Below are 96,468 nucleotides of genomic sequence, written 5' to 3'. Positions count from 1 at the left end.
CATGCTCGCCCACAATGGTCCACGGGTCCGGCGTCCAGGCCGTGGAGGCTGTCGTCCTCGGAAGCGCGGACACGTTGAAGCTGACGGCCGTAAAAGGGCTGGCGTCGTCAACATTATCGCCTTGAATGAGCAGCGACGCCGCGCCGGTCTTCACCTCATTGGCCTGGAACTGGATATAGGCGTTGGTGATGATCGCGCCCTTCGGGAGGTCGATGCTGGTGAAGCGGAGGCCGACCGTCTGGCGGGTGCTGCCGTCATAGCCCAGTTCCAGATCGCTGATGTTGCTCGAGATCGTACCGGAGCCCTTCTCCTCGACATCGTCGCCGGCGGTCGCCACCCTTGTCTCGAAGATCGGGTCGATCGCACTAGAGCTGGCGGTGAGGAAGCTGCTGCTGGTGGTGATGACATTAGCGCCGGTCGAGACCGTGCCGGCGTCAGCGGTGGGGGTAGGGGCGGTGAAGGTGACGCCGCTGCCGGCATAGCCCGTTCCCGCAAACTGCCTGAGGCCGGTGTCTTTCGTCGCCACGCTGTCGAGAAAGGTGCTATCCGGATGGATGCCAAGCCCGGCTGCCGCGTCCGCCAGCCCGATCAACTCGCCACCGGTTGCCGTGGTCGGGACGGCGCTTTGACTGTCACTGTGTTTGCCGGTTTCGACGGCGAGGCTGACGCCATCGGATGCCCCGGAAGCCTGCGACACGCCGTCATCGCCATGCACGTGCTCCGCAACCGAGCCGTCATCGAGCGGTTGAAGGCCTTTGAGGAGGGGCGTCGAACCGAGCTCCGTCGCGAGCAGTCCGATTGCATTGCCGCTATCTGGAAGCCGATGTGGTTTGGACATCGCAGAACTCCTTTGCCGCCGTTTTCCGCACTTGGGCCTCGCTAGGCCCTGATATCGACGCCACGGCCAGGTCCGATCCGCGGTGATCGAGGACTCCGGCTGTCAGAGGCGTGTGTGGAGGCGATGTGCTTGCTGGGCATCCGGGCAGGCTGCAGTGAAATGGATCACGACAGGACCTTGAAGCAACGCGTCCTGCCGGATCAGGCGAGCAGCCAACCATTCAATTGGAATTCATAGATCTTGCCGTCATTTTCGGTTGGATATGGGTCATTATCCAGGCCCCGATCCACGATGTACAGGCTCATATGGTGGCTCGGATCGTCGCTGCTCGGCGCCAGCGCTATTCCCGATGGTTTGTGCGCGTGGGCTGCGGAGATATCGAGCGTGCCCAATAACTGCCCGGTACGCGTCACCATTGCTACCGACTTTGTCGACGTAATGATATAAAGGAGGTCGTTGACTTGGTCATACGCAATACTTTCGTCGCCAGGGTTCCCCAGCGCTTGCGCAGAAAAACTCGTCACGATGTCGTCGCCGCCCGTACTCGCGACGCCGTCGAATTTGCCGTTCGGACCCGGTGAGACGGCGTAAATCGTCTGGGTTGAGCCATCCGCGACATACAAGACTTTATGGTTCGGGTCATAGGCGACGCTCTCCGGATCCGAACTGCCGAACGCGGATGTCTTGAAAGAGGTCACCTTATCGTCGGACGTGTTGTAAAGCCCGTCTATCCCGGGGTTGAGCTCGTACACGCTCTTCGGGGCAGTGTCGTCCGCGAAGAAGAGATGGTGGTTAGCAGGATTATAAGCCACCCCGGCCGGCTCATCGGAGAACTTGACGGTCGTGAGCGTGCCCGCAAGGGTGCCGTTCAAATTCATCTGGTAGAGATTCTTGCCAGTAAAAAGCGCAGGTATCTCCTCGACTTCGCTGTCGGCAACCAGCAACGTGCCGAGGTGAGAGATATAGACGATATCAGTCGGGTCGGGACTCGGCGGCGACCACTGCGAAGTCAGGATTGTGTGTGACAAGGTCACCGACGTCGGCAGCTGGTGGGCCGTGACGTTGACGTTGAAGGCATGGGTATCGATGCTGCCATCGGACGAGGTCGCCGTGACGGTGAGGGCGACCGACGGCTCGGACTGGGCGTTGAGCGTGCCGGTGCCCGAGCGTGTGATGACGCCGGTGCTGGCGTTGATGGCAAAGCGCGGGTCGTCGATGCTGTAGGTGATCGTCGAGCCGGCATCGGGATCCCTGGCCGAGGCGGTGATCCCGACCGCCGTGCCGGCGGCGGCGGTCTGGGCGATCTGGTTGGCGGCGGCGTTAGCGTCGGCCAGGGTGTTGAAAGTGACCGGCTCCGGGCTATTGAGGACGGCGAGGGTGAAGGCCTGGTTGGCGGTGCTGCCGTCGGACGAGGTTGCCGTCACTGTCAAATTGATCGATGTCTGGGTCTCGAAGTCGAGCGTGCCGGTGGCCGAGCGCGTGATGACGCCGCTGCTGGAATTGATGGCGAAGCGCGAGTCATTGATGCTGTAGCTGACCGTCGAGCCGGCATCGGGATCCGTCGCCGAGGCGGTGATTCCGGTGGATGCGCCTGCCGCGGCAAGCTCGGCGATCTTGTTGGCGGCAGTGTTGGCATCCGGCGGGGTGTTGAAGGCTACTGGATTGCCGGATCCTGGCAGCAGATATTCGATGTGCAGCAGCGGCGCGGTGGCCGGATTGTATTCGTAGGAATCGGCCGTGCGCGTGCCAGTGCCGCTGACCAAAAATGCCATGTCGTTGAGTGCGGCCCAGCCCGAGCGGTTGACGATCTCCTGCACGATCGCCGAAAGGTCAGGCGTGCGCTCGGCCAGGCCATGCTCGCCCACAATGGTCCACGGGTCCGGCGTCCAGGCCGTGGAGGCTGTCGTCCTCGGAAGCGCGGACACGTTGAAGCTGACGGCCGTAAAAGGGCTGGCGTCGTCAACATTATCGCCTTGAATGAGCAGCGACGCCGCGCCGGTCTTCACCTCATTGGCCTGGAACTGGATATAGGCGCTGGTGATGATCGCGCCCTTCGGGAGGTCGATGCTGGTGAAGCGGAGGCCGACCGTCTGGCGGGTGCTGCCGTCATAGCCCAGTTCCAGATCGTCGACATTGCCCGATATCGTACCGGAGCCCTTCTCCTCGACATCGTCGCCGGCGGTCGCCACCCTTGTCTCGAAGATCGGGTCGATCGCGCTAGAGCCGGCGGCGAGAAGGCTGCTGGTTGTGACCGCTGCGCGCGTCGAGACCGTGCCGATGTCGGCAACTGCTTCAGGGGTGGTGGCGATGTAGGTGACATGGCTGTCGGCATGGCCCATTTCCGCATCGTGCCACAAGTCGAGAAAGCTGCTGTCGGGATGAATGCCAAGTCCGGCTGCCGTCTCGGTGAGGCCGGTCAGTTTCAATCCGCCATCGCCCCCCAAAGTCGGCGTGACCCCATCTGCGGTGCTGAGATCCAGCTTGTTCGCGGCTGGATCCAAGCTGGTAGTGTGACTACCATTGCCGGTTTCGGCAGCCAGCCCGTCGCCGATATCGGAGAGCACCCGAGCCGTTTCGTTGCCGATCGCTCTTCCGCTCGGCTGGGTCCAATTGTCGTCGGTCAGCCAGTCGTCATTGATGCCGGAGTCAGTGCCGGATTCCGTTATCAAGAGCTTCGCGTCATTCCAGGGAAGCCCAGCGAGTTTTACCACGTCGACTCTCCTCTGCACATTTCTCGATTAAATCGGAATCTCGACGTGCCGACCCGGGGGCTGTTGCGACCCCAGATCGAGCATGGCGATGGGTAACGTTGGACATGAAAGCCGTCGCCCGAAATCCATGGCCGTGCGGTCAAGCGTTGAATTCTACGGGATCAGTCAGTTACCTTCCTCATCCTTGGCCAGGCGGGCGCAACGGCCGCGATCAAGCGCAGCAGTGATAGCCCGTCCCGCCCAAGGAACAGCGACGGCAGGATCCAGCACAGCAGCAAGCCCCCGGCAGATGCCAGCAATGCCGTATCGATAAGCAGGGGAAGGGGAGATAGACGGAACTCGCGTAGCCATTCCACGAGCCCCCATACGCCGGTTCCGACCACGCCCGCGAGTGCCAGACCAGGTACGTGGGCCATAAGGAAGTCTCCCCAGGTCATGCCGGTCACGCGAAGGCTCAACTGTGCCATCAGGAAGAAGTTGATCCCGAAAGCCGCGCCGACGCCGAACGCCACGCCTTCTATGCCCCAGAGTTGCCCTATGAGGGAGCCGGCGAAGACGCCGATGGTGAAAACCGCCTGGCGCCAGGCGCGCGCGTAGACCGTCCCTGTTGCGCGCGAGACGGAATCGCTCAGCTTGTAGCTCGTGCGGAACAGCATGCTGAACGCCAGGATCTGGAGCGGGGCGACGACCGCTACCCATCCCCGCCCGAGAATGACGGCAACCAACTCCGGCGCGACGATGGCCACGACCACACTGGCCGGCAGGACAAGCAGGGCGCACCCCGCGACTGCGCTGCGATAGGCACGAGCAAGCCGCGCGGGCTGCTCCTGGACCAGCGCCATGGTTGGGAACAGCACCCGATCAAGAACCTGACCGACGATGACCGCGGGCGTCGTCATCAACTGTGACGACAGGCCGTACAGGCCAAGCGCATCAGCGCCGAGCCAGCGGCCCACGACAAGCCTGTCCACCTGGGTGGCGAGGTAATTGAAGACCCGGGCGATGGTAAAACCGCTTCCGAAATAGAGCAGTTCGACGATGGCGCGCCGCTCCAGCAAAGGCCGCATCGGATGCGGCTGGCCGGCGAGCAGCACGACCATGCGGATGAATTGCTGGATCAGGAGCGCGCCGACAAGCGCCCAGATGCCCAAGCCGAGCCATGCCAGAATCGGACCGGCAACGACGTAACCCAAGGCAAAGGCGCTGGCGTCGACCAGCGCCAGCCAGCGGAACCGCAGCGCGCGCTGGGCCGCGGCCAATGCCACCATGGAAGCGCCTTGGAAAAGGAACACGAAGCAGATGGCACGAACGACCGGAGCCAGATCGGCGAGGCGAAGCAGCCCGGCAATTGCCGGTGCCATCGCCCAGACCAACGCGGACACAGCGAGGCCGAGGAGGCATGACAAGGTGAAGCCGACCCGAAGATGTCGCTCGTCCAGCACCGGTCGCTGGACGATCGCGGGGGTAATGCCAAGTCCCTGGAAGATCGCCGAAAACTTGATGACGATCAGCGCTGCGGAGTAGAGGCCGAACTCATTGGGCGAGAGCAGCCGAGCCAGGATGAGAAGGGCGACAAGCTCCGCAACCGCAAGGGCACCCATGGACAGGGACGTCCAGAACATGCCCACGACACTTTGTTTTGCTAGCCCGCGCTGGTTGTTGCTCACGCCTCTCTCCAATCGCCTCGGCCGACCCAAACAGGCGGCCACTGCGTCCTTGCCGGATCCGCCGAGTGACACGATTACGTTGGATGATGCGCAGCCACGCGCCCGCGCCTGCACGAAGTTATGATCGCATGGGTCATGAAGGGTCCTCCGCTGCGGTGCCGTCCGCCCGCGCCCAGCGCGCCTTACCTATCGAAGAAGCGAGGGGATTTCGTAGCGATAGAACTCCATCTCGTCCCGGACCTCCGGTATGATCGCCGTTAGATCCTTCCTTTCGAGACGGAGCCACTTCTGCTGGCGGCCTGGATCGATCATCTCCTTGGCCGTTCGGACGATGTCGTCGGTGCAGTTCAGCCCGCAATGTTCAAAGATGCGGCGCAAAACCAACTCGGGATCCTGTATCAAATCCTCGTAGCGAAAAGACAGCACGCGGCCATCGCCCAGCTTGGCGAGATCTTCTCGGGCCTTTCGATTGCCGCGCGCCCACTGGCGCGCGATAACCGTCAATTTCTCATTCTCCTTCAAATCTCGCTCTATCCCGTTGTAACGCGGTCCATAGATCGATGTGTATTTCCTTCCCAATACCCTTTTCGTGACCACCTGTTTTATAATATCTTTTGCATAATAGTGAATTTGCGTTACCGGAGTGATCTTCAAAAGGCGTATTAAACCTTTGAGAGATTTTGCTCTCTGCCACTTAAGCTCCATCGAGCTTATGTACGAAAATGGATTTCTCGTAATATAGAGAAATATGGCCTCCGGAAAAATCTCGTGGACAAACGGCACGCGCAAGACATTGGCAGGGGTATTTTCCATGATCTGTCGGCCGCCGTGCCGCGACTGATATTCGAGGAACCTGCCGCGAATGTAACGTGCGACCCTTTCGGTTGCATCGGTTTCGCCAAATTCGTCATGACGCCGCGCCGGATCGGCATATAGCCACAATGTTTTTGGCTCGTACCAGGTAACGATGTCGGGATGCAGCCCGATCAATTTTTGTGCAATTGTGGTCCCCGACCGATAGTTGCCGATCAGAAAAATCGGAGGTTTCAGCTCTGTTGCTGCCATGACAAGTCTCCGTCGCTAAAAGGTTAGCCGGGGTCGCGCCGATCCGCGCGACAAGCGTCGCCGCGCGGCTATTGGTCTCTGAACGCACGCATCATCTGGTCCGTCAAAGGCTTCATCAGGTAGGAGAGCATCTTGCGGTCACCAGTCCGTATGAACGCTTCCACCGGCATGCCGGGAATGAGCGAGGCAGGGCCAAGTTTCGTCAAATCCTTCGGGTCCGGGGTGATGCGGACTACGTAGTAGACTTCATTGGTGTGCTGATCGCGCGTTACGTCGGCCGCAATCATGGACACCACGCCTTCCGTTTCGGGCGTAGTGCGGACGTTGAAGGCGGTGAAGCGAAGAAGTGCGCGTTGGCCGACCAAGATCTGATCGATGTCCTGCGGAGCGGCCTTCACCTCGACCGTGAGAGTGTCGGTGTCGGGAACGATCAGCATTATCGGCTCGCCCGCACTGATCACGCCGCCCACGGTATGGATTGAAGATTGATGGACCGTGCCGCTGGAGGGAGCGCGAATATCGATGCGTGACAGCTGGTCCTCGGCGGTGACTTTTCGTTCCTCGAATTCGGCGATCTTGGCGTCGACATCGCGCAGTTCGCTGCCAGTCTCGCTGGAGAACTCCTTGTCCAGCTGAAGGATCTGGAGCTCAACTTCGGCGATGGCGCCTTGTGCCTGCGCCATGCTTGACACAAGCTGAGACCTTTCACCCTCGATGCGTGTTGCCTCGCGTTCATATTCCGTCAGCTTCGACTTGAGTGTGAGCTTCTTGTCGACAAGGCTGCGGATATCGACGAGTTCATCGTTGATCAACTCGATCTCCTTGCTCTTTGCCGATTCCTGAGCCGAGTAACCTTCGATCTGCTTTCCGAACTGCTCGATGCGTTCGCGCAAGCGCGCCTTGTTGCCAAAAACCTCGGTTCGACGAAGTTCGAAAAGTCGTTGTTCGCTAGCCACGGTGCTGGCAATCTCCGGATTGTTCATTCGCGTGGCAAGCATCGGAGCAAGTGTCATCCGCCCGCTGCCGTCACGCTCCGCCTCGAGCCGGGACTTTCGCGCGTAGAGCTCATCCAGATTCTTTGTCACGTAAGCCAGGCTGGCACGCGGGATAGTGTCGCTAAGCTGGACCAAGATATCCCCGGCCCGGACACGGTCGCCATCGCGCACGAGAATCTTGCCGACCACGCCACCCGTCGGGTGTTGCACCTTCTTTTCGCTGTTCTCGACGACCACCCAGCCATGCGAAATGATGGCTCCCGAAATGTCCGCTGTCCCGGCCCAGACTCCCATTCCGCCGAGGAGCAGTGCGACGACAGTCATCCCACCGAGCAGATTGCGGCGAATGGATCGCCGGTTTGAAAGCGATCGGTTCAAGACAGGAGCCATGATTGCCTGTTTCCCATATGCCGCAAGTCGTCAATTCGGCAGTCGAGGCGAGGTTGAAACCGGCTGCAGGTCCGCTGTATTGGCCTGTGACATCGGAAAGAGCTTGGACAGAACGGACTGCTTCGTTCCAAACATGTGCATCCGCCCTTCCTTCATCATCAGCACGAAATCCACAGTGGTGAGAATGTTCGGACGGTGCGCGACGATCGCCACGATGCCGCGGCGCGCCTTGATTGCGAGGATCGCCTCGGCGAGCGCCCTTTCGCCTTCCATGTCGAGATTGGAGTTGGGCTCGTCGAGGACGACCATGAACGGATTTCCATAGAGTGCCCGTGCCAAGGCAACGCGCTGGCGCTGTCCGGCTGACAGCGCGGTCCCGCCCTCTCCGATCTGCGTCTCGTAGCCATTCGGAAAACCGATGATTAGCTGATGGACGCCCGCCGCGCGGGCGGCGGCGACGATGGCCTGAGGGTCCGATCCAGGATCGAAGCGGGCGATGTTGGCGGCAACCGTTCCCGCGAACAGTTCGACGTCCTGCGGAAGGTAACCTATGTGGCGGCCAAGACGCTCCGACGACCACTGATCGAGCGCGGCACCATCAAGCTTGATACGCCCCGCTAGCGGTCGCCATGCGCCGACCAGCCCACGAGCCAGGCTGGATTTGCCGGAGCCACTTGGTCCGATGATGCCAAGCACCGAGCCGGCGTCCAGGCTGAAGTCCACGCCTCGCACGATGATCCGTTGCACGCCTGGTGCACCGATCGTGATGTTCTCTATCGTCAAGTTCGAACCGGGCACCGGAAGTGCCATCGGCTGAGCGTCTTGCGGCAATCGGGCGAGCAACTGGCTCAGCCTGCTCCAGCTCTGGCGCGCGGCCACGAAGCTGCGCCAATGGGCGATGGCAAGATCGACAGGCGCAAGCGCACGGCCCGCGAGGATGGAGCCGGCGATGATGATCCCGGACGTCGCCTCGCCCTGGATCACCAGCCAGGCCCCTATACCAAGCATTGCCGACTGGAGCATCAGCCGCAAGGCGCGGGCGAAGCTGCCGAAGCCGCCTACGATATCGCTGACATGCTGCTGTTGCGTGAGATATTCGCGGCTCGCCTCCCGCCAATGGTCGTGTAGGCGGCTGCCCATTCCCATTGCCGCGAGAACCTCCGCGTTGCGGCGACTGGCTTCGGCTAAGCCGTTGCGCTTCACGCCCGTCGAAACCGCGGCGCCCATTGGTTTGCGCGTGAAGACCTCGGTAGCCGCCGTCAGCGCCACCAACACGAGTGCACCGCAAATCGCCGCAATTCCGAGGGTCGGATGAAGGCTCCATATGATTGCCAGATAAAAGGGCATCCACGGAAAGTCGAAGAGTGTGCTTGGCCCCGGGCTCGACAGAAACACGCGGATGTTGTCGAGATCGCGTTGCGGCTGCAGCCCATCGCCCTGGTGGCCGATGTACAAGGGCAGCCTCGACACGGCTGTGAATACGCGCCCCCCGACCGTTTCGTCCAGTTCTCCACCGATCCTGGTCATGATGCGGCTGCGCACGAGATCGATGACCGCCTGCCCGACAAACAGAACGCCGGCCAATATCGCCATGGCTACCAGAGTCGGAACGCTGCGGCTTGGCAGTACGCGATCGTAGACCTGCAACATGAACATCGCTCCGGTCAGCATGAGGATGTTGCTCACGCCGCTAAAAACCGCGACTCCCGCGAATGCTGCCTTGCAGGAACGCAACGCACAGGCCAGTTCCGAACCAGGCGCCGGCTGGATGTCTCTTGCCGAGGGGCTGGCGCCGGCGTTCGTGGACGCGCTTGGCAAGCCGCCCCTTCGCCTTGCCTTGCGGGCGGCTGCGAGCAGCAGCAAGCCCACCGCCGCGAACGCCAGCCAAACCGGAAGAGCGTCTGGACCAGCCAGCAAGACCAGTGGATCGGAGAAGTATCCCCGGTCCACCACGAAATCGGTCCACGGTCGCGGCAGCCAGTTGCGGCCGAGGTCAACGTGGCGCTGCAGAAATGCAGCTCCCGCAAGCGCAAGAGCGAGGAGGAGCAGGATTGCACCTGGAATGCGCGATCGGATGATGGCGCGGTGGCGCGGGGCGTAACGCACCGTCGTCTTGCGGCGCGCCGTTGCACGGAGGAGATTGAGCCGCCTCTGCTCCGCTTTGGCGTGGGAATTCGCCCGGCGGAAGCGATTTCCCACTACTGTCAGTGCTGGCCCAAGGCTCATGTCAAACCCCTGAGGTGCCAAGGTCGGACTATCTCAGGCCGTTCAAGGCACAACGAACCCAAGAGCGTTGCGAAGCAACGATCGCGGCCCTGAAGCAAAGCTTTGCTCGAGGAAGTGGGCATATTCGTGCTATTGGCCGACAATGCTTGGCTGGAGGCCCTCCGCATTTGGGCTCCCCATTGTTCCGGAAGTGTCCGGCGCGTAGAACCCTTTGTTGGCCGCGATCGAAACCTCGATGACATCGCCAGCCAGAACTTCCGTATTTTCATTGGCGATGATGTCGTGGGCGACTTTCCGGTCGCGCCTGAAGATCGAGATCTTCACGGAGCCTTGCAAGTCGTCGAAGGTCCGCTGTTCGCCATATGTAAATATAAAGAGAAGCTTGTCGGCGACATACCTTATTTGGCTTTGAATTTTCCCCAACTCGACCTGCGTGTCTTGGGTCTGCGAGATCAAGTCCATTTCATAACTCTGCTTCTTTTTTCGAAGCTCGCTTTCAGCGGTCAGCATCGCCTGCTGCGCCTGCTCCTGCTGCAGCTCGGTCTGCGAAAGTTCGGCGCGATAGCTGGTATGTGCTCGTTCGGCCGTCATGACATTCGAATTGGTGACCAGGCCTTTTTCCCGCAATGACCGGGCAGACTGCAGTTCCTCGAGTTGAATGTCCGCGGTCTTTTCTCGTTCCTTTCGAGTGGCAGCGACCATATCCGCTTCCTTCCTGGCCCGCTCCAACGAGACATCAAGGTAGGAAATGTCGTCTCGATATGCGGCGAGGCGGGCGTCCAACTGCGCCTGTTCGGACGCTACGATGTCGTCAATCAAGTGTCCGCCAAACTCGACAGGCGGATCGGGCGGGGCAACGAAAGATTTGTCCTGGCGGCTTTCCGCCTGGAGCCGGGCGAGCCGAACCTTTAGGCGATATTCCTCGATCGCCAGACCTGCCCGCGCGCTGCGCAGATCAGCTATTTGCAAGGCCGGCTCCGTGTTTCCCACGGCGGTAGCCCGAAAGCCACCTGCTATAGCCAGTGCATGACGAACCGTTATTCCGGGTTGAAACGGGTACGATCCGGGATGAGCCACCGTTCCGGAAATAAAGAATGGCCGGTACTGACCGATCTCCACTTTCACGAAAGGATCGAGGATGAGCTTCTGCTCCTGAAATGCACGCTGAATGGCCTTCGAAAGGACAACGGTGGTGAGGCCGCGCGCCTGAACATCGCCCAACATGGGAAGCGATATCGAACCGCGATCATCGACCACGACTTCCAGCGGATAGGATGGCTCGCCAATCACGGATACACGCAGGACGTCACCGGTGTCGAACGTATAGCCGTCCGCACGGGATGCATCTGCGGTCAGCAGAACAAAGGCAATGGCCAGACCGCCAATCATTGCGAGCGTGCGGCTGGCCGGAAAAAGCCATCGGACCCAATCCTCCATTAGCGAAGGCCCGGAAGGAAAGTGCTGGTCTGCGCGCAAACGCATCGTCGTACTCCGTTGTCTTGCCTGCGGTCAGGACCAATCGACATTCGTCGGCCGGAGCGTGACAGCAAGGTAGGGTTCGAGCAGTAAGCCTTGAAAATCCGGACTCCGTCGAAGGAGAAAGGGGATCAAAATCCGGGCAGTCCTGAAGGTTGCTTGGCGAGGCCGTCGCGAATTCGCGGGTCGTTTGGCCTTCCTGCTGAAAGGGTTGACTCGAGAGCGGATTGATAGATCAGCTCGACCCTATCGCACATTGTATCCAACCCCCAGGATGCCAGGTCGGTGAGTTTCGCGCTCTCAGCCAATCGAGCGCGGTAGTGTTCATTTTGGAGAAGGTCGGCGATCGCCGCCGCCGCGGCGCCAACGTCTTCTGCCGGCGTCACAATTCCATTCACGCCATGCTTTACAACCTCTTCCACTCCCGGCAGATGCGAGACCACACTGGCTCGACCGCCCGCCAGATACTGCATCATGACGCGAGGCAGTCCTTCTCGCATCGAGGTCAGCACACACACGTCCGCCAGACTGATCAGTCGCTCGGGCTCGCTATGGTAGCCGATCATGCGAACGTTGTTTGCGTACGGGGATCGTGCAATCGCCGACTCAATAGCGGATCGCGCCGGCCCCTCGCCGGCCAAGAGCAGCCGCACATTCGGAACTCGGTCGACGACCTGCCCAAATGCTTCAATGAACTCTATATGGCGTTTTCGCGGTTCCAGCGCGGCCAGCATCAGGATCACCGGTGGCTTAGGCTCTCCGACAGCCGTCCCCAGGAGCAGATGCGATTGCTGTGGCCATTGCGCGTTCGCGAAGCGCTTCAGATCGAAGCCGGAGTGGACGACGTGGTGCTGATCGGCGCTACCCAAATGATTGGCGATGCAAATGTCACGCATAGCCTGGCTGACATCGATGAAAGCCTGTGTACACTTCGCGGCCAGGCGTTCGGCAGCCAGGTACATCAGCCTCTGCGCATTGCCCACATGCACGAAGGGCAAAATGTGCACGCCATGTATGATGCAGGGGATATTGGCTTCCCTTGCAGCGAGGCGGCCGACGATGCCGGCCTTGCTTTGATGGGTGTGCACGATGTCAGGCCGCCAGTCGCGCATAAGGCGCGTGAGTTGGCCAAATGCAGAAATGTCACGGGATGGCGAAATCGAGTTGATGAGCCGCTCAAGAGTCTCAACCCGAACGGCTTCGGCAACTGACATCCGCAAATTCGGATCGTACTCCTCCCCGTGAACCAAACGCACTTCGTGGCCGTGCCGCGCCTGAGCGAGACAGCAGGCCAATGTGTTCTCTTCGGAACCTCCCCGAAGAAGTCGGGTGAGCACATGGAGGATTTTCATTTGCCAATACCTTAGGGGACATGAAATCCAGGGCGGCGCATTCGAGCGCAAAATCGAATTTCACGCGGCCGCATCGACGTCCGACAGCGACCGCGGCGCCGGCACTTCTGCGCTGTTCGCCGCTGGCCGGTCATGCTTGAACTGTTCGGCGCCGGGCAAGGCATGGAGCCAGGTCTCGCGTCTTGAGGTCCACAATTCATATTCGGGCACGAGATCGGTCGGCACGACGTCGAGGCTGCCGATCATCACCTCAGCCTCATTGTCGTCGACCCGGGCGACGCGGCCGCCGCAGGTCTGGCAGAAGCTGCGCGTGCCGTAGGAGCTGACGAGGCCCGTCTTTTCGAAGGCCTCGCGCGGCCAGATGGCAAAGGCCGAATAGGTCGAGCCGCCGGCCTTGCGGCAATCCTTGCAATGGCAAAGACCAATGCGGAGCGGCGGACCGCGGACCGAGAACTGCACGCCGCCGCACAGGCAACTGCCGGTCCTGCGTATGGTTTCGGACATGGCAACCTCCGTCATTGCGTGCTGTTGTGGGCCGGATGGGACAGGTGCTCGCCCCGAAACGGAGCCATATTCACTCGTTCAAGTCAGAGCCCCGTGCCGATCGTGGGATGAAACAGGCTCTATCGGCGCGCCGCTATCGAGCGCGAGCGTTCGGCGGCTTTCCCACGCCTCGCAGGGAACACCTGTCGTTTCGCGATGGCGGAAGGCGGCGCATCGGGTCTGTTTGGATACTGGCCGATGAGCTGCCCGCCCTGCCTCTCACAAAGATAGCCAGATATGCCTGAACAGTTCCCGTCCGACCGCCTCGATGCCAGCGCTTGCGTCAACGGTTCGGATGTTCTTATCCTTGGCTCGCAACTCCGCCATCAGCGATAGCCGCGCGTCGAAGGCTTCTTTCCTGATTTCTCCCGGCTTTCGCTGCTCGGAGACGGCAAAATCTGAAACCAGGTGCAAAGTGAGGTGTGGCCGGCATTGCGCCATCTTTTGATAGAGCCTTTGCTCGAGGCGAGCGAGAACTGACAGGCCTGGGACGGAGAAGAGGTGCGGTGGGATGGTCGGCCCGTCCAGATATCCGCTACACAGCGCCTGCGGCCACCTGTCACAAATGACGATCAGGCCGCGCGTAGCCCATCGATGCGCACGTTTCACGACAGCGTATCGCTCAAACGCGATCAAAACTGCCCAGAATGCCAGCGCGGTAGCGGCGAGTCCTCCCTTCGACCAATTTCGGCTGACGGAGCTGTTGCCACCATCGTGCTGGGCCAACGACTTTAGGCGGCGTCTGTAGGGAAAAACCAGAGTCTGCAACGCCTTGCGGAGCCACCACCCATTGCCGTCTCCGATTCCGACATAGGCTTGCGCACACCCGAATTTCCATCGAAATATCCGTGTCAGCCGATCAGCTTGAGTGCTCTTTCCCATGCCATCAGGACCGACGAGCGCCACTACAAAGCCACCAGCCGCAGGCCGTCTCTTTGGTGGGAATGTGCCGGGCATCAGGCGCTGAAGGGCCCTCAACGCCAGATATGAGGTCTTGCGGGCCAGGTGAACAAACGCATCGGCGATCCCGTAACCTCCTGCAAAACCGCAGGCTTCACGGATTGAACGCCGGAGCCTGGCAAGATCCCTGCGGTTTGCCATCAAACCGTCGACGCTTTGCAGAAACCTGCAGCTCGCCAGTCTGCTGCCGCCAAGCGTGTATTCCGCGACATCCAGGCCTTGCTGGCCTGACGGCAGTGGCGGGCGCGCAAACTGGTCCCTCCAATCACCACCAACGGTGATCCACTGTCGCCAAGGCAATGCCCAGGTCCGGAAGGCGAAGCGGGCAATGGCTATTCGAATCTCGTCCTCGGGGGAGACGACCGGAATAGACACCCCATCCACACAAATTGACTCCCATCGTGTAATCGCCGCATAGTCGAATACCGGATATCGTTTGCGGAATTCCCAGCCGATACGGATCCCGATATGCATGTCGAGATGGAGATAGCGGCCATTTGGAAAGTCAGGCAGGAACCAGTCCTCCCGGCCGGCACAGACATTGTCGTAGCAAGACAGGCTGACGCCGCGACGACCGTGCAGCTTGCTCACGATCGAACAGAAGACCGGGTAGTCGTGCTTGTCCAAAAGGAGATCCAGATCGTCGCGGCCCGCAAGTCCGCTTTGCAGGGACGCGAGATCCTGAATTATTCCGTACTTCAGGCCGCTCTCATTGAATGCTCGAAACAGTTCGGTGGCGGTCGGAAGGGCCGGGACTGTTTCGAGGGGCAGCAAGGCGGCGCTTGCGTCGGTTTGAGAAACACCGACATCTGCTTTGTTGATCGACGGGCTCGCCCCAACCGCCCTGGCTGGCGCTGGAACGTTCACCCCCGGCGTCAACGCTTCGACCACCATGCTTGCCTTGGCTTTTGGAACCCAGCGCCGATATTGTTGCGGCTGCAGGCCGTCCCTAGGCTCTCCAGGATCCGCCGGACAGTAGCTTCCGGGTTTGGATTTACGTGAAGGTTGCAAGGGGTTCCCCTGGTTGATCGCGTCGAGCGTCATTCGCTCATCGTCGCCGGTCATCGTATCGGCAGCCTATTGGCGCTGATTTCGTTGAGACGCAGCCCCCGATGTTTTCGATGCCGGGCTGCAGCCTCGGACGTCGCCTTGCAAGCTGCCGCATCGAGGGTGAATTGGGTGGCCAACTCATCCTTCCTTCGCCGGATAGTTTCGGCATCGTCCGAGCAAAAAATATTATACGAGAAATAACAGATAGAATTCAGGATATAATCGAAAGTTTATCTCGGTCGATCGTGATTTGAATAGAACGGTTCATTATATCAAGAAGAATTTTTACCGCTCCAGCACTTCCGACGTGATCAAGAACGCCAAGCTGCTCCGAAAACGGCCCGTCTATGACTCTAACTCTTTGACCTGGCCTCAATAAGATATCGGGGTGTAAAATTCCGTCCTCGTCGGTTGCGGCTATCAAGGACTCGATCACACCGTATGGTGCCGGGACCGGCATTCCTTTGCTCATGACAAGTTTTCGCACGCCGACGGTTGAGTTGATCGGGTACCAACTCTGCTGAGCAGCCAGCGAGACGAACAGATAGCAGTCGAAATACGCACTTGCGACGTTTCTGACAATGCGAGCGTGGCGAACGGTTCGCCTTCGCTTGGGCAGGTATGTTCGGAAGTTCTGCGATAGCAGGTGCCGCTCCGCCAAGCTCTCGGAATGTTGGTGCGTCTGGATCACGTACCAACGCGTAGGGTCCCCGCCGTAAGTTTTTCCTACCGGGAAGCGATCCTGGTATAATTCAGCGTGCTGCATGGCGAAATATTTCTCTAGTTGAGATAGTAACTGTCCGAAACACTACTTTCGATGGACGTGTAGCGGCCATATTTTGGCAACTTTGGTTCGTCCACCATTGTCAAGGCGATGCCGGCAATCTTCGACCGACCGCCAAGGTGTCGAATCCCTTCTGCAACGGCCTCGCGCGAAGTTTCGCGCCACTTCACGACAAAGAGGACCTTGTCGACATACCGCGCCAGGATCGTGGCGTCGGCCGCGGCTCCAACAGGTGGTGCGTCAATGATCACCGTGTCGAACTTTCCGCGAAGCTCTTCGAAAACCGAGCGCATCCGCGCCGAAGCAAGAAGGGCAGGCGGGTTCCGGGTCCTTGCGCCGGCAGGGAGTAGGGATATCCCCGAGCGTTCGTCCCGATGAATTGCGTTTGCTGCCTTCACCGGCAATGTCAGAAGGTCGACCAGCCCGACCTTGTCCACCATGCCGAAGAAGGCCGTGGTGGCCGAAAGCCGCAAGTCCGCATCGACGACCAGAACCCGTTCGCCGTCGGCCGCTGCGGAGCAGGCCAAGCTCAATACCAAGGTTGTCTTTCCTTCGCCGGGCATCGCCGATGTCACCAGCATAAGGCGCGGCAAGCGGGCCTGTTCGGGCGTCGCATCGATGCCCAGGCGGAGCCGCCGCACGGCTTCGCTAAACCTGGATAGTGGTCTGCGCTCGAGATAAGCCACAGGTTGGGCTTGGGAATGGGCGTCTCTCGACCAGCCCGCCATCCGTGGGATGGATGCAAGAACCGGAACGGACAGCTCTTCCTCTATCTGCTTCTTTGCCATGAAGCCGGAAGCGAAAAGTTCACGAAGAACGGCCCCTGCCCCCCCGACGAAGAAGCCGAGCACAAGCCCCAACGCCGCGAATAGAGGCCTGTTCGGAAAGCTTGGCGAACCCGGAACAACCGCATCGGTTATCACGCGTACGCCGCTGTTCAGCAGGGTAGACTTCTCCTCGGTGAGCTTGGCGCGTGAAAGGAATGTCTCAAACAGCTCCTTGTTCGCGGCGGCAATCCTTTCCAGGTCGCGCAACTGCACGCCAACCTGACCTTCGACTTCGGATCGGTTGGATACCGAATTCAAGGCTCGGCTGAGAGAAGCTTCCCGGGCCTCGGCAGCGTCCACTTCATTCTTCAGATTGCCGATGAGACGCTGGACTTCGGCGGTAATCTGCCCCTCGATGTCGCGGCGCTCGGCTTGCGCCGCCAGGACATCCGGATGCCGATCGCCGTATTTCAATTTGAGGTCGGCTTCCCGCCGTGTCACTCCAGCGATCTGGGCCCGAAGCGCGCTGATAACTACGGACTGCAAGACGTCCGGCATCGACTGGATGTCGCCTCCGCTGGTCAGCAATTTGTCAACTTGTTGATATTGCGCCCGTTTCTCCGACAATTCGGCGCGTGCAGTAATTAATGCGACATTCAATTCAGACAGCTGCTGGTCAGTCAAACTGCCTGCTGGCGTCGCCAATAGATTGTGATCGATCCGAAACTTCTGGACGGCTTGTTCCGAAAGGCTCAATTCCGCTCGCAGAGATGTGGCCCGCTCACTGAGCCATGTGGACGCTTTCTTGGCCCCTTCGTAGCGGGACCTTACTCGATCAGCGAGGTAGGCCTGGGAGATTGCGTTCGCCAGCGATGCTGCTTTCCCCGGGTCATAGGCGGTCACCGAGATCTCGATAACATCCGCCAATCCAACGCGCGAAACTCCAAGGGCGCCCTGTAGCCATATTAATGCCCCCGGTCCGATCTTTGGGTCTTCCGTCAGCTTTTCACTGTCGACCACCTTCTGAAGGAGCGAGGTGGATCTCAGGACCGCAATCTGACTTTCGATAAATGTTGAATTGTCGGCAAAATCAGAATTCGAATAATCCTGCGGAGTCATATAGTCTATCGGGGCGTCAAGTAATACTTGTGCGACGCCCGTGTAGGATGGTGGAAGGAGATAGGCGGCGGCGACAAATGCGGCGAAGGTGAGCGCAGCAATGCTGCACACCAGCTTCCAGCGGCGGAGAAAGAAATCAAGAATCTCCCGCACGTCGAGCGGCAGTAATTCTCTGGTCATGGTCGGACTGTCAATTGAACTTGCCATTTCCGAATCCTTGCAATCAACAGCACAACTCCCGCCCCTCCAGCGTCGGCTGAATTTGCTTCACTTCAAAGTAGTTCGGGCAGTTGCGTGTAAGCGCTCAGAGCGCGTGAAATGTAAGGGTTCGCGTCCCGCCATCCGGCATGTGCAGTCGCTCTTTTCCCGCCCACCGAGCGATCGCGTCGCCGGTCAGTTGGAAACATAACAGCTTCGCGGATATCCCCGCCATTACCATTATTGAGTAGTAAATCGGCTAAAGGTTGATCTGGTCTACCCGACAAGCCTTCCAGACCTTCAGGATGTCGCCGGGACCATAGATCGCGCTTCCGCAAGGTCTAAGGCGCTGCAGCGTCCAGGGCGCGCAGGAGAGCCTGCACTTCCTGACGACAACAAAGCAGCCGGCCGTGTCTTGCTTGAGGTTGATATGGATATTCTCAGCGAAATCGTTCCGGGGTTTTTAGATTGGGTGATCAACAGACCGGCAGCCATTCTTATGCTGTCCGCAACCTGGCCGTTGATGCTTCCTATGAAGAAAGACAGGTTGCTGGGCTATGGAGCTCCTGCCGTTTTTATTGGGGCTGGTGCTTTAATTGTGTTCGGCATCGAAACTCCCGTAGGAGCAGTCATTGTCGTACTTGCCTACAGTTTGCTGGTTTCAGTCGCCCTGTTTTCCACCCGCAGGCGTCTTAGCCAAATCGAGGATCGTCTTGCATCGGTCATATCCGCAATCGATGACCTGGAAGTTGCCGAGGAAAGACGGCAGACTTACAATGCCAGGCGTCCCTCGCGGCTTTACCCGCGCCGAAAACCGGCAGCCAGCACAATGGAGCAAGTCGTTACAGCAGGTGCAACGGAGAGTCCCGGAAGCACGGCGCAGGCGATCCCCAGTCCGCCTTGGCAAGAGTTGCAACCGCCCGATCCGCCAGTGGGATCCGCGCTTCCGGCATCAACGCGACCAGCAGGACCCGACGTGCTTTCTGAAGGGCATCGAACGCGGCTGCTTTCAAGTTGAGCAGCTCTGCTTGGCGAGGGTTTTCAACCAAAGAAGGGACGTGAAAGCAGCCGTGATGGTCCGCCGGGGCGCAGCAACCAAAGGACAAGTTCGACTGCCGGCGTTGAATGCCGGCAGGCCACGGGAACTTGCTGAAGCCCATCCAGTAAAGTGGGCTGAGAACCTTCTGCATGGTGCAAGTACCCCCAAGGTGGTAGGGTAGCATCCCATGGCGGTAGGCCGCGACGCCATTTGGATGAAAAGATAGGCGGAACGTTTGTGTAATTAATGGGTTGAAGCTGCAGATTGATCGGAGGGACGATCGCGGAGTGGGGTAATCAAGACAAATGGGCTTATCAAAGCAGGCTCTTGAATTGGAGAGGCGACCCGCGCTTGCCGACGCGAGTTGGGAAAGGACAATCTCAGTATTGCCGGGGGCTTTGCGCCGCCTCTATCCGGCGAACACCACGATTGCACGCGAGCATCAGGCCAAATCCTCCATCCTGGTTATGACTGCGGGTTGGGCGGCATTCGGCAAAACGTTGCGGAATGGCTCGCGTCTCATCGTTGATTTCGCGCTTCCTCACGAAATTGCCTTGATCGAGTTCTCCGGCGAAGGGGGCGAGACGGCAACTGCGCTCTCCGATGTAACCGCGATCGAGCTGACCGGTCCTGTCCATACTTGTTTTTCGCGCTACCCGCAGTCCATTTGCGAGGCTATCCTGCTGGCTGAGGTAAGGCGGTACGCAAGGGTTGCGGAACATCTGGCAGGAGTCAGCAGACGGGGACCTGTCGAACGCACGGCGCATCTTCTTCTCGAACTGGGCTGCCGGGCACATCGATCGCCAACGAGTTATCCGGACCGCTTTGAATGCCCGCTGACCCAAGCCGAGATGGCCGACGCGTTGGGGCTTTCGGCTGTGCATGTAAGTCGCGTGTTGAAGGATTTGCGGGAAAGTGGACTGGCTTCATTCCGCAATGGTGTGGTCGAGTTGCATGACCACGCGGAACTTATAAAAACGGCCGGATTTGATCGGTCTTACATTTCGAGCTGACATCAAGCTTAGTTCTGGTCTCAACCGCAACTGGCGCTTCCTCGCGGGTATGTGCTTCGGTGCCCCGGACTCTCTTGCTAGAGCGGGATGGAGTCGTGAGATTCGCAAATCACCTTTGCTCTGATTCAACATTCATACTGGAGGAGGCCAGTCGGGATGGCAGGATATTCGATGGATTTTCGCGGGCGGGTTGTTGCCGCGGTCAAGATGGAAGGGCCTGTCGCGGCGCCGCGACGGCGCGCTTTAGCGTCAGCTACAGCGGGGCCATAGCGTGGCTAATAGCGTGTCGAAGAGACTGGCAGTGCGGCGCCTCGCCAGGTCCGCGGCTACAAACCGAAGAAACTCTCGGGAGTGTGGCCCAACAGCTTGATCGAGCGCTTTCACGACTGGGCTTCACCTTGCACGGCCTTGTGGCCGAGCTGGTCTGAAGGTCGACTACCGATTGGTATGGGAGTTCGTGCATGCCGAGAAGCTCACTCACAAAAAAGACGCTGATCGCCAACGGACAGAATCGCCCCGATGTCGCACGACGGCGGCTGCAGTGGATGAAATATCGGGGCCGGATCGATCCACGCGACGGGTCTTCATTGATGAGACCTGGACCAAGACCAACAGTCGCCGCTCAGGGGCTGGGCGCTGGCGGCCCAGCGCATCGAGGCCAAAGCGAACGTCGCCGCTAGCCAAAGCGTAGGCAAAATGGCCGGTGCGGCGGGCAGCCCTCCGGGGACGTGAGGACCGCACCGGCCACTGCGGCGGGCTTAAGTACGCACCCGCACCGGTCAATTTACAGGGGACATTAGGTAATGCGCAATTAATCCTATCGGTGGTGCCAGTGTAGCGCCGATGTCAGGATTGTTCGGTCGTTGGCCGGTAAGGGAAAAATGCGCTCTTAAGCAACGGCTGTTACTTGAAGTTGGTTTTCGTCTTCCGCTTCGCCGATACCTTCTTGATTTAACCGGCCTTGCTGGCGAGACCACTTTGTCTTTGCTATCGCCGATTCGTGGCGGCTTTTGGCGAGCCGGAGCTTTTCGAGAACCAGATCGTCCTGATGTTACTCGCTATCTAGTTCTTTTGCCTTCTAAGTTCATCCAAGTAGTGGAATGGACTGAACGTCATAGGAGGTTGTAGCGTTCTTTTTTTGGACACGATGGCTCGGGGATGTCGTATGACGATATTATTAGAAATCAAAGATTTATTGGAGGTCATGGCGTACCGGCTAACCATCAGGACGCTCGACCACGCCTATAACATCGACCTGACAAATGCTTGCACGCCTGCGGAGCGGGAAAAGGCCGAGTACCGACATTATTGGGAAACGTTATTATATTATGAACAGATTGCGGAGATAAAAACCCGGCGACTGATCCGGAAGGCGGAGCGTCTTAATCTCCCGGTTGGCTACGCGGACGACAACAGTCCAATGTGGAGAAAATCGTCTCAGCTTGACAGCTGGATACTGACGCCACTTGGTTGCTCTGAAGTCCAAAATATGATCCGTCAAGAATGCAAAGACCGCCGAGAGCGCGCCACGACCTGGACAAGCGTGATCATCGGCCCACTCGGCCGGCTAGTATCTGGTTGGCTGGTTGCGCGCGAGCACTAGTCGCGCACGCTTCTTAGCCGACGTCCACCCTCGGTCCGGATAATCGCCTTCGGTTGCGAATTGGAACTCGCCAGGTCTCCCCTTTGCCAAAGGAGAGCAAGGGTGGTTGTGGCTCGGGGTGCCTCGATCGTCGCATCGACAGCTAGGATCTCCTCGTCGCAGACAGGGCTGCATGGGAGCGCCTGGTCGAAGTCTATCCCAAGCCGATTTCCAAAGAGTCGTAACCTCTGTGCAGAGCTACTAGATCGGCGCTATCCGTCGCTATTTTTGATCGCTGTTAGTGGCAACTGGAACACCAGCGGTGACGCGCTCGCGCTTCGTAGTGCCATGTGCGATCGCATGGGCGATCAAATGATGTACACGTCATGATAGGTCAGGGCCGCCCCGGCCTGTAGGTGGGCGATTTCCACCTGAGGGGCCGATCTCGAGCCATCGGGGTCATAGTACAGGATGCCCGTGGTCCGGTCGTAGAGCAGGTAGTCGTTATGGCTGGTGGCGTGTTCGCGCAACTCGAAATACGACGAGTTCACCTGCGTCGGGCTGGACAAGGAACCGGGGCCGAGGCTGGTGAAGACGGCATTGTCGAGATAGAGCGCGTCGTCCGCTGCGTGGAAGTCCGGGAGCCTATCGACATTGCCAGGGCCATAGGCCGTGTCAAACACGAAGGTGTCCTTGCCGGCGCCTCCGTGGAGCACGTCGTTGCCACCTCGGCCCCACAGTATGTCGTTACCAGCCAGGGCATCATAGTTATCGGCCGCGCCAGTGCCGACAAAAGTGTCGTTCCCGGTAGTTCCCTTGGTCGGGTCGGTCGGCGGTGTCGGTGGCTGGTCGCTCCCGTCATGGGCCGCATGCCAGACCGCCTTGGCATTGGCCCAGTAATCGCGGGCCGCCTGGCCTTGAAGGACCGTCCAGCCGGCGGGCGGCATTGGATAATCGGACGGCAGCGGCGTGTCAGAGAGGTTGAGGTAGTAATTGCCGTGCGACTCGACCGTCTTGTCCCAGGCGTGCTGCAGCCGCCCCATGCCGTTGTGGTGCACGTCGGTGATCGCCACCACGCAGTCGATGAAGTGCAGGCTTGGCGAGATATCGTTAGCGCCTGTGCCGTTGTCGAGTTTGAACGGCGAGCCGTGGGTCATCTCGCCTTTGCGAAGGTATTCTTTCATGCCCAGAAGCATGCCATCCATGATGACCGTGTTGTTATGCCCATTCACTTCACCGTCACCAAGGCTCACTCCGGAAAACACGTTGTCAAACAGGGAATCCTTGATCGTGCCACTGATGACGTCATCGTCCTCGACCGCGTCGTCTCGGGAGTAGCCGACATAGCTGTCCTCGATGACGAAGTGGCCAGTGCCGCCGACACGAATGCCATCCCAGGGCTGGGTAACCGTCCAATCGTCGATGACAAAGTTGTGGGCTGAATTTATACGGACTGCGGCGGAGTTGACGTAAATGTTCTCCCAGTCGCCGGTTTGGGAGACGGTGCCGTTGATCGTGCCGCCAAAAACCAGGAGGTTGTCGCCGGGGTCGACGATCGAGAAGGGATAGCGGTTGATGGGGCTTCCCTGATTGGCGACGATCCACGAGGCGTCGGTGGCATCGATAGTGGTGTCGGCGGGCAGGCCGGATGCCTTATACTGGGTGTAGCCATAATCGCCGCTTAAGACAATGGTACTTGCCTGGGCCATGGTTGGCCACCTTTCACACCCCCGCCCTTTCCGCCAAGTGCCTGAAGCCGGAAAGGCCTCCATTCATCAGAACGCCCGTCAGCGGTATCGTGCAAATCACAAAATGTAACAGGTCCCGCACGGTGGCTCGTGCCGGAGAGGCGTCTGAAACCCGCCCCGGTCACGTTGCTCGAATGGTTGCGCTACAACGTCGAGTAGGCGACGGCTTGCGCCAGCGAAAGGCTAACACTGGTGACATCCCAGTTGTCACGCGATCGCGGAAGCCAACCGGCCATGCCAGCAGACTGTTAGGCCCGCGGCACCTGCATCAGGATGACGGTCCCGACGAAAGCAGAGTAGAGGGCTAGGTTCAATCAACCAGCGGGTGGTTCTGCTCGTCGTCGCCCGGCTCGGGCTGGCGTGATTGAGGATCGATCGCCCGAGCGCATCTCGATCACGCGATACCGCCTGCAGTCCGGCATGTCAGCGATCAATGACCTAATAGGGACAAAGACAATCGAGTGGGAGTGAACAGTTGAGGACATCAGCTAGCCATTAAAGCTGCGCCCATCCGCTTGGAATTCGACACGATCCACGCGCGCAGTTCCGGGCCGAAGGGCTTTTCCAGAGCTGCACGGTCCCAGGCAAGGAAATAGGCCTGAGACAATTTGAGCCGTTGATTGAAAGGTACGATGAGGCGGCCGGATGCGATATCCTCGGCGGCCATTGATAGCTGCGCCAGCACAACGCCTCTTCCATTCGTCGCGGCATCGATAGCGGCGCTCGACAAGGAGAAGGCGACTTCACCTGAAGCCTTTTGGTACATCGCTCCGATGCTTGCTGCCCATTCCGTCCAACTGGGCGGTGAGCGGTGGTCGCGAGCCCATTCGATGCTGAGGAGTGGCAGGTCGAGAATGTCGGCGGGTTTGCGCACCGGGTGCCTTGCCAGCAGCGCCGGTGAGCATGCCGGCACCACCCAATCCGTGAACAGTTCGATATAGTGGTTGAAATCGCGATACTTCTCGCCGTACGAAATGCGGAAGTCGACCCCTTCAATATCCAATCGGGGTTCCGTCTCCGCGCCGACCAGACGTACCGTCGCGCCCGGGTGTGCAATCTGCCAATCCAGCAATTGCGGGCCGATCCATTTGCTGGCCAGCGATGGCAGGCAGGAGATTGTCAGCGTGTTCGCGGACTGGGCGCGATCGATGATGTCTTGAGCCGCACGAATCTGGTCGAATCCGAGGGAAACCGCCGCGTGATACACACGTCCCAGCGCTGTGAGGGCGACGCTTCTGCCGCGCCGTTCCAGCAGCCTGACCTCGAGGGCCTCTTCCGCTTTGCGTATCTGCTGGCTGACCGCGCCAACGGAGACGCCAAGCTCGGTCGCGGCCGCCGTCATACTGCCGCGTCTGCCGAAGGCCTCGAAGGCCTGTATCGCACGCAGCGGCGGCGTCTTGTTCACCTGGGCAAGGATCCTGGGGTCAGCTTGATTTAGTTTTTCTAAAATAGAACGCAGATGCAAGCCCTATGTCGTCCAGGATCCGCAAGATATTCGTTTGGGGGTTCACAAGCTGGGAGGACGCCATGTTTCTTCGAAACTGCTGGTACGTTGCCGCGTGGGACCATGAGGTCGCCGACCGGCTGGTGCCGACCCGGATTCTTGGCGAGGATATCGTCCTCTACCGCCGGACCGATGGCGTGGTAGCGGCGCTCGAAGACGCCTGTCCGCATCGCAAGCTGCCGCTGTCCATGGGTCGCATAAAGGGCGACACGGTCGAGTGCGGCTATCACGGCCTGACCTTCGACAGCACGGGGACCTGCACGCGGGTGCCGGGCGCGGAAAAGATACCCCATGTCGCCTGCGTCCGTTCCTATCCGATTGCCGAGCGCTACGGCTTGCTCTGGATCTGGATGGGCGAGGCGGCAAAGGCCGATCCCGACCTGATTTTCGCTGTCGATCACTGGGGCGACCCGGCATGGGGCGTCAACCGCGGCGAATCGATGGCGCTCGATTGCAACTATCTCTACATGACCGACAACCTGCTCGACCCCTCGCATGTGTCCTGGGTCCATCAGTCCTCCTTCGGTGGTGTCCAGGCCATGGAGGATGCGCCGCTCGAAACCACCGTGGGCGAAGACGGCGTAACGGTATGGCGCTGGGTGGTCGATGCCGCACCGGCGCCCTTCTATGCACCCTTCCTCAAATTCTCCGGCAATTGCGACCGCAAGCAGCACTACGAGGTGCGCTACCCGTCCAACGCGATCATCAAGGCGATCTTCGTACCGGCACGCACCGGCGGCGAAGGCAAGCCGCTGCACGAGGACGTGTTCCTCATGGACAGTTACAATTTCATGACGCCTGTCGATGAGAACCAGACGAAATATTACTGGTTCCAGATGCGCAATTTCGCTCCCGACGATCTGGAGGTGTCGCGCCGGTTCGCCACCTCCGTGCGCGGCGCTTTCGACGAGGACCGCACCGTGCTAAACGCGGTGCACAAGGGCATGGCCAACAAGCGCACGCCCAATCTCGATCTCAAGATCGATGTCGGGCCGCTGCGTTTTCGCCGCAACCTGGCCAAGCTGATCGCCAGCGAGAGCCAGCAATTGGCGGCCGCCGAATGAACGCATTCACCGCTCGCGACACCATCGCAAGAAGCGGGTTTCGCGACCTGAGGGTGGTTGCGAAGGTGCGCGAAAGCGCCATCATCACGTCGTTCCACATGGAGCCGGTCAATCCACTGGACTGGCGCGATTTCGAGCCGGGCCAGTTCCTGGTGTTCAAGATACCCGTACCGCACGCGGCAGGCGAAAAGGGATATGTGCTGCGCAACTATAGCGTCTCCTGTTCTCCGGCCAGCAAGGGTCGCTACCGGATCAGCGTGAAGCGGGAAGCAGCATCCGCGCCTGGCCTGCCTGATGGGATAAGCTCATGCTTCCTGCATGACCGGATCGACGTCGGTGACGTCCTTCAGGCCGAAGGGCCGCGCGGCGAGTTCGTGCTCGACAAGGCGAGCAGCCGTCCAGTGGTGCTGCTCAGCGGCGGCGTTGGGCTGACGCCGATGGTGTCGATGCTGCATGCGCTGGCTTCGATGCCGGACCGCCGCATCGTCTTCGTTCACGCTTGCGAGAATGGCGACGTGCATGCCTTGCGCGACGAGGTGAGCGGCCTTGTCGCGACACGGCCCGGCCTGTCCGCCCACTACTGCTATCGGTCTCCTTCCGAACGCGACAAAGCCAAGCAGCACTTCCACAGCGAAGGCATGATTTCGCGGGACGTGCTGCAACGCCTGCTGCCGATCGACGACTATGATTTCTATCTCTGTGGTCCGCCGCCGTTCATGCAGGCGATTTACGCCATGTTGCGAGCGCTTGGCGTGCCGAAGCACCGCATTGCCTACGAATTTTTCGGCCCGTCGACGGTGCTTGAGCCTGATGCATTTCGGACCTCGGCGGTTGTTGCGCAGCCGGCAAGGATCGTGCCGACAGACGAGGCGACGACCGTGGAGTTCCGAAAATCGGGACTCAAGGCCATCTGGGACGGCTCCGCCGCATCGCTGCTCGACTTTGCCGAGGATCACGGTCTGAAACCGGAATTCAGCTGCCGGTCGGGCATCTGTGGCACATGCAAGTCGCGGCTGGTCTCGGGTGACGTCGCCTATTTCGAAGAACCGCTGGACGAGCTTGGGGCAGGCGAAGTGCTGCTGTGCTGCTCCAGGCCGAGCGGATCAATCGTCCTGGATATTTGACAAGATCGCGATGCCGCGTATGGGCGCGGGGAAACGGAAGTCGGAATTTGGAACAGTCGGTCAAACCAGTGTCGAGCCTGCCGCTCAATCCGCATATCGCCGCCTTGCCGCCCTACAATGCCGGCATGAACATCGGGATGGCGCGGGCGCTGAGTGGCCGCCAAGACATCGCCCGGCTGGCCAGCAATGAGAACCCGGACGGCTGTTCTCCCGCCGTCATGGCCGCATTGGCTTCGTCATCGTTCGAACCATGGCGCTATGCCGATCCGGCTTGCACGGCGCTGCGGGCAGTGCTTGGCGAAAGACTGGCGGTCGATCCCGGCCTGATCGTTGCCGGCAATGGCTCCGAGGAGATGATCGCCGCCATCTCGCGCGCCGTCCTGGTGCCGGGCGCCTCCGTCGTCACCACGGTGCCGAGCTTCGGCCTGCATGAGATAGAGCCGCTGGCAGTGGGGGCTGATGTCGTCAAGGTTGCGATGACGCCTGGAATGGGCTTCGACCTTGCCGCGCTGGAAACGGCGATCGCCGCCAGGCCACGGATCGTTTTCATATCCTCGCCATGGAACCCGGTCGGACCCGGTCTCGACCATTCCGGCTTGCAACGGCTGATCGGCGCCGTGCGGCCAGGCACGCTTCTTGTCCTCGACGAAGCCTATTTCGAATTTGCCGATCCAGGTGCGCCCGACGGCATCGAGGTTCTGCGCGGTCACGGCATCGACCATGTGGTGCTGCGGACGTTTTCGAAGGCGTATGGGCTGGCGGGGCTGCGCGTCGGCTATGCCGTCTGTTCGAGCCTCGAACTGGCGCGGGTGATCGCCGCTGCCAAGACGCCATTCAACGTCAACGCAGCGGCACAGACCGCCGCGATCGCGGCACTCGCCGACGAAAGCTGGATGAAGGCGTCGGCGAGCCGGGTCAGGGCCGAGCGCGTGCGCACAGCCACCGCTCTTGTTGGCCTTGGTTTCCGGGTTGCGCCGTCGCAGACAAACTTCCTGTTCTTCGACTGCAAGGGTGATAGTTCGAGCCTCGCCGCCGATCTTCTGAAACAGGGGATTATCGTCAAGGCGTGGCGAGAAGCCGGCTACGAACGCTATCTGCGTGCCACCATCGGCTTGCCGGCGGACAATGACCGGCTGATTGCGGCACTTCAGGAATTGGTGGGACGATGAGCGGCCTCGCGCCCCAAGGGCAAACGAACTGGATCGACCAGGCGGTGCCGTTGTCGTTTGTCGACGCGCTCCGCGATGTCGTCGGCGCTTCGAATGTGCGCACCGGAGAGGATACCGAGGCGATCGACCTTGGCTCGAATGGCGCGAATTGTGGCGCCGGCATCGTCGTTGCGCCTTTATCGACCGGTGAAGTCGCGGCGGTGGCGCGCATCTGTCACCAGAACGGGATCGCGATCGTGCCGCAAGGTGGAAAGACAGGCCTGGTCGGCGGCAGTGTTTCGCGGCCAGGCGAGATCGTCCTTTCGATGACGCGCATGAACCGCATCGAGCGGCTTGATCCTGTCGAGCGGGTGGCCGTCGTCGACGCCGGCGTTACTCTTGAAGCGCTGCAAGAGGCCGCGCGCGAACACCGGCTGGAACCGGGCATCGATCTTGCCGCGCGCGGCTCCGCGACGATTGGCGGCATGGTGTCCACCAATGCGGGCGGCGTGATGGCCTTTCGCAACGGCGTCATGCGCCACCGCGTGCTTGGCCTCGAGGCCGTTCTGGCCGATGGATCGGTCTATTCCGATCTCACTCGGGTGGTGAAGAATTCGGCCGGCTATGATCTGAAACATCTCTTCATCGGTGCCGAGGGCACGCTCGGCATCGTCACCCGCGTGGTCGTCAAGCTCGACCCTTCGCCGCTAGCCAGCGCCACCGCGCTTTTCGGGCTGCCATCGGTCGAGGCTGCTCTGCGGACCATTCGCCTGGCACTTGAATCGGAGGCCGGGCATCTGCGCGCGGCCGAGGCGATGTGGACCTCGTATTTCAGCCTGGCCGCCGCCGCGCATGGATGGTCCGAACCAGGCGTGCCGCTCGACCAGCCGCTGTTCTTGCTGCTGTCGCTTGGCGGCGCGCGCGAAGAGGCGCTGCGCGAGGATTTCGAGCGGATTTATTCGGAAGTAATGGAGCGCTATCCCGAAGCGACCGGCATCATCGCCGGCTCGCGGCGGCAAGAGGACGACCTGTGGCGGCTGCGCGAGGACACCAGCGTGCTCTATCGCGCCCACCCCGATGCGCCTTCTTTCGATGTATCAGTACCATTGTCGGAAATTCCAGCATATCTCGACAGAATCCTGCCTAAGCTCGCTGTGATCGAACCCGGTCTGGCGCCCTATATCTTCGGACATCTGGCCGATGGGAACCTGCACATCATCCTCAACCGCCGGGGTCCGCTGGCGCCCGAAATTGCCGAGCGTGTCGAGCGTGTCCTGTATCAACAGCTCCGGGAGATTGGCGGTTCCTTTTCCGCCGAGCACGGTGTTGGGTCGAAGCGCATCCATTCCCTGCTGGCGACAGCCGACCCGACGAAGCTCGCCGTGATGGAGCAGGTGAAACGAGTGCTGGACGATCAGTCGATCATGAACCCCGACAAGGTGCTTCCCCGCGATGCCTGGTTCGTTCGGTCTTCCAGGCCATGTCATTCCGGCAGCTTTAAGAACGTGAGCGACCTCACCGATGAGTAACCCCATGCTGGAACCACAAGGAATGAACGGATTGACCGCCAGCCGTCCATTGGGATCGACGAAGCGCCATGACGAGCCGGCCCCGGCCTATGCCTCTGATTTCGGCGCCTTGCGCCAGGAATTTCGGCAAGCGGCCGAGCGGGCGGGCGCGGAGCTGTCTGAATATGTTCATCCGCTGAACGGGCCCGATGGCGGGCCGCTGGCGACGGATGTGGCACTGCTTGGCCGTCGCGACGCGCGCAAGCTGATCGTGGTCATTTCCGGCACGCATGGTGTCGAGGGGCCGTTCGGCTCGACCTGCCAGACCGCCTGGCTCGGCCAGAAGAACCTGCGGCGCTTGCCTGACGGCATGGCGATCCTTGCCATCCACCTCATCAATCCCTGGGGCACGGCGTGGTCGCGGCGCGTCAACGAAGACAATGTCGACCTCAACCGCAATTTCATCGACTGGTCGGCGGGCGCTCCGGTCAACAATGGCTATGCCGGCCTCCACGACGCCGTGGCATACCGCGAATGGGCAGGGCCGGACCGCACAGCGGCCGACGAGAAACTTGCCGCAGCGCGCAAGAGGCTTGGGCATGCCGGGCTGGCGGCGATCGTCGAGGCCGGCCAGTATGAATTCGCCGACGGGATGTTCTACGGCGGTGGCGGCCCGGTCTGGTCGAACAGGACGCTGAACGAGATCCTGAAGGCTTTTGCCGGCGCGGCGCGCCAGGTCATCGTTTTCGACCTGCATACGGGGGCGGGGCCTTACGGCTACCCGGCTCTGCTTTCGGTGGCGAGTTCCGAGCATGCTGGCCTTGCCTGGGGCAAATCCATCTTCGGGCCGGCGCTCTCGACCGTGCTGACCGGCCCGGGCGCCAAGACCGGCACCGGCATCGCTGGGACTGCGACCGGCTATGTCTCCGACGCCGTTCGCAAGGCAATGCCGGACGCGCGCGTGCTGCCGCTTGTCGTCGAATGCGGCACGCTGGACGGCCCCTCGGTCATGGAAGCGGTGCAAGCCGACAACTGGCTGCATCTGTTCGGGAAGCTCGATTCGCCGCTGGGCAAGCGAATCCGGGAGACGCTGCGCTCGGCCTTCATTCCCGATGATCCGGATTGGCAGCGCACTTGCCTGTCCAGCAGCCTGCGCTATTTCGACCGTGCACTGGCCGAGCTACAGACTGTCGAGGTAGCCCAGGACGAGGCCATAAGGCGCGAACAGACGCCGCCAACCGCTCCGGCCGCTGTGGCCGATCCGACGCCTGCTGACGAAGCGAAGATCACGACGCCGGCAGTGCAGATCGACGAGCTTCACAAGAGCTTCGGCTCGCTTCTGGTGTTGAAGGGCGTCAATCTCGCCGCCCATGCCGGCGAAGTCATTTCCATGATTGGCTCGTCGGGTTCGGGCAAGAGCACGTTCCTGCGTTGCATCAATCTTCTGGAACAGCCGGACGGCGGCAAGGTCGCCATCGACGGCGAACTCATCAAGATGAAGCCGCTGTCGAACGGCCGTCTCGGGCCGGCCGACATGGCGCAGGTCGAACGCATCCGCGCCCGGGTCGGGATGGTGTTCCAGAACTTCAATCTGTGGCCGCACATGACGGTGGTGGAGAACATCATCGAAGCGCCCCGGCATGTGCTGAAGGAGCCTCGCGAGAAGGCCCTCGAACACGCGCATGCCCTGCTGAAGAAGGTCGGGCTCGCCGACAAGCATGCCCACTATCCCGGCCAGTTGTCCGGCGGCCAGCAGCAGCGGGCGGCGATTGCCCGCACGCTGGCGATGCGGCCCAAGGTCATCCTCTTCGACGAGCCGACATCGGCGCTCGACCCCGAGCTGGTCGGCGAGGTGCTGCGGGTGATCCGCCAACTGGCGGAGGAAGGCAACACCATGATCCTCGTGACGCATGAGATGCAGTTCGCGCGCGAGGTCTCCCACAAGGTTCTGTTTCTCCACCAGGGAAAGGTGGAGGAAGAGGGTGCGCCGGCGGAGCTGTTCGGCAGCCCGCGCTCGGAGCGTCTGCGCCAATTCCTGGCACGGACACTGTGAAGCAAGCCCTCGAAGCGTTCGGCTCGCACCGGACAACGGCAATGAAGATCAACAACAAGGGGAACTGATATGAAACTGAAAGTCTTGACGCTGCTCGCCTGTCTGGCGGGAAGCATGGGCAGCGCATGGGCGGCCGAAGGCGAGCTGTCCATTGGTACGGAAGGCGCCTACCCGCCATGGAGCATGTCCGACGCCAACGGCAACGTCACCGGCTTCGACGCCGATGTCGGCGCATTGCTATGCACCAAACTTGGCGTGACCTGCCATTTCGTGGTGCAGGCCTTCGACGGGTTGATCCCGGCGCTGAAGGCCAAGCGCTTCGACGTCATCATCTCGGGCATGTCGATCACCGCCGATCGCAAGAAGGAGATCAACTTCAGCGTCGGCTATGCCGAACTGGCCAACATGTTCGTCGCGGCCAAGGGTTCTGATCTCGCCGCCATCACCGACGTCGACACGCTGCTGAAATCGCTCGATGGCAAGAAGGTCGGCGTGCAGGCTGGCACCACGCACGCGCATTTCCTCGAGAAGCGTGCGCCGAATGCCGACCTGAAAACCTACGACACGCTCGATCAGATGCAGATCGACCTGGCGAGCGGCCGTATTGACACGGCTTTCGCCGATCAATCCGCCTTGCAGGATTTTCTGGACAAGCCGGATGGCAAGAACTTCCAGCTGATAGGTGTTGAGATAAAGAGCACGTTCGACCCGACGCTTGGCGAAGGCATCGGCGTCGGCATCGCGCAGGACAACACCGAGCTCAAGGCCAAGATCGACAAAGCGCTTTGCGAGTTGATCGCCGACGGCTCGGTCGGCAAGGCCAGCCAGAAATGGTTCAAGACGGACATTTCCCGGCCCTGCAAATAACGCCTTGGAATTCTGGCATGCGCCCGGACAGCCGGGCGCATGCGTCTCATTGGCAAGACAGACTAGGGCAACTCAGATGGAATTCGGTCTCTGGCAAGTTTGGGAAGCGGGTTGGGTGACCGTCATCCTGCGTGGCGCGGCGATCACAATCCTTGTGGGTTTCGTCAGCATGGCGGCCGGCCTGGTGATCGGCATTGTCTGTGGGCTGATCAAATGGGCCCGGATATTTCCACTTTCGCTGGTGGTCGATGCTTATACGTCGCTTGTGCGTGGCGTGCCCGAACTGCTTATCATCTACCTGCTGTTTTTCAGTTCGGTTGAATTCGTGACCAAGGTCGTGACTGCCTTCGGCTATGCCGGAGTCGCGGAAAGCGGTTATGCGTTCGTCATCGCGGTCATCGCCATCGGCGCGATCTCCGGGGCCTATTCGACCGAGGTCGTGCGCGGGGCGCTCGGCGCCATCCCCAATGGGCATATCGAGGCAGCTCGAGCGCTCGGGCTGCCGGGCGCACGCATCTTCGGCCGCATCATCGCCCCGCAGATGCTGCGCATCGCCGTTCCCGGCATCAACAATGTCTGGCAGACGACGATCAAGGACACCGCTTTGGTTTCCGTGGTCGGCCTTCAGGAGTTGATGCGCATTTCCTTCATCGGCGCCAACTCCACCCGCCACCCGTTCATCTTCTACCTGATTGCGGCGGTGGTTTATCTCGCCATCACGCTTGTAAGCCAGGCCGGCTTCGACGGGATCGAACGCCTGCTCAGGCTACGGACGAGAAAAGCAGTATGATAGACCTCATCCAGCTTGCGGTTCCCGTTCTGCTCAAGGGCCTGTGGGTCACAGCCGCGCTGACCTTCGTTTCGGTGCTGATCGGCTTCAATCTGGGCCTCGGACTGGCGCTTATGCGGCTGTCGTCGAACTGGCTCCTGTCGGGCTTCGCCAAATATTACAGCAACGTCTTTCGCGGGACCCCGCTGCTGGTGCAGATCTTCCTGTTTTACTACGGGCTCGGCCAGCTTTCGCTGATCAAGGACAACGCGGTTTTGTGGTGGGTGATCAGCGACGGATCGCGTTGCGCCGTCCTGGCACTCGCGCTGAATACGGCCGCTTACACATCCGAGATACTGCGCGGCGGATTGATGTCGGTTCCGGTCGGTCTCGTCGAGGCGGCCCAGGCATGCGGCATGTCGCGCATGCTGCGGTTTCGCCGCATCGAGTTCCCGCTCGCCATCCGCCAGGCGCTGCCAGCGTATGGCAATGAGCTGATCCTTGTGGTGAAGGGCACCAGCCTTGCCTCGACGATCACGGTGCTCGAAATCACCGGCTACGCCAAGAGGCTGATGAGCCAGACCTTCGCGATCTTCGAGATTTTCGCCATTGCTGGCGTGCTCTACCTCGTGATCAATCTGCTGCTGATCGCGATCATCCGATCCATCGAGCGTTCTCTGACCAGGCATGAGTCGTCCTCCAGCCAGAAATCGACCGCACTCAAATCGATCTGACGTGGTTTCATGACGGAGTCTACTGCTCACTCCTTGCGATCGGGTCGCCTTCGTTAGCCTTGGCGGGCAAGCATCCCGGATCGCCCACCATAGCTGTGGCGCTGAGGCGCTTTTCTTTCGCAGTGCCCACGATTGGGCCGAGCGTAGGTTATCTCCGCCGGAGGCGTCAGGCAGGCTCCGCGAGCCGTCACCTGTGCACCAGGCCGTGAACTCATGCCGCATCTGACTTCGAATATTAACTGTCCTCCAAAGTTGGGCGTTGACGCCTCCTCTCCAGTAGAGTTAATAATCTCCTAATATAAGCATCTTCTAAATATCATGATCGGAAACCCGACGATTTAGAGGATGTAATTGGGGTAGGGAGACGTAGCGCAGCGACCAACGTCGTCGCCGCCGCCATCATGTGATCATCATCCGCTAGCTCCAGCCGGCATTTCTTGCCCGGCAGGCGCGCTGATGGCGCACTGCACTTCCAACCCAGTTGTGTGCCGATTTTTGGGATCGACGCCCGGACAGGGCGTGGTCGTGCAGGGCTGTCAACAAACAGGCGTAGGGGCGTCTGTCATAGGGAAAAGGGGTTGAAAAATGGCTACTCAGGTCACCGGTGCCGGCGGCACCACGACGTCGTTCTCCAATACACCGCAAGCACAGGACGATCTGTTCACCAGCAGCACCACCGGGCTCAACGAGGATAGTTCTCAACCCATCTTCCTGAATGTGATGGCCAACGATCTCGGCGGGAACGCCAAGACGCTCTGGTCGGTCGACAACGGGATCAACAATACAGGCGCGATGAGTGGATACTCCGCTGCTGATTTGTTGACACAAGACCTGGGGCGAGCGGAAACCGCCAGTTCCGACACAAGTTATAACGGTGCGAAGATCTGGATAACATCCGACGGACGCGTGGGATACGACCCGTCTACCTTGTCAGTGGCTTTCAGGGCGCAATTACAAAGCTTGAATGCAGGACAGTACCTGACTGACACGTTTATCTATTCCATTCGGCTCGGCAATGGAACGCTCAGTTGGGCAACCGCAACCGTACAGTTCGCCGGAACCAACGACGCAGCCGTGATTTCCGGTGTCGTTACGGGCTCGGTGATCGAGGCAGGTGGTGTCGGCAATGGAGTTCCTGGTACGCCGACGGCGACCGGTACGTTGACAGACACCGACGTCGACAATACGCCCAATACATTCCAGGCGGTCGTGGCCGGAAGCGCAAGTGACCACGGCTACGGCACTTACCAGATGACGACGGGCGGTGTCTGGACTTTCACACTCAACAACAGCAATGCCGCCGTCCAGGCGCTCAACGTCGGCCAGAACCTCATTGAAACCTTTACCGTCCACACTCAGGACGGCACCGCCCAGGTGATCACCGTCACCATCCACGGCACCAACGACGCGGCCGTCATCACCGGCACCGCGAGCGGCGACGTGACCGAAGCCGGCGGCGTGGCCAACGCCATCGCCGGGACACCGACGGCGAGCGGCGACCTCAACGACACCGACGTCGACAACACGCCCGACAGCTGGCAGGCGGTTGCCGCCGGAACGGCGACCAGCGGCGGGCTCGGCACCTATCAGCTCGGCGCCGACGGCCAGTGGACCTATACGCTGGACAACGGCAACGCCACGGTCCAGGCGCTCAATGTCGGCCAGTCGACCACCGACACCTTCACCGCGCTCACCGCCGACGGCACCGCCCAGGTGGTGACGGTCACCATCCACGGCACCAACGACGCGGCCGTCATCACCGGCACCGCGAGCGGCGACGTGACCGAAGCCGGCGGCGTGGCCAACGCCATCGCCGGGACACCGACGGCGAGCGGCGACCTCAACGACACCGACGTCGACAACACGCCCGACAGCTGGCAGGCGGTTGCCGCCGGAACGGCGACCAGCGGCGGGCTCGGCACCTATCAGCTCGGCGCCGACGGCCAGTGGACCTATACGCTGGACAACGGCAACGCCACGGTCCAGGCGCTCAATGTCGGCGACACGACCACCGACACCTTCACCGCGCTCACCGCCGACGGCACCGCCCAGGTGGTGACGGTCACCATCCACGGCACCAACGACGCGGCCGTCATCACCGGCACCAGCACGGCCGCGCTCACCGAGACCAATGCGGCGCAGTCGACCGGCGGCACCCTGGTTGCCACTGATCCCGACAGCTCGAACGCCTTTGTGGTGCAGACCAACGTGGCCGGCAGCAACGGCTACGGCACGTTCTCGATCGACGCTACGGGTCACTGGACCTACGCCATGGGCAGCGCCCATAACGAGTTCGTGGGCGGCACCGACTACACCGACAGCATCACGGTGGCCACGGCTGACGGCACCTCGCAGCTCATCACCGTCACCATCCACGGCGCCAACGACGCGCCCGTAGTAGATCTGAACGGTGCCTCAGCTGGTTTCTCGGCGACCCTGAACTATACCGCTGGATCTGCCGCCACTGCCATCGCTCCTGCGGGAACAGTAACGGATATCGACTCCGCCAACTTCGGCGGAGGGTCGCTGACCGTCGCGTTCACAGCAAATGGCACGTCCGCCGATCAACTGGCGATCCAGAACCAGGGCACGGGCGCCGGCCAGATCGGCGTCAGCGGCAGCAATGTCACCTATGGCGGAACGATCATCGGTACTTTCACCGGCGGCACGAGCGGGTCGAGCCTAGTCATAACATTCAACACCAATGCTACCGCCGTGGCCGCGCAGGCCCTTGCCGATCACATCCTCTATGCGAACGCAACCAGTGGAACTATCGCCAAGACCGTCACCTTTACATTAGTGGATGGTGACGGCACGGCCAACGGCGGGACGGATACTGGCTCGGCCACGGCGACGATCAATGTAACAGGTAGCGACGCCACCCCTCCGAGTGTTTCGATAAGTCATGCGCTAAGCTCAAGCCAGCAACAGTCTACCTTCACTGTGCATGCAACGGATGCCAGCGGTATCCAGAGCGTCCAGTTGTATGACAGCATAAATGGAGGTGCACCCGTTCTCATCTATACCATGACCGCCGCAGAACTGGCCGCTGGATCGGTTAGCGGTAACTATGTTCATACCTTTGATGATGGATCGGCTCCATTCCCGGTAAGCAACTCTGTCCATCAGATAAGTGCAGTTGTCACCGACAACAGCACAGCGCACAATTCCGCCACGGCCGTGGATAGCGTCACGTTCAAAACCAACGGTGGGGGCGGCGGCAGCACAAAATTCACGGCTCCCGCTGGCACCTCCGGCGAGCCCATCAATCTCGCCCTCACCGACCCCTCACACGAAGGCGCGCTCGTCACCGTTACGGTGAAGGACGTTCCCTCAGGCTGGACCATCGACGGCGCAACCCATAATGCAGACGGCAGCTGGACGGTGCAGACCAACGACCTGCACGGGCTGACCGTCACCACGCCAGTCAGTTTCACCGGTGCCGCGGTGCTCGACGTCCAGATGAGCTGGATCAACGCCGACGGCACCTTGGGCAGCGCGTCGATCGCCGATAATGTCGAGGCCTACGCTCCGGGATCGCCGATCTTTGCCTGGTCCGGCGACGACGTGCTGACCGGCTCGCACGGCAACGACCTCTTCGTCTTCTCGCAGCCGATCGGCGCCGACACGGTGCACAATTTCGACGCCGCGGCCGACCAGATCGACCTCATCGGCTACAGTGGATTGGCAGACTTTGCCGACCTCCAGACGCACATCGCCGACGATGCCAACGGCAATGCGGTGATCGCGCTCGGCGACGGACAGTCGATCACGCTGGACGGCGTGCATTCGGGCGCACTCACGGCAAGCAATTTCGTCTTCGATCAGACGCCGGTGGTCAACAATTCAGGCACCATGACGATCGGCGACGGCGCGTTGCTGCCGCTGAGCGGCATTATCAACAACAGCGGCCTGATCTCGCTCGACTCGACCGGCAGCGATACGCTGCTGCAGGTTATCCAGCACGGCGTGACCTTGCAGGGAGGCGGGCAGATCCTGTTGTCCGACAGCGCCGCCAACATGATTTCCGGCACCGGGCCGGATGTCACTTTCGTCAACGTCGACAACACGATCGCGGGCGCCGGCCAGCTGGGCGGCGGCATGCTCAGCCTCGACAATAGGGGGACCATCATCGCCTCCGGCTCGAATGCGCTGGTCATCGATACCGGAGGCAGTGTCGTCACCAACTCCGGAACGCTGGAAGCAACAAGTTCGGGCGGGCTGACGATCACCGGCGGCCTGGCGAATTCGGGCATGCTCTGGGCCAATGGCGGTGACATCGTCATCCATGGCCAAGTCACCGGCGACGGCGATGCCACCATCGGCAACTTGTCGAAGTTGGAGTTCGGCGGCGCCTCGTCGACGGACGTCACCTTCGGACACGACGCTGCCGGCACGCTGCAACTCGACGATTCCTTCGACTACAGCGGACGCATCGGCGGCATCACCAATGATGACCGACTGGACCTCGGCGATATCCTGTTCGGTGCGGGAACGACGGCCGTCTATCAGGCAAACCAGGATGGCAGCGGCGGAACGCTGAGCGTTTCGGACGGCACCCATGGCGCCGCATTGCATCTGGTCGGCAGCTATGATGCGAACGCCTTCAAGCTTGCCGACGATGGCCAGGGCCATACCGTCGTTTCGTACAATCCGGCGGAATTCACGCTGACCGGCATCGGCAGTGGGGCGATTTCGAGCGACTTGGTGGTGTGAGCGAACAGGGCCGCCGGCTGCGGCGGCTCCCTTGACCTGACGAGTATCGAGTGGGGTTCTGGAAGTGGATAGCAAGTCTCGAATTGTGAAGGATGCGCTTCGGGCATGCCGCCGCTATTTCCTGGTTGCGGCGGCATTCAGCCTGGCGATCAACCTGCTTTACCTCGCCTCCCCACTCTACATGCTGCAGATCTACGACCGGGTTGTCACCAGCGGCAGCGAAACCACGCTGGTGATGCTGACCCTGGTGTTGCTGGCGGCGTTCCTTTCGCTGGCCGGTCTCGACCTTGTCCGCGCCTGGATCCTGACGCGTGCCAGCGCCCGGCTCGACCGGTTGCTCTCGGCAAGGATCCTCGCCGCGTCCGTGGAAACCCCATCGCCCGGCTCCTCGCCGAGCCAGCCGATCCGCGACTTCGATACGTTCAGGCAGGTCATCACCGGCAGCGGCATCCACGCCCTGTTCGATCTGCCATGGTCGCCCATCTACATCGGCATCATCTTCCTGCTGCATCCTTGGCTCGGCTTCTTCGCGCTCGGCTGCTCGCTGCTCTTGATCGGCATGGCCGTGCTCAACGAGTATCTCGTGCGCTCGCCGCTGAAGCAGGCCAACGAGCTGGCGACGAACAACTATAACTTCACCGAGATGAGTCTCAGGAACTCGGAAGTCGTTCGCGCCATGGGGATGATCGACGGTCTCATCCGCCGCTGGGGGCGCGACCGCAACTTGGCGCTGCGGCGCCAGGCGGAGGCAAGCGACCGCGCCGCCCTGATGTCGGGCCTTATCCGGTTCCTGCGGCTAACCATGCAATCGCTGATCCTCGGCCTCGGAGCCTATCTGGTCATCGAACGGCAAATTACCGGCGGCACCATGTTCGCGGCGAGTCTCCTGCTGGGCAGGGGGCTGCAGCCTGTCGAGCAGATCGTCGGCCTCTGGCGCAGCCTGATCCTGGCGCGGGCAGCGTTGGCCAGGGTCGAGAAGCTGGTCGACGGCGGCGCGCGCAACGAAAGGGCGTTCAACCTGCCCAAGCCCAGCGGCACGATCTCCGTCGAACAGGTCAGCTTTGCAATTCTCAGCCAGCAGAAGGTGCTTCTGCGGGAGGTGTCGTTTCGGCTGGAGGCTGGCGAGGCGCTCGGGATCGTTGGCCCCTCCGGCGCCGGCAAGTCGACCCTGGCGCGCCACCTTGCCGGCGTCATGCAACCCAGCCGAGGCACGGTCAGGCTGGATGGCGCCGACCTGTCGCAATGGGGGCACGACGCGCTCGGCGATCACATCGGCTACCTGCCGCAGGATATCGAACTCTTCTCCGATACGGTCGCCGCCAACATTGGGCGCTTCAAGACCAATGTCGACCAGGAGGTGATCGAGGCCGCGCGGCTCGCCGGCGTACACGAGATGATCATCCGCCTGCCGCAGGGCTACGAGACGCAGATCGGCGAGGGCGGCGCCGTGCTGTCGGGAGGATACCGGCAACGGATTGCTCTTGCCCGGGCGGTGTTTGGAACGCCGAAACTGATCATTCTCGACGAGCCGAGTTCCAACCTCGACGCCGATGGCGACCGCGCGCTGAGCGACTGCGCGATCGAGCTCAAGCGTCGCGGCAGCACGGTTATCATCGTCTCGCACCGTCCCTCGACCTTGGCGAATGTCGACAAGATCCTCCTGTTGCGCGATGGCGCCGTCGAGGCGTTCGGCATGAGAAACGAGATCGTGGCGCTGCTCAACCAGCGCGCGGCGCCAATGGCGGTGGCGACCCAATGAGCCGTGGTCGGAGAGATCGATGAGCGACAGCGCACTCACTTACCATAGCCTGCCCGGCGAGGCCGGCATCCTGGCTCCGGATTCCATCCGGGTGCCGGCCTATATCGGCCTGCTGATCATAATGGCCTTTTTCGGCATTTTCGGCGGCTGGGCAGCCTTTGCCCCTCTGAACGGTGCCGTGCTCGCCGATGCCATCGTCAAGGTGGAAGGCAATCGCAAGAGCGTCCAGCATTTCGACGGCGGTACGGTGAAGGAGATCCGCGTCAAGGATGGCGACGTCGTCAGGAAGGGCGACATAATGCTGAAGCTGGACGACACCAGGATTCGGTCCGAGTTCAATCTCTATGCCCAGCAATATGCGCTGTTGCGCGCAGCCGATGCCAGGATCCGTGCCGAACTGGACGGCAGCGAGGCTGTTGCCTTTCCCAAGGACATCCTCAAAGAGCACGAGGACTACCTCAAGGACGCAATGGCAAACCAGATCGCCGACCTGGAAAGCCAACGCGCCTCGATGGCCGGCGCCAAACAGATCCTTCAGCGGCGTATTGCCGAGCTCGAGGAGCAGATACGGGGCAAGCAGTCCCGAGTCGAATCCTACCAGGCCCAGCTCAAATCGACGATCGACGAGAAGGCCAGCCTGTCGAAGCTGCTCAAGGCCGGTTTGACGACCCGCCCACGCATCCTGGAACTGGAAAGGTCGGCCTCGGATTTGCAGGGCTTGATCGACGATAATCTCGGCGCCATCGGCGGCAGCCAACAGAGCAAAGCCGAACTCGAGAGCCAGATCGCACAATTGACCAATGAGCGCCGGACCAAGTTGTCGGCCATGTTGATCGATACGCAATCGAACCTGTCCGACCTCATACCCAAGATGTTCGCCGCCCAGGCTGCCATGGACCGGGCCGAAGTGCGCGCGCCCTATGACGGCCAAGTGATGGATCTAAGCGTTTTCTCGATCGGTGCGATCGTGGCGCCGGGCCAGACCATCCTCGACATCGTGCCGACCGAGATTTCGCTGATCGTCCAGGCACAGGTTCGCGTCGAGGATATATCGAACCTGCGTCCCGACATGGCCGCCGAAGTTCGTTTCACATCATACAAGCAGCGTTCGATACCCATCATTCATGGACGCGTCACCCGCATTTCGGCGGATCGCATCACCGACACCAAGACCGGCTTTCCCTATTATCTCGCGGACGTGGCGGTCGATCCGGTGGAATTAGCCGCGGCCCCACAGATCGCGCTTTATCCGGGCATGCCGGCGTCGGTCATGATCGTTACCGAGCAACGCACGGCACTCGACTACATTTTAGGCCCGCTGGTTGTGTCGTTCCACTCCGCGTTTCGCCAGAAATGACGGTTCAGTCCAACACCGCGCGCGGCGAGAACTCCCGACGCGGCGAGAACCCCCGCCGACCTGTCGTGGAAAATGCTTCTCTCCGCGTTGCGGCGCGTCTGGCCGTCTGGTGAAGAGTCCAGGAGACCGTCGGATATAAGCGTGGACGTGTATGGGTGCGCGGTTCAGCCGCTTACCAAGCTCCACATCGAGGGCTGCATGCTGTCCCGGGTGATGTCGACCGTCGCAAGGGTGACAGGCAGCTTAAACCGCCGTGGGCCAGCGCTGCCCGGATCAAATGGAGCACGCCATCCACTGTCTCCATGCTTGGCACATGCGAGTGACCGGACACGATCAAATCGATGCCCTGGGCAACCGGGTCGATCTGCAGCGTCTTGAGATCATGAAGCACATAGATTGCTCGCCCGGCGAGGCGGACGAGCTCGGTTTCCGCGTATTCCACTGCCCACCCACCGGTGTCCACGTTTCCTCTGATTGCGGTAACCGGTGCGATACCGCGAAGCGCTGCGATGATCTCAGGGCGACCGATGTCTCCTCCATGAATGATGTGGTCGACCCCGGCCAAGCAGCGCAGCGCCTGCGGCCTCAGCAGACCGTGCGTGTCCGAGATGATGCCAATTCTGAATGTCATGGCTCTGCCATCAGACGGTGAGGGTGCTCAAATCCGTTGCGACAAGGCTGTTCGTAAACGTCCGGACGGCTTCCGCGAGAATTTCGTCGTCGGGATAGCGGCCGGAGATGTGCGTAAGAACGAGTTGCTTTACATCACTGGTCGCTGCCAGCGATGCTGCCTCCGCGGCTGTCAGGTGTCCGTAGTCGCGCGCCATCGTTGCATCTCGTTCCAGGAATGTGGCTTCGATGACAAGCAGATCGGCGCCGCTCACCTTGTCGGCCAATCCATCGGTGGTTTCGGTGTCACCTACAATGACCAGCTTCTTGCCAGCCTCGGGTGGTCCGAGAACTGCTTCGGGAGCAATCGTCCTGCCGTCGGGGAGAGAAATTGAGCGGCCTTCGGCCAAGTCCTTCCGGATCGGGCCGTCTGGCACACCGAGAGCTGCCAAGCGGTCCGAAACGAGGTGACGACGCGCCGGCGTCTCGAAGACGAAGCCGTAGCTGTCGGTGTCGCGATGGCGAACTTGAAAGCAGTCGACCGTGAACTCATCCACGTCGAACACGCCTCCGGGCACAAGCGGCACCAGTTGCAGCGGGATCGGCGCGCATCCCTCACCCCAAAGGCCAGCGAGCATGCGGGCGACGACCTCGAGAGTGTCGGCGCTGCCATGAATGGTCACAAGGTCCTCGCTCTGCCGGAGCCGCAGCGTCGAGAACAAGCCCGGAATTCCGAGCACGTGGTCGAAATGCGCGTGCGTGAGGAGCAGGCGATCAAGTCGCCTGAATCCGGCGCCGCTGCGCAGAAGCTGACGCTGGGTGCCTTCCCCGCAATCGACCAGCACCCGTTGACTGCCGGCTTCAACGAGCAGCGCCGGGTGGTTGCGCTCGGCCGAGGGCACGCTGGCCGAGGTGCCGAGGAAGATGAGCCTGAAGGTCATGCGAGCAGTCTACCTCGCGGGCAACGAGACCTCAAAGCGGGCGAAAGAGCGGTCCTGGATAGACTTAGCGTAAGCGGCGCAACAGTTGTTGGCGAACTTGCCGGCCGAGAACGCCGGTGGGAGGGATGCCGGTCGCGCGCTGCTCGAAGAAATTGGCACGCGACCGGTTCTCGGCATCGATCATACGGATCGTAGATCGATTACTGCTCCTTCTTGAACAAATCCTGGAAGATGAGCTGGCCCCAAATGCGGCCGCGTGCGTGCACCAGCGCGCCGCCCTCGTCGAGTTTTCCCAGCTTGACGGGTGCGAACCCGAGTTGTTTGGCCAAGGCCACCACGGGCGCGACCGCGTCCTCGTCGTCGCTTGACAGAAAGACGACCCGGTGCCCGCCCTCGACGATCGGATCGGCAGCCAGCATGGCCGCAATCAGGTGATTGAAACCTTTCACGAACTTGGCGCCGCTGAACGCCTTGGCGACGAAGGCGGAGGACGGGAGACCGTCCAACTCTTCAGGGACTGGAAACGCGTTCATCGCGTCGATGACCGTCTTGCCTTTCCAGCTCGGCAGGGCCTTCGCAACCTCGCGGTGCTCCCCGAACGGGACCGCCAGGATGATTGTGTCGGCCTCGAGTGCATCCCGCAGCGACTTGGCGAGGACCGTGGGTCCAATTGCCCGAGCCTGCGGCGCCAACGCCTCGGGCGGCCGGCGGCTCGCGACGGTCACGTCGATGTTATTACGGGCGAAGGCGTGGGCGAGGGCCTGGCCTATCTTACCGAATCCTATAATCGCATAGCTCATGATGCTTCTCCGATCCGTGTTGGTATTGATTTCCCGGCCTCAACGGCGCTGGGTTATCCGTTCGCTGCATGGCGACGCGATTTCAGATGGCCGAGAAGCCTCCGTCGACGGACAACTCCAGCCCGTTCACGAAGCTCGAATCGTCTGAAGCAAGAAACAGCGCGGCCGTCGCAATTTCCTCAGGACGCCCCATCTTTCCCCGCGGGATCAGGGATTCGAACATCCGCTTCGCCTCCTCGGTGAGAACCTGGTCCTGCATCGGTGTGGCGATCGGCCCCGGGTGCAGCACGTTCACCCGGATATTCCTGCTCTTCAGCTCGTTGAGCCACCCGCGTGCGAATGCGTGCAACGCCGCCTTGCTCGCCGCATACACGCTGTAACCAGGAAAACCTTTCACCGAAGCCACTGATCCGGTCATGAAGATCGATCCGCCATCGTTGAACAGCGGCAACGCCTTTTGCACCGTGAACAGTGTGCCGCGCGTATTCAGGCCGAAGGTGGCATCGAAATGCTGCTCGGTAATCTCGCCCAGTGGGACGGCTTCGCCCGTGCCGGCGCTCGCATACAGGACGTCAATCTTGCCCTTTTCCCGCTTGACCGTATCGAACAGGCGGTCGAGGTCGTCGAGATTGGCCGCATCGCCGCGCACGCCGGTCACGTTCCGGCCAACCAGCCTGATGGCCTCGTCGAGCGCCTCCTGCCTCCGGCCAGTGATGAAAACATACGCGCCTTCTTCAACGAACCGTTTGGCGGTCGCCAGCGCCATGCCGCTCGATCCACCCGTGATGACGGCAACCCTACCTTCGAGCTTTCCCATGATTTTTCCTTTCAAACTCCAACTTTGGTCGTTCGGGGAGGCCCCCGAGAACCTCAAGATGGGTTCGCTGCAGCCAGGCGTTGAGTGCGGAAGGGCGCACATCGGTGGTGCAAAATCGATCCGGTTGAACGACTAATGCCAGCCACGGTGATCGGTGTCTGCCGTTCGAAAATTGGGCTGCGCCCATCGACATAGGCTATGATGACGGCCGTACTGCTGTACGATGGCGTTAGATACGGGCTTTGGAAGGCGCACCGCGCGGTGCTGGATTGCACCATGATCGACTGGGATGACATTCGCTATTTTCTCGCCGTCGCGCGCGGAGGCTCGGTGCGGGCAGCCGCCGAGGGCCTCGGGGTGTATCACTCGACCGTGCTGCGACGCATCGCACAGCTCGAGGAACGCCTCGGGGCGCAGATGTTCGAAAAGCTGCCTTCGGGCTACCGCCTGACGGCCGCGGGCGAAGCGGTCCTCGAGCTCGCGAACCAGATGGAAGCGTCCTCGCACCAGCTGGAGACCCGCGTCTTCGGTCGCGACCAGAGTGTGCGCGGGCTTCTTCGGGTGACGTTGGCACCGCCCCTCGCGACACACCTGCTCATGCCGGACTTCGCCGATTTCGCGCATCTGCATCCCGACATCGAGATGGAAATCTTGTCGGTCGGCGAGCTGGCAAATCTGACCAACCGAGAGGCCGACGTGGCGATCCGCGTCGTCTACGACCGCAAAACCCTGCCGCTCAATCTTCACGGACTGAAGGGACCGGAGCTGTTCGGCGGCGTCTACATGTCCCGCGATCGACTGGCCGCGTGGCGTGCGGGCGCGCCGGATCCCATCCGGTGGATCGTCATAAGCATTCATGGAATACCGGACTGGGCCAGCGAGGGCGAGGTTCGCACAACCGGGGTTCCATTCAGGACCACGGACGGCGAGGCGCAGATCGTTGCCGTTCGGCAAGGGCTCGGGATCACGACGCTGCCGTGCTTCGTCGGAGATGCCGACCCCCTACTGGTGAGGGTGCCAGGCACCGACCTGCACATGTACGGAACGCTCTGGCTTCTCACACAGGGGGACACACGCAAGACGAAGCGCGTGCGGCTCTTCACGGAGTTCGTATCCGGCAGGCTCGCCGCGTACGCTCCGCTTCTCACGGGGCTGTCCATGTCGCGCGACTGACGCCCGGCAGGTCACCGGCGACGCCTGCCGTGATCCGGTGGAAGCCGAACCGCGATCGCTTGAAGCGGCATCGTTTCCGGGCCACGGACAATTGGTATCCGGCAAAGCTCCTCGTTCAGGCGGCCGCGGCCTCGATCTGCACCGGGATCTGGTACATCAATCGCTATCGCGCGCAATTAGCTCCAGCGGCCAGACCTCGCGCATGATACGTGGACCCTCCGGGCCGGCGAAGGCAGGAAGCGACGCCAGCAGCATTTCGGCGAGCCGCCGTCCCATCGGCTGCAGCGCCGGGCGGAAAGCAGTCAGCGCCGGCGAGAAATAGCGGCAGAGCGGCGTATCGACGATGACGGTCACCGCCATGTCGTGACCCGGCTTGATCCCCATCTCGGCCAGCGCCTTGCATCCCCCTAGCGCCATTGCGTCATTGTTGAAGATGATGGCGGTCGGCGGGTCCTTGCGGCGCATCACCCGCGGGGTCACTTCGTAGCCACCGGCCTCGTTGATGAAGCCGTCGGCAATCAGGTGGGGATCGACCGCGATGCCATGCCGGCGCAAGGCCTTGCGGTAACCGTCGAGGAACAGATAGCCGAAATTCAGATCGAGCGATGGGCGGATGGCAGCGATGCGGCGGTGGCCGCGCTCCACCAGCCGGTCGACCGCGTCGGCGCCTGCTTTTTCGAAATCGAGATCGAGCGAGGGGTAGGCCTTGTCGCCGGAGCGGCTACGGCCGAGCGTGGCGAAGGGGAAGCCGGCCTGGGTGAGATAGTCGATGCGCTCGTCCTCGCGCCGCGTCCAGGCCAGCACCACCGCATCGGCACGGCGCGTCTCGACGACACGCCGCAGGCGCTCCTGCTGATAGTCGCCCGGCGCGCCCATCACCACGATCAGGTCCAGTCCGCTTTCGGCGAGCCGGCCCTGCAACCCAGTCAGGAACGGAATGAAGAACGGCTCGCCATATTCTTGGTCGCCCGGATGCGGCTGCAGCATGAAGGCGATCGAGTGGGTAGCGCCTTGCCTGAGACTGCGGCCGGACTGGTTCGGCGAATAGTTGAGAGCCCTGGCCGCCTCGAGAACGCGCTGGCGCGTGTCGGCATTGACGTCGGCGCGGCCGTTCAGTGCCCGCGACACCGTGCCGATCGAAATGTTCAGGTGACGGGCAAGGTCGTGAATGGTGGACGCCAAGTGACTGTTCTCCCCTTGCTTGGCTAGCACCGGTGGCCGCCCGGGCCAAGGCGCAACGACGATTTTCGCCGGCGGCCGATTGACATTCTACGCCTTCGGGTGTGTTCTCGTAAACGTTTACGGAAAAACGTTTACGGTCACGCCGTGAATGCCGGAACGATCGGCCTGGAGGGGCCGAGAGGAGGAGAGCTGGATGATCGACGCCGTTCTTGTCGGCTGCGGAGCGATGAGCAAGGCCTGGCTCGATGCCGCGCGGCAGATCGACGGGCTCGCCATTGTCGGCCTTGTCGACCTCGATGCCGACAGGGCGAAGGCGAGGGCGCGCGAATACGATCTCGGTGGTGCCGTCATCGGCACCAGTCTCGACGCCGTGCTCGACCAGACCCGACCGCAAGCGGTGTTCGATGTGGTGGTTCCCGCCGCCCGGCGCGACGTTGCGTTTTCCGCCTTTGCCCATCATTGCCATCTGCTGACGGAAAAGCCGCTCGCCGATAGCCCGGAGAATGCCCGCGCCATCGTCGAGGCCGCCCGCCAGGCCGGGCGCATCCATGCCGTCGTCCAAAACCGCCGCTACGTCGCCAATGTCCGGCGCATCCGGAGGTTTCTGGACTCCGGCGCCATCGGTGCCGCGACCAGCATCCACGCCGACTTTTTCGTCGCACCACATTTCGGCGGTTTTCGCGAAGAGATGGCGCACGTGCTGCTGCTCGACATGGCGATCCACACGTTCGACGCCGCCCGCTACATGGTCAATGGCGAGCCGGCCGCCGTCCATTGCCAGGAATGGGAACCGGCCAATTCCTGGTACCGACAGGGCTCATCGGCCAGCGCGGTCTTCGATCTCGGCGGCGGCAAGATCTTCACCTATGCGGGCAGCTGGTGCGCGGCCGGCTTCCGCACCAGTTGGGAGGGCAGCTGGCGCATCGTCGCCGAGCGCGGCAGCCTGATCTGGGACGGCCATGACGGGTTGAAGGCGGAAGTGGTGATGCCGGGCCGCGACGGCATGTTCGACAAGATCCAGCCAATCGAGGTGCCGGCGCTCGATCCCGCCGACCGCATCGACGGCCATCTCGGCATCATCAGGGATTTCATGCGCGCCATCGAGACCGGCACAGAACCGGAAACGCGCGGCGCCGACAACATCAAGAGCCTGGCCATGGTCTTTGGCGCCATCGAAAGCGCCGAAACCGGACGTCGCCTGATGATCGCAAAGGAAGCACAATGATGCCAAACCCGCTTCTCGACATCAGGATCGGCACCATGGTGCGGGCCAACCTCGACGACCCGGCCGCCTACATCAAGGCAATCCTGCCGCTCGGCTTCGAGAGCATCCAACCCTTCTTCTGGCAGACCCTGGGTGGCAAGGACCTACCCCGGTTGGCCGGGCAGATCCGCGAGGCGATCGGCGATGCCGATGTCACGGTGTCCTCGATCGGCGTGTTCGGCAATCCGCTGGAGGGCGGCGATGTCGACCGTGGCGTGCTCCAGGCCTGGGAGACGGTCATCGACAATGCGCATTTGTTCGGCGCCTCGATGGTCTGCGGCTTTACCGGCCGGCTCCGCGGCAAGCCGCTGACAGACAGCCTGCCGCGCTTTCGCGAGGTGTGGGGACCGCTGGCCAGGCGCGCCGCCGACAAAGGCGTCCGCATCGCCTTCGAGAACTGTGCGATGGACGGAAACTGGGCCGCCGGCGACTGGAACATCGCCCACAATCCCGATGCTTGGGAGCTGATGTTCAACGAGTTGCCTGACGACAATCTCGGCCTCGAATGGGAGCCTTGCCACCAGCTCGTCTATCTGATCGATCCGATGCCACAGATCCGCAAATGGGCGCCGCGCATCTTCCACGTCCATGGCAAGGACGCGACAGTGCGCTGGGACGTCATTCGCGAGCACGGCGTGTTCGGCCGGCTGCCATTCGTGCAGATGCGCACGCCGGGCTTCGGCGACAGCGACTGGACGCGGGTGATCAGCGAATTGCGGCTGGCCGGATACAAGGGCGCCATCGACATCGAAGGCTGGCACGACCCGGTCTATCGCGGTGACCTCGAGATCACGGGACAAGCACGCGCCCTGGAGTATCTCAAGTTATGCCGGGGAGGTGCGAGCTACCTGCCAAATCCAGCGTGAGGACCGGTCGGCGGGAGGAGCCGGCCGTAAGGTTACTGCCAAGGCAATCGTTCGAAAAACCCCTCGGCTGACGAGGGAAACAATGGGAGGAACGTGCATGAGCATCGCGACCAGAACGACATTTCTGCGCACGACCGTCGTGGCGGCGGCCACGGCGCTTGCCGCGGCAATCTCCACCTTGCCGGCGCAGGCGCTCGACGCCCAATGGTGCAAGGACGTCCACATCCGCTTCTTCGTCGGCGGCGCCGAGGGCGACGCCTTCGGCACAATCGTCTACAATGGCGCCAAGCAGGCCGCGGCCGATCTCGGGCCGAAGGTCGACTACATCTTCTCCCAGTGGGACGCGGAGAAAATGGTGCAGCAATTGCGCGAAGCGGTCGCGGTCAAGCCCCAGGGCATCGCCATGATGGGCCATCCGGGCGACGCCGCGATCATGCCGCTCGCCGAAGAGGCGCATAAGGACGGCATCAAGATGATGTACCAGAACGTCCCGGTGCCGAAGGTGACGGCGGCGTTTGGTGGCGGCTATGTCGGCGCGCAGCAGGAACAGCAGGGCCGCGCGCTCGGCGCCGAAGCGTTCAAGCTCGGCAAGCTCAAGGCCGGCGACAAGGCAATCATGATCGGTCCGTTCGAGAACGAGAACCGCGGCGCGCGCGAGCGCGGCACGGTGGCGGCGCTGAAGGAGGCGGGGGTCGAGGTCATCCAGCTGTCCTCGCCGCCGAGCGGCGAGTGGGCGTCCGACCCCAACCTCGCCATCCCGGTGATCACGGCGGCGCTCCTCAATCACCCCGACATCAAGGCGGTCGGCTATCCCGGCGGACAGATGCTCGGCAATGTCTCCACCTACATGCAGGCGGCGGGGCGCAAGCCCGGCGATATCTTCAATTTCGGCTTCGACACCAGCCCGCAGATCGTCGAGGGCTTCAAGGGCGGCTGGGTGCAGCTGACGGCCGACCAGCAGCCATTCCTGCAGGGCTATCTGCCGATCCTCAGCCTTTGCCAGCAAGTGGTGCTGGGTCTGGCGCCGATGAATGTCGACACCGGCGCCGGTTTCGTGACGCCCGAAAATTACGCAATCGTCGCAGAACTCGCCAAACAGGCGCTGCGCTGACCTCCCAAGCCGCCGGCCGGGATCAGGCCCCGGCCGGCGGCACCGCCGGCGAGAAGGCCGGTGCGAGATAATCAAGCGAGGATCCGATGGCCGAACGTCTCATAGAACTGCGCGATATCGCCAAGTCCTACGGCCACGTCTACGCACTTGGCGGGGTCAATCTCAGCGTCGACCGCGGCGAGGTGGTCGGCCTCATCGGCGACAACGGCGCCGGCAAGTCGACGCTGATCAAGATCCTCTCCGGCGTGGTAAAGCCGACCAGCGGCGAGATCCTCATCCGCGGCAAGCCGGTGACCGGATGGAATGCGGCACGTTCGCGCGAGGCCGGCATCGAAACGGTGTTCCAGGACCGGGCGCTGGCCGTACAGCAGACGATCGTGCGCAACATCTTCATGGGCCGCGAACTCACCGGTTTTCTCGGCTGGCTGAAGGTCGGCAAGGAAATCGAGGAGGCGAGTCGGCTGATGCGCGAGATCGGCTTCACCTCGAAAGTATTCACGCCGCACTCGATCGTCGGCCAGCTGTCGGGCGGCGAACGCCAGGGCGTGGCGATCGCGCGCGCCATCTACAAGCAGGCGGAGCTGATCGTCCTCGACGAGCCGACGACGGCACTGTCTCTGACCGAGACCGCCAAGGTCTTCCATTTCGTGCGCCAGGTGCGGGCGAGCGGCCGCTCGATCCTGTTTATCGGCCACAACATCCATCATGTCTTCGACATCGCCGATCGCTTCGTGGTGCTGGACCGCGGCAAGGTCGCGCTCACCGCCGACCGGAGCGAGGTCAAGTCGGCCGAGGATCTCATCAACTTCATGGAAGACGTCGCGCATCCGGGCGGGTTGGCCGGACTGCACGACACCGGCGACGCGGAGCGGAGAGCACGATGAGCAAGACCATGGAGCCCGATCTGCACGAGCCGTCGGCCGGCATCTCCCGCCAAGGCAGTTCCCGGAACGAGTGGAAGCACCCGTCCGACCACTGGCTGCGCGGCTTCGTCCTCGACAATCGGGCGTCGCTTGGCACGCTCGCCGTGTTCATCGTCATGATGGCGGTCTTCATGATCGCCAACCCGACGGTCTTCACAACCTGGTATCTCTACAGCGCCGTGCTTACCACGCTTCCGGTGGCGCTGTTCGTGGTCGTGCCGCTGGTCTTCGTCGTCACCTGCGGCGAGATCGACCTGTCGTTTCCCGCGACGATGGGTTTCGCCTCCTGGGTCTTCGCGCTGGTGGTGCAGGCCGGCTATGATCCGTTCCTCGGCATTGCGGCAGCGCTGGTCACCGGCACGCTGCTCGGCTTCCTCGTCGGGTCGTTGGTGGTCTATGGCGGGCTGTCGTCGCTGATCGCCACGCTCGGCATGAATTTCCTGCTGCGCGGCCTGATCCAGATCATCAATGAGGGCAGATCGACCTCGCTGACCAGCCTTGCCGACAGCTGGGCCTACCGGATCTTCTCCAGCCAGATCTGGGGCATTCCGGTGCAGATTTTTTGGGCGATCGCCTTCGTCGTCTTTTCGGCGATGCTCTACAACCGCCACCGCTTCGGCGCGCAGGTGAGGGTGGTCGGTGACAATCCCGACAGTGCCCAGCAGATGGGCATCGACGTCAAGCGCGTGCGGGTGAAAGTGTTCGTCTTCGTCGGCATCGGGGCCGCGATCGCCGGCACGTTCTCCGTAATGATCAACTTCACCTGGTGGCCAACGGCCGGCGACGGTTATCTCTTGCCGGTGCTGGCCTCGGTGTTCGTCGGCGGCACGCCGACCTGGGGCGGCATCGGCACGGTGGCCGGCGGCGCGATCGGCGCCGTCACGGTGTCGTTTATCCAAACCGGCGTCGTGGCGGCTGGCCTGAGCGGCTTCTATGTCCAGTTCTTCAACGGGTTGATCATCATCCTTTCGCTGCTTGGCCACAAATGGAACCAGGCACGGTATCGGTGACACGATCAGCTTGGTGCGAGAGCCGACGGCGCGGCAATAAGCCCGTGCCTGACAAGGCAATGGACGACTGGGAGATACCCGTGACCTCGTCCGTCCATCAAGATTTCGGGTTAGCCTTCCGCCAAGCCTCATACTCATCATTTGCACTTGGGTGGAGCGGATAGTAGCGTTGCAACGACCCGCCCTGCATGAGTTTCTCTCGCGAGAACTCCTCCCAGTCGTGATGCTTCTGGGATTCCTCGATCACCTTCGCGGCCATTGCGACGGGCAGCACGACCACCCCGTCATCATCGGCGACGATGATGTCGCCGGGGATCACCGTGACGCCGCCGCAGGCAATCGGAACGTTGACGGCATTGGGATAGATGCTGGTTTGCACATGGTAGTTGGGCGTCCAGCCGCGCAGCCATAGGGCCAGGTCGAGTTTTTCGACATTAGGCCGGTCGCGCATGCAGCCGTCGATGACGATACCCGCGCCGCCTCTGCCTTTGAAGTATGTCGACATCATATCGCCGAACACGCCCGAGCTCATGTCGCCGCGCGCGTCGACCACGACCACATCCCCCTCTTGTGCGTGGTACAGCACATGCCGGTGCAGCTGTGTCTCCGGATCGGCATATTCTCCCTCGTTGAAAAGATCGGGCCGCTGCGGCAGGAACTGCAGCGTCAGCGCCGGCCCGACGATCGACTTGCCATGGTTCTGCGCCATCGGGCCGACCATATGCGGATTTCTGAAGCCCATATGGCCAAGCGTGCCGGCAACCGTCGCGGCGCCGATCTCCCTTAGCGCGTCGATCAGATCCCTGGGCGGTCGCGTGATGTCGGAAGTATGCGTCATTGTGGACTCCGATTGAAAGGGAACTACCAGTTCGTGACAGAACCATCGCGGCGCTTGAGGTGGGGCGCTTCCCAGAAACGGAAGCTTTGCGCCTGGACCGCCTGTTCGTTGACCTCGACGCCGAGCCCCGGCAGATCGGTGACGGGATAATCGGGGCCGTCGAGCCGTGGTTGCACCGGAAAGAATTCGGAATTGTCGAAGCCCAGCTTTGCTTCTGGCGCCCGGGTCTCGAGCCACGAAAAGTTGGGTACCGCGGCGGCGAGATGCACGGTCGCGGCCGTGCACACTGGACCCAGCGGATTGTGTGGCATCAGGTCCACATAGTGCGCCTCGCTCCAGCCGGCGACTTTCATCGCCTCGGTGAAGCCGCCGACATTGCAGATATCGAGCCGGTTGAACTGGTGGATGCCGCGCTCGACATAGGGCAGGAACTGCCACTTGCTGGCAAATTCCTCGCCGATGGCGAAGGGGATCTCGGTCATCTTGCGCAGGGATTCGTAGGCTTCCGGCGTCTCGTCGCGTATCGGCTCCTCGAGGAAATCGAGCACGCCGCGGTCGAGCTTGTTGCAGAAGCTCGCCGCCTCCGCCACCGACAGGCGATGATGATAATCGATGCCGAGGACCACGTCGTCGCCCAGTGCCCGGCGCGCCTTGTTAAGCATCGTCGCCGTAGCGCCGATCGACTCGCGCGGCTCGAAGACATCCTTGCTGTTTTGCCCGACGGGAAAGAAGCGGATTGCCTGCCAGCCCTGCGCGTGCAGTTCGCGGGCCCGTTCGATGGCCACGTCCCCCTCGGCCTCGTCTCCGGTCGAGGCGAAAGTGGGGATCCGGTCGCGCTGCTTGCCGCCCAGCAGCTCGTAGACCGGTACCCCCAGCGCCTTGCCCTTGATGTCGTGAAGGGCGATGTCGATGGCGGATATCGCCGCCTGCAGAACGCGGCCGCCTTCGAAATACTGGCTGCGATAAAGCTCCTGCCAGATCCGCCCGATCCGCATGGGGTCGCGTCCGACCAGAAACTCGCGATAGTGCTCGACCGCGCCAGCCACGGCCTTCTCGCGGCCGCTCAGGCCGCTCTCGCCCCAGCCGAAGATGCCGTGGTCGGTCTCGACCTTGACCAGCATCTGGTTGCGCGTTCCCACCCACACCGGATACGGCTTGATCGCGGTAATCTTAAGCTTCCTGGTCATCCACACCCACGTCCCACACGCATCCGCCTGCTCAGCTGGCCTCGAGGGCCATTTCGGTTTCGCCGTCGAACAGATGCATCCGCTCCTGGTCGAACTCGAGCCAGATCCGCTCGTCGGGCGTCACGGCAATGTTCGGTGGCACGCTGACGTTGACGATGGCACCGGACAGGAACGCCTGCACGAAGGTCACGTCTCCGGTTGGCTCCACCGTGTAGACCTTGGCCGGAATGCTGCCTGGCACTGCAGTCTTGTGCAGCTTGATCGTCGAGTGGCGTGCGCCGAGCACGACCTTTTTGGTCGTTGCCTTCGTGACCTTCTGGACGTTGCGCGGCGAGAGCCCGAGGCTCCAGCCCTCCGCGCTGGTCAACACGGTGCCGCCGTTCGCTGTCGATATCTCCAGCGGAATGAGGCTCATCGCCGGGCTGCCGATGAAGCTGGCGACGAACATGTTCACCGGATGGGCAAAGACCTGCGCCGGCGAATCGTATTGCTGCAGGAAGCCACCGTTCATCACCGCCATCTTGTCGGCCATCGTCACGGCTTCGAGCTGGTCGTGCGTCACATAGATGATCGTCGCCTTGAGGTCCTGGTGGAAGCGCTTGATTTCGGACCGCATCTGTACGCGCAGTTTGGCGTCGAGGTTGGAGAGCGGCTCGTCCATGAGGAACACGGCGGGATCGCGCACAAGGGCGCGGCCGAGGGCCACACGCTGCTGTTGGCCTCCCGAAAGTTCGCGTGGCTTGCGCTCGAGCAGGTGCGTCATGTCGAGCACCCGCGCCGCCTCCTTGACCTTCTTGTCGATCTCGTCCCTTGGCAGTTTGCGCATCTGCAGCGGGAACGCCAGGTTCATGTAAACCGACTTTTGCGGGTAGAGCGCATAGTTTTGAAACACCATTGCGATGTCCCGGTCCTTGGGGTCGAGGTCGTTGACCACCCGGTCGCCGATGACGATGTCGCCCGAGGTGATCGGGGTCAGCCCCGCGACGAGATTGAGAGTGGTTGTCTTGCCGCAGCCTGAAGGGCCGACGAGCGCAACGAACTCGCCGTCGTTGACCGTCAGCGAAACGTCGTTGACGGCCTTGAAGTTGCCGTAGGTCTTGACGAGATCTTTGAGGACCACGTGGGCCATCGGCAACTCCCTAATGCTTGACCGCGCCTTCTGTCAGGGCGCGTACGAAGTATCGTTGCAGGACGAGGAACAGCACCACGACGGGCACGCTCATCATGAAGCTCGCCGCCATCAGGCCCGGAAAGTCCGTCGTGTTTTCCGAGAAGAAGCGCTGGATGCCGACCGGCAGCGTCAGCTGCTCGTTCTTGGAGAGGAAGGTGTAGGCGTAGATGTACTCGTTCCAGGCGCCGATGAAGGAGTAGATCGCGGTGGCGATGATCCCCGGCGTCGAAAGCGGCATCACGATCATGATGAAGGCCTGGAACCGTGTTGCGCCATCGATGCGCGCCGCCTGCTCGAGCTGCACCGGAATGTTGTCGTAGAAACCCTTGAGTAGCCAGATTGCCAGTGGCAGGCCGAAGGTGAGGTAGGTGAGAACCAGCGAGCCATGCGTGTTCACCAGCCCGATCGCGCGCATCAGGATGAAGAGCGGCACGAGAAAGATCACCGCCGGGAACATGTTGCGCAGCAGCACTGCGAAGAACAGGAAGTTGCGGCCCGGGAAGGTGAAGCGCGAAAACGCGTAGGCCGCGGGGACAGCCACGATCACCGAGAGGATTGTCGTGACGGTCGACACGAACAGGCTGTTCCAGAAGAAGCGCAGGAAGTCCTGGCCGACGCTGTTCTGCGGATCGAGCAGCTTCTGGTAGCTGGCAAGCGTAGGCTCGTCCGGCCACCATTGCGGCGGGAATTGCGTCGCCGCGAAGCCGGACTTGATCGAGGTGATCAGCATCCAGATCATCGGCAGCGCGGTGTAGAGCAGCATGAACAGAAGAAAGATGCGCCCGGCCCACCGCCATCCGTCCAAGCGCATACGGCGACGGGTCTGGCCTCGAGAGGCTGTCTCGGCGATCGTGCTCATGCGCCACCCTCTTTTCGCTCGTTGCCGCTCAGCGCACGGACGTAGAAATAGCCGAGGGTCATCAGGATGAGGAACAGGAGCACCGAATAGGCCGATGCCACACCCCAGCGCTGCCGGCCGAAGGCGAGCTCGTAAATATGGGTTATCCAGATATGCGATGCGTTCGACGGCCCGCCTGCGGTCATGATCCAGGGGATGATGAAGGAATTGAAGTTGGCCACCGCAAGCAGCAGGATCGTCACCACCGAGACGTTGCGCAAGTGCGGAAAGGTGACGTGCCAGAAGCGCTGCCATGCATTGGCCCCGTCGACCTTGGCGGCGCGCAACAACTGGTCGGGAACTGTCTGCAGGCCGGCCATCATCATGATCATGGCAAACGGGAACTCGCGCCAGATATTGACGACGATCAGGGAGGGCAGCACCGTGCTGACGTTGTCGATGAAATTGGGCGGCCGGTCGGTCAATCCGAGGCCGACCAGTACCGCGCCTATGATGCCGAAATCCGAATGGTAGATCCACTTCCAGATATAGGAGGCGGCGACGGCGCTGATCACCCAGGGAATGATCAGGATGGCACGCAGGACGCCGCGACCGATAAAATCTCGATGCAGCGCCAGCGCCGTCGCAAAACCCAGGACAAAGGAGATGAAAGTCGATCCGAATGTCCAGACCAGGGTGTTCCAGGTGACTTTCCAGAACACCTCACTGGTCAGGATGGTGGTGTAGTTGTCGAAGCCGATGAAGGTCTTGTCGCGGAGTTGCAGGCCGGGCGGCGTCTTATAGAACGACAGCTCGATCGTGTAGTAGATCGGATAGGCGATGACGACGAGCATCACGGCGATTGCCGGAAGCACGTATGCGTAGTCGGCGCGATGAGCCCAGATGTTCCGCAATACGCCGGACCTGCCGGGTTGCAATTTTCGGCGAGCCTCGGCCTTGCCGGTCACGATCGTCACTGTGGCGTGCCCTTGTTCTTCGGAACGAACCGGCTGCGCTCTCGGCGCAGCCGGCCAGATCGGAGGTCAGGTCCGGACTAGAGTCCGCCCATCAGGTCTTTGACCTTCTTGGCCGCGTCGTCCGCTGCCTGATCGACGGTCATAGCTCCGGTCAGGGCATTCTGCAGCATGTCCGGGACGATGATGTTCATGATCTCGGGGGACTCCGGCAGCGCCGGGAACGGGATGCCATACGGCAGCATCGAGGTCGTGACATCGAGGAACTTGATATGGTCCAGGCGTTCCTTCATCCATTTGGTCTTGAAGCCGTTGAGATTGCCCGGGTTGGAGCCGGCATAGGCCATTTTCAGCGACCATTCAGGGCTAGCCCACATACAGATCATCGCCTTCGCGGCCGGCTCGTCCACCTTGCCGCCCTCTACATATTCGGGCTTCAGGATGTGAATGTTCGAGCCGCCGAACACGACGGCGCGCTTGCCGTCGGGGCCGGTCGGGATCAGGCCGTAGCGCATGTTGTCGATGACGGTCTGCGCCTTATCCTTGTCGGTCCCGGTCGCCTTTGCCTGGAGGTCGAGCATGACGTTGTAGTCGGATGGGTGGGAGACCATCATGCCCAATTGGCCGGCGACGAACAGAGGCTGGTTGTCGGCCTGCTGGTTGGTAAGTGCAGAGACCGGAACCGACTTGTCGCGGACGTACATGTCATATGAGGCTTGCAGCGCCGCCTTGCTCTGCGGGCTGTCGAGCTCCACCTGCTTGTAGGTCGGGTTCGCGGTGGCCTCGTCGAAGACGCCGCCGCCATAGGCCCACAGCTGCGGCATGAAGCGATAGGGCGTATTGCCGGCATTCTTGCGAGCCACGAGGCCGTAGCCGGCAATGCCGAGCTTGTCGTGGATCTGCTTGGAATATTTGACGACGTCGTCCCAGGTTGCCGGAGCCTTGTCCGGATCGAGGCCCGCACGCTTGAAGATGTCGGCGTTCCAGATGAACGCCATCGTCTCGTTGTTCGTTGGAACGCCGTAGGTCACCCCATCCCAGGTCACCGCCTTCATGGCGCCCGGCCAGAAATCCTCGGTCGAATAGCCAACATCCTCTGGCTTGAGCGGCTGCAGATAGCCCTTCGAGGCGAATTCGGTACCACCCAGGATCTGCAGACGGACCGCCATCGGCGCGGCATTGCCCAGCAGTGCCGTGCGGAATTTGTCGAGAAGGTCGTTATAGGTGAGGGCCTGTTCCTCGAGCTGGATGTTCGGATAGGTCTTGCGGAAAGTCTCGAAGAAATCCTTGTAGTACTGGCGCAGGAGGTCGGGATCGCCCTCGAACACGCCCTGATACCAGAAAGTCAGTCGCCCCTTGTAATCGAGCGGGGTGACCTTGGCGCAATCGCCGGCCGTGTCGAAATCCTGTGTTCCGGCGATCGAGCGCACATATTCAGGCGACCATTTGCTCAGGTCGACCGGCGGCGCACCCAGCGCCGATGTGGACATAAGCGATGCCGCCAAAACACCGACGACAGTGCCGCGCAGGACCGCACTGCCGAGCATGATCCTCGTCATAGGTATCCTCCCTGGTTCTCCGCCCTGCGATCGCGAGGATGGCTTTTCAGTACGGTGTATCCTCTCGATCACTTAGTACGTTTTCAGATCACGGATTGCCTGTCAACGCGTCAGATCGTACATTGTTTATGGAAACCGTGCATGATATCGGACTGACTGTGTATTAATTTGGGGAGCCGGCCTTGGCCGAAACAAACGATTTTAAAGCAAAACCACCTCCGGGGATCGACGCTATCGGGGCCTCCAGCGAGGGCGCTTCCCTTTACGAGCTGATAAGGGAAGACATCATCGAGGGACGGCTCGCCGCCAACGAACGGCTTGTTGTCACCGATCTCGCCCGTCGCCACGGCACCTCGACCAATCCCGTGCGCGAGGCCCTGCAACTGTTGCGGGGCGAGGGATTCGTCATCTTCTCACCCAACCGCGGGGCGCGTGTAAGGCCCATCGATCAGGACTTCGTCCGCGATATCTACGAGATCGGTGTGCTGATCGAGCCGGCCCTGACGCGATGGTTCGTAAATATGGCTACAGGCGAGGACATCGCCGAGCTCGAACGTATCCAGGCGCTGATTGAAGAGAACAATTTCGCCGACACCTTCAGGCACAGTGAACTGGACACCGCCTTTCACACCGTAATGTACCAGCGGCACTATAACCGCCATGCCGCCGAGCTCTGGTGGAAGCATCGCGAAGTGCTGCGGGCGGTGAGCCGGCGCTTCAATTTCACGCTGGCGCGGCGTGCGGCGATCATTCGCGAGCACCGCGAACTCATCGCGCTCATCAAGGCGGGAGAGGCAGACAAGGCAGCCGAACTCATTTCCCGTCATGTCGAGGGTTCCGGCCGGCATGTTCTCGAACAGATGCGTGCGCGCAACGCCGCCCGGGCCGGATAGGACCAGGGGTCAAGTCTGGAACATCGTGGCTGACCATTGCTGACAAAGGTATTGAAATGAAAATCACGAGCGTTCGGCCGTGGCTGATCAAGTCTGGTGCTTCTTATTGGGGGGAATTCCTGTTCGTCGAGGTGACGACGGACGAGGGGGTGAGTGGCTGGGGAGAGATCACCACCACCACCAAGCTAGCCAACCGCGCGCTCTGCACGATCCTTCGACAGATCGGAGCCGCGGTGACAGGAGAGGACCCGGCGCGCATCGAATACCTCTGGCACAAGATATTCCGCAGCTTCACCTATATGGGCAGCCGTGGCGCCGCGGTCGAATGCGTGAGCGCGATCGATATAGCTCTCTGGGATCTCAGGGGCAAAGTCCTCGGCAAGCCGATCTACGAACTGTTGGGCGGGCCGGTCCGCGATGAAATCGCGCTCTATACCCATCCCAACCAGGCCAAATTCACCAGCAAGGATGCTGTGGTCCGCGAGATCCTGGACATTGTCGAGTCCGGGCACACAGCTCTCAAGTTCGATCCTTTCCCCCACCAGGGTCGCGGTGCCGACGGCGTGTCGCGTGAACAGCGGGACGGCTACCTCGATGGCGGCATGACCCGCAAGGACGAGCGCGAGGCGGCCGAACTCACGGCTCTGATCCGCGAAACGGCAGGCCCTGATGTCGACATCCTTATCGATGCGCATGGCCGCTTCGACGTCCCCACCGCCATTCGCCTCTGTCGCAGCCTCGAGGAAGCCGGCCAGATCGACTGGTTCGAGGAACCTTGCCCGCCCGAGAGCCTTAACGCCCTCAAGCAGGTGCGCGACAAGGTCAGCGCCGCTATCTCGTGGGGCGAGCGCGGCCACACGAAGTGGGATTTCATCCCGGTACTCGAGAACAAGCTCGCCGACTACATCATGCCCGACGTCACCTGGACCGGCGGCATAACCGAACTCAAAAAGATTTCCGCTCTGTGCGAAGCCTACTACATCCCGGTCTCACCCCATGACGCCGCGGGACCGATCAACGTGGTTGCGGGAGCGCAGGTGATGATGACCGTTCCCAATTTCTACAAGCTCGAAACGTCGGAGTGGAATTTGGGCAAGTACGATCATCTTATCGACAGGCCGCTCGACGTTTCGAACGGCAGCCTCAAGCTTTCGTTGAGGCCGGGTCTCGGCATCGAGATGAACCGCGATTACCTGCAAGCCCATGAGATCCAACTGGGCTAGCAACGTCATCGGCAGCATGCGGGGCGACAGGCCCCGCCGACCACAACGAGGATAAGTCATGCCAAAGACGGATGGAGCCGACGAGGCCCTCAACCGGGTCAACACCAACTCGAAGCCGTCCGAGCTTCGCATCACCGACATGCGGGTGGCCGAAATCGTCGGCGCGCCGTTCACCTCGGCGCTGCTCAAGATCTACACCAACCAGGGCATCGTCGGGCTTGGCGAGGTGCGCGATGGCGCAAGCGCCACCTACGCGCTGATGCTGAAGAGCCGGTTGCTTGGCGAGAACCCCTGCGACATCGACCGCTTGTTTCGCCGGATCCAGCAGTTCGGTGGGCATGGCCGGCAGGGTGGCGGCGTCTCGGCGGTCGAAATCGCCCTCTGGGATCTCGCCGGCAAGGCCTATGGCGTCCCCATCTACCAGATGCTTGGGGGACGATTCCGCGACAAGGTGCGTGTCTATTGCGATACCGACGCCGAGAAACCGAGCGGCACCGAAACCGGAAAGCGCCTCAAGCAGCGCATGGACCGGGGTTTCACCTTCCTCAAGATGGACCTGGGCTTGATGCAGATCGCCCATGTCCCGGGCGCCGTGGCCGCGCCTGCCGGCGCGCTCGAAGGGTTTCATGCCAATCCGCGCGGCCGTGGCGGCACGCTCGAGGAGCGCAAGGCCCGCAATCTCGCTTATGACGCGCAGAACGTGCAGCACCCGTTCACGGGCCTGCATTTCACCGAAAAGGGGATCGATCTGCTCGAGCAGTACATCCACGAGGTTCGCGCGGTGATCGGATACGAGATCCCGCTCGCCATCGACCATGTCGGCCACATTTCGCTGCAGGATGGCATACGCCTGTCGCGCCGTATCGAGAAATACGTTCCGGCCTGGCTGGAGGACGTGATCCCCTGGCAATACACCGAGCAGTACCGGCAATTGCAGCAGGCTACCACGGTGCCGATCTGCACCGGCGAGGACATCTACCTCAAGGAAGGCTTCGAGCCGCTGCTCAAGAGCGGCGGCCTATCGGTCATCCACCCGGATCTGCTCACCAGCGGGGGCATTCTCGAGACCAAGAAGATCGGCGATATGGCGCAGGATCACGGTGTCGCCATGGCGATCCATATGGCCGAAAGTCCGATTGCCGCGATGGCCGCCGCGCATGTCGCCACCGCGACCGAGAACTTCCTGGCGCTCGAATACCACTCCGCCGATGTCGACTGGTGGGACGATATCGTCACCGGCCTTCCCAAGCCGCTCGTCAAGGACGGCTTCATCACCGTGCCCGACAAGCCGGGGCTGGGCATAGACGATGTGGTCGACGACGTGATCAGCCAGCGTCTGCAGCCCGGTGTCACGGGGATATGGCAATCCACCGAGCATTGGGACAATGAATATAGCTGGGACCGGACCTGGAGTTAGCCCGGACCCTTTGCCGTCATTCCCCCCAGGCTCACAGGGCGAACGACCGACCATTCGTGTCGACCTCTCCCAAGGGAGAGGCGAAGAAAGAAACGGACGAAACCATGATCTACGAACTGCGTATCTATGACTGCCTGCCGGGCAGGCTGCCGGCTTTGCTCAAGCGCTTTTCCGACCAAACGCTGGCCATCTGGGAGAGGCATGGCATCCGCCAAGCCGGGTTTTTCACCACGGTGATCGGCGAAAACAGCAATCGCCTCACCTATTTCCTCGCCTGGGAATCGCTGGCCGAGCGTGAGGCGAAATGGACAGCCTTCGTCACCGATCCGGTATGGCACAGGGCCAGGGACGAGTCTGAGCGCGACGGGCAGATCGTTGCCAATATCAGCAGCCAGCTGCTCACGCCGACAGCTTTCTCGTCTGTAAAATAGGACTGCGCCATGAAGATCACCGACCTTCGCTGTGCCGTTATCGGCAGGCACCCGATCGTTCGCATTGTCACTGACGAGGGCCTCTACGGTCTGGGCGAGGTCGAATACACGAAGACCTATCTAAAACCCTTCGTGCTGCATTTCCGCGAGGCGCTGATCGGCGAGGATCCGACCGACGTCGAGCGGGTCATGTTGAAGATCCGCCAGCGCGGCTCGTTCAAGCCGTATGGCGCGGCGGTCAGTGCTATCGAGCATGCGCTTTGGGACATTGCCGGCAAGGCTGCCGGCGTGCCGGCATACAAACTGCTCGGCGGCAAGGTGCGCGACAAGGTGCGCGTCTATAACGGCTCGATCCGCCAGAAACGCACGGGCGACCGGCCGGAGGACTACGCCGCCGACGTCAAATGGATGATGGAGCAGCCGCAGAACTTCTTCATGGTCAAGCAGGGAATCTCGTTCCATTCCAACATGAAGGACACCGTCGAGGACTTCCATTACGGCGTGACGCAAAAGAAGGCCGGCTATCACGGCGCCATGGATCAGGGCATGATCAGCGAGCGCGGTTTCAACCACATGATCGACTGCGTGATCGCGATGAAGGAAGTGCTAGGGGACAAGGTCAGCCTGGCACTCGACTGCGGCCCGGGCTGGATGCTGCCCGACGCGATCAAGTTCGCCCGCGCGGTCGAGAAGTACAATTTGATGTGGCTCGAGGATATGCTGACCGGCGATTACGTGCCGTGGGTCAATCCGCAAGCCTATCGGGAACTGACCACCTCGACCTCGACGCCGATTCATACCGGCGAGCAGATTTACCTCAGGCACAATTTCAAGGAACTGATCGAGACCCAGGCCGTGCGCGTCATCGGCCCGGATCCTGCCGACATCGGCGGCATTGCCGAGCTCAAATGGGTCGCCGAGCACGCCTATATGCACTCGATCCTGATGGCGCCGCACGGCACCGCGAACGGCCTGCTGGGCCTCGGCGCGCTGATCAATGTCTGCGCCACCTTGCCCGCCAACTACGTGGCGTTCGAATATCCCAGCGCCTCGGACCCCTGGTGGAACGACATCGTCATCGGCCTGCCCAAGCAGATCGTGAAGGACAGCATGGTCGATCTGCTGGAGGCACCGGGGCTCGGCCTCGATATCGATGCCGAAGGGGCCAGGAAGTATTTGCTGGCGGAGGATGCCGGCTTCTTCGATTGATTGGTAGGGCGGCCCTCGATCTCATCGACCGAGGGCTTGCTTCAAAGAAGCGTGGATGCACATCTTGCCGCAACGCAAATCGGCGCATTGTTGAAATGCGCCGATCGAGTCTAGGGATGGCGGATCTCGGTCCCGAGAACCTTCAGACACTCGCGAATGAAGGCGGCCAAGGCTGTCCAACCCTTGGCCGACACCATGGTTCCGTCGACATAGGCCTCCGTCGGCGAGAGGTCGATGTAAGTGCCGCCGGCCAACGTCACTTCCGGTTCGCAGGCGGCGAGCGCGCCAACCTTCTTGCCGCGCACGACGCCGTCCACGGCAATCAGGATCTGAACCCCATGGCAGATCGTGAAGATCGGCTTCTGGGTATCGTGGAAGTGGCGCACCATGGCTTGCACCCGTTTGTCGGTGCGGATGTATTCCGGGCCGCGGCCGCCAGCGCAATATACGGCGTGGTATTGATCGAGCTGCTTTTCCGCCTCGGCGAACGTCTTGTTGATCACCTGAAAATGGCCGAGCTTTTCTGTGTAGGTCTGGTCGCCTTCGAAGTCGTGCAGGGAGGTCTTGATGAGGTCTCCGGCCTTCTTGTCCGGGCAGACCACGTGGACGGTGTGGCCGACGGCTTCCATCGCCTGCTGGTATACGAAGATCTCGTACTCCTCGGTGAACTCGCCGGTGAGCATCAATATTTTCTTGCCTGACATGATCATGTCCTCTGTCGCGTTAAAGGAGTGGGCGAGCATGGCTGCGCCCCGCATTGACTGCGTTCGTCTCAGAACGGGGAGTCGGGGAAATAATATTCCTTGGCGTTGTCCTTGGTGATCAGCGGCGCGTCCAGCTTGACGGCGCCGCGAACCGGGGCCTGGCCAACCAGGTTGGCCATGGTCATGTAGATGGCCGTCTTGATCATGGACGGCGGGTAGGGCGTCTCGACGGGGGTCACGGTGTCGCCGTCGATGACCTTCTTGACGATATCCTTCATGCCGTTACCGCCCAGCGCCAGCTTGATGTCCGTACGGCTCGACTGCTTGACCGCCTCGAGCACGCCCAGCAGCATGTCGTCGTCGTTCGCCCACACCGCGTCGATATGGGGATATTTGGCGAGATAGTCCTGCATCAGCTTGAAGGCTTCGTCGCTGTTCCAGTGGGCGTACTGGATGTCGAGAACCTTGAGGCCGGTGCCGGCGATGGCGTCCTGGAAGCCTTTGATGCGCTCGTCGTCGATCACGGTCGGAATGCCGCGCAGGACCACCAGGTCACCCTTGCCGCCAAGCTTGTCGATCATGTATTTCGCCGTGTTGCGGCCGACGGCGATGTTGTCGCCGGCCACATAAAGGCTCTGGACGGTCGGGTCGGTCAGGCCTCGGTCGACGACCGTGATGAAGGTGCCCTTCTCCTTGATGGCCTTGACCGGCTCGGTCAATTCTTCCGACGAGTAGGGCAGAATCACCAGCGCATCGATCTTGCGGGAGGCCGAGAGATCCTCGATCGCCGACACCTGCTCGGCCGCAGAGGGCGATGTCTTCACGATGACCTCGACACCGGGGAAGGCCGCGTTGATTTCCTTGGCCGCCGTCTGCGCGTGATAGACGACGCCGGCGGTCCAGCCATGGTCGGCGGCCGGTATCGAAACGGCGATGACTTTCTTGTCCTCGGCCATGGCATGGCCCGTGAGGAGCAGCGAGCCGAGCGCGGCCGCAGCCATCCATTTTCTACTGAACATTTTCTTCTCCCAGATTGGACCCACAACTACGCACCCGTGTGGTCCGGACACGGGGCTATTTCGAATTCGAAAACCTCTGAATGAGCATCGCGATGATGATGATGACGCCCTGGACCGCTGCGACCAGATACTCGGAGACGAAATCCGACAGCACCATGAGGTTGGCGATCAGCTCCAGAATGACAGCGCCGGCGACGGTCCCCCAGACATGACCCTTGCCGCCGCGCAGCGCCGTGCCGCCGATCACCACGGCGGTGATCACCTGCAGTTCCCAGAGCTGTCCGGTGGTCGGCGTTGCGGCGCCCAGACGCGGCACGTAACAGATCGCGGCGATGGCTACGCAGACGCCCTGGACGATGTAAGCGATGGTGCGCGTCTTGATGATGGAGATTCCGGAATAGCGCGCGACGTCCTCGTTTGCGCCCACCGCGGCGCATTTGCGCCCATACTTCATCTTGTAGAGGACGAACGATGCAATCGCGGCGACGGCGACCGATATCAGGATCGGAATCGGTATACCGCCGACGGTGCCGAAATAGACCGGCCGATAGGCTTCGCGCAGCGACCGGTCGATCGGTATCGTGCCGCCATCGGTCAGATAGGTGATCAACGCGCGGAAAATGCCCATTGTGCCGAGCGTCGCAATGAACGGTTCGATCCGGCCTATGGTGACGATCAGCCCGTTGGCGAGGCCACACAGCAGGCCGACCAGGATCGCCACGAGCATTCCAGCCGGTATCGCCCACAGGCCGGCGTGTGGCGCCACGGCGTTCATGAACATGATGGTGATGCCGGTGACGAAGGCGGCCATCGAGCCGACGGAGAGATCGAGCCCTCCCGACGAGATTACGAACGTCGCACCGACCGCGATGATGGCGATGAAGGCGCTGCGGGTGATGACGTTGGCGAGATTGGTTGCGGAGAGGAAGTCCGGATTGATGAGGAAGCCGGCCACCAGCAGGGCGGCCAATGCCAGGAAGGGACCCACGTCAGTCCAGGTGATGTTCAAATCGCCGGCGCGATGCGTGGATGGGGATCCGGTTATGACAGCCATTCTGTTCCTCCCTTGGCCATTGGCCTCGGTTTCGGGCCGCTTGTCGCCAGCAGCGCCACATTGCTTTCGGTCATCTCGGCGCCCTGGAGTTCGCCGGTCAGACGGCCCTCACGCATGACGAGGATGCGATTGCAGATGCCGATCAGCTCCTGCATTTCCGACGAGATGACGATGCAGGCTTTGCCGCTGCCAACGATGGCGTGAATGAAGGCGTAGATTTGAGCCTTGTTGGCGATATCGATGCCACGGGTCGGCTCATCGATGATGACCACCGAGGGATTGGTAAGCAGCACCTTGGCGAGCAGCAGTTTCTGCTGGTTGCCGCCGGAAAGTTGCCCCGCCTTGACACCAAGGGTCTTGAGCCGGATGTCGTAGCTCCGGACGGCCTCCGCCAGTGCGGCCGCTTCGCGGCTTCTGCCGAGAACCAGTGTGGGATGAAACCGCTCCAACGCCGAAAGCGTCAGGTTGGGCGCCAGGCGCTCATCGAGGAGCAGGCCTTTGCTTTTTCGATCCTCGGTCAGATAGCCGATGCCTGCGTCGATCGCTTCGCGTTGCGAGTGGATCCGGACGGGTCGTCCCCGGAGTTCGATCTCCGCATGGGCCGGCCGCAGGCCTACCAGCCCTTCGAACAGTTCCGTGCGGCCCGCGCCGATCATGCCGGCAAAGCCAAGAATTTCGCCCTTGTGAAGGGTGAAAGAGACATCCTCGGCGTAGCCCGGGACGGTGGCGTTTTTTACGCTCAGCATAGGCTCGCTGGACGGTGTGCTCTTCTGCGGATAGAGGGCTGCAAGCTCGCGGCCGACCATCAGCCGCGCCATGTCCATCTGCGTCAGGGCGGTGCCCGGATAGGTACCGACCATCCTGCCGTCGCGCAGCACGGTTACCTTGTCGGCAAGCTGCCGCACTTCGTCCAGCCGATGGCTGATGTAGAGGACGGCTGTGCCGTGGGCTCTCAATTGCAGGACGATTTCGAGGAGCCGATCCACTTCCGCGCCGGTCAGCACGGCGGTCGGCTCGTCGAAGATCACGACCTTGTAATCGTCGAGCAGGGCACGGGCAATTTGGACCAGTTGGCGGTCAGCCAGAGAGATGTCGCGCACCAGCGCGGTCGGCGAGACCGGGCAGCCGATCTGCGCCAGCTTTTCGGCTGCCAGCCCCCGCATGGCGCGGTCGTCCATGACATGGCGGCGCGAAAGCTCGCGGCCGAGAAACAGGTTGTCCGTCACCGTAAGTGCTTCGGCGAGCAGGATCTCTTGGTGGACGAGGGCGATGCCGGCTTCCTGGGCCTGGTCGGGCTTGGCGAACGTCACCGGTCGACCGGCCATGGACAAGGTGCCACGGGTTGGCTCGGCATAGCCGGATAGCAGCCGCATCAGTGTGGATTTTCCGGCGCCGTTCTCGCCGATAATGGCATGGATCTCGCCCGGCAGGATGTCGAGCGTCACGTCGGAGAGCACGGTGACCGGCCCATATTGTTTCGAGAGACCCTGAGCGCGTAGCACCGGCTCCGCGGCCGCGGGCGCGTTGCCGCCAGGCAGCGCGCGTCCTCGCTCTGCGGCAATATTGGCGGTAATGGACATTCGTTCAGGCCTCAATCGAAGGCCGGCAGCAGGCGATCGCGCGAGTGCTCGATGTGGGCGCGCATTGCTTTCGCGGCGGCATCGGGATCGGCTGAGCCGAACGCGGCGAGGATCGCCTCATGCTCGTCCAGCGCCTCCTCGGTGACGCGGGAGTGGTACATCAGGCGGAATATGTGGAAGTGGGTGTGTTGATGACCCAGCGTCTCGCGAATGAGCTCGTTTTCGGCATATTCCATGATCTTGTCATGGAAAATCGCGTCTTGCCGGGCGAAGTTTGAATAACGCAGGCGCTCGTCCTTGCCTTCGCGGCGCGACATCACGCCTGCCGCCTCAAGCAGTGTGCCGAGTTTGGCCTCGTCCATCGCGGCGGCGGCCTTCGCCGCGCCGTGCGGTTCGAGCAGGAGACGCATTTCGTACAATTCGTCGAAACGGCGCCGGGTGATCTGCGGTGCGGCGCGGTATCCGATCAGATGCGTTTTCAGAACCAGGCCTTCGCCTTCCAGGCGCCCGAGCGCCTCGCGGATCGGCGTATGGGAAACGTCGAATTCCTTGACCAGATTGTCGACGGTGATGCGTGAACCGGGCGCGATCTTCAGCGACATCAGCTGCCCGAAGATGGCCTCGTAAACGTCCTCGGCCAGGCTGCTCGCGCGCTGGATGCGACCCGCTCCCGTGGGCGCCTCACCATTATTGCTCAAACTGACAGGTTGCATCTTTCGCCTCTCGACAGGGGAGACTGCTAACACGAGGGTTTGACCGATGCAATACTATATCCTATACGATTTTATCGGCGCCGTTCAGTTCAGGACCCTTCGGTGCGGATTTTGCAATGCGAGTTTCTCCGACACCCTCAAGGATGCAGCCTGTCATGAGCCTTCTCACAGCCCTCCGGCTCCCACGCGAAATTCTATTCGGAAAGGGGCAACGTCATGCGCTGCCGGCCGTGGCCGGTCGCCATGGCCGACGCGCCCTTGTCTGCACCGACGAGCGTTTCGCCGGCACGGCGGTGTTTGCCGAAATCATGGAATCCTTGCAGGCAGCATCGATCGACGTGCTGGTTCACGACAGTGTCCTCCCTGACGTGCCGCGCGACTCGGTGGCGGTCTGCGTCGAGGAAGCGAGGGGCTTCCGGCCCGACATGGTGATCGGCATCGGCGGCGGCAGCTGTCTCGATTTCGCCAAATGCGCCGCCTTGCTGATCAGCCACGGTGGCGAGTTGCAGGGCTACTATGGCGAGTTCAAAGTCCCGGGACCAACGCTGCCGCTCATCGCCATACCGACCACGGCCGGCACAGGATCGGAGGTGACACCCGTCGCGGTGATATCCGATCCGGACCGGACGCTCAAAGTAGGCATATCGAGCCCCCATCTCATTGCCGCGGTTGCCATCTGCGACCCCGAACTGACAATGACCTGTCCGCGGGGCCTGACCGCGATCGCCGGTGCCGACGCGCTCACCCATGCGATCGAGGCCTTCACGGCCATGCGTCGGGACGGTGACTTCAGCCTGCCGCAGCGCCACGTTTTCATCGGCAAGACGCCGTTGACCGATCATTTCGCGCTGCTGGCCGTCAAACTGCTCGGCCGCAGTCTGGAGAAGGCGTGCGCCGACGGCGATGACGCCGAGGCGCGCGCCGACGTGATGATGGGAGCGCTGGCTGCGGGTTGCGCCTTCGGCACTGCTGGCACGGCGGCGGCGCACGCGGTGCAATACCCGGCCGGCGCGCTCACGCACACGCCGCATGGGCTGGGGGTGGCGACGATGATGCCTTATGTCATGAGCTACAACAGCCGTGTGGCCGCGGCGGAAATCGCCGAGATAGGGATTGCTCTCGGCCTTGAGGCGAACGGTCGTGGCGCCGACGAAATGGCGGAAGCGACCATCGAGGAGATCAGACGCTTGTTCGCCGCGATCGGTATCACTCCGACGCTGGCCGGTCTGGGGCTTCCGGCCGACAGGCTCGACTGGACCGCCGAGCAGGCGCTTGGCATCGATCGTCTGATCAAGAACAACCCGCGCCCATTCGACCTCGCCGCCATGCGCCGCCTTGTCCAGGCGGCCTATGACGGCGATCTCACCGCCTGCGCCATGTGAACGTCAGGAACAAGACGATGAACCTTCCTTACAATGCCTTCCAGCTCGATCAGGATCCCTACGATGTGCGGGGTTTCCCGCACCGGCTCTATATTGGCGGACAATGGCTGCCGTCTGCCGACGGCAGGCTCATCGAGGTCACCGATCCATCCTCCGGCGCCGTGATCGCGGCGGTTCCCGATGCGACCCTGGAGGACGCCACCGCTGCGGTCGAGGCAGCGGCCAAAGCCGCCAAGGGGTGGCGTGAGACCGCGCCACGCAAACGCTCCGAGATTCTCAGGCGCTGTTTCGAACTGATGGTCGAGCGGTCGGAGACGCTTGCCATGCTGATTTCGCTGGAGAACGGCAAGGCCCTGCGCGACGCGCGCGGCGAGGTGGCTTACGCGGCCGAATTCTTCCGCTGGAACGCCGAAGAAGCTGTTCGCATCACCGGTGAGTTTGGCACCGCTCCGTCCGGGACCAACCGGATCGTGGTCGACTACCAGCCGATCGGCATCTGCGTCCTCATCACACCTTGGAATTTCCCTGCCGCGATGGCGACACGCAAGATCGCACCGGCCCTCGCGGCGGGCTGCACGGTCATTTTGAAGCCGGCCAGCGAGACGCCGCTGACGGCCTATGCGCTGGCCGCGCTCTACAGCGAAGCCGGCGTTCCGGACGGTGTCGTGAACGTGCTGACGACGTCGACCCCAGGCCCCCTGACGTCGGCCATGCTGGCCGATCCGCGCGTCAGGAAGCTCTCCTTCACCGGTTCGACCGGGGTCGGCCGGGCCTTGCTCGCCGAGGCCGCCAAACATGTGATTTCCTGTTCCATGGAACTCGGCGGCAATGCACCCTTCATTGTCTTCGACGATGCTGATCTCGGTGCGGCCCTCGATGGCGCCATGATCGCCAAAATGCGCAATGCCGGCGAAGCCTGTACGGCCGCCAATCGCATCTACGTCCAGTCGGGCATCCACGATGCGTTCGCCGACGGCCTGTCCCGGCGCATGGCCGCGCTCAAGATCGGCGCCGGCACCAAGGCGGACACCGAATGTGGACCCATGATCACCAAGAAAGCGGTCGACAAGATCGACCGGTTGGTCAAGGACGCGGTCAATCGGGGTGCCAAGGTGCTGTGCGGCGGCTCGGTGCTTGAGGGAGATGGTTTTTTCTATCCTCCGACCGTCTTGTCCGAAGTCTCGCCGGACGCTGACATGGCGCATGAAGAAATCTTCGGACCGGTGGCGCCCATCACCCGCTTCGAGAGCGAGGCACAGGCCATCCTCCACGCCAACGACACCGAATACGGCCTTGCCGCTTACCTCTACACCCGCGATGTGGCGCGCGGCATGCGGGTTGCTTCGGACATCGAGGCCGGCATGATCGGCCTCAACCGCGGCTTGATGTCGGATCCCGCCGCGCCCTTTGGCGGAGTCAAGCAGAGCGGCCTAGGACGGGAAGGGGGCCAGCACCACGGTATCTCCGAGTTCATGGAGGCCAAATACATCGCTGTAACCTTTTGAGCGGACGCCATGTCGAAGGATCCTTTTCGCACCCGCGACCACGTTGCCGATTTCGATGACATCGTGGCCGATATCGTCGCCCGCAGCGCTGCGACGCGGGCTTCGCTGCCTATGCTGGCGGATGTCGCCTATGGTTCGCACGAGGCCGAGCGTCTCGACCTGTTCTTTCCGGAGGGACCGCGCAAGGACCTCCCGGTGCACATCTTCATCCATGGCGGCTATTGGCGCATGTTCACCAAAAGCGATTATTCCTACGTTGCCGAAACGGTCACGAGCGCAGGGGCAATCGCGGTCGTGATCGACTATGCGCTGATGCCTGCCGTCAGGATGGCGGCAATCGTCGACCAGGTCCGGCGCGCGAGGCAATGGGTGCAGGATAATATCGCCAGCCATGGCGGCGATCCCGGTCGGCTAAGCGTCAGTGGCCATTCCGCCGGCGCGCATCTGGCGACCTTTTTGTTCAACGAGGATTCGACACATCCCCCCTCGGCGGCACTTCTGCTCGGCGGTCTGTATGATTTGAAGCCTCTTCAGCATTCCTTCCTCGAGCCTTTGATAGGCTTGAGCGACGCGGAAGTTGCGGCATTTTCGCCGATAAGCAAATCCCACTCTTCGCGGACAAAAGTCAGGATGTTGGTCGGCGAGCGGGAAACACAGCCGTTTCACCTGCAAGCCAGATTGTTTGCTGATCGTCTGATAGGGCAGGACCTGAGTGTATCGATGGGCGTGCTCACGGCGCGCAACCACATGGACAGCGTACGTGATTTAGGGCTGCGCGGGACAATCGCGGGCGACTGGCTTCACCACGTCGTCGTGGCCGCATAAATTCGACACGCGGCCCGCGAGAACATCACGGGCCTGCCGTCGCGGCAGCCGTTATGTCGTCTGACTTTCACGGATCGGCGAAACGGTTCGTCCGCAAGCCAGGTATGTGCCCGAAATCAGGAAGATCATTAGCGTTGAATCGAGAATGTCGTGGCCGACAAGGATGCCTGTTAGGCCACCAACAAGGTATACGATGACGGCGACCACTATCATGGTCGCCCCGAACCTCTCTAACGGATCGGCACTGAAGCGAAGAACCCTCGTTGCGTTCCAGATCGCGACGATGAAGATCGCCGCCAATGATAACGCCCCAACAAGTCCGGCCTGCACCAAGGCTGTCAGAAAGCCGTTGTGAAAATGGTTGAAGCCCTGGCTCACCCCAAATTGCTTTTTGAAACCCTGCTGTGAAATCGCCCGGCTGGCGGACATGCCGTGGCCGAAAAATGGCGCTTCGCGAAATGCATCCATCCCAATGTCCCAGAGCCCAACGCGTAGCCCGAGCGGAGTGGAATGATCATCCTTGGTGGCGAGGGCGTTCCAGTCATCGAACAGGAAATGAGTGCGACCTACGATGATTGGAGAGGTGATTGCCGCGGTGAGCAGGCAGCAGGCGCCCGCAATCACCAGCAACCGCCTCATATTCGATCGCGTGAATCTCTGGCGATTGATCACAAGGACGGCGACAATGGCGATCAGCAAGGCTACCCAGATCATGCGCGAGCCGGAATAGACGGTCGCTACGGCGCCGGCGAGTACGGCGACGGTGAGTGTCTTCCAGGCTTTCTCTATTCCCGACACAGCGCCCGCAAGGCACATCATCACGGCGAGGCAGGTGACCGTCGCGAACACGATCGGATTTCCAGCCCCTCCTTCGGCTCTCAGCATCCCGATCCAGTAATATTGGACAATGGTCAGCACCAGCGCTCCGGCACATGCTGCCGCGCTGGCCCGCACAGCAATGCGTGCAAGCGTCGCCTTGTCGGTGATGCTCCAGGTCGAATAGGAGATCGGGAACACCAACAAGGTGATCAGCGGCAGGAAGTGCGTGACATCAGCCCGCAGGGTGCCGTTGACGATCGATGCCAGGACCATCGCCGCGCAATAGGCATAGATCGCAAGGGTCATGGCGAGCATCGGCCGGTCGATGTTCAAGCGGCGTCGCCTGGCGACCAGCAACACCACCGACCAGAGCGCTCCACCATGAAATACGAAGCTCACCACCGACCCGAGCACTGGCGGCGAAAAGAAGCAGATGATCGAGAAGCCACGGTTGACCTGTTCTGCCGTCAGGTGGCGCCGCAGCGATGTAAACGAGTTCAATGCCTTGCTTCGCAATGTTCCGGGTCGCGTGCGAATCGTTCGAACGATCCTTGCTCACCCGTGCTTCGCCCCTGTCCTCGAACCCGTATAGCTGCTTGCTCAGGTATCTGATAGTGCGGGACCGTCTCGCTCCCGATCCGGCTGCGCGAGTGAAAAAACCTGGCCTGATGCCTGTTCAGGCCGCGACCGCCGATGAAGCTCCCTGGGTTCCTTCCTGCCAGGATTGGAACATCAGGACGTCCCAAAGCAGATACTGATTGTTACGGTGTCCGGAGAGGTGCTCGGACCACGCGCGCCGGATTGCATCGGCTCGAAAGAACCCGTCTTCCCGCAATCGGCGCTCGTCGAGCAGCGCCTCCGCCCATTCGCGAAGCGCGCCGCGCAGCCAGGTGTCGATGGGCACGCCGAAGCCCATTTTCGGACGTTCGACGAGCGCTTTCGGAACATGTCGATAAAGCAGTTGCCTGAGCGGCCACTTTGTCTGGTCGCCGGCTCGCAGGATGGAAAGCGGCAGCGAAAGTGCAAAGCCTATCAGCCGGTGGTCAAGCAGCGGCACGCGGGTCTCGAGGCTGACTGCCATTGCCGCGCGATCAACCTTTACCAGGATGTCGTCCGGCAAATAGCTCATCATATCGATGTACATCATCCGCTCGACGTTGCCCGGCAGCGCTGGAAGCGCCTCCAATCCCGTCAGCATGGTGGGCGGCTCGTCCGCATCCGGGATGATTTCGGTCGCTTCCCAATGCGAGCAGAGGCGGCGGTAGACATCGTCCATTGTTCGCAATGAAAGAACCGACGCCGCCTTGTGGATCTTGTCGCCGACGCGCTCGCGGCGCAGGCGCTGCGGCAGAAGCGGCATGATCCCACCCGCGACATTGTTGTAGAGACCGGGCGAGGGCAGTGTCGCCAGGCTGGCCGACGCGCGGCGCAGCCCCATCGGGACGCGGGAAAGCTTGTTCCATAACGCATCGGCGAGTGCGTAGCGCGTGTAGCCGGAGAACAGCTCGTCGCCGCCATCGCCCGACAACGCCACGGTAACGCTGCCACGCGCCAGTTTGGAGACGAGGAATGTCGGGATTTGCGAGGAGTCGGAGAAGGGCTCACAATAAATGCCGGGCAGATTGGGCACAACCTCTAGCGCGTCCCGCTCGCTGAGATAAAGTTCCGTATGGTCGGTGCCAAGGTGGCGCGCGACTTCCTTGGCATGGCCCGCCTCGTTGTAGCCGACTTCGTCAAATCCGATCGTGAAGGTCCGTACCGGTCGCGAACTGATCGACTGCATGACCGCCACGATGGCGGAAGAATCGATGCCGCCCGAGAGGAAGGCGCCGAGCGGCACGTCAGCGATCATCTGCCCTTCGAGGGCGCGGCGAAGATGACGTTCGAGTTCGTCGACCGCCTCTTCGGGGCTCCCTTGAAAAGGGTCGCGCTGGCCTTGTTCAGCGGCTTCCCTGGCGCTCCAATAGCTCTCGACATGTGGCTCACGCATCGGGTCGGAAAGGACGAGGAGATGGCCGGGTCTTAATTTGCGAATGCCTTGGTAAATGCTGTAAGGCGCGGGGATGTAATTGTGGCGCATCAGCAAAGCCAGCGCATTCCGGTCAATGTCCGGGCGCCAATCCGGCAGCGGTTGAAAGGCCTTGAGTTCCGAGGCAAACGCGAAGGCCTTGCCGATCCGGCCATAATATAACGGCTTTTCCCCCAGGCGATCACGTCCGAGAACGAGCGTTCTCTCCTTGCGGTCCCACAAGCCGAAAGCAAACATGCCGACAGCCAGTCCAAGCGCTTTGTTGGTTCCAAGCTCCTCGATTGCAGCCAGAAAGGTCTCGGTGTCGGAATGACCGCGCCATGCATGAGCGCCGAAGTCCCGATCGAGATGCGTCCGCATCTCGCCGTGATTGTAGATTTCTCCATTGAAGACGATGACATAGCGACCGCTGTGCGAAATCATCGGCTGCGCGCCGGCCGATGACAGGTCGATGATTGCCAGTCGGCGCTGACTGAGCGCGACCCCGGCCTCGGCGTCAGTCCAGATGCCGTCGTCGTCCGGTCCGCGATGCCGGATCATGTCCGCCATGCGGCGCACGCTGAAGGGGCCGCTGCTTGTCGCGGCCGCTCCACCCACAATGCCGACGATACCGCACATCCGGCGTTACTCTCCAATGACCAGGCTCGGTTCTTTCTCTCTCTGCCGCGAAATCAGAGGAGGAAACCAGCGGCTATAAATCCATTCGCTCGAAACACCATTCACCACAGCCGGTGCCGAAGAGGCCAATTCCAGGCACTGCATTGAAGCGCCGCTTCGTGCGAAACCCAAGTTTTTCGACTGACGTCTCCAACTCTTCGGCCGAGGTGGATTGATAGGGATAGCCGCCTAGCCAGTCGTCGACATCCGCCAGGAATTCCATGCCTCGGCGCGCGCGATAGTTCTTTACAAACGAGATCGTGTCCCGATGGCGCAGCGTTCTCGCCGACATGTAGGCCGAGACAAACAGCGCTTTGACCGGAGGCCGCAGCCAGCGATGAGAGGAGTAGAGCCTTTTTTCGACCGTCCACAGTCCGCAAAGTGGCGTTTTCAGGTAGATCGCAATGCCAAATCTTCCGCCGTGACCAACGAGGCCGGCTGCGTTGCTGATCGCCGCCCACATGTCGCCCGTGTGATGCAGGACGCCCCACGAGTAGACGACATCGAACGTCCCGGTCGGAAGCGACGCCCTGTCGAGGATATCGGCACGCTCCACGCTCCATTCGGCTTCCGGCGCGAAGCGAGAAAGCACGGCCTTGGTCGTTTCGACACAACCCGGATCATAGTCAACGGCGTGAACCTTCGCTGCCCCCAGCCGAAGAGCGGCCGCTGAATGCAGGCCCGATCCGCAGCCCATGTCGAGAAATGTCTTCCCCTCCAGATCGCCCACCAGGCGGCGAAGATCCTCGCAAGCCCGATCCAGATGCTCGTCCTCGAAGCGCGCGGCAAGCTCGGACCAGTTGCGGCCGAAATCATAACGCGCGTTCATAAGCTTCCCACCGTCGCCCTTTCCGAATGACCGAAGCCTTAGCTGATGCCAGATAGAAGTCCCGAAACGAATGCGTTCAGCCGGTCGAGCCACGCCCGCCTCTTGTGGAGATGGAATCCTCTAAGACCGGCTGCGTCGGTGGTCAGAATCGGCCTGCTTAACCTCACGGTAGATCCCAGTGTTGAATTCAGGCCGAGCCTTACAGACTCCAATACTTCAAATTGTCAGGGATTTCATTCGGCTTGATGGCAGACTTGATGTCGAACAGCGTCCCGCCCTGCTTGATCATTTGAAAAAGACGCGCTCTCTCACTGGTGAGATAGACGTTGTGCGGTACCGCCAAGACAAGCGCCTGCAAATCGCTTATCTCATCGAGCGGCAGGATCGTTTCGCCGTGATCGCGTCGAGCGGATTCGGCATCGGCAAGGGGATCGTGAAGCTTGGGCACGATGCCGAACTGTCTCAGTTCCTTGACCATGTCGAACACGCGGCTGTTGCGCAAATCCGGAACGTCCTCCTTGAAGGTCAGTCCGAGAATGCCGACGGAAGCTCCTTTGACTGATATGTCCGAGCGGATCAACTGTTTGACGACTTGCTGGGCAACGAAGGCTCCCATGCCGTCGTTGATGCGGCGTCCGGCGAGGATAATCTGCGGATGGTAGCCTTCGGCCTCCGCCTTGGCAGTCAGATAATACGGATCGACGCTGATGCAGTGACCGCCGACGAAGCCCGGCTTGAAGGGGAGGAAGTTCCATTTTGTCGATGCGGCATCAATGACATCCTGCGTGCGGATCTCAAGCCGTTCAAAGATCATTGCCAGTTCATTCATCAGCGCGATGTTGAGGTCGCGCTGTGTGTTCTCGATGACCTTCGCCGCTTCGGCCACCTTGATCGACGGCGCGCGGTAGACGCCGGCATCGATGATGCTCCCATAGACGCTGGCTACGCGCTCCAGCGTCTCTGCGTTCTCACCGGAGACGACTTTGATGATCCGCCGCAGCGAGTGTTCCCGATCGCCTGGGTTCGCCCTTTCAGGCGAATAGCCGAGCGCGAAGTCATGAGGATGCCGCAGGCCGGATATATGCTCGATGATCGGCCCGCAAAATTCCTCGGTCACGCCTGGATAGACCGTCGATTCGAAAACGACGATGGCGCCTTTGCTCACCGCTTCACCGACAAGCTCCGATGCCAGTTTCAAAGGCGAAAGATCGGGAGCACGGTTGATGTCGATAGGCGTTGGCACGGCAACGATGAAGAAAGTCGCGCCTTTCAACATCTCTCGGTCGGTCGTAAGCGCGATCGAGGATTCCTTGATCGCCGCCGTGTCGACCTCTCCGGTGCGATCGACGCCGCGACGCAATTCCTCAATCCGGCTTTCGCTTATATCGAAAGCAATGGTACCCGGGAAAACCTTCCCAAACGCGACGGCTACCGGCAGGCCGACATATCCCAGACCGATAACGGCGATGCGTTCGGACATTGGCAGAGTTCCTAAGTCACTTATGTCCAGCGCTTGTATGGCAGGCTGCACGCCAATTCAACGATGTGTAGTTGCGAAGTGGGAACTCTCCACTCAAAATAGCGCCTGATCGATGCGCGTGTCGCCATCGTCTCGTGGCGCTCGATGTTGTGGATAAGATGCGGCAGGATTGGGTTTCGAGCCTCAAGACCCTACAAGAGCCGAATGGTCTGGACCAGTCAGCCAAGAACCTGAATGCATGGATCGCATCGTTGTTGTCGTAAGCGAACCAAGATCCCTTGCAACCACGCGGGGACATCTTCTGCTTGCGCTGCGCGCCGCCGGATACGAAGTACATGCCCTGGCGCCAGTCGATGCCATGACCGTTCGTTGGCTGACCGAGAACGGCATCCGTTTTCATCCATTGCCTATGGAGCGTGCGGCTATTGCGCCATTCGGCGATGCGCTTTTGGCTTTTCGTCTTTGCAGGAAGCTGCGAGAGCTCAAACCCCAGGCCGTGCTGACCTGTGCGATCAAGCCGATCGTCTATGGCATACCCGCGGCGCTGATTGCGGGGGTACCGCGCCGGCACGCGCTTGTCACGGGCCTCGGCTATGCGTTCACGGACCGTCACAAATCTCTACGGTGGAGGATGGTCAATGCGGTGGCCCGGCTTCTTTATGCCGCGAGCCTGCGTGTTGCCACCACGGCCACCTTCCAGAACGACGATGACCGGAATGACTTCGGTCGTCTGGGACTGCTCGGACGTACACCAGCCAATGTAGCCAACGGTTCAGGGGTAGATCTCGATCGATTCAAGGTTGCGCCATTACCAGAGAAGCCGCGATTTCTTATGATCGCACGCCTGCTTCGCGACAAAGGCCTCGGCGAATATCTGGGTGCGGCAAGGCTGGTTAAGGCAATTCGACCTGAAGCCCGTTTCGACCTGGTCGGCGATACGGATCCAAATCCCGCGGGATTTCCGGTATCGGAAGTTGAGGCAGCGGTCGCGGACGGAACCATCCGCTATCACGGGCCTGTGGAAGACGTCCGCGGGGTGATCGCCGATTCGCGTATCTTCGTGCTTCCATCCTACCGCGAGGGTACGTCGCGATCTGTCCTGGAGGCGATGGCAATGGGGCGCCCGGTGATCACGACAGATGCGCCGGGTTGTCGCGCGCCGATCGTTCCCGGCGTGAGCGGCCTGCTGGTGCCGGTCGGCGCCGCGCCCCCCTTGGCGGAAGCCATGATCCGCTTGATCGACAACCCAGGTGAAGCCGAATGCATGGGCAAAAACAGTCGATCGATCGCGGAAGAGCGCTATGATATTCGGAAAGTTACCGCTCATATGATGGAAATCATCGAAGCCCGGCACCGAGCCACAGAATGACGTTCGCGGGAAATCCATCGTCGAACCGATACGAGTTCGGAGCCAATTGGGCGTCGTTCATCGACAAGCACTACTCGGCGGAACGCCGCCGCATGGCGGCGGAGAAGCTCTTGTCCTTCCTCGGCAAGCAGACCCTCGAAGGCTTCGACTTCCTCGATATCGGCAGCGGCAGCGGGCTGCACTCGCTTGCCGCCTTCGATGCAAAAGCGGATAGGATACAGTCCTTCGACTTTGACCCGCTCTCGGTAAGCACAACCGGCAAGTTGCGGCAATTGGCGGGTGAGCCGACGAACTGGATCGTCGAACGCGGCGACGTGCTCGACGCCGACTATATGGAGAAGCTAGGCACCTGGAATCTCGTCTATTCCTGGGGCGTGCTCCACCACACCGGCGCGATGTGGCAGGCGATCGAAAATGCGGCGCGCACGGTTGCCCCCGGCGGTCTATTCTTCATCGCTCTCTATTCGTCGAATGTCGTGAAGCCGTCCGCGCAATTCTGGCTCGACGTGAAACGGCGATACAACGGCGCCAACCCTCGCCAAAGGCGGTGGATGGAGTACTGGTACATCTGGCGCTTCGGGCTCGGTCGCAATCCACTTCAACTGCCCTTGCTCGTGAAGCAGATCTATCAAAAGAAAAAAGGTCGCGGCATGAGCTACATGACCGACATCCGCGACTGGCTGGGCGGCTGGCCTATGGAGTTTGCCGACGACCAGGCGGTGATCGATTTCCTGAAGAAACGGTTCGATTTCGAGCTCGTCAGGATATCTACGGGTGAGGCATGCACGGAGTTCCTTTTCCGGAGCCCGAACAGTCGGCCGCCCAAACGGAGCAAGTCGCTTTAAGCGGTCTGTCCGCCGGCTCTCGTCCAGATATGTGGCCGGCCGTTTTCGAGGGTGACGATCTCGTCGCAATTTTCGACTGTTGTGAGCCGGTGCGCGATGATCAGCACCGTCAGGCCGGCGGGCAGCTCGCGGATCGCCTCCATGACCGCGGCCTCGGTCTCCGTGTCGAGCGCGCTCGTGGCTTCGTCGAAGACGAGCACGGAAGCCTGTCTGTACAACGCCCGGGCGATGCCGATGCGCTGGCGCTGACCACCCGATAGACGGACACCACGCTCGCCGACCCGCGTCTCATAGCCTTGCGGCAAACTTTCGATGAAATCCGCCAGTGCGGCCTGCTGCGCTGCATTGCGCACGCGGTCGAGGTCGATGTTGGCGGGATCGATGCCGAAGGCGATATTGTCGGCGATCGAGGCGTCCGCCAGGAAGATGCTTTGCGGCACATGGGCAATCTGTCTTTGCCAGGCACGCCGTGTGGTTCCGTCCAGCCGCTGCCCGTCGATCTCGATCACGCCGCCAGTCGGCTCGAGCAGACCCATTATCAGATCGACCGTCGTGCTCTTGCCGCTGCCCGTCTTGCCGATGAACCCGACCTTGCTTCCTTTCGAGATCGTGAGATTGAATCGCTCGAGTATCGACGCTTGGTCAGAAGCGTAACGGAACGACACATCCTTGAGCATGATCGCTCGATCGAATGGGAGACGCTTAGGCGGCGGCTGGTTCCACTCTGGGCCGAGTGGTGCCTCGAGCGCCTGGAGCACGACTTCGGCTCCGGCAAGATTGCTCAGTATCAGGGCCCAATTGCCGTATACAAGCTGCATGGATGGGAGCAGACGCTGCGCTCCAAGGACGAATGTTCCAAGTATCGGCAGAACCTGGCCGGCATCGTTCGAGCGGGTGATGAGGAAATAAGCAAGCGCCGCGATGATCACCATACCCGCAGCTTCGATCGCGAAACGCGGAGCGCCCGCGGCAAGTGCGTTCAATGCATTCGCGCGCTGCAGGCGTAAATCGAGTTCGGTGTACCGCAACAGAAAATACGGTTGGGTGTCGTTGATGATAACATCGCGGATGCCACCCAGTCCCTCTTGGACAGATCGGATGCCTTCCGCCTGCGCGCTGGCGATAATTTGCGCATTCTTCTTGAGGTGCTTGCGGATGACGAGCGACATGGCGAGGTAGACCGCCCCAAAGCCCGCGAAGATAACGAAGGTGATGAAAGAACTCAGAGCAAAAAGGGCAGCGACGATGAAGACGCCGATGATTATGCCGCTGATCGATTGCAACAGGGGCAGCATTACACCCGCGGTAATGGCTTGAACCTGGCGAAGCGCGGCCAACACTGAACTGGAATTGCGCGAAACGTGGTAGCTGTAAGGTTGGCGGAGTACTTGGTCATAGACCTTCACGCCCACCTCATGTCCCAGCGAGAAGACATAAGAGGTCGTGGCCCAGGCAAGGAATATGCGCACGGCGCCGGCTATGATCGCCACCACCGAAAACAGAATCGTCAAATCGAGAAGGCTGTCTGAAGAGCTGGTCAGCCGAAAGCCGGCAAGCTGGCGAGCGAGGAACGACTGGCCGCCAACCGCCTCGGGATTGGCGATGCGCGCAAGAAACGGCAGCAAGGCACCAAGCGTAGCGGCTTCCGCAAGTGCTCCGAACATCATCAAGACAAGGAGGCCGAAAAACTGCCTTTGTCTAGGCTTCGATACCTGCCGCCACAAGCGTCGCAGTGTGTCGAGAGTGCTGCCCGAGTTTCGGTTTCCGCTCAATGCCAAATCGATGTCCGCATTCAGAGCGCTCAATGCACACGTTCGGCGCTCCACGACAAGTCACAACAGATGCCCGCTGGCAACTTTATCACAGAAGCGCGAAGGTGACCTGTCCACAACTGCACGTATGGGCCAGAGACCGTGATTGCGGTGAGGTGATATGCTTCAATCATGGGTGACGCTATAAAGATTCGGGATCGAAGGCAGCGGCTGGCCTTAATTGCGGCATTGCTTCGTGCACTCGGCGTGTTCTCGGCAGGGGTGGGGACGGCATTTCTGCTCTTTGTGTCGGCATACCCGCTCGGATTGGTCAGCGCCTACCCGGCACCACCTGCTTCGGCAATTGAGGGGCCACTGGGGTTTGCACAGAGAGTTGCGGACGTTGATGATCTCTATCGCCGCACGGGTGAGCCGATGCAGCCATATCTTGAGCGTCTGACAACGGCGGTCGCGCGTGGAATGGTACACTATTGGACAGAAGGTGACCGCTGGTCGGAGGCCGATGCGTCCTACACCCGGATCGGGGTTTTCGACAATTACTTGCTCTGGATGCTCAGCTTTCTTTCGGAATATCGGGAAAACCTGGGGAACTATGAATTTGTAACTCCCCGAAAGGCACTGGATCGGGGCTATGGGTTCTGTTCCCAGGTTTCGAAGATCGTCTACTCTGTCCTTGCCGATCAGGGCATCGAAGCGACGATCTACAGTGCCCCCGAGCACACTGTAGTTGAGTCAAATGGCAACATTCTCGATTCCGACTATGGTGTCTTCGTTCCTCACTCGCTTGAGGATGTACAACAAGATCCGTCGATCATCGACACGTACTACGCGCAATTCGGGCCGATGCTGCCTTTGCTAAGAAGGGCGTATGGTCAGGACTGGCAACCGCTCGGAACTGCCGAAGACTTCAACGGCGTGCGTGCGTACGAGGCAAAGTTCGAACGCCTGAAATGGGCTCCGCCGCTTGCGTTCCTTGCCATTGGTATTTTACTCGTCACCATCGGCATTCTGCTCCAGTATCTTCTTTTAGGACGCGGCCGGCTTGTGCTGCAGCGGGTTTGCGGAATTGCTCGGTCCTCTTGATTTCGTTTGCTCGTGACCATTTCTATAAGCCATCGCCTCGCAGAGGCTTCCGCTTGCAAGCGGCTGCGCCTAGCGGCAACCGGCGACCAATGAGGAAAGGCGGCGGAGCGGATGACGCTGCGAGAGAAATTTCCGATGACTGATGCTGAAGGCCAACAGTCGGCTGCCGGGCCTTCTGCCGCACTGGCTAGAAAGCCTCGTCGCAAAGTACTCTTTGTCATCGGAACGCTTGACCTGGGCGGCACCGAGAGCCAGCTCGTGCTGCTTGCCAAGGAATTGAAGCAGCGCGGCTGGAAGGTAGAAGTCTTTGCGCTTTCACAAGGAGGTGTTCTCTCGGAGACGCTGAATCGCGCCGGGATCCGGGTATTGTACGGACTTCATCGGCCGAATCCCCTACCTGCGTCGCCGACAGTGGCCAAAGTGGGTGCCAAGTCGGGCGCGGCGCCGACGAGGCGCCCGAGTGTGAAGGCGATGCTGGTTCTCGGCGCAGCCGTCACTTCGCTTGTCCTGCGCATCGTCTTGACCCGGCCGCGCGTGGTCCACGCCTTCCTGCCGCTGACCAATTTCCTGGGCGCCTTGGCGGGGCGGGTTGCGCTGGCGCCATTTGTCATCACGTCGCGACGCGGTCTCGGCAACCATCAGGAACGGTGGCCCAGGCTCAAGCGAATGGACCGGATCGCCAATCGGCTTTCCCATGTGGTGGTCGCGAATTCGCATGCGGTCGCGGCCGATATGGCGGCTCGCGACGCCTATGATATCGACAGAATAAGGGTGATCCCGAACGGTCTCGATCTCAGCCGCTTCGATGACATCGTCCATCGCCGGGACGAAACCCGGCGGCGGCTCGGCCTCAGCCAGGACGAAGTCGGCATCATCATAGTCGCGAATTTAATCCCATACAAAGGGCACAGGGATCTCATTCAAGCATTCGCTCTTGCGAGCGAAAGCCGGCCGAATCTGAGGCTGTTCATGGCGGGACAGGACCGAGGCATCGGGCCGGGCCTGGCGGAAGAGGCACGGCGGCTCGGCGTCGGATCGAAAGTCCATGCATTGGGATCACAGAGCGAGGTGCCGGAATTGCTCGCCGGCATGGATGTTGGCGTGATCGCCTCCCATGAGGAAGGTTTTTGCAATGCCCTGATGGAAAAGCTCGCGGCGGGTCTTCCTGTTGTCGCCACCAATGTCGGCGGAAATCCGGAGGCTATCTCCGGTATGCCGGGTTGTGTATTGGTGAAACCTCGTGACCCTGCCGATCTGGCTCGCGGGCTTCTAGCCGTTCTCGACCGATTGCCGGAGCCGACAGCCGACCGGGAATTTAGGCAACGGATGATGCGCGAGCGGTATTCGACAGGAGCTATGGTCGACGCATATGAACGCCTCTATCTCGTGGGCTGACGAATGAGCGGGATTGCCCACTCGGAACGCTCGATGAGTTCGACGCATCCGTTGCGGGCGATCCTGACGAGCATCTCGGCAGGGCTTTGCGCGTTCGTCATCGTCATATACCAGTCCTGGTTCATGCCATATTTTCTGCCGTTCTTCACCGGGCGGGACGAGTTCGCCAGGCTGGTGTTCCATGCGCTCTATGGCGGCGTGCTGATTGTTTCGATCGCCGTTCTTGTGACGCGTCGAGACGTGCGTAGCGCGATCCTTCTGCTTGTTATCACCGCCGCCATGGCAGTCGTCCCGGTTGCGCTTCATCCGATCGGGATCGTCGCCAAGTGTTACCTGATCACACTTTTCCTCGGCGGCGCGGCGATTGTGCTCATGCTTGCCTCAGCTCCCGCAATCGTGTTGCGCCTCTCGGCGTCAGTCACAGCGCTCAATGCAGTGGTTTGCTTGCTCGACCTCCTCTTTGCCAGCGGCTTCACCAACACGCCTGGCCGGGCCGCCGGTTTGGCGGTCAATCCCAATGTCGCAGCGGCCGGACTTCTGCTTGGGGCTGCGGCGAGCTACCGCGCCGTCGCACAAAAGTGGCGTGCAAGCTTCCTCGTGCTCGTAGCCATAACGCTTCTCGCGACGCTTTCTCGCTCGACCCTTCTTGCCGCCCTTGCAACGGTGGCGGTTCCGATTGTCGTCCGCATTTGGCAACAATTTCGCAGCGGCCGTCGTTTTCAGATCGATCTTGGGGGCTTGGGCCGTGCGGTCGTCGTCGCTTTTGCACTGCTGGGGGCGATCGGCATCGCGTTGACCACAAATCCTTCCTTCCGTATTGCCACAGACGAATCCTATGCCGGAATTTTGTCTGTAAGCACGGCGCTCAACGAAGCATCGAAGGCTGTCGATCGATCTCCGCCAGCCGCTACGGTGTCAATTGCGCCACCGCGTGAAGGGGCGTCGGCAAATCAACCGGCTCCGCCTCGGGCAAGTTCTGCTGACACTACCACGCCCCTCGCCGTCGAACCCCCGAGCGGTTCGGCCGCCGCTAAGGGCGGTGCATCCGCGGACGCCGTAAATTCGTCTCCTCTGCCATCCGGCCCCGCGCCCGCGGCTAACCAATCCACGAACGTCGCCAAGATGCAGGCGCTCGGCGAACGCCTGACCGATGAAGGCAAGAGGAACTCGATTTCGGCAAGGGCTCTCTTTCTCGAGCGCGGCCTGCTCGCCTATCGAGAAGGCGGTTTTTTCGGTCGCGGACTTGAACAGGCGCAAGCCCTTGCGCCGCACAACACCTTCGTCCTGTTTGCAATCGCTTTCGGTCACCTCGGCTGGCTGATTCCGATTGGCTTGGTCTGCTTCGCCTTTTGCTTTGCCCGGTACGCTGGTGATCTTGCCCTTGGTGTCGCGGTCATGGGGGTGGCGCTGACCTCGCATGACCTCTTGCTGACACCAAGCCTCTTTCTTCCAATCGCGCTCGGAATTGGCGGCATGCTCGCCGCACGAAAAGTGGCTGCCATAAAGCCGTCGCCGACAGAGAAAGGCGAGCCTTGGAGCTTTGCTTGCGGAACATTGGCAGGCGTCGCGGCCTTCGGGGCCGGCTGCATCGCGATACTGCTCGTCACACCACCGCTTATTACCGGGCGGCTGCAGAACGAAACCATGTTTGCCGCCCGAGGCGGATACGAAACGCTGCTTCCGCGGCCACAATTTCCCGGCCTTTTCCAGTTAGGCAACCTGACTGGCACTTCGCCTTTGCAAGCATCCTATCTGCGCGAAAACGGAACGTCGCTACATCGCGTCGGCTGGTCTTCTCACGCATGGCCTGCCGTCAGGCAGGGCGAATATACTTTTCGCCGGCCGGATGCTGTGCTGTTCGCGCCCACGGATTCGAGCGACCCTCGCAGCAATGACCGAACCTATGAGGTCGCCGTTCCGCTGTCGGTCAGTGCACTATGCTTCATTCTTCTGGGCACGATCATTGCATGGTCGATTGCAACTGTGGCTGCCGTGACGCCACCAGCAAATCGGCCTAAAGCCTCCGGATGATTTTCGGAACAATAAGCCTCGCGCAGAAGGTCGGTGGGTGGTGATCGTCGACGTAGAGACGGTGTCCGGCGCTGTCGTCGCATGGCACAGAGCTGCGGGCTCAATTGCTCATGCTGGTTGTCGAAGGCTGCATGGCGTTCGCTGTCGATACACGAGTTCGCCCGTCGGCTGCGGCTAGGGCCTGGTGGAGACCGATCGTTCGCGCAAGGCCGACGTCGGTCTCCGGTGTCAAGTTTCGGCGCAGGTGAGCTTTGTCGCGGTAAATGAACTCGCCATTGATGTAGGTGGCGCAATGCCTGTCCGGACACATGCCTTTGAGTGGATCGACGAAGAACACCCCATTTTCATCCGCAAGCGACTCTAACGCGGTCACCACCGGCGACCAACGCCGTAGGATTTGCTCGCTATCCATGTCTGTCGAACAACGTCTCAGCATCCCGCTTTCGCGCATTGCCGCGCAGGACGTCAGATCCACGCCTGGCACCGGCACCTGTCCAATGATTCCGATGCGTCGTTGCCGAGCGGTGATTTCTTTTACGAGGCTGAGCAAGCCATCGCGCAACAGCAGGACCCTGTCCGCCTGCCGGCCGTCATCGGCGACGACATTGGTGTCAGCAAGGTTTGTCCAGGCGGAAGACAGGACCACGAGGTCGATATCTTTTCGCTGTCTCAGCATATGGACGACCGCCTTTCGGGAAGACGCGCAGCTTTCCTGGTAGTCGGGGTGCTCTGGAAAATCGCGATGGACACCTTCTCCGAATGCGGCCGGGCACGCGCGATAAAGAAAGAAGGCGGTATTCTCGTGCTGGCCGGCAGCATCGAACAGCGGGGCGAGGTGTTCGGCGTGGCTATCGCCCCACAGGACGGCGTGATGTCTCGCTTTGCCCCAGGGCGCCCCAAACGCGCAAAAGGTGCTGCCCAGTTCAGGAATGACGACCGTCTGTGGACACGGCCAGTCCCACATCACCTCGAGGCTGCGCATTGCCTCGGCTTCTTTCGGAATCCTGCTGGTGAAACCGCCGGCTTCGAAGATCGCATTGCCGCTCAGGCAAACAATCACCGCGGCAACGCCGGCGGCAAATGCCCTGGATGGGGGCGCCCGCGGACGGCGGACGGGCTCCTCGACGAACCGCCAAGATAAATAGGCCGCCAGCCCTGCCATGGCGACAAGGACAGACGCTTCGGCCGCCGTCGGCATTTCGGTGCCTGCATAGTGGCGGAAGAAAACCAGGATCGGCCAATGCCAGAGATAAAGGCTATAAGAAATCTTGCCCGTCGATCGCAATGGTGCGCTCGCAAGCAGCGCCGAGATCATTGACTGCGAACGCGGCCAGATGAGCAGGACGGCGCCGATCACCGGAAAGAGAGCACTCAAGCCTGGAAACGGTTGGCTCGGCGACAGCCAGATGGTGCTGGCGGCGACCAGGCAAAGGCCGACCAGTCCGAAAGCTTCGGAAGTGCCTCGGTGGCGAACGGGCGCCGCAAAGACCAGCAGGCCGCCGAGAGCCAGTTCCCAGGCTCGGCCGAAGGGAACATAGAACGCTCGCTTTGGATCGATCGCCACCAGATGGAGGGCAATCGAGAAGCTGATCAGTGCAACCATACAGATCAGCGCGATGATCGGCGGACGGCGGCCCCGTGCCAACCGGTTCGCCATCAGAAGCAAAACCGGCCATACCAGGTAAAACTGCTCTTCGACGCCGAGCGACCAGAGATGGAGCAGGGGCAGAAGCGTCGACTCGCGGTCGAAATAGCCCGTGTTCCAGAGAAAGTAGTAGTTCCCCACCCCGACGGTAGAATATGCCGCGCTGCGTCCTAAGTTGGCATAGTCCCCGGGGGACAACAGGAACCACCCCGCAACGAGCGAGAAGCAGATCGTTACCAGCATCGCCGGCAGAATTCGATGCATGCGCCTGGCGTAGAACTCGATCAGGGACAGTTCGCCGCCTTCAGCCACCAAAAGGCGGGTGATCAAGTAGCCAGAAATGACAAAGAAGATATCGACGCCGACGAAGCCCCCCGCAAAACCGGGCACTTCAAAATGGAAAAGAATGACGGCGACCACTGCGATTGCGCGCAATCCGTCGATATCTGGCCGATAGTCGGACTTCACGGCTCCCTCCGGGTTATTTCCCGGCCTCACAGCCCAATTGCGTATCATGAGTCGATGGCCGGACATATGCAACGGCGGCACCGGCGATTCGACTTACAAGTCGCATTTCGAGAAACGTGGGGATACCCTCACAATTTGTTTCGCGCTGGAGCGACGAAAACCTAAACATTGGTGCGCGTGTGCCAGAATCAGTCCTGCTCCTGGATCGGGGCATCGGACCAGTGGCGGCTTTTCGGAGGGAGTATTCATTCGTTAATGATATCGGGGCGATGAAAACTTGCTCGCTTGATAGAAAAACGGGTTGTTCGTCCCGTCCCTGACTGTATAGAAGATTGTCCCGTGCGTTGCGAGGCCCACGGGTCGTTCTGGAGGCTGTCAACGTTGGACAACCATAGCGCGGACATGGTTGAATTCGGCCAGCACGCACATGTGTTGGTTACTGGTGGCGCAGGCTTCGTAGGGTCGGCACTGGTCGATATATTGCTTGCGCGCAATTGCACCGTGACCGTTGTCGATGATCTTTCGAACGGCCTGCTTCGCAATCTGCCGACTGGTGACCCTCGCCTGACGATCCGTACCTTCAGGGTCGGCGATCCGGCATATAATGGGGCGGTCCAGGATGAGGTTGGCCTTGCCGATGCCGTCTTCCATCTGGCGAGTCCGATCGGCGTTGAGCGTGCTCACAAGGAACGCTTCGCCGTCACCAGCGGCATTCTCGAATCAGGCTGTTCAATCGTCGAAGCATGCCGGCTGCACAGGCGCCCGCTTCTTTATACGTCGAGTTCAGAAGTTTACGGCTCCGGTCGGGACCGGCCAATCACAGAGTCCGATCCAGTTATGACGGATCTCCGACCGCGATGGGGTTATGCCGCTGCCAAGGCAGCCGTTGAGCATCTGGTTGCTGGACTGTTTTTCGATTTGGGCATCCCTAGCTGGATCGTTCGACCATTCAACATGGCCGGACCGCGCCAGCGCTCGGCGACCGGCCTCGTATTGCCAGTGTTTGTCAACGCGGCGTTGCGGGGCGAACCGCTTGTGGTTCACGACGATGGCGAGCAGAGGCGCGCGTTTCTCCACGTAGCCGATGCCGCCGAGGGGTTGCTTCTGGTGATGCAGTGCCGGTCGTTGCGAGGCCGGCCAGTCAACCTGGGCGGCAGCGAGGCGGTTCAGATTGGAAATCTCGCCAAGATGGTGGTTGACGCCACCAGGACGAGTGCGCCCATCGTTATGAAACCTTCCAGTGCGGTCTTTGGTGAGCGGTTTGCCGTGACGCATGACCGCGTGCCTGACACAAGTCTGTTGACCTCCATGACCGGATGGCGACCACTTCGAAGCACCAAACAGACAGTGGTCGACTGCATCGAGCACATGCGTGCCGAACGAGCGATGGCTTGACACCTGGTCCATTGGTCCCGTTCATCGGGGCTCTGCTCATATCGGCCGTTTGTGTGTGGCTGTTTGCGCGTCTGGCGATACGCATCGGAGCGGTCTCAAAGGTCAAGAGCGACCGATGGCATACATCGGGCGAGGTGCCCCGGCTGGCAGGGCCGGCCATGCTGATCGCGATGTCTCCGTGGCTTCCGGTTGAGTATATTCTTCTGCTGGCTGTTTTCTGCCTGATCGGCGCGCTGGATGACGTCCGATCCCTTTCCGCCGGTGTCAAGGCAGCGGCATTGGCCGCTGCCGCGATTTTAGCTGGCATCATTACAGGTCTGTGGTGGGTCCCGATCGTCATTTGGATAGCTTGCAACGCGGTCAACATGCTCGACCATGCGGATGGTCTTGCCGCGAGTGCAATCACGGCCGCCTTCCTGGGGCTCGGCGGCGATATCGGGATGGCCGGCGCGGGTGCGTGTGTCGGGTTCCTTTGCTTCAACTATCCGCCCGCCCGCGTTTTCATGGGCGACAGCGGCAGCCTTCTCCTCGGGGCGGCAATCGTGCTTCTTGCCTCGAAAAGAGGTTTTGACGCCTCGTTGGCGTGGATTGCCGTCCCTCTGATTGATGCAATATTCGTAACGACTCGCCGCTTGCTACAGGGGCGGAGGCCCTGGATGGGCGGCACGGATCACCTTGGTCATAGCTTGCTTCGGATTGGTGTGAACCGTCAGGTTTTGCCGGCTATCTACGCAGTGACGGCACTGGCGATAGGGCTGACATTTTCTGCTTTGGCTAATCCTTAGGCCGCTCTTCGCGATACCGATGGATCAGACTCGGCGGCTCCGCTCATTGTCTGCTACGAACGCCTGCCGGACCCACATCAGCGGCTCGCTGGCTGCCGAGCTCACGCAGATTTGCAGAATCGGCTTGAGGGCGGAGACGCGAGGCCGTCGTGGCACGGGTGGGCCCCGACACTGATCGCTACGGGCAGACGCTGTTGATTTGGCAAGCAAAACGCGCCGTTAAGCTTCATGCAATCTATGCAGCATAGACTGCCCGCCAGATTGCGAGGCACCATGAAGCGCAAACCATTATTGCTTTTCGCCTTCCCGGCCTTTGTCCTGCTGATCCTGGCGGCGGAGCGAATGGCCACGATCCTGCTCGGGACCTATCCCGCAAGCCCCGGTATGTGGAAGGTCTGGCTCACCTTGCACCCATCGTCCGGAATGGTCTGGCAGCAGGTCGATGTCTATCTGGGAGGGTCGATGGTCCTGGATTTCGCCCTGCTGGGTGCGGCGCTGGGGATCTGCTGGATGGCAAGTCAGGCCAGAAGGTCGGCCGCTTTCTTTCTTGCCAACCATGGCACCTTGATCCTCGCGGCGTTGATGATTTTGATCGGCGGCCACTCGCAGACCGCCAGCACCATTGCCGGGTTCTCGGCGCCGAGCGGCTTTCAGTTCTCACTGACGATGGACTTCACCTGGCTGAACTGCCTGCTGGCGGTCATCGGGGTTACGGCGTGCGCCTATTGCCATTTTGCCTATATGCGTGAACTCGGCATGCGCGTTGAACCGATGCGTGTCCGGCTCATGGCACTGCAGAGAGATTTCTAGCGCAGCGTGGCCGAGGCCAAAGCTAGTTTATCTTGTGATAGGTGACCTTGCCTTCCGGGGATACGATCCGCTGGTAGTTGGAACTTGGCGGGGGAGGCGCTGCCGGAGCCTGCCTCCTTCGCGTTGAGCGCGGCATATCCTCGGTGGCCGGTTCCGCCTCGGTGGCGCTGGCAACCGCCGCCGTATCTTCGGCGGGCGGGGGGAACTCCACGACGCGCGGCTCGTCGCCACCGTGATTTCCCGACATTTCCGGTGCCTGCTTGGCGATGCTGGCGTTGACCTCGCCGAAGCTCGCCCGCAACCGGTCGTCCAGCGCCTCGAACCGGCTTTGAAATCCGTTGTTGACCGTGTCCAGCCGCGCGCTCATTCGCTGCTCGAACTGGCCGAGGTCCTCCAGCCGCGCCTCGATCGTACGCAGGTCGTTGATGCCACGGTAGAGATAGACGGCCGCGGTGGCGTTCAGAAGGGCAAACAGCGCCAGGCCGACGCAGACGGCAACGGCCACTCTGAACCGGCTCTTCTCCTTGTCGAGCAATGGCGGTTCGACCGCCGCCAGCAGTTCATCGGGATCGCTGATCGTTGTCATTGGACCACCACCTTGGTGCCGACAGGCACGCGCCTGAAAAGATCGATGACATCGGTATTGGTCAAGCGAAAACAGCCCGACGTGCCGTCGAAACCCACGCCCGAAGGGTCGTTGGTGCCATGGATGCGATAGAGCGTGTCGCGACCGTCCCGAAGCAGATAGAGCGCCCTTGCGCCGAGCGGATTGTACGGCCCCGAGGGAACCATCTCAGGCAACTCCGGCCGGCGGGCGCGCATTTCCTTGGGCGGGCGCCAAGCCGGCCACTCCGTCTTTGACCCCACCTGGACCGTACCCGTCCAGCCAAATCCATCGCGTCCGACGCTGATCCGGTAGCGCAGGGCCTCGCCCTTGCCGGTCACCAGGTAGAGCGCTTTTTCCTGCTTGCGGATGATTATGGTTCCAATCTTCTCGGCCGTGGGAAACGCCACCATCTTGCGCAGGCTGGGACCCATCGCCGGCAAAGGCGGGCGGCTGTCCGCCCACGCGCTCTGTCCGGCTGGAAGCGCCAGCGCCAGGCCGAGGAGGCAGGCGGCCGTCAGTCGAAAGCGATGGCCGCTAGCGGGCCGCATCGTCGAGCCGCTCGCGGAACATCTTCTTCAGATCCTTGTTGAAGCGGGCCCGGCCATCCACTTCGGACGGCAGCATCGCGCGGTTCAGGGCGTCGGCAAGCAGGGCATTGTCGAGGCTGACCGATTTGATGTTCGGCGCCTTGAAGATCTTTTCCAGCTCGCCGCGCGAGAAGTGGTTGCCGAACCATTTGCGCTTGTGCTTGTTGGCCACCAGCGTGATGCTGACGTTATTGCCGCGCAGCTCGCGGATCTTCTTGTACAGCCGTTTGCCTTGCCGCAGCGAAGCGACATTGAGCTCGAAGACGATGAAGATCTCGTCGCTCGTCGACAGCACGGAATTTTGCCAGGGCGTTTCGATGTTGGGCAGGTCGATGACGATGTCGTCGAAACGGTAGGCGACAAGGTCGAGCAGCCGGAACACGAAATCGGCGCCCTGCCGCTCGAACGGCAACTGCGGCCGCTCGAAGGCATAGAGCGTCAGGCCGGAAGGCCGCGACAGCTTGATGACATCCATCAGTTCGACATCGAGCCGTTCCGGCTGGCCGATGATGCCGGCAAGGTCGAACTGGTTGAACAGGTTGAGATAGGCGCCGCAATTGGCACTCTGGAAGTCGAGGTCGACCAGGCAGGTCGAGGCCGCGCGCTCGGTCGATTTCGAGGCCAGGAATTCAGCTGCCGACAACGCCAGCGTCGTGGCGCCGGCGCCGCCGCTGGCGCCGACGAAGGTGATGATGCGGCTTTTGGTACCCTGGTTGCCGCTGTCGTGGAAGGTGACGGCGTTGAGCAGTTCCTTGCCGTCGAGCGGCTTGTGCAGCCAGTCGGAGGCGTTCATGCGCACCAGCACGCGCGTCTGTTCGGACGTCAGCTCGTCCGAAACCGCGATCAGCGGCACGGTTGCCCACAGTCCACGCGCCTCGACGATGCCTGGATTGCCAAGCAATTCGCCATTGCCGAGATCGAGGATGACGATGCCCGGGCGCGTCTCGGCCGGTGGGCCTTTGAGGAAGTCGCCCGTCTCGGCAACCCGCACGTCATAGATCGCCAGCGCATCGAGCCGGGTCGCCACATCGCGCTTGAAATTCGGATCGGAGGAAAACAGCGCGACCTGCTTTCGCTTGGTGGGCAGGACCTTGGTGTTGATGGCGTTCATGGATAGGTGCTCTTCATGTCTTCGCCCGTGACCGTGCTCAGCATGGAGGGCATGGTGATGGTTCCCAATCGGAGAAACCCGGCCAGAAAGAAGAACTGGAAGGGATGATTTTGAATGCTGACGGTGATCGTTGGTACCGGTCCGCTGGGACGCGTCCAGTAGCCGAGGCCGGACGCGGCGTATTCAATCTGAACCTCGGACTTTACCAGCATGGGCAGGAAGGTGTGCATTCCGGCACGATTGGCGGTGCCGTCATAGATCGCGTCGAACGAGGCCTGGCTCGCGTTCGCGGGCAGGCATGTGCCTGCTCCGATACTGCAGCAAGCAACGCCAGCTGCGCTTGCGGTGCAGGTATAATCATACGTGCCGGCCGGCACCGCGGTGCCGACTTTCGATACATCGCTCTGCGTCAACCCTTCGAGTGGAAGCCCGACCGCGACAGGGGTGGAAATCTGCGCCAGCCTGGCGCCAGCCTGCACCGCCTTGTTGCCGGCATTCCATTGGTAGAAGGCATAGCCGAAGTCGACGAACCCAAGCAGCAGAGTGAGCAGCATCGGCATTGCGATGGCCGCCTCGACCATTGTCGCGCCGGAGTGGTCTCTCCAGAACGTGCCGCGCGAGATCACCATCCGAAGACACGCTCCTGGTGGAACACGGAGAGCGTAAGGTCACCAAAGCCAAGATAAGACCAGAGGCCCAGAGTAGGGTACGGATATGCGGTGCTGACTTCCACGACAATGACCGTACCGGTGCTGCTGAGATAGAGCACGGTACCGGTTGTGGGATCGATCGCCTGGAGCGATTGTGCCTTCTTGATCGTGACTTGAGCCGTGGTCCACCCGGTAACCCTCGCGCTGCCGCCCTGGACGGCCCCGTTCACTGCCAGATTTGTTGCCAACGCTGAACAAGTGTTCCAGTCACTGCTGCAGCGCGCCATATAGCGAGCGGCGTCCTCGACGCCGGCTTCGAGAAGCAGACGCGTGTTGAAGATGTTCGAGAATTCGTAAACACCGGCCGACAGCAGCAACACGAATGGCGTAACGATCGCCACCTCGACCAAGGCGGAGCCTTGTTCGTCGTGATGGAACCGCCGGAGGAACTGTCTGAGTGCGATGAACATGGCGCTACCGGTACAATTGGGCTTCGTTGCGCTGCTTCTTCAGCGTGTTCTGACCGACGACCGTGCTGATATCTTGCATCTCGCCATACATATTGGCGTCGGGCGATCCCCCGGCCGGCTCCGTCAAGAACACACTCGCAAATACCTGCAGGTGCAAGGTCTGTCCGCCGTCGTGAACATTGTTGGCCGCGCAGTAGACAATGTCAGCGGCTTTTGCCTTGGCGCTTTTGGCCTCGTGAAATACGGCCCCGGTGATGACCGCAATCGGCAGCTTAATCTGCGATGCA

At 61.2% G+C, this 96,468-nt stretch carries 76 protein-coding genes and 3 pseudogenes (1 of these 79 cut by a window edge); 37 read left to right on the top strand and 42 right to left on the bottom strand.

The genetic code is table 11. The features are described 5' to 3' along the window. The 12 genes and pseudogenes from EN850_RS36380 to EN850_RS18200 form a co-directional block, all read right to left on the bottom strand. A pseudogene (locus EN850_RS36380) lies at positions 1–838 on the bottom strand (hypothetical protein); the annotation flags it as partial. A 200-nt stretch (positions 839–1,038) separates the two neighbouring features. After that, positions 1,039–3,549: an RTX toxin gene (locus EN850_RS18250; RefSeq protein WP_246689243.1), complete on the bottom strand. Its 2,511-nt coding sequence runs from the start codon at positions 3,547–3,549 to the stop codon at positions 1,039–1,041. 161 nt (positions 3,550–3,710) lie between these two features. Next, positions 3,711–5,216 (bottom strand): lipopolysaccharide biosynthesis protein, encoded by a 1,506-nt coding sequence (locus EN850_RS18245; RefSeq protein ID WP_246689242.1) that lies wholly within the window; start codon positions 5,214–5,216, stop codon positions 3,711–3,713. 186 nt (positions 5,217–5,402) lie between these two features. After that, a complete protein-coding gene (locus EN850_RS18240; RefSeq protein WP_127873504.1) occupies positions 5,403–6,281 on the bottom strand; it encodes a sulfotransferase in 879 nt (292 codons plus the stop codon). Between the two features lie 68 nt (positions 6,282–6,349). Beyond that, on the bottom strand, positions 6,350–7,666 hold the full coding sequence (locus EN850_RS18235) for an HlyD family type I secretion periplasmic adaptor subunit (protein WP_127873503.1): 1,317 nt from the start codon (positions 7,664–7,666) through the stop codon (positions 6,350–6,352). 30 nt (positions 7,667–7,696) lie between these two features. After that, positions 7,697–9,892: a type I secretion system permease/ATPase gene (locus tag EN850_RS18230; RefSeq protein WP_246689241.1), complete on the bottom strand. Its 2,196-nt coding sequence runs from the start codon at positions 9,890–9,892 to the stop codon at positions 7,697–7,699. 129 nt (positions 9,893–10,021) lie between these two features. Further along, positions 10,022–11,374, bottom strand: a complete 1,353-nt coding sequence (locus tag EN850_RS18225; protein WP_246689240.1) for a polysaccharide biosynthesis/export family protein — start codon at positions 11,372–11,374, stop codon at positions 10,022–10,024. Positions 11,375–11,499: 125 nt separating this feature from the next. Beyond that, a complete protein-coding gene (locus EN850_RS18220; RefSeq protein WP_136091946.1) occupies positions 11,500–12,720 on the bottom strand; it encodes a glycosyltransferase family 4 protein in 1,221 nt (406 codons plus the stop codon). A gap of 60 nt (positions 12,721–12,780) precedes the next feature. Then, the gene (locus tag EN850_RS18215; protein ID WP_127276025.1) at positions 12,781–13,224 is read right to left on the bottom strand and encodes a GFA family protein; all 444 of its coding nucleotides are present in this window, start codon (positions 13,222–13,224) and stop codon (positions 12,781–12,783) included. A gap of 258 nt (positions 13,225–13,482) precedes the next feature. Next, positions 13,483–15,288: a hypothetical protein gene (locus tag EN850_RS18210; RefSeq protein WP_246689239.1), complete on the bottom strand. Its 1,806-nt coding sequence runs from the start codon at positions 15,286–15,288 to the stop codon at positions 13,483–13,485. A gap of 196 nt (positions 15,289–15,484) precedes the next feature. Next, the gene (locus tag EN850_RS18205) at positions 15,485–16,039 is read right to left on the bottom strand and encodes a transcription termination/antitermination NusG family protein (RefSeq protein ID WP_127276026.1); all 555 of its coding nucleotides are present in this window, start codon (positions 16,037–16,039) and stop codon (positions 15,485–15,487) included. A 14-nt stretch (positions 16,040–16,053) separates the two neighbouring features. Further along, complete coding sequence (locus tag EN850_RS18200; protein ID WP_135867761.1) at positions 16,054–18,150, bottom strand: polysaccharide biosynthesis tyrosine autokinase; 2,097 nt, start codon at positions 18,148–18,150, stop codon at positions 16,054–16,056. 421 nt (positions 18,151–18,571) lie between these two features. Between EN850_RS18200 and EN850_RS18195 the strand changes: the two genes are divergently transcribed. From EN850_RS18195 to EN850_RS18185, 4 genes and pseudogenes are all read left to right on the top strand, one after another. Continuing rightward, positions 18,572–19,159, top strand: coding sequence for a hypothetical protein (locus EN850_RS18195; RefSeq protein ID WP_136091945.1), 588 nt, complete (start codon positions 18,572–18,574; stop codon positions 19,157–19,159). A gap of 407 nt (positions 19,160–19,566) precedes the next feature. Next, positions 19,567–20,193, top strand: coding sequence for a Crp/Fnr family transcriptional regulator (locus EN850_RS18190; RefSeq protein ID WP_189522182.1), 627 nt, complete (start codon positions 19,567–19,569; stop codon positions 20,191–20,193). Between the two features lie 156 nt (positions 20,194–20,349). After that, a pseudogene (locus tag EN850_RS37170) lies at positions 20,350–20,856 on the top strand (IS630 family transposase); the annotation flags it as partial. 502 nt (positions 20,857–21,358) lie between these two features. Then, positions 21,359–21,796, top strand: a complete 438-nt coding sequence (locus EN850_RS18185; protein ID WP_127873499.1) for a hypothetical protein — start codon at positions 21,359–21,361, stop codon at positions 21,794–21,796. A gap of 347 nt (positions 21,797–22,143) precedes the next feature. Here the strand turns inward: EN850_RS18185 and EN850_RS18180 are convergent, their stop codons facing one another. Beyond that, the gene (locus EN850_RS18180) at positions 22,144–23,484 is read right to left on the bottom strand and encodes a calcium-binding protein (RefSeq protein WP_136091944.1); all 1,341 of its coding nucleotides are present in this window, start codon (positions 23,482–23,484) and stop codon (positions 22,144–22,146) included. Positions 23,485–24,007: 523 nt separating this feature from the next. Continuing rightward, on the bottom strand, positions 24,008–24,928 hold the full coding sequence (locus EN850_RS18175) for a LysR substrate-binding domain-containing protein (RefSeq protein WP_136091966.1): 921 nt from the start codon (positions 24,926–24,928) through the stop codon (positions 24,008–24,010). Between the two features lie 122 nt (positions 24,929–25,050). On the opposite strand from EN850_RS18175, the gene EN850_RS18170 reads away from it, so the two are divergent. The 11 genes from EN850_RS18170 to EN850_RS18120 all read left to right on the top strand — a co-directional run bounded on the left by EN850_RS18170 (position 25,051) and on the right by EN850_RS18120 (position 42,126). Next, positions 25,051–26,091: an aromatic ring-hydroxylating dioxygenase subunit alpha gene (locus EN850_RS18170; RefSeq protein ID WP_127276478.1), complete on the top strand. Its 1,041-nt coding sequence runs from the start codon at positions 25,051–25,053 to the stop codon at positions 26,089–26,091. Beyond that, on the top strand, positions 26,088–27,215 hold the full coding sequence (locus tag EN850_RS18165) for a 2Fe-2S iron-sulfur cluster-binding protein (protein ID WP_135932484.1): 1,128 nt from the start codon (positions 26,088–26,090) through the stop codon (positions 27,213–27,215). Before EN850_RS18170 ends, EN850_RS18165 begins: the two co-directional genes overlap by 4 nt. A gap of 47 nt (positions 27,216–27,262) precedes the next feature. Continuing rightward, a complete protein-coding gene (hisC, locus tag EN850_RS18160) occupies positions 27,263–28,384 on the top strand; it encodes a histidinol-phosphate transaminase (RefSeq protein ID WP_136091943.1) in 1,122 nt (373 codons plus the stop codon). Then, a complete protein-coding gene (locus EN850_RS18155; protein ID WP_136091942.1) occupies positions 28,381–29,892 on the top strand; it encodes an FAD-binding oxidoreductase in 1,512 nt (503 codons plus the stop codon). The genes hisC and EN850_RS18155 overlap by 4 nt, the downstream gene beginning before the upstream one ends. Positions 29,893–29,914: 22 nt before the next feature. Beyond that, a complete protein-coding gene (locus tag EN850_RS37755) occupies positions 29,915–31,924 on the top strand; it encodes a DUF2817 domain-containing protein (protein ID WP_136091941.1) in 2,010 nt (669 codons plus the stop codon). Positions 31,925–31,993: 69 nt separating this feature from the next. Continuing rightward, complete coding sequence (locus tag EN850_RS18145) at positions 31,994–32,791, top strand: transporter substrate-binding domain-containing protein (RefSeq protein ID WP_127276468.1); 798 nt, start codon at positions 31,994–31,996, stop codon at positions 32,789–32,791. A gap of 76 nt (positions 32,792–32,867) precedes the next feature. Further along, positions 32,868–33,581 (top strand): ABC transporter permease subunit, encoded by a 714-nt coding sequence (locus tag EN850_RS18140; RefSeq protein ID WP_135921901.1) that lies wholly within the window; start codon positions 32,868–32,870, stop codon positions 33,579–33,581. Beyond that, on the top strand, positions 33,578–34,294 hold the full coding sequence (locus EN850_RS18135; RefSeq protein WP_135867769.1) for an ABC transporter permease: 717 nt from the start codon (positions 33,578–33,580) through the stop codon (positions 34,292–34,294). The genes EN850_RS18140 and EN850_RS18135 overlap by 4 nt, the downstream gene beginning before the upstream one ends. A 585-nt stretch (positions 34,295–34,879) precedes the next feature. After that, positions 34,880–39,010, top strand: coding sequence for a VCBS domain-containing protein (locus EN850_RS18130; RefSeq protein WP_189591148.1), 4,131 nt, complete (start codon positions 34,880–34,882; stop codon positions 39,008–39,010). A 64-nt stretch (positions 39,011–39,074) separates the two neighbouring features. After that, positions 39,075–40,769, top strand: coding sequence for a type I secretion system permease/ATPase (locus EN850_RS18125; protein ID WP_127870428.1), 1,695 nt, complete (start codon positions 39,075–39,077; stop codon positions 40,767–40,769). Positions 40,770–40,788: 19 nt separating this feature from the next. Next, positions 40,789–42,126 (top strand): HlyD family type I secretion periplasmic adaptor subunit, encoded by a 1,338-nt coding sequence (locus EN850_RS18120; RefSeq protein WP_136091940.1) that lies wholly within the window; start codon positions 40,789–40,791, stop codon positions 42,124–42,126. Positions 42,127–42,290: 164 nt separating this feature from the next. Here EN850_RS18120 and EN850_RS18115 read toward each other — a convergent pair. The 4 genes and pseudogenes from EN850_RS18115 to EN850_RS18100 all read right to left on the bottom strand — a co-directional run bounded on the left by EN850_RS18115 (position 42,291) and on the right by EN850_RS18100 (position 45,293). Further along, a pseudogene (locus EN850_RS18115) lies at positions 42,291–42,757 on the bottom strand (metallophosphoesterase family protein). 10 nt (positions 42,758–42,767) lie between these two features. Next, complete coding sequence (locus EN850_RS18110) at positions 42,768–43,676, bottom strand: MBL fold metallo-hydrolase (RefSeq protein WP_136091939.1); 909 nt, start codon at positions 43,674–43,676, stop codon at positions 42,768–42,770. 200 nt (positions 43,677–43,876) lie between these two features. Then, positions 43,877–44,476, bottom strand: coding sequence for an NAD(P)-binding domain-containing protein (locus EN850_RS18105; RefSeq protein ID WP_246689237.1), 600 nt, complete (start codon positions 44,474–44,476; stop codon positions 43,877–43,879). An 82-nt stretch (positions 44,477–44,558) separates the two neighbouring features. Beyond that, complete coding sequence (locus tag EN850_RS18100) at positions 44,559–45,293, bottom strand: SDR family oxidoreductase (protein ID WP_136091937.1); 735 nt, start codon at positions 45,291–45,293, stop codon at positions 44,559–44,561. Between the two features lie 276 nt (positions 45,294–45,569). Between EN850_RS18100 and EN850_RS18095 the strand changes: the two genes are divergently transcribed. Next, on the top strand, positions 45,570–46,466 hold the full coding sequence (locus EN850_RS18095; RefSeq protein ID WP_136091964.1) for a LysR family transcriptional regulator: 897 nt from the start codon (positions 45,570–45,572) through the stop codon (positions 46,464–46,466). 156 nt (positions 46,467–46,622) lie between these two features. Here the strand turns inward: EN850_RS18095 and EN850_RS18090 are convergent, their stop codons facing one another. Further along, entirely contained in the window at positions 46,623–47,648 is a 1,026-nt protein-coding gene (locus tag EN850_RS18090; protein WP_135881787.1) for a LacI family DNA-binding transcriptional regulator, read from the bottom strand. Positions 47,649–47,841: 193 nt separating this feature from the next. Here EN850_RS18090 and EN850_RS18085 point away from each other — a divergent pair, with 193 nt between their 5' ends. The 5 genes from EN850_RS18085 to EN850_RS18065 all read left to right on the top strand — a co-directional run bounded on the left by EN850_RS18085 (position 47,842) and on the right by EN850_RS18065 (position 52,822). After that, on the top strand, positions 47,842–48,873 hold the full coding sequence (locus EN850_RS18085) for a Gfo/Idh/MocA family oxidoreductase (protein WP_136091936.1): 1,032 nt from the start codon (positions 47,842–47,844) through the stop codon (positions 48,871–48,873). Continuing rightward, the gene (locus EN850_RS18080) at positions 48,870–49,778 is read left to right on the top strand and encodes a sugar phosphate isomerase/epimerase (protein ID WP_135864922.1); all 909 of its coding nucleotides are present in this window, start codon (positions 48,870–48,872) and stop codon (positions 49,776–49,778) included. The genes EN850_RS18085 and EN850_RS18080 overlap by 4 nt, the downstream gene beginning before the upstream one ends. A 97-nt stretch (positions 49,779–49,875) precedes the next feature. Then, a complete protein-coding gene (locus tag EN850_RS18075) occupies positions 49,876–50,889 on the top strand; it encodes a substrate-binding domain-containing protein (protein ID WP_136091935.1) in 1,014 nt (337 codons plus the stop codon). Positions 50,890–50,975: 86 nt separating this feature from the next. Beyond that, entirely contained in the window at positions 50,976–51,773 is a 798-nt protein-coding gene (locus tag EN850_RS18070) for an ATP-binding cassette domain-containing protein (RefSeq protein WP_136091934.1), read from the top strand. Beyond that, on the top strand, positions 51,770–52,822 hold the full coding sequence (locus EN850_RS18065; protein WP_127275494.1) for an ABC transporter permease: 1,053 nt from the start codon (positions 51,770–51,772) through the stop codon (positions 52,820–52,822). Before EN850_RS18070 ends, EN850_RS18065 begins: the two co-directional genes overlap by 4 nt. Positions 52,823–52,919: 97 nt before the next feature. Here EN850_RS18065 and EN850_RS18060 read toward each other — a convergent pair whose 3' ends face one another. From EN850_RS18060 to EN850_RS18035, 6 genes are all read right to left on the bottom strand, one after another. Then, positions 52,920–53,660, bottom strand: a complete 741-nt coding sequence (locus EN850_RS18060; RefSeq protein WP_135916039.1) for a ribonuclease activity regulator RraA — start codon at positions 53,658–53,660, stop codon at positions 52,920–52,922. 23 nt (positions 53,661–53,683) lie between these two features. Beyond that, positions 53,684–54,847: a mandelate racemase/muconate lactonizing enzyme family protein gene (locus EN850_RS18055; RefSeq protein ID WP_136091933.1), complete on the bottom strand. Its 1,164-nt coding sequence runs from the start codon at positions 54,845–54,847 to the stop codon at positions 53,684–53,686. A 31-nt stretch (positions 54,848–54,878) separates the two neighbouring features. After that, complete coding sequence (locus EN850_RS18050) at positions 54,879–55,976, bottom strand: ABC transporter ATP-binding protein (RefSeq protein WP_135921911.1); 1,098 nt, start codon at positions 55,974–55,976, stop codon at positions 54,879–54,881. A gap of 10 nt (positions 55,977–55,986) precedes the next feature. After that, entirely contained in the window at positions 55,987–56,877 is an 891-nt protein-coding gene (locus tag EN850_RS18045; RefSeq protein ID WP_127275490.1) for a carbohydrate ABC transporter permease, read from the bottom strand. After that, the gene (locus EN850_RS18040; RefSeq protein ID WP_127275489.1) at positions 56,874–57,833 is read right to left on the bottom strand and encodes a sugar ABC transporter permease; all 960 of its coding nucleotides are present in this window, start codon (positions 57,831–57,833) and stop codon (positions 56,874–56,876) included. Before EN850_RS18040 ends, EN850_RS18045 begins: the two co-directional genes overlap by 4 nt. A gap of 77 nt (positions 57,834–57,910) precedes the next feature. Further along, complete coding sequence (locus EN850_RS18035; RefSeq protein ID WP_127275488.1) at positions 57,911–59,389, bottom strand: sugar ABC transporter substrate-binding protein; 1,479 nt, start codon at positions 59,387–59,389, stop codon at positions 57,911–57,913. Positions 59,390–59,571: 182 nt separating this feature from the next. Here EN850_RS18035 and EN850_RS18030 point away from each other — a divergent pair, with 182 nt between their 5' ends. From EN850_RS18030 to EN850_RS18010, 5 genes are all read left to right on the top strand, one after another. Continuing rightward, complete coding sequence (locus tag EN850_RS18030; RefSeq protein ID WP_127275487.1) at positions 59,572–60,282, top strand: GntR family transcriptional regulator; 711 nt, start codon at positions 59,572–59,574, stop codon at positions 60,280–60,282. A gap of 56 nt (positions 60,283–60,338) precedes the next feature. Then, positions 60,339–61,505 carry a mandelate racemase/muconate lactonizing enzyme family protein gene (locus EN850_RS18025; RefSeq protein ID WP_127870437.1) on the top strand — a complete coding sequence of 389 codons (1,167 nt, stop codon included), beginning with the start codon at positions 60,339–60,341 and terminating at the stop codon, positions 61,503–61,505. Positions 61,506–61,563: 58 nt separating this feature from the next. Further along, a complete protein-coding gene (locus tag EN850_RS18020; RefSeq protein ID WP_136091932.1) occupies positions 61,564–62,922 on the top strand; it encodes a mandelate racemase/muconate lactonizing enzyme family protein in 1,359 nt (452 codons plus the stop codon). Positions 62,923–63,026: 104 nt separating this feature from the next. After that, positions 63,027–63,353 carry an NIPSNAP family protein gene (locus EN850_RS18015; protein WP_136091931.1) on the top strand — a complete coding sequence of 109 codons (327 nt, stop codon included), beginning with the start codon at positions 63,027–63,029 and terminating at the stop codon, positions 63,351–63,353. 9 nt (positions 63,354–63,362) lie between these two features. Beyond that, entirely contained in the window at positions 63,363–64,562 is a 1,200-nt protein-coding gene (locus EN850_RS18010) for a mandelate racemase/muconate lactonizing enzyme family protein (protein WP_136091930.1), read from the top strand. A 110-nt stretch (positions 64,563–64,672) separates the two neighbouring features. Here the strand turns inward: EN850_RS18010 and EN850_RS18005 are convergent, their stop codons facing one another. The 5 genes from EN850_RS18005 to EN850_RS17985 form a co-directional block, all read right to left on the bottom strand. Then, positions 64,673–65,266 (bottom strand): DJ-1/PfpI family protein, encoded by a 594-nt coding sequence (locus EN850_RS18005; RefSeq protein WP_127275508.1) that lies wholly within the window; start codon positions 65,264–65,266, stop codon positions 64,673–64,675. A 68-nt stretch (positions 65,267–65,334) separates the two neighbouring features. Continuing rightward, positions 65,335–66,285 carry a substrate-binding domain-containing protein gene (locus tag EN850_RS18000; protein ID WP_136091929.1) on the bottom strand — a complete coding sequence of 317 codons (951 nt, stop codon included), beginning with the start codon at positions 66,283–66,285 and terminating at the stop codon, positions 65,335–65,337. A 55-nt stretch (positions 66,286–66,340) separates the two neighbouring features. Next, positions 66,341–67,339, bottom strand: coding sequence for an ABC transporter permease (locus EN850_RS17995; RefSeq protein WP_135864939.1), 999 nt, complete (start codon positions 67,337–67,339; stop codon positions 66,341–66,343). Further along, complete coding sequence (locus tag EN850_RS17990; RefSeq protein WP_135864941.1) at positions 67,327–68,919, bottom strand: sugar ABC transporter ATP-binding protein; 1,593 nt, start codon at positions 68,917–68,919, stop codon at positions 67,327–67,329. Before EN850_RS17990 ends, EN850_RS17995 begins: the two co-directional genes overlap by 13 nt. Positions 68,920–68,930: 11 nt before the next feature. Beyond that, entirely contained in the window at positions 68,931–69,632 is a 702-nt protein-coding gene (locus EN850_RS17985) for a GntR family transcriptional regulator (protein WP_136091928.1), read from the bottom strand. A gap of 155 nt (positions 69,633–69,787) precedes the next feature. Between EN850_RS17985 and EN850_RS17980 the strand changes: the two genes are divergently transcribed. From EN850_RS17980 to EN850_RS17970, 3 genes are all read left to right on the top strand, one after another. Continuing rightward, positions 69,788–71,014, top strand: coding sequence for an iron-containing alcohol dehydrogenase (locus tag EN850_RS17980; RefSeq protein ID WP_136091927.1), 1,227 nt, complete (start codon positions 69,788–69,790; stop codon positions 71,012–71,014). Between the two features lie 17 nt (positions 71,015–71,031). Continuing rightward, positions 71,032–72,519 carry an NAD-dependent succinate-semialdehyde dehydrogenase gene (locus EN850_RS17975; protein ID WP_136091926.1) on the top strand — a complete coding sequence of 496 codons (1,488 nt, stop codon included), beginning with the start codon at positions 71,032–71,034 and terminating at the stop codon, positions 72,517–72,519. Positions 72,520–72,582: 63 nt separating this feature from the next. Continuing rightward, a complete protein-coding gene (locus tag EN850_RS17970; RefSeq protein ID WP_348642434.1) occupies positions 72,583–73,344 on the top strand; it encodes an alpha/beta hydrolase in 762 nt (253 codons plus the stop codon). 51 nt (positions 73,345–73,395) lie between these two features. On the opposite strand, the gene EN850_RS17965 is transcribed toward EN850_RS17970, so the two are convergent. The 4 genes from EN850_RS17965 to EN850_RS17950 all read right to left on the bottom strand — a co-directional run bounded on the left by EN850_RS17965 (position 73,396) and on the right by EN850_RS17950 (position 79,158). Continuing rightward, the gene (locus EN850_RS17965; protein WP_136091924.1) at positions 73,396–74,664 is read right to left on the bottom strand and encodes an O-antigen ligase; all 1,269 of its coding nucleotides are present in this window, start codon (positions 74,662–74,664) and stop codon (positions 73,396–73,398) included. A 175-nt stretch (positions 74,665–74,839) separates the two neighbouring features. Beyond that, positions 74,840–76,810, bottom strand: coding sequence for an asparagine synthase (glutamine-hydrolyzing) (asnB, locus tag EN850_RS17960; RefSeq protein ID WP_136091923.1), 1,971 nt, complete (start codon positions 76,808–76,810; stop codon positions 74,840–74,842). Positions 76,811–76,883: 73 nt separating this feature from the next. Further along, a complete protein-coding gene (locus tag EN850_RS17955) occupies positions 76,884–77,678 on the bottom strand; it encodes a class I SAM-dependent methyltransferase (protein WP_127275382.1) in 795 nt (264 codons plus the stop codon). A 199-nt stretch (positions 77,679–77,877) separates the two neighbouring features. Beyond that, a complete protein-coding gene (locus EN850_RS17950) occupies positions 77,878–79,158 on the bottom strand; it encodes a nucleotide sugar dehydrogenase (protein WP_136091963.1) in 1,281 nt (426 codons plus the stop codon). A 238-nt stretch (positions 79,159–79,396) separates the two neighbouring features. On the opposite strand from EN850_RS17950, the gene EN850_RS17945 reads away from it, so the two are divergent. Beyond that, positions 79,397–80,527 carry a glycosyltransferase family 4 protein gene (locus EN850_RS17945; protein WP_136091922.1) on the top strand — a complete coding sequence of 377 codons (1,131 nt, stop codon included), beginning with the start codon at positions 79,397–79,399 and terminating at the stop codon, positions 80,525–80,527. Continuing rightward, complete coding sequence (locus EN850_RS17940) at positions 80,524–81,372, top strand: class I SAM-dependent methyltransferase (RefSeq protein WP_135864954.1); 849 nt, start codon at positions 80,524–80,526, stop codon at positions 81,370–81,372. The genes EN850_RS17945 and EN850_RS17940 overlap by 4 nt, the downstream gene beginning before the upstream one ends. On the opposite strand, the gene EN850_RS17935 is transcribed toward EN850_RS17940, so the two are convergent. Continuing rightward, complete coding sequence (locus EN850_RS17935) at positions 81,369–83,177, bottom strand: ABC transporter ATP-binding protein (RefSeq protein WP_246689236.1); 1,809 nt, start codon at positions 83,175–83,177, stop codon at positions 81,369–81,371. The two genes, EN850_RS17940 and EN850_RS17935, sit on opposite strands and share 4 nt — an antisense overlap. 138 nt (positions 83,178–83,315) lie before the next feature. On the opposite strand from EN850_RS17935, the gene EN850_RS17930 reads away from it, so the two are divergent. The 3 genes from EN850_RS17930 (at position 83,316) to EN850_RS17920 (ending at position 87,653) form a co-directional block, all read left to right on the top strand. Next, on the top strand, positions 83,316–84,227 hold the full coding sequence (locus EN850_RS17930; RefSeq protein WP_136091921.1) for a hypothetical protein: 912 nt from the start codon (positions 83,316–83,318) through the stop codon (positions 84,225–84,227). A gap of 135 nt (positions 84,228–84,362) precedes the next feature. After that, on the top strand, positions 84,363–85,622 hold the full coding sequence (locus EN850_RS17925) for a glycosyltransferase (RefSeq protein WP_210237990.1): 1,260 nt from the start codon (positions 84,363–84,365) through the stop codon (positions 85,620–85,622). 33 nt (positions 85,623–85,655) lie between these two features. Next, the gene (locus EN850_RS17920) at positions 85,656–87,653 is read left to right on the top strand and encodes an O-antigen ligase family protein (protein WP_189591147.1); all 1,998 of its coding nucleotides are present in this window, start codon (positions 85,656–85,658) and stop codon (positions 87,651–87,653) included. A 100-nt stretch (positions 87,654–87,753) separates the two neighbouring features. Here EN850_RS17920 and EN850_RS17915 read toward each other — a convergent pair whose 3' ends face one another. Beyond that, on the bottom strand, positions 87,754–89,766 hold the full coding sequence (locus EN850_RS17915; RefSeq protein ID WP_189591146.1) for an acyltransferase family protein: 2,013 nt from the start codon (positions 89,764–89,766) through the stop codon (positions 87,754–87,756). Between the two features lie 381 nt (positions 89,767–90,147). On the opposite strand from EN850_RS17915, the gene EN850_RS17910 reads away from it, so the two are divergent. From EN850_RS17910 to EN850_RS17900, 3 genes are all read left to right on the top strand, one after another. After that, on the top strand, positions 90,148–91,161 hold the full coding sequence (locus EN850_RS17910) for an NAD-dependent epimerase/dehydratase family protein (protein WP_127275390.1): 1,014 nt from the start codon (positions 90,148–90,150) through the stop codon (positions 91,159–91,161). Positions 91,162–91,319: 158 nt separating this feature from the next. Continuing rightward, positions 91,320–91,946 carry an MraY family glycosyltransferase gene (locus EN850_RS17905; protein ID WP_245464228.1) on the top strand — a complete coding sequence of 209 codons (627 nt, stop codon included), beginning with the start codon at positions 91,320–91,322 and terminating at the stop codon, positions 91,944–91,946. 273 nt (positions 91,947–92,219) lie between these two features. Beyond that, complete coding sequence (locus EN850_RS17900; protein ID WP_127870454.1) at positions 92,220–92,756, top strand: hypothetical protein; 537 nt, start codon at positions 92,220–92,222, stop codon at positions 92,754–92,756. A 22-nt stretch (positions 92,757–92,778) separates the two neighbouring features. On the opposite strand, the gene EN850_RS17895 is transcribed toward EN850_RS17900, so the two are convergent. The 6 genes in view from EN850_RS17895 to EN850_RS17870 are tightly spaced (at most 4 nt apart) and all read right to left on the bottom strand, a layout consistent with a single transcriptional unit that may run on beyond the window. After that, positions 92,779–93,342, bottom strand: coding sequence for a hypothetical protein (locus EN850_RS17895; RefSeq protein WP_136091917.1), 564 nt, complete (start codon positions 93,340–93,342; stop codon positions 92,779–92,781). Further along, positions 93,339–93,911 carry a L,D-transpeptidase gene (locus EN850_RS17890; RefSeq protein ID WP_127870456.1) on the bottom strand — a complete coding sequence of 191 codons (573 nt, stop codon included), beginning with the start codon at positions 93,909–93,911 and terminating at the stop codon, positions 93,339–93,341. Before EN850_RS17890 ends, EN850_RS17895 begins: the two co-directional genes overlap by 4 nt. Then, positions 93,898–95,061 carry an AAA family ATPase gene (locus EN850_RS17885; RefSeq protein WP_127275395.1) on the bottom strand — a complete coding sequence of 388 codons (1,164 nt, stop codon included), beginning with the start codon at positions 95,059–95,061 and terminating at the stop codon, positions 93,898–93,900. The genes EN850_RS17890 and EN850_RS17885 overlap by 14 nt, the downstream gene beginning before the upstream one ends. Continuing rightward, a complete protein-coding gene (locus EN850_RS17880) occupies positions 95,058–95,690 on the bottom strand; it encodes a TadE/TadG family type IV pilus assembly protein (RefSeq protein ID WP_135881764.1) in 633 nt (210 codons plus the stop codon). Before EN850_RS17880 ends, EN850_RS17885 begins: the two co-directional genes overlap by 4 nt. Beyond that, positions 95,684–96,181, bottom strand: coding sequence for a TadE/TadG family type IV pilus assembly protein (locus EN850_RS17875; RefSeq protein WP_135881763.1), 498 nt, complete (start codon positions 96,179–96,181; stop codon positions 95,684–95,686). Before EN850_RS17875 ends, EN850_RS17880 begins: the two co-directional genes overlap by 7 nt. Positions 96,182–96,185: 4 nt before the next feature. Beyond that, positions 96,186–96,468: the 3' portion of a hypothetical protein gene (locus tag EN850_RS17870; protein WP_135881762.1), read on the bottom strand. Its footprint extends 101 nt past the window's final position; only the last 283 of its 384 coding nucleotides appear in the window; its start codon lies beyond the right edge, outside the window; its stop codon occupies positions 96,186–96,188.

It is taken from the genome of Mesorhizobium sp. M8A.F.Ca.ET.207.01.1.1 (assembly GCF_004794715.1).
Lineage (GTDB): Bacteria > Pseudomonadota > Alphaproteobacteria > Rhizobiales > Rhizobiaceae > Mesorhizobium.
The sequence above is the reverse complement of the archived record's forward strand: the minus strand, read 5'-3'. Positions and strand labels throughout refer to the sequence as shown.

Bases quoted from the DNA above. Each gene is read 5' to 3' on its own strand.
- EN850_RS18070 (WP_136091934.1), top strand. From the start codon at position 50,976: ATGGCCGAACGTCTCATAGAACTGCGCGATATCGCCAAGTCCTACGGC.
- EN850_RS18100 (WP_136091937.1), bottom strand. From the start codon at position 45,293: ATGGGAAAGCTCGAAGGTAGGGTTGCCGTCATCACGGGTGGATCGAGC.
- EN850_RS18065 (WP_127275494.1), top strand. From the start codon at position 51,770: ATGAGCAAGACCATGGAGCCCGATCTGCACGAGCCGTCGGCCGGCATC.
- EN850_RS17880 (WP_135881764.1), bottom strand. From the start codon at position 95,690: ATGGTGATCTCGCGCGGCACGTTCTGGAGAGACCACTCCGGCGCGACA.
- EN850_RS17900 (WP_127870454.1), top strand. From the start codon at position 92,220: ATGAAGCGCAAACCATTATTGCTTTTCGCCTTCCCGGCCTTTGTCCTG.
- EN850_RS18185 (WP_127873499.1), top strand. From the start codon at position 21,359: ATGACGATATTATTAGAAATCAAAGATTTATTGGAGGTCATGGCGTAC.
- EN850_RS18080 (WP_135864922.1), top strand. From the start codon at position 48,870: ATGATGCCAAACCCGCTTCTCGACATCAGGATCGGCACCATGGTGCGG.
- EN850_RS18130 (WP_189591148.1), top strand. From the start codon at position 34,880: ATGGCTACTCAGGTCACCGGTGCCGGCGGCACCACGACGTCGTTCTCC.
- EN850_RS17995 (WP_135864939.1), bottom strand. From the start codon at position 67,339: ATGGCTGTCATAACCGGATCCCCATCCACGCATCGCGCCGGCGATTTG.
- EN850_RS18075 (WP_136091935.1), top strand. From the start codon at position 49,876: ATGAGCATCGCGACCAGAACGACATTTCTGCGCACGACCGTCGTGGCG.
- asnB (WP_136091923.1), bottom strand. From the start codon at position 76,810: ATGTGCGGTATCGTCGGCATTGTGGGTGGAGCGGCCGCGACAAGCAGC.
- EN850_RS18135 (WP_135867769.1), top strand. From the start codon at position 33,578: ATGATAGACCTCATCCAGCTTGCGGTTCCCGTTCTGCTCAAGGGCCTG.
- EN850_RS18050 (WP_135921911.1), bottom strand. From the start codon at position 55,976: ATGGCCCACGTGGTCCTCAAAGATCTCGTCAAGACCTACGGCAACTTC.
- EN850_RS18235 (WP_127873503.1), bottom strand. From the start codon at position 7,666: ATGGCTCCTGTCTTGAACCGATCGCTTTCAAACCGGCGATCCATTCGC.
- EN850_RS17985 (WP_136091928.1), bottom strand. From the start codon at position 69,632: ATGCAACCTGTCAGTTTGAGCAATAATGGTGAGGCGCCCACGGGAGCG.
- EN850_RS18120 (WP_136091940.1), top strand. From the start codon at position 40,789: ATGAGCGACAGCGCACTCACTTACCATAGCCTGCCCGGCGAGGCCGGC.
- EN850_RS18225 (WP_246689240.1), bottom strand. From the start codon at position 11,374: ATGCGTTTGCGCGCAGACCAGCACTTTCCTTCCGGGCCTTCGCTAATG.
- EN850_RS18015 (WP_136091931.1), top strand. From the start codon at position 63,027: ATGATCTACGAACTGCGTATCTATGACTGCCTGCCGGGCAGGCTGCCG.
- EN850_RS18105 (WP_246689237.1), bottom strand. From the start codon at position 44,476: ATGAGCTATGCGATTATAGGATTCGGTAAGATAGGCCAGGCCCTCGCC.
- EN850_RS18020 (WP_136091932.1), top strand. From the start codon at position 61,564: ATGCCAAAGACGGATGGAGCCGACGAGGCCCTCAACCGGGTCAACACC.
- EN850_RS17925 (WP_210237990.1), top strand. From the start codon at position 84,363: ATGACTGATGCTGAAGGCCAACAGTCGGCTGCCGGGCCTTCTGCCGCA.
- EN850_RS18095 (WP_136091964.1), top strand. From the start codon at position 45,570: ATGATCGACTGGGATGACATTCGCTATTTTCTCGCCGTCGCGCGCGGA.
- EN850_RS18145 (WP_127276468.1), top strand. From the start codon at position 31,994: ATGAAACTGAAAGTCTTGACGCTGCTCGCCTGTCTGGCGGGAAGCATG.
- EN850_RS17990 (WP_135864941.1), bottom strand. From the start codon at position 68,919: ATGTCCATTACCGCCAATATTGCCGCAGAGCGAGGACGCGCGCTGCCT.
- EN850_RS17895 (WP_136091917.1), bottom strand. From the start codon at position 93,342: ATGACAACGATCAGCGATCCCGATGAACTGCTGGCGGCGGTCGAACCG.
- EN850_RS18035 (WP_127275488.1), bottom strand. From the start codon at position 59,389: ATGACGAGGATCATGCTCGGCAGTGCGGTCCTGCGCGGCACTGTCGTC.
- EN850_RS17940 (WP_135864954.1), top strand. From the start codon at position 80,524: ATGACGTTCGCGGGAAATCCATCGTCGAACCGATACGAGTTCGGAGCC.
- EN850_RS18110 (WP_136091939.1), bottom strand. From the start codon at position 43,676: ATGACCTTCAGGCTCATCTTCCTCGGCACCTCGGCCAGCGTGCCCTCG.
- EN850_RS18215 (WP_127276025.1), bottom strand. From the start codon at position 13,224: ATGTCCGAAACCATACGCAGGACCGGCAGTTGCCTGTGCGGCGGCGTG.
- EN850_RS37755 (WP_136091941.1), top strand. From the start codon at position 29,915: ATGAACGGATTGACCGCCAGCCGTCCATTGGGATCGACGAAGCGCCAT.
- EN850_RS18005 (WP_127275508.1), bottom strand. From the start codon at position 65,266: ATGTCAGGCAAGAAAATATTGATGCTCACCGGCGAGTTCACCGAGGAG.
- EN850_RS17905 (WP_245464228.1), top strand. From the start codon at position 91,320: ATGCTGATCGCGATGTCTCCGTGGCTTCCGGTTGAGTATATTCTTCTG.
- EN850_RS18140 (WP_135921901.1), top strand. From the start codon at position 32,868: ATGGAATTCGGTCTCTGGCAAGTTTGGGAAGCGGGTTGGGTGACCGTC.
- EN850_RS18055 (WP_136091933.1), bottom strand. From the start codon at position 54,847: ATGACCAGGAAGCTTAAGATTACCGCGATCAAGCCGTATCCGGTGTGG.
- EN850_RS18155 (WP_136091942.1), top strand. From the start codon at position 28,381: ATGAGCGGCCTCGCGCCCCAAGGGCAAACGAACTGGATCGACCAGGCG.
- EN850_RS18195 (WP_136091945.1), top strand. From the start codon at position 18,572: ATGGATATTCTCAGCGAAATCGTTCCGGGGTTTTTAGATTGGGTGATC.
- EN850_RS18060 (WP_135916039.1), bottom strand. From the start codon at position 53,660: ATGACGCATACTTCCGACATCACGCGACCGCCCAGGGATCTGATCGAC.
- EN850_RS18000 (WP_136091929.1), bottom strand. From the start codon at position 66,285: ATGTTCAGTAGAAAATGGATGGCTGCGGCCGCGCTCGGCTCGCTGCTC.
- EN850_RS17930 (WP_136091921.1), top strand. From the start codon at position 83,316: ATGGGTGACGCTATAAAGATTCGGGATCGAAGGCAGCGGCTGGCCTTA.
- EN850_RS18205 (WP_127276026.1), bottom strand. From the start codon at position 16,039: ATGCAGCACGCTGAATTATACCAGGATCGCTTCCCGGTAGGAAAAACT.
- EN850_RS18230 (WP_246689241.1), bottom strand. From the start codon at position 9,892: ATGAGCCTTGGGCCAGCACTGACAGTAGTGGGAAATCGCTTCCGCCGG.
- EN850_RS17950 (WP_136091963.1), bottom strand. From the start codon at position 79,158: ATGTCCGAACGCATCGCCGTTATCGGTCTGGGATATGTCGGCCTGCCG.
- EN850_RS18085 (WP_136091936.1), top strand. From the start codon at position 47,842: ATGATCGACGCCGTTCTTGTCGGCTGCGGAGCGATGAGCAAGGCCTGG.
- EN850_RS18220 (WP_136091946.1), bottom strand. From the start codon at position 12,720: ATGAAAATCCTCCATGTGCTCACCCGACTTCTTCGGGGAGGTTCCGAA.
- EN850_RS18025 (WP_127870437.1), top strand. From the start codon at position 60,339: ATGAAAATCACGAGCGTTCGGCCGTGGCTGATCAAGTCTGGTGCTTCT.
- EN850_RS17955 (WP_127275382.1), bottom strand. From the start codon at position 77,678: ATGAACGCGCGTTATGATTTCGGCCGCAACTGGTCCGAGCTTGCCGCG.
- EN850_RS17920 (WP_189591147.1), top strand. From the start codon at position 85,656: ATGAGTTCGACGCATCCGTTGCGGGCGATCCTGACGAGCATCTCGGCA.
- EN850_RS18045 (WP_127275490.1), bottom strand. From the start codon at position 56,877: ATGAGCACGATCGCCGAGACAGCCTCTCGAGGCCAGACCCGTCGCCGT.
- EN850_RS17885 (WP_127275395.1), bottom strand. From the start codon at position 95,061: ATGAACGCCATCAACACCAAGGTCCTGCCCACCAAGCGAAAGCAGGTC.
- EN850_RS17980 (WP_136091927.1), top strand. From the start codon at position 69,788: ATGAGCCTTCTCACAGCCCTCCGGCTCCCACGCGAAATTCTATTCGGA.
- EN850_RS17875 (WP_135881763.1), bottom strand. From the start codon at position 96,181: ATGTTCATCGCACTCAGACAGTTCCTCCGGCGGTTCCATCACGACGAA.
- EN850_RS18010 (WP_136091930.1), top strand. From the start codon at position 63,363: ATGAAGATCACCGACCTTCGCTGTGCCGTTATCGGCAGGCACCCGATC.
- EN850_RS18210 (WP_246689239.1), bottom strand. From the start codon at position 15,288: ATGACCGGCGACGATGAGCGAATGACGCTCGACGCGATCAACCAGGGG.
- EN850_RS17945 (WP_136091922.1), top strand. From the start codon at position 79,397: ATGGATCGCATCGTTGTTGTCGTAAGCGAACCAAGATCCCTTGCAACC.
- EN850_RS18180 (WP_136091944.1), bottom strand. From the start codon at position 23,484: ATGGCCCAGGCAAGTACCATTGTCTTAAGCGGCGATTATGGCTACACC.
- EN850_RS17890 (WP_127870456.1), bottom strand. From the start codon at position 93,911: ATGCGGCCCGCTAGCGGCCATCGCTTTCGACTGACGGCCGCCTGCCTC.
- EN850_RS18165 (WP_135932484.1), top strand. From the start codon at position 26,088: ATGAACGCATTCACCGCTCGCGACACCATCGCAAGAAGCGGGTTTCGC.
- EN850_RS18240 (WP_127873504.1), bottom strand. From the start codon at position 6,281: ATGGCAGCAACAGAGCTGAAACCTCCGATTTTTCTGATCGGCAACTAT.
- EN850_RS18170 (WP_127276478.1), top strand. From the start codon at position 25,051: ATGTTTCTTCGAAACTGCTGGTACGTTGCCGCGTGGGACCATGAGGTC.
- EN850_RS17975 (WP_136091926.1), top strand. From the start codon at position 71,032: ATGAACCTTCCTTACAATGCCTTCCAGCTCGATCAGGATCCCTACGAT.
- EN850_RS18200 (WP_135867761.1), bottom strand. From the start codon at position 18,150: ATGGCAAGTTCAATTGACAGTCCGACCATGACCAGAGAATTACTGCCG.